The sequence below is a fragment of the Streptomyces sp. NPDC007856 genome, assembly GCF_042868225.1.
Classification (GTDB): domain Bacteria; phylum Actinomycetota; class Actinomycetes; order Streptomycetales; family Streptomycetaceae; genus Streptomyces.
Map to the genome: position 1 here is coordinate 113,413 of NZ_JBIAEC010000005.1, position 112,001 is coordinate 225,413.

The following is a 112,001-nucleotide window of genomic DNA, read 5'->3' on the forward strand; positions in this document are numbered from 1 at the left end:
CGGGCGTCGTCCGCTCACCGGGCACCCCGGACGGCGTCGACCCGGCGGTGGTGCAGGCCGACCTCGAGGTGTTCCGGCGTGACCGGGCGGCCTGGTTCGCCGCCGGTGTGGACAGCTTCTTCGCCGTGCACCTCCCCGGGAACGAGGTGTCCCCCCAGTACGTCCGCTATGTGACCGACCGCAGTATGAACACCGGCCCGCGCGCGGCGACGGGCATCCGGGCCGTCATCGCCGCTCTCGATCTCGCCGCCGAGCTCCCGTCGGTGGACGTACCGGTGCTGGTCGTGCACGGCACCGACGACAGCTCCGCACCCCTGGCCCGCACCGGTGAGCGCACGGCCGAGCTCGTGCCGGACGGCACGCTGAAGGTGTACGAGCACGGTGGCCACGGCCTGTTCGTGACCCACGCGCTGCAGCTCACGGTGGACCTGCGGGAGTTCGTCGAGGCGGGCCGGGCCGTGGCGGCCGGGTGAGGACACCGGCATGCAGGAGCCCCGGCCGTGACGGGGGATTCACGACCGGGGCGGTCTGGTGGTGGGCACGGACAGCGGTCGCCTCTCGGCGAAAGGCTCCACAGGGCTTCAGCCGAACGATCGTCCCTGTGGGCAGAAGGTGAGGCCCGGGGACACTGTCCCATCCGTACCCACGGATGGTTCAACGGGCAACTACCCTCTGGTGTTCCAGCCGCCCATGTGACCTGTACCACTCCCATGATGCTCAGGCCAGCGGGCTCCCGTCCAGCCGTTCGAGCAGGTCGGCGGGGTCCGCGTACACGAGCTCCGCCCCGGCCTCCTCCAGATCGGCCCGGGGAATCCCGCCGCACAACACCCCCACACAGCGCACCCCGGCCTTGACGCCCGCCCGCATGTCCCACACGGTGTCCCCGACGAACACCGCCCGCGAGGCCGGAACCCCGGCCAGCTTCAGCGCGTGCTGCACGGGCTCCGGGGCCGGCTTGCCCTCCTGTACGTCCTCTGAGCTCGCCGTGTCCGCGATCGCGTCGTCGGCGTCGATGGCCCGGCGCAGCGCGCCCAGCTCGGCGCCGCTCGCCGACGTGGCGAGGACGACCGTCCAGCCGTCCCGGTGCAGCCGGCGCAGCAGCTCCCCGGCCCTCGGCAGGGCGGGCAACCGGTCGAAGTACTGGCCGTACAGCGCTTTGTGTGCCGTGCTCAGCTCACCGTCCTGGTCCTTGTCGCGGCCGTCGCCCAGCAGGTGGGCGATCAGATCCGCGGAGCCGAGGCCGACGGCCCGGTGCACCGCGTGCATGGGCACGTCGTGTCCGGCCTGCCGGAACGCCTCCCACCAGGTGACGACGTGCAGGTGGTTGGTGTCGACGAGAGTCCCGTCGACATCGAAGACGGCGGCGCGCTCCATCCGGGTCCTCTCGTGGTTCTCGCTGCTCCTGCTGCACGCCGGGTACCACGCCGCCCAGATCAGGAACCCGCCGCGCGGGCCGGGACCCGGCCCTCCCGGGTCCAGGCCAGCAGCTCGTCGGCGGACCAGGTGGTCACCACCCGCTCGGCGGGCACACCGCACTCCTCGGCCCGGGCGCAGCCGAGGATCTGCCAGTCGAGCTGGCCGGGCGCGTGCGCATCGGTGTCGACGGCGAAGAGCACCCCCGCGTCCACGGCCCGGCGCAGCAGGCGGCGGGGCGGGTCCAGCCGCTCGGGACGGCTGTTGATCTCCACGGCCGTACCGGACTCGGCGCAGGCGGCGAACACCGCGTCCGCGTCGAACTCCGACTCCGGCCGCCCCCGGCCCGTCACCAGCCGCCCCGTGCAGTGCCCGAGCACATCGGCGTGCGGATCGCGCACGGCGGCCACCATCCGGCGGGTCATCGAGCGGGCGTCCATCCGCAGCTTGGAGTGCACCGACACCACGACCACGTCCAGCCGCTGAAGCAGCTCCGGCTCCTGGTCCAGCGAGCCGTCCTCGAGGATGTCGCACTCGATGCCGGTGAGCAGCCGGAACGGCGCCCAGCGGGCGTTCAGCTCCGCCACCACCGCCAGCTGCTCGCGCAACCGCTCCGGCGACAGGCCGCGGGCGACGGTCAGCCGGGGGGAGTGATCGGTGAGAGCGGTCCACTCGTGCCCGAGCCCGGCCGCCGCCCGCCCCATCTCCTCGATCGGGCTGCCCCCGTCGGACCAGTCCGAATGGGTGTGACAGTCGCCGCGCACCAGCGCCCGCAACTCCGCCCCGGCGTCCTCCGCCCCGACCGACACCCCGGCCTCCTCCTCCAGCTTCCGCAGATACCCGGGCACCTCCCCGGCCAACGCCTCCCGCACCACCTGCGCGGTCTTGGGCCCGACCCCTTTGAGCGCCTCCAGGGTCCCGGCCGCGGCCCGCTCGGCAACCTCGTCCGCGGGCAGCGCGGCCAGCGTCCGGGAGGCGGTCCGAAAGGCCTTCACCCGATAGGTGGGAGCCAAGGCCCGCTCCAGCAGAAACGCGATCCGGTCGAGGGCGGCCACGGGTTCCATGCAACCCAGGGTGCGACGGATGCCGGTCAGTGGCGCGGGGAACCGCGCGACAAGCCGCAACGCACCCGCGGACCGCGACGGCGTCCCACCACGCAGCCGAAAGCCGTTTGCCCACCCCACGCACGGGTACTGCGATGCCCACACACGCTGAGGAGGCCGCCCATGCCCCGCGCAGCGATCGTCACCGGCGCGGATTCCGGAATCGGCCGAGCCACCGCCGTACGCCTGGCCGAGGCGGGCCTGGACATCGGCATCACCTGGCACACCGACGAGAAGGGCGCCGAAGGCACGGCGGAGGAGGTCCGCGGCAAGGGCCGCCGCGCCGCCGTCGCCCGGCTGGACCTCACCCGGCTGCCCCAGGCCGCCGACACCGTGGACGAGCTGTGCGCCGAACTGGGCCGTCTGGACGTCCTGGTCAACAACGCCGGGACGGGCGTCATGACCCCGTTCCTCGACCTGACCCTCGCGGACGTGCGCCGGGTCCTGGACGTCGACCTCGTCGGCCCGTTCCTGTGCGGGCAGCACGCGGCCCGGCACATGATCCGGCAGGGCGACGGCGGCCGGATCGTCAACGTCACCTCCGTCCACGAACACCAGCCCCGGGTCGGCGCGGCACCGTACTGCGCGGCGAAGGGCGGGCTCGGGCTGCTCACGCAGGTCATGGCGCTGGAGCTCGCCGAGTACGGCATCACCGTGAACGCGGTCGCACCGGGCGAGATCGCCACCCCGATGACCGGCCAGGAGGACACCGACGTGCACACCGAGCGGAGGCCCGGCGTGCCGCTCGGGCGGCCCGGTGACGCCCGGGAGGTCGCCGCCGTCATCGCCTTCCTGGCGAGCCCGGACGCCTCGTACGTCACCGGCGCCTCCTGGAGCGTCGACGGCGGCATGCTCCGGATGGGCCCGCAGGCCGGCTCCCATCTGACCGGCGACGAATGGCGCCGGCCCTGAGACCATGCGCCTGCGGACCAGCTCCTGCGACGGGCCCGGCTACCGGCGCATCCGCTGCGGCCGGGGCTTCCGCTACGCCGACACCACAGGCCGGCCCCTCACCGATCCCGGAGAGCTCGCCCGGATCCGGGCCCTGACCATCCCGCCCGCCTGGCACGACGTGTGGATCTGTCCCTGGCCGGGCGGCCACCTGCAGGCCGTCGGCACCGACGACGCCGGGCGACGCCAGTACCTGTACCACGAGCAGTTCCGGGCCGAGCAGGAGAAGGCCAAGCACGAGCACGTGCGACAGGTCGCGCGGGCCCTGCCCGAGCTGCGGGGCAGGGTCGCCGTCGATCTCACGGGGCGCGGACTGAGCGCGACCCGGGTCACCGCCTGCGCGGTCCGCCTGCTGGACCTCGGCTTCTTCCGCATCGGCAGCGACCGGCACACCCGTTTCAGCGAGACGTACGGCCTGACGACCATGCTCCGTGAGCACGTCAGCTGCGGCCGGGGCGAGATCACCTTCAGCTATCCGGCCAAGGGCGGCGTGGAGACCGTCCGCGCCCTCGTCGACGAGCAGGTCCGCACCGTCGCGCGGGCGCTGCTGCGGCGCCCGCGCGGCGGCGACCGCTTCCTCGCCTACTACGCGCGCGGTCTCTGGCACGACCTGCACAGCGACGACCTCAACGAGGCGCTGCGCCGGCTGACCGGAACCGGTGTCACCGCCAAGGACTTCCGCCTGGCACGCCACCGTGCTCGCCGCCGTGGCGGTCGCCGTGACCGCCGAGAGCGGCCGGGCGAGCCGCACCGCCCGGCGCCGGCAGATCACCCGTGCGGTCCGCGAGGTCAGCCACTACCTGGGCAACACCCCGGCGGTGTGCCGGTCCTCCAACATCGACCCGGCCGTCTTCGAACTGTTCGAGGACAACGTGACCATCGCCCCCGTGCTCACCCGGCTGGGGGAGCACGGGGACTTCGGGCGCCCGGCCACCCAAGGAGCGGTCGAGGCGGCGGTTCTCGATCTTCTGGACGGCTGCGGCGGATGACTCGTCGGCGCCCGAAGCGTTCTACGCTGAATTGCATGACCGAACAAGGAGCCCCCTACATCTCCCATCCACGGGTCCTGGTGCACGGAGTGTGCCCGGGCAAGCCCGGCGAGCCGCCTTTCAGGATCATGGAGATCGACGGTCAGGTCATCGGTGAGGCCAGGACCGTCACCGACGTACTGGAGGCCGCCGCCTCGTACGGCATCACCATCCACGACCTGGACGACCCCGATGTGGTCCGCTGGGTCGGTGGTGGCAAGTACACCTGGACGCTGCACTGAGCGGCGCGCGGCTCAGCCGACCGTCCACTTCTGGTTGACTCCGCCCGTGCACGTCCAGATCTGCAGGCGGGTGCCGTTGGCCGAGTTGTTCCCGGTCACGTCGAGGCATTTGTTCGCCTGCGGGTTGACGATGTCGTGTGCTCCGGTGACGGTCCATTTCTGGTTCGGGCCGCCGGTGCAGTCCCAGAGCTGGACGGTCGAGCCGTCCGCGGTGCCGTTGTCCGTGACGTCCAGGCACTTGCCGAGCGCCCGGATCGTGCCGTCCGAGCCGACCGTCCACTGTTGCGCGGCCGTGCCGTTGCAGTCGTAGAGCTGCACCGGTGTGCCGTTCGCCGAGTTCGCGCCCGCCACGTCCACACACTTGCCGGCCAGACCGCGTATCGGCACCCCGGCCGCGCTGTCGCCCGTCGTCACCGACACCGAGTCCACCACCAGTTGCTGCGGGAACTGGGTGCTGGAGTCCGGGTCGCCGGGCCAGTAGCCGCCGACGGCCAGGTTCAGGATCAGGAAGAACGGCTTGTTGTCGAACACCCAGGTCTTTCCGCCGAGGTCGGCGGGCGTACGCCGCTCGTAGACATTGCCGTCCACGGACCAGGTGATCGAGCCGGGCGACCAGTCGACGGCGAAGGTGTGGAAGGCGTCCGCGAAGGCCTGTCCGTTCGGCAGGCTGTAGGCCGCGCCGATGCCGCCGGCGCCGGAGTAGCCGGGGCCGTGGATGGTGCCGTGCACGGTCGAGGGTTCGAAGCCGACGTTCTCCATCACGTCGATCTCGCCCGAGTCCGGCCAGTTCACGGGCGTGCCGAGCATCCAGAACGCCGGCCACATGCCCTGCCCGCGGGGAATCTTCATCCGCGCCTCGACGTGCCCGTACCGGGCGTCGAACTTCCCGGCGGTGTTCAGCCGGGCCGAGGTGTACTGGCACGTGCCGTACCAGCACTGGTAACCGGCCGGGTTCTCCTTGCGGGCCGTGATGACCAGGTGGCCCTGGCCGTCCAGGGCCGCGTTGTTCGTGCCCGAGGTGTAGTACTCCCGTTCGTGGTTGTTGACGTTGTCGCCGGTCTCCAGGTTCCACTTCGAGGAGTCGACCGCGGAGCCCGCGGGCCCGTCGAAGTCGTCGGAGAAGGTGGTGACGGTCGCCGCCGCCGGCGCTGCGGCCTGGGCCCGCGCCGGACCGACGGCGGCGGCACCGACCAGCGCGGCGGACAGCGCGGCGAGGAGACATCTGCGGAGCGTGCGTGAGGAGGCCATGGCTCTCCGTTCGGCGTGGGGGGTGAGACGCCTCTTGATTTAAGGAGTGAGGAAAGGGGTCGTCAATACCTTGGTGCAGACCTGCTCTTGACGAGCCGTCAGGCGCTCTGGGCGCACAACTGGTTTCCGTTCACGCTCCCGGGGCACTCCGGCTGCGGACCCGCGTGCCGCCGCCCCTGTGCGGGCCCGGCGGTGCTTGGATGCCCCGAGCGGCACACCGGACACTTCGCCGCGCATGTGTGCACGGCGGACCGAGGAGGTGGTCGATGACCCGGCGTACGGCCCCCCGCACGGTCCTCCTCGCCCTCGGTGAACTCCTCGCCTGGTGGGGAGCGCTGACACTGCTGTGGCTCGTGCTCATCACACCGGTCTACCCGCTGGAATGGGTCGTCGGCGGGAGCTCGGCGGCCGCCGGGGCACTGCTGGCACGGGCCGGCCGGCGGGCGGTGACCTGGCGGTGAACGGCTGGATCCTCGCGGCGGCCGTCGAACTGGGCGGGGGAGGGGCGGCCGCCCTGTGGGGCGTCACCACCGGCGGGCCGGCCCGCCGGGTCGTCGCGCAGAACATGACCACCTCGGCCCTGTGCCCGGCCCTGTTGCTGCTCTCCCAGGGCTACGGCCGCCCGGCCTACGTCGACCTCGCCCTGCTGTTCGCCCTGCTCGGCCCGGTCGGCACGCTCGTCTTCGCCCGCCTCCTCTCCGACGACCTGGAGGCGGAGCGGCCGAGCGCCTGGGGACTGACCTGGACCGCCGCCGCACTGAGCGCGGTGGTCGTGGCCGCCGTCTGCGCCGCCACCGGCCCCGGCCGTGCCATGGCGAAGCTGCTGGTCATCGGCGCCCTCCTGATCTCCGGCAACGTGATCGCCTCACGCGCGCTGTCCGGCGGGTTCCGGGGGGTGCGAGGTGGCTGACACAAGCCCGCCCGGCGCCCGGGCGACCGCGCCACCCGCATCCCGTCCGCACCGACGCGAGGCGGCAGACCAGCGCTCGGCAGGCGCTCGGCGCTGCGCGGCCGATGCGCTCGCGGGCCGTCCATGGGGATGCCCCGCGGGCGGGGCGGTTGCGGGAGCGTGCGAAGGAGCGCGTGGCGGCTGCTGTGTGGGGCGGTCGCCGGAGGGGGTGGCGGTCCGGGTGTCCGCGCGCCGGCCGACGGGATGCGCGGCGGCTGACGAACCGTCGGCGGGGCCGAGCGGAGGTGCGGCATGGATGATGCCGTGATCGTCGTCGCGCTGCTGCTGATGGCCGCCTCCGCCACCGCCGCCGTCGTCCAGCGCGACCCCGCACGCCAGGCGCTGGTGCTGTCCGTGCTCGGGTCCGTGCTGGCCGCCTTGTTCACCGTCCTCCAGGCGCCGGACGTCGGCCTGTCCCAGCTGGCCGTCGGTTCCGCGCTCACCCCGCTGCTGATCATGCTGAGCGTGCGCAAGGTCAGACGCCGTGGTCGCGCGGAGGACGGTGGTGCGAAGTGAACCGGCTGCGGCTCGCCCTGCTGGCCCTCGGCGGCGCCGGCCTGGCCGCCCTGCTCGTCGCCGCCTGCCTCGGCCTGCCCCGCTTCGGCGGCCGGAGCCATCCGTACGGCACCCGGGCCGTACACGCCTCTCTCACCCGGCGCACCGCCAACACGATCGCCTCCGTCAACTTCGACCAGCGCGCCTACGACACCCTCGGCGAGATGAGCATCCTGTTCGCCGCCGTCCTCGGCTGCGTGGTGCTGCTGCGTCAGGCCCGCGACGAGCACCGGGCCCAGCCGCAACCCGCCGAGGTGGCCCGCCCGGTCCGCCGTTACGCGCTGATCGTGCTGCCCGTCGCCCTGGTCACCGGCCTCTACGTCATCGCCCACGGTCAGCTCAGCCCCGGCGGCGGCTTCCAGGGCGGAGTCGTCGCCGCGACCGCCCTGCACCTGCTGTACCTCGGCGCCGACTACCACGCGCTGGAACGCATCCGCCCGCTCGCCGTCTACGAGGCCTCCGACTCGCTCGCGGTCTCCTCCTACCTCGTGCTGGGTGTCGCCGGTGTCCTGGCCGGCACCGCGTTCCTGGCCAACACACTGCTGCCGTACGGCACCTTCAACACCCTGTCGTCCGGTGGCACCGTTCCCCTGCTGAACGCGGCCATCGGCATGGAGGTGGCGAGCGCGATCATCGTGCTGCTCGCGAACTTCCTGGAACAGGCCGTCGAGATCGAGGAGGGGCAAGGGAGTTGACCACCGTGATGCACGTCCTTCCCTACCTGGTCGCCGCCTACGTCTTCCTGACCGGCTGCTACGGCCTCGCCACCAGCCGCAACCTCATCCACGCCGTCGGCTGTCTCGCGGTCTGCCAGTCCGCCACCTATGTGCTGCTGCTGGCGGTCGGGTACCGGGACGGCGGCACCGCACCCGTCTTCTCCGACATCAAGCCCGGCTCCCGGCCGGTGGTCGACCCGGTCGTCCAGGCGCTCACGCTCACCGACATCGTCGTCGGCGCCACCGCCACCGCGCTGCTGCTCGCCCTCGTCCTGCAGATCGCCAAGCGGCACGGCACGGTCGACCCCGACGAACTACGGGAGCTGCGCGGCTGATGCACCATCTGCTCCCGCTGCTCGTCGCGATCCCGCTGCTCGGCGCAGCGCTGCTGGTGGCCGTCGGCCGCCATCTGCCCCGGATCGCCGCCGACGTCACCGGCTTCGTGGTCGCCGGCGGTACGGCCGCCCTCGCGCTGGTGCTGCTGCTGAACTCCTCGCCGCCGATGGTCGAGTGGGTCGGCGCATGGCTGCCCGTCGACGGCGAGAGCGTCGGCATCGCCGTGGTCGGCGACGGGCCCTCGCTCGGCATGGCCACGCTGGTCTCCCTGCTGACGCTGGCCGCCCTCGCCTACTCCTGGCGCTATTTCGACGAACCACCACGCGGCCACCCCGGCGCGTTCACCGCGCTGATGCTGGTCTTCCAGGGTGCCATGTGCGGGTTCGCCATCGCCGGCGACCTGTTCAACGCGTTCGTCTTCTTCGAGCTGATGAGCGTCACCGCGTACGCGCTCACCGGCTACCGCATCGACGACGCGAAGGCCGTACAGGGCGCGCTGACCTTCGGTGTCGTCAACTCGCTCGGCGCCTACGCCATGTTGATGGGCATCGCACTGCTGTACGCCCGCACCGGCGAGCTGGCCATGGCGAAGATCGGGCGCGGTCTCGACACGGCGGCGGGCCACGGGGGAGCGGACCCACTGGTCCTCGCCTCCTTCGTGCTCGTGCTGACCGGACTGCTGGTGAAGGCGGCCGTCGTGCCCTTCCACTTCTGGCTCCCGGACGCCCACGCCGTCGCCCCCACCCCGGTGTGCATGCTGCTGTCCGGGGCCATGGTCGAACTCGGCGCCTACGGCGTCTGGCGGGTGTACGGCACCGTCTTCGCCGGCCCCGGCGGCATCCCCGCCGCCGACCTGACCCGGGCCCTGGTGACCCTCGGCGTGCTCACGGCCGCGACCGGTGCCGTCATGTGCTGGTACCAGCGGCACATCAAGCGGCTCCTGGCCTACTCCACCGTCGCCCACACGGGCCTGTTCCTCGTGGGCCTCGGCATCCTCACCCCGCAGGGCGACGACGGGGTCGCCCTCTACATCCTCGGGCACGCCGGAGTGAAGGCCGTGCTGTTCGCCTGCGCGGGCGTCCTCCTCGACCGGTACGGTTCCGTCGACGAGCACGCGCTGCACGGCCGGGCCCGCGAACTGCACGCCACCGCGGTGATGTTCGCCGTGGGAGCCCTCGGCCTCGCGGGCCTGTTCCCGTTCGGTACGGGTCTCGGCAAGGCGGTCACCGAGGAGGCGGTCGGCGGGCCGCTCACCGTGGTGTACGTGGCCGCCTCGGCGATCACCGCCGGCGCCGTCCTGCGCGTCACCGCACGGGTGTTCCTCGGCCTCGGACCGCGGCCCGAGGAAGCCCACACCGAGCTGGAGACCAGCGGAGCCGGGGAGGAGCCCGAGACGACCGGGCCGCTGAGCCGGATCCCGGACACCATGACGACGGTCCCCGCCGTGCTGCTCGCCGCCGCCCTCGCCGTCGGAGCGGTCCCCGGATTCGGCGACATGGTGGCCCGCTCCGTCAACGAGGCCGGATCGGGCGGCGCCCAGGCCTCGGCGCAGTGGACGGCGCACGGCATCCTGCTGAGCCTCGCCTCCACCGCGCTGGCCGTGGGCCTCGCCGGCCTCGCGGTGACCCGCCCGCACTGGACCGCCGCCCCCGACTGGGCACGGCCCCTGCGCCGGCTGCAGTCCGGCCATGTCGGTGACTACGTGGCCTGGCTGCTGGTCGGCGCCACGGCGCTGGGGGCACTGGCCCTGCCGGCGGTGCTCGGCGGCTGACCAGGTGACCGTGCGTACGCTGTCGGAATCCTGGGCATGACGAAATCAAGCCTCGGGTAAGGAACCGTCTTTCACGGTGCAAATTCCATGTTGTGTGATTAAAGAAATACCCTCGGTGAGGTGAGAGTTTCCTTGAAGGGTGTTGTAACGGCGTGGTCGAGGCACGCGGTTGACGAAGACTGCTGCGCATGGCCACGAACGTCCTCGACGCAACGGCGCCCACCGGTGCCGTCCGCCGCGCACCCTGGCGATCCCCGGCGGACGAGCCCGCGTACGCGCGCCCGGCGCTGCTGCTCCTCACCGCCCTCGCCGCCGTTCTCTACAGCTGGGGCATCGATCACAGCCAGTACCACACGTTCTATGCGAGCGCCGCCCGCAGCATGACGGAGAGCTGGAAGGCGTTCTTCTACGGCTCTTTCGACCCCGGGAATTCCATCACGCTCGACAAATTGCCGGGATTCCTGTGGCCGCAGGCGCTCTCCGCGAGGCTTTTCGGATTCCATCCCTGGGCGCTGGTCCTGCCCCAGGTCCTGGAAGGAGTGGCCAGTCTGCTGCTCCTCCACCGCCTGCTGCGCCGCTGGGCCGGGGTGAACGCGGCGCTGATCGCCTGCGCGGCCTTCCTGGCGACCCCAGTGGCGGTCGGGTTGTTCCGCACCGCGGTCGAGGACCCCGCGTTCACGCTGTGCCTGCTGCTGGCGGCCGAGGCCACCCAGCGCGCCGCCCGTGACGGCCGGCTGCGCCCGCTGCTGGCGGCCGGTGTCTGGGTCGGCCTCGGCTTCCAGGCCAAGATGCTGGAAGCGTGGGCCGTACTGCCGGCGCTCGCCCTGGTGTACCTGCTGTCGGCACCCCTCACGCTGCGCCGCCGCCTGTGGCACCTCGGAGTGACCGCCCTGGTGGTGACCGCCGTGTCGGCGTCGTGGATGCTCGCCGTCACCCTCACACCGGCCAAGGACCGGCCGTATGTGGATGGCACCACCAACAACTCCGCCTTCAGCATGGTGGTCGGCTACAACTTCCTGAACCGCTTCTCCTCCCTCGGCATCAGCGCGGCCTCCACGGGCAGCGTGAGCGCGACCCAGGGCGGCGGAGGCGGCCATAGCCTCGCCGGACACGGCTTCGGCGGCGCGGGTGGCACGGATGCCGCGCTCGTCCGGGACGCTCGCGGACCGGCGGTCACGGCCGCGGCCGGGGCGCGCGCCGGCCGGCCGGGCGCCGGCGGCTTCGGCGGTGACCAGAACGGCTGGTCGAAGATGTTCGGTACGGCGCTCGCCTCCCAGACCGGCTGGTTCTACCCGATCGCCGCGGTGGCCGCGATCTGCGGACTGCTGTGGCGCCGGGGACGGCCGCGCACCGACCGCCTGCGCGCCGGATACGTCCTGTGGACCACCTGGCTCGCTCTGTACTTCCTGGTCTTCAGCGCCGGAAGCGTCGCCGGCCACACGTACTACATGGGTGTGATCGCGGTACCGCTCGCCGCGCTCACCGGCGCCGGGACCGTGCTGATGTGGCGCGCCCTGCGAGCCGGCGGGCCCCGCGCCTGGGCCCTGCCGGGTGCGGTGGCGGCGACGGCCGCCTGGAGCGTGTATCTCGCCGGCCGGTTCCCGTCGTTCCTGCCCTGGCTCGCCCCCGCGGTCGCCGTGCTCGGCATCGCCGCCGTGCCGCTGCTCCTCCTCGCCCGGCCCGGCCGGCCGAGCGCCGCGGGCCGGATCGCGCTCGCCGGGCCGGCCGCCGCCCTGGCCGCCCTGCTCCTCGCGCCGAGCGCATGGGCCGTACAGGTCTTCAACCCGAGTTACCGCACCTCCATCATGGGCACCGTCGGCCCGTCCGCCATGAGCCGTGGCTTCGGAGCAGGGCGACCGGGGCCGGGGCGGTTCGGCCAGGCCGCCTGGGCCGGCGGCCCGATGCCTTGGCAGCCGGCCCGCGGCGGCGCGCGCGGCCAGGGCCGGACCGGGTTCGGCGACTGGGGCGGCTTCCCCGGCCGCGGCGCCGACGGCAGCTCACTGACCGCGGACCAGCGCCGGGTGCTGGACTACACCCGGGCGCACCAGGGCTCCGCCACCTACGCGTTCGCCACCAGCAGCTGGAGCACCGCGTCGCCGTACATCCTGGCGACCGGCGCCCGCGTCCTGCCGCTCGGCGGGTTCAGCGGCCGGGTGCCGTTTCCCACCCAGGCGCAGTTCCGGCGGCTGGTCGACGCCGGCGAGGTGCACTACGTGCTGCTGGGCGGAGGCCGCGGCATCGGGCCCGCTTCCGCACGCACCGGGAAGACGGCCGCCGCGCAGATCACCACCTGGGTGCGGTCCGCCTGCACCGAGGTGCCGGCCGCGGCCTACGGCGGGACGACTCCCCTGAGCGACGCGCGGACGGCCACCGTCCAGACCCTCTACCGGTGCGGCCCCGGTCGGTAGCATGATCCCGGTCCTGCGGTGATCGGGCGAGGAGCGGATCATGCGAGACATCGCCGTCTTCAGCGGCAGTGCCCATCCCGACCTGGCCCACGAGGTCTGCGCGCACCTCGGCGTGCCGCTCAGCCCCACCCGGATCAGCCGGTTCGCCAACGACTGTCTGGGGGTGCAGCTCCAGGCCAACTGCCGGGAGCGGGACGTCTTCCTGATCCAGCCGCTGGTCCGGCCGGTGCAGGAGCACCTGGTGGAGCTGCTGCTGATGTGCGACGCCGCCCGGGGCGCCTCCGCGGCCCGGATCACCGTCGTCATGCCGCACTACTCCTACGCCCGCTCCGACAAGAAGGACGCGCCGCGCATCTCGATCGGCGGCCGGCTGGTCGCCGATCTGCTGGTGGCGGCCGGCGCGGGCCGAGTGCTCGCCATGACCCTGCACTCCCCGCAGGTGCACGGCTTCTTCTCGGTGCCGGTCGACCATCTGAACGCGCTGCGCGAACTCGCCGCGCACTTCCGGCGGTACGACCTGACCCGCACCACGGTCGTCTCGCCGGACCTCGGCAACGCCAAGGAGGCCGCCGCCTTCGCCCGGCTGATCGGGGCTCCGGTGGCGGCCGGTGCCAAACAGCGGTTCGCCGACGACCGGGTGAGCATCAGCTCGGTCATCGGAGATGTCACCGACCGGGACGTCATCGTGCTGGACGACGAGATCGCCAAGGGCAGCACCGTGGTGGAACTCCTGGCCCGGCTGCGGGAGTTGGGCGCGCGGACGATCCGGGTGGCGTGCACGCACGGGCTGTTCGCGGCGGGTGCGCTGAAACGGCTGAGCGATCAGCCGGACGTGCTGGAGATCGTCTGCACCAACACCGTGCCGCTCCCTGAGGAGGAGGAGCACACCGGCAAGCTGCGTGTGCTCTCCATCGCCCCGGCCCTCGCCGAGGCGGTTCGGCGCATTCACAACGGTGAATCGGTCAGCGCCCTGTTCGAGCAGTCGTAGCCAGGGCCGCGTCCAGCGTCGGGTGCGGTGGCAGCAGCCGGGACAGACCCGTGACCCGGAAGACGCGCAGGGTCAGCGGATGCGTGCACACCAGGTGGACCTGTCCGCCGCCGTCCAGCACCCGGGCGCGGGCCCGGTACAGCAGCCGCAGCCCCGAGCAGTCGAAGAACTCCACCGACCGCAGGTCGATGACGACCCGTGCCCCGGGCCGGCCGGTGACCCGGTCCAGCGCGGGGCCGATCTCGGTCGCCGAGAGCAGGTCGATCTCGCCCCGCAACTCCAGCACCGTGTGCGCCCGGTGTTCGTACACACGGAGGTGAGGGGTGAGTGGTGCAGGCTCGTCTCCCACGACGGCATCACCTCCCACCCGCGCCCGGACGACGGTCTCCCGATCGTCAAGTTACCCTCGATGGAAGGAATTTGAGCATGTTCGGTTGACATATGTCTTCGAGTTTGAAGCGTGTCGCCCGGTAACCCCGGTCGGTCCGCCCGGTGTTGCCGCTCAGTCGACCAGAAGGACCAGCTTGCCCGCCGTCCGTCCGGTGTCGCCCACTTCGTGCGCCTTCGCCGCCTCGGCCAGCGGGAACGTCCCGGCGATCGTCGCCCTCAGCTTTCCGGACTCCACCAGCTCCGCGATCGTCTCCATCCCGGTCCGGTCGGCGTCCACCAGCATGCGCACCGCCCGTACGCCGAGCCGCTCGGCCTCGTCGTAGAACTCCCGCGAACCCACCGGCAGGATCGACACCACGACACCCCCCGGCCGCAGCACCTTCAGCGACTCGACGGAAGTGTCCCCGCCGAGCGTGTCCAGGACCACGTCGACGTCCCGTACCGCTTCGGTGACATCGGTCGTCCGGTAGTCGACCGGCTCGTCCACGCCGATCTCCCGCAGGAAGTCGTGCTTGCCCGCGCTGGCCGTGCCGATCACGTACGCACCGCGCGCCTTCGCGATCTGCACCGCCACATGCCCGACCCCGCCGGCAGCCGCGTGGATCAGCACCCGCTGCCCGGGTCGTACGTCCGCGTGCTCGGTCAGCGCCTGCCAGGCGGTCAGGGACACCAGCGGCAGGGCGCCCGCCTGGGCGTGGTCGATCGAGGCCGGCTTGGGCGCCAGGGCACGGACCGGGGCGATCACATACTCGGCGTGCGAGCCATGGCCGTAGGGGTAGGGCAGCATGCCGAAGACCTCGTCACCGGGCGCGAAGGCGGCCACGCCGATCCCGGTCTCGGCGACCTCGCCGGAGACGTCCCAGCCGAGGACGAACGGTGGCTCGCCCAGGAAGCCGCCCGTCGCCCGGTGCTTCCAGTCGGTCGGGTTGACCCCGGCCGCCCGGACCCGGACCAGCACCTGGTTGGGGCCCGGCTTCGGCCGTTCCACCTGTACTTCCTTCAGGACCTCGGGACCGCCGAGGATGTCCTGGCTGATGGCTCGCATCGTGTTCACATCGCTCATGGTCACCCAGCCTGCCGGGTCCGCCCCGCATGGGAAATGGCATGATTGCCAAGCTTCGATAGGATCGTGCCATGCCCGACATGCAGTTGCGCGCCCGGCGCCCGGAGCGCGTGGTCGTCCTCGCCCTCGACGGCGTCTATCCCTTCGAGCTGGGCATCCCCAGCCGCATCTTCGGCGCCGCCGACGGTCACTACGAGGTGCTGACGTGCACGGTCGACGGCCGTCCGGTGCGCACCAATGCCGACTTCACGATCGGTGTGGCACACGGCCCGGAGATCCTCGGGACGGCGGACACCGTGGTGATCACCTCGATGCCGCCCGCGTACATCCCCGCCGAACTGCCGGACGAGGTCGCCGCCGCCCTCGCCCGCATCCGCCCGGACGCCCGGATCGTCTCGATCTGCACGGCCGCGTTCGTGCTCGCCGAGGCCGGCCTGCTCGACGGCCGACGGGCCACCACGCACTGGCAGGTGGCCGACGTGTTCCGTCGCCGCTTCCCGAAGGTCGACGTCGACCCGGACGTCCTCTTCGTCGACGACGGCCGCATCCTCACCTCCGCCGGAGCCGCCTCCGGCGTCGACATCTGCCTGCACATCGTCCGCACCGACCACGGCAGCGAGCTGGCCAACTCCGTCGCCCGCCGCTGTGTCGTCCCGCCGTTCCGGGACGGCGGGCAGGCCCAGTACATCGAGCAGCCGGTCCCGGTCAGCGGCGCGGCGAGCACGGCCGCGACCCGTGCCTGGGCCCTGGAGCGCCTGGACGAGCCGCTCACTCTCGCCGACCTCGCCGGCCACGCCCGGATGAGCCTGCGCACCTTCGCCCGCCGCTTCAACGACGAGGTCGGCCTCAGCCCGGGCCGCTGGCTGATCCAGCAGCGGGTCGCCCGCGCCCGGCATCTGCTGGAGTCCAGCGACCTGCCGGTGGACCGGATCGCCGCCGAGGTCGGCTTCGCCACCGGAGCCTCGCTGCGCCAGCACCTGCACGCCGCGATCGGGGTGTCCCCGCAGGCGTACCGGCGGACGTTCCAGCAGACCCGCTGAACGTTCTGGCCCGGCCCGGCGTCGAAGAACCGCATCATGGCACCGACGTAGGGGGCGGGAATGCGCAGAGGGTTGGTGGCGGTGACGGTACTGGCGGCCGTGGCGACGGCGGGGTGCGACGACGGCAGCGGTCCGGAGCGGGTGGTGGAGGGAACCCCTCCGGCCCACCCGTACCACGGTCCGCTGGACGTGCCCACCAAGGAGCTCGACGGCAGCGGCGCCCGCGCGCCCTGCGCCTGGCCTCCGGCGCCGCCGGCCGGGCGCTGGAGTGCGACGGGGAGATCCACGAGGGCTCCGGACCCGACGGATGGGCCGCGTCCGAGGGCGGCGGCACACCCGGCGGAGCCGAGGCCTGGCCCCGGCTGAAGCAGGGCGTGGGCTGCAAGTGAGCCGTCACCCGGCCGCGTACACCCGCTCCCCGCCCACATAGGTGAGCGCCACGGCCGTCTCCGCGATCGCCTCCGGCGGACCGGCGAACGGATCGCGGTCCAGCACCACCAGATCGGCGAGTGCGCCGACGGCCACCCGGCCGGTGTCGTCCAGATGGTTCACATAGGCGGACCCGGCCGTGTACGCCGTCAGCGCGTCCGCGAGGCCGAGCCGCTCCCGAGGCAGGAACACCGGGCCGGTGCCGCCCGGTTCGACCCGGTTGACCGCCACATGGATGCCCTGGAGCGGATCGGGGCTGCTCACCGGCCAGTCGCTGCCCGCCGCGAGCCGCGCTCCCGAGCGCAGCAGCGCGCCGAACGGGTACTGCCAGGCGGCCCGTTCGGGCCCGAGGAAGGGGATCGTCAGCTCGTCCATCTGCGGCTCGTGCGCGGCCCACAGCGGCTGGACGTTCGCGGTGGCGCCGAGCCGGGCGAAGCGGGGCACGTCGTCCGGATGCACGACCTGGAGGTGCGCGAGATGCGGCCGGGTGTCGCTCGGCCCGTTCGCGGCGCGGGCCGCCTCGATCGCGTCCAGCGCGTCGCGAACGGCACGGTCGCCCAGGGCGTGGAAGTGGCACTGAAAGCCCAGGGCATCCAACTCGGTGACGAACTCGGGAAGTTGCTCAGGTTCGATGAAGCTCTTGCCGCGGTTGCCGGTGGCGCACCCGCACCGGTCCAGATAGGGGTCGAGCAGCGCGGCCGTGCCGTTCTCGGCGACCCCGTCAAGCATCAGCTTCACCGTGCCCGCCCTGAACCGGCCGTGGCTCAACTCGGCACGCTTCTCGACAAGTTCGGGGATCTGCTCGGCCCCGTGTTCCCGGTCCCACCACAGCGCGCCCCGCACCCGCGCGGTGAGCGAGCCGTCCCGCGCCGCCGCGCGATACGCCTCGGCCGGGTCGTCCATGCCGAGGAAGTCACCGACCAGCGCGTCCTGCCAGGCGGTGATGCCGAGCGCGTGCAGATGCCGCTGGGCGTGCAGCAGCGCGGCCAGCCGGTCGGCCGGTATGGCGGGCGGGGTGAGCCGGCCGACCAGCTGCATCGCACCCTCCTGGAGCGTGCCGCTGGGTGCTCCGGAGGCGTCCCGCTCGATCCGCCCGTCGGCCGGGTCGGGCGTGTCCCGGTCGACCCCGGCCAGCTCCAGCGCCCGGCTGTTGACCCAGGCGCCGTGGTGGTCCCGGTTGGGCAGATACACCGGCCGGTCCGGTACCACCGCGTCCAGCAGTTCCTTCGTCGGCGTACCGCCCGCGAACGCCTCCATCGACCAGCCGCCGCCCAGAATCCACTCCCGCTCGGGATGGGCCTCGGCGTACGCCCGTACGGCGGCCACGGTCTCCGCGGCCGTCGCCCGGCCCGACAGATCGCACTGGGCCAGCTCCAGGCCCGCCGGCACCGGATGGACATGCGCGTCCTGGAAGCCGGGGAGCAGCAGCCGTCCGGCGAGGTCGACCACTTCCGTGCGCGGCCCGGTGAGGTCGCGCAGCTTGTCGTCCCCGACGGCGGTGATCCGGTCCCCGGTGACGGCCACGGCGGTTGCCGTACGGCCGTCCGGGGTGAGGACGGGGCCGCCGGTGAAGAGGAGGTCAGCGTGCATGATGCCTTTCCTGACAGGTCAGTTGGAGGTGGTGAGCAGCTCGGGCGCGTCGGCGTCGGTGCCCGCCCCGGTACGGAAGTACGGCGATCTGCGCCCCCACTTGGCCCACGCGGCCACCGCGAACCCGGACACGATCATCGCGACCGGCATCAGCAGCAGGAACCAGCCGTTGTCCGCGCGGAGTTCGAGGTGGTCGGCGGAGGTGTAGAAGGACCAGCCCAGATAGCCGCCGAGGCCCAGCAGGGCCAGCGCGCTGAGCGCGGGCAGCAGCACCGCTCGCACGCCCTGCCGCCAGTCCTCGCGCAGCAGGGCGCGGAAGCGTACGGCGGCCGCCAGCGCCGTCAGCGCGTAGGACAGGGCGACGACGATGCCGACGGCGTTCACGATCGCGTCGATCATGTCGGCCAGACGCGGGATCACCAGCGCGGCCGCCGCCACGACGACGGCCAGCGCCCCGATCAGCAGTGTGCCGGCCGCCGGAGTCCCGTACCGGGCGCTGACCCTGGACCACACCGGACCGAGGGTACGGTCCCGGCTCATCGCGAACGTCCCGCGCGCCGTCGGGATGACCCCCGCCTGCAGCGAGGCCACGGCCGAGAACATCAGGGCGACGAGCGGCAGCGCGGCCAGCGGCTGGTCGGCCAGCCGGTCCCCGTAGTACGCGAGCCCCTGTGCGCCATGACCAGCCAACTCGCCCTGCGAGAGCACCCGTTGGAAGGCGACCGAACCCAGCAGGAACAGCCCGAGCATCGTCACCAGGGTGATGGTCCCGGCCCGGGAGGCGTCCCCGGGGTCCCGTACCTCCTCGTTGACGGTGAACGCCGCCTCGAAACCCCAGTAGCAGAACACCGACAGCAGCAGGCCCTGCGCCAGCGCGGTCGCCGAGGGGATCGCGAAGGGGTCGAACCAGGAGAGGCTGAAGGAGTGCGGCCCGGTGACGACGCCGTAGCCGCAGAAGCCCAGCAGGACCAGGTACTCGAAGACCAGCAGCCCGGTCTGCAGCCGCGCCGCCGTACGGACACCGGTCACGGCGGTCAGGGTGACGGCGACCAGGACGACGATCCCCAGCGCCGTCGTCTGCGCGGTCGAGCCCGGATCGAGACCGAGGGACCCGATCCGGTGCAGCCCGGCCTCACCGGCGAGCTGCAGCAGCGCCGAACCGGTCACACTGAGCGAACGGCCCACCCACACATAGCCGTTGCCCGCGTTCGGCTCCACCCGGTTCAGCCGCGAATAGGCCCCGGCGATACCGAGCACGGGCAGGAACGCCAGCAGCATGATGGCCGGCAGATGCGGGCCGACCACGCCCGCGGTCACCCCGAGCCCGATGCCGATGCTGGTCGTGGCGGCCGTACTGGACGCGGCGACGGCGACACCGTCCACCACGCTCAGGGACCTGCGCAGCTCGGGCCGCGCGGGGGGATCCACGCCGAAGGGTCTGTCACTCATGGCCGGTTCTCCGCTCGCACCGCGGGGCCCCGGACGGCCCCGGTGACCGGAAATGAAACTGCCGGGGCACTTAACAGGTCAACGGTGTTGTCGTAAGGTGCCGACACACCCGAGGGAGGCCCCATGACCGACCGCGTTGTCCCGGCCGCCGCCCGGCAGCGACGCCGCCCCACCAAACAGGGCGTGGTGCTCTCCGAGGAGCTGATCGTGGAGACCGCCCTCCGGCTGATCGAGGAGCACGGCGCCGACGCGCTCTCCGTGCGCCGCCTCGGCCGGGCCCTCGGCGCCGACCCCAGCTCCCTCTACCGGTACTTCCGGCACACCGACGACCTGATGCTGGCCATCGCCGACGAGCTGATCGGCCGCACCCTGCGGACCTGGCGGCCGACCGGCGACTGGGCGGCCGACCTGCGCGATCTGGGCCTGCGCATGCACGCCGGGGCGCTCGCACACCCCCGGGCGGCGATGCTCAGCGCCCACCGCGTCACCGGGCGCGCCGAGGAGATCCAGGCCGTGGAGAGCATCCTCGGCGTACTGCGCCGGGCGGGCTTCCCGGACCCGGAGGCGGTGCGGATCTACCACGCGTTCGTCGACCAGGCCCTCGCCTTCGGCGCCCTGGACTCCGCGGGCACCGCCCTGCCGAGGGCCGCGCGCGAGGCCGAGGCGGACGTATGGCGCAGCACCTATGGCCGGCTGCCCGCCGACACCCACCCGCACATCGCGGCCACCGCGCCCCATCTCGTCGCCACCATGCGGTCCAGCTCCTACCCGGCCGCCCTCGAACTGCTTCTCACGGCGGCGCGGACACGCCTCGATCACATTCGTGCGGGGAGCCGGGGCTGACGGCCACACTGGACGGGATCCGGATCCCGAGGAGGCCGTACGCCATGACCCCACCGCCCGCCCGCACCGCCGCAGAGCGCAAGAAGGACACCCTCCACCGGCTGGAGAACGACGTCGACGTGTGGGTCGCCACCGCCGGCCCCGACGGCGCCGCCCCCTATCTCGTGCCGTTGTCCTTCGTGTGGGACGGCGCCACCGTGCTGATCGCCACCCCGGCCGAGAGCCCCACCGGCCGCAACCTCGTCGCCACCGGCCGCGCCCGGCTCGGCCTCGGCCCGACACGGGACGTCGTCATGATCGAGGGCACCGTCCAGTCGTGGACCCCGGAGGACTTCCCCGAGGAGGACGCCGAGGTCTTCGCCGGCAAGACGGGCTTCGACCCCCGCCAACTCGCCACCCGCTACCTGTACTTCAGGGTTCTCCCGCAGCGTGTGCAGGCGTGGCGCGAGGAGAACGAGCTGAGGGGCCGGGAGTTGATGAGAGACGGTGAGTGGATCGCCCCGTAAGCGGCGCGGGGCTGTGTTCGGTACGCGGCTCAGCCCCGGCCCCCCTCCTTGGAAGCCACAGGCCAAACCCCCGTGGACCGGGCGATCGCCTTCGCGCCGGTACGATTCACCGCACTGCGCACCACCGCGAAGATCGCCCCCTGCACTGCCGCCGCCAGCAGAATCTCCCCCCACCCCCGGTCCTCGTCCAACGCGTCCGGCGCGTCCTCCTCGTGCCGGAGCGCCATCCACGCCTTCCGGAAGGCCATACCGGCCAGCGCGCCGCCCGCCCAGCTGAGCACGAAACCGATCGGCTGGTAGACGACGGGAAGCTTCTTCTTCTTTGTCTTGGCCATGTGTCACTTCTTCCTCGCCGGACGGCCCTCATGCGGGCCTTCCGCCGGGGGCCACCCGTTCGCCGGGCGGCACCGGGTCCGGTGGGGCACCGTCCCCGAAGGGCCGTCCGCCCAGCTCCTGGCGGTGGTGCGGAGTCAGGGTGAGCCGCTGGTAGTCGTTGGTGACCAGCCGTCCGCTGGGGACGTCCACGACCGCGGGCACGCTGACCCCGCCCGGGTAACCGGTCTCGCGGCGGTCGTAGGCCTCACTCAGGAACCGGATGCCGAGCACCGGGTCGCGGTCGTCCGGGTCCAGGATGAACCGCCAGCTGCGGTCGTCCTGGACGGGATCGGCGACCGCCAACGACAGCGCGTCCTCCAAGCCCAGCAGCCGGCGTGAGATCACCGCCCGGCTCGCCCACGGACAGGCGCGCGAGACCACCAGCCGGTAACGGCCCGCCTCGACCGGCCAGCCGTCCCGGCCGTCGGCGGTGATCCGGTCCGTGAAGTGGCGCCTGGACCGGGTGAACGTCTTGTGCCCGTAGGCGCGGTTGCCTTCGCCGTCGCCTTCCATGTCTCCTCCTCGCCGTCCTCGCCGGCCGGGGCTCCTCGGGCAACGCGTTCCCCGTTTTCCGCCGCCCGCACGGTGTGATCCGCCCGCTCGGGGGCAGTCGGCGTTAGGTGAGCGGGACATTCTCAGAGGGGGAGAAGGCCGCACGCACGGCCATGGACCACGCGCCCGGCACGGGCTCGAAAGCAGACCGGCAGACCAAGGTCACCGTCCTGGTGGCCCTCGCCGCCAACCTGGTGATCGCCGTCGCCAAGGCCGTCGGCGGTGTCCTCGCCGGCTCGCCCGCGCTGCTGTCCGAGGCCGCGCACTCCGTCGCCGATAGCTTCAACGAGGTGTTCCTGCTGGCCGCGCTGCGCCGCAGCCGCCGCCCCGCGGACGCACAGCACCCCTTCGGCTACGGCAAGGAACGCTTCTTCTGGTCCCTCCTCGCCGCGGTCGGCATCTTCGTCATGGGCGGCTGTTTCTCCTTCTTCCAGGGCTTCGCGGCCCTGCGTCAGGGCACGCAGGAGAACTTCAGCGGCTATGTGGCGGGCCTGATCGTGCTGGGCGTGGCCCTCGTCGCCGAGGGCGTCTCGCTGCTGCGGGCCCTGCACCAGGTGCGCCGGCAGGGCGCGGGCCTCGGCTCGGTGGCCGACCCGGCGCTGCGCACGGTGGTCGCCGAGGACGGCACGGCGGTGCTCGGCGTGACGCTCGCTCTCGCCGGGATGGGTCTGCACATGGTGACCGGGCAGGTCGCCTGGGAGGCGTCCGCCTCGCTGGCGATCGGCGTCCTGCTGGTGTACGTCGCCTACCGGCTCGGCCGTGACGCCCGCGACCGGCTCATCGGGGAGGCCGCCGACCCGGAGCTGAGCGGCAGGATCCGCTCGCTGCTGCGGGCACAGCCGGAGATCGACAGCGTCGAGGCGCTGTTCACGATGAAGACGGGCCTGTACTCCACCCTGGTGGCCGCGCGCATCGACCTGGTGCCGGGTCTGGACAGCGAGCGGGTGGAGGAGGTCGCCGTACGCATCAAGCGGTCGCTGGCCCGGACGTTCCCCGAAGCCGGGCAGATCTTCCTCGACGTGACCGACCGGCCGGCCGGCGAGGCACGAGAGAGCCCCGCCGCGACGGGGGAACGCGGCGGGGCCTGACGCACGGGTGCCCGCCCCGGGACGGGTTCACACCTCCCCGGCGCAGATTCTTCCGAATCCCGCCGGTGCCCGGCGCGAATCAGCTCTCGTCAGCTCGCGTCGAGGGGTTCCAGTACGAAGACCGGGATCTCCCGCGCCGTCTTCTTCTGGTAGTCGGCGTACGGCGGGTACGCGGCGACGGCCCGCTCCCACCACCGGGCCTTCTCCTCGCCGGTGACCTCACGGGCCCTCATGTCCCGCTTGACCGGCCCGTCCTGCAGCTCGACCTGCGGATCGGAGGTGATGTTGAAGTACCACACCGGGTGCTTGGGCGCACCGCCCTGGGAGGCGACCACCGCGTACGTCCCCTCGTGTTCCACCCGCATCAACGGCGTCTTGCGGATCTTTCCGCTCTTCGCGCCCCGGCTGGTCAGCAGGACGACCGGCAGCCCGGTGTCCATCAGCGTCGTCCCCTTCGTCCCGCCGGAGCTCTCGTACAGCTCGACCTGCTCGCGCACCCACTGCGCCGGGCTGGGTTCGTACTCGCCCTCAAGAGGCATGGGATCCGTCCCCTTCGTCGGTCCAACAGCCATCTGCCATCGGCATTCAACACCGGCGGCCCCGCGAATCATCCTTACCGCGGATCACTTGCGCCGACCGGGTGACGACCTCCCGGCAATCGCGCAACGCGGCGGCGCCCGCGTACCGACCGCCCGCCCGGCGGTCACCCGTGTCGGGCAGATCCTGGCCGACGGCGAGGACACGCTCGGGCCCGGCGCCATCCGGCGGACAACCGCACCGGGCGGACAACCGCACCGGGCGGACAACCGCACCGGGCGGACAACCGCACCGGGCTGGCGGTGGCGCTGGTCTGGCGGTGGCACCGGGCTGGCGGTGGCGCTGGTCTGGCGGTGGCACGGGTCTGGCGGTGGCACCGGGCTGGCGGTGGCACGGGGCTGGCGGTGGCACTGGCCTGGCGGCGGCACCGGCCGGACGACCGCGCCGGACGGCCGGTGTCTGTGCCGCCCGGTTGGCCCCGCACCTGGCTTCCCGGGACGGCCTGGTCGTACAGCATCACGTGGGCTTGGCCGGCCCGGCCGTGGCGCGCGCCTTCGCCGCCTCCGGCGCGAGCCGTCGGTTACCGTGAAACGTGGACGGACTCCGGCCGGTTTCCGTCCCTGTGACCCCTGTTCTTCGGCCAGATCACCCACATCGCCGAACTGGCCGAACTTGCAGTCGACCCATAGATGCCCGGGGCATCTAATGAAGATCGGCACGACGCACTACTTCGTCTGCGAGGTCTTCCATGACGGAACTGACGGACCCCACCGGCCCGGCGAACCCGGCCGACCCCGTCGCCTTCCCGCAGGACCGCACCTGCCCCTACCAGCCGCCCACCGGATACGAGCCGCTGCGCGACGGGCCGGCCCTGTCCCGCGTCACCCTGTTCGACGGCCGCGAGGTCTGGGCGGTCACCGCCCACGCCACCGCCCGCGCGCTGCTCGCCGACCCCCGCCTGTCCACCGATCGCCGCCGTCCCGGCTTCCCCATGCCCACCGAGCGCTTCGCGGGCATCCGTGACCGCCGGGTGGCCCTGCTCGGGGTGGACGATCCCGAACACCAGCGCCAGCGGCGGATGATGATCCCGTCGTTCACCGTCAAACGCGCCGCGGAACTGCGGCCGTGGATCCAGCGGACAGTGGACGGTCTGCTCGATGCGATGATCGCGCAGGGGCCGCCCGCCGACCTGGTCCCCGCCTTCGCACTGCCCGTGCCGTCGATGGTGATCTGCGGGCTGCTGGGCGTGCCGTACTCCGACCACGAGTTCTTCGAGGAGCAGTCCCGCAGGCTGCTGCGCGGCCCGCGGGCGGCCGACTCCGTGCAGGCCCGCGCCCGTCTGGAGGAGTATCTCGGCGGGCTCATCGACGCCAAGGCGAAGCAGGTGGAGCCCGGCGACGGCATTCTCGACGACCTGGTGCACCACCAGCTGCGCGACGGCACGGTGGACCGCGCCGAACTCGTCTCGCTGGCCGTCATCCTGCTGGTCGCCGGCCATGAGACGACCGCCAACATGATCTCCCTCGGCACCTTCACCCTGCTCCAGCACCCCGACCGGCTGGCCGAGTTGCGCGCCGACCCGGCGCTGCTGCCCGCCGCCGTGGAGGAGCTGATGCGGATGCTGTCCATCGCGGACGGGCTGCTGCGCGTGGCGCTGGAGGACATCGAGATCGCCGGCACCACCATCAGGGCCGGTGAGGGCGTGCTCTTCTCGACCTCGGTGATCAACCGCGATCCGACCCTGTACGACGACCCCGACGCGCTGGACTTCCACCGCCCCACCCGCCACCACGTGGCCTTCGGCTTCGGGATCCACCAGTGCCTGGGCCAGAACCTCGCCCGCGCGGAGCTGGAGATCGCCCTGCGCAGCCTGCTGGCCCGGCTGCCGGGGCTGCGGCTCGCCGTACCGGCCGAGGAGATTCCCTTCAAGGGCGGCGACACGATCCAGGGGATGCTGGAACTCCCCGTGACCTGGTAAGAGGCTCTGCTCATGCACATCGAGATCGACAAGGACGTCTGTATCGGCGCCGGTCAGTGCGCGCTGACGGCACCGCGCGTCTTCACCCAGGACGACGACGGCTACAGCACCCTGGTGCCCGGGCGTGAGGACGGCGCGGGCGACCCGATGGTCCGGGAGGCGGCCCGCGCCTGCCCGGTGAGCGCGATCAGGCTGTCCTAGGACGGCCGGCCGAGCCCCGACCGGCGGCCGCCACCAGGGCCCGCGCCGCCTCGCGGGCCTCGGCCGCAGGCCGGGTGCTGCCCGTGATGCCCGCCGTCACCATCGCGCCCTCGGCGAGCAGGAACAGGGGCCCGGTGAGCGCGGCGGGCAGTCCGGCGTCCGCCACGAGCGAGGCCAGATAGTCCCGGAACGCCTCCTTGTGGGCCCGCACCTGCTCGGCGACCAGCGTGGAGGTCGCGCCCAGCTCGCCGTAGGCGTTGATCCAGGCGCAGCCGCGGAAGCCGTCCTCGCCGAACCACCCCTCCAGCCAGTCGAACACGGCCGGGATCCGCTCCCGCGGGTCCCGCTGCCGTGCCACGTGCTCGGCGAGGCGTCCGCGCCAGCGCTCGTCCCGCCGAGCCAGGTACGCCGCGACGAGCTGCTCCTTGGCGGGGAACAGCTGATAGAGGCGCTTGAGCGAGACACCCGACGCGCCGCGCAGTTCGTCCATGCCCACGCACTGCACGCCCCGGGCGTAGAACAGCTCCTCGGCGGCGTCGAGCGCCCTGTCCCGGGCGGCCGTGCTGTCCGTCGGCGACACCATGACTCCTCGAAGCGCTTGACCTCACGCCCTCCTTGACTGGAGAACGACCGTTCTCCTATCGTAGCAGCCACCTGGAGAACGCTCGTTCTCCGGTGCTGCCGCGCCCAGGAGGAGACCATGGCCGACGACCGTCCGCCCTTGCCGCCGTTCACCCGAGAGACCGCCGCGCAGAAGGTCCAGGCCGCCGAGGACGCATGGAACACCCGCGACCCCCAGAAGGTGGCGCTCGCCTACTCCGAGGACTCCGTCTGGCGCAACCGCAGCACCTTCGTCACCGGCCGCGCCGGGATCGTCGCGTTCCTGACCGCCAAATGGGAGCGCGAGCTGGACTACGCGCTGCGCAAGGACCTGTGGGCCTTCGACGGCAACCGCATCGCCGTCCGCTTCCAGTACGAGTGCCACGACGCCGACGGCCAGTGGTGGCGCTCCTACGGCAACGAACTGTGGGAGTTCGACGAGCATGGCCTGATGACCCGGCGGGAGGCCAGCATCAACGACGTACCGATCGAGCAGAAGGAGCGCCGCATCCACGGCCCGCGCCCGGAGGCCGAGCGAGGGCAGTCCTTCCCGCTTCGGTAGCGTGATCGTTCAGTAGGGTTCCGGGATGACCGAACAGGCCGAGAAGCCCTTCCTCTACGTCGTCGTCTGCGCGGCCGGGGTCGCCTCCGGCGTCAGCAAGTTGATCAGCGCAGCCCAGGAACGGGACTGGGAGGTCGGCGTCATCGCCACACCGGTCGCCATGGGCGGCTTCTTCGACAGCACGGCCGTGGCGGCGCAGACCGGCCGGCCCGTCAGATCGGCCTGGCGCACGCCGGCAGACCCCCGGCCCTTCCCGCCGCCGGACGCCGTCGTGGTGGCACCCGCCACCTTCAACACCGTCAACAAGTGGGCGGCCGGCATCGCCGACACCCTCGCGCTCGGCACCCTGTGCGAGGCCGCGGGCCTGGGCATACCGATCGCCGTCCTGCCCTGTGTCGCCGACGCACTGGCCGCCCATCCCGCCTACCGGGCCGGCCTGGAACGGCTGCGCGGGATGGGCGTCCGCTTCGGCGACCCGTACACCGGCGAGGCCGGGCCGGACGGCGGCCGGCCGGACTTCGCCTGGGAACGGGCGCTGGATCTGCTCTAGCGGCAGGTCAGTGTCGGCCCCGCCAGCATGTTCCCGGTGAACATGTCCTGGCCCTTCGGCACCCAGTACCCGAGTTTCGACACCACCGTGGAGCACTTGGCCCCGACCGTGAAGCGGACCTGCAGCGTCTCCGGGTGGCCGGGCTGCAGCTCGGTCACCGTGCAGTCCAGGGAGTGCGCCACCCGGGTCTTCGACGGGTACCGCCCCACCAGCGGGTTCACGCAGCGCTTGTCGGCGGTGCTGATGCGCAGACCGGTGCCCTCCTCGCCGATCATCCCCAGCCGCGCGTTGCCGTCGCCCACGTCGGCGTCCCGGTGGATCGTGTACGTCACGGTGGTCGTGGCGTTGCGGCGCAGCACGTTCTTGTCGACGGTGACGGAGTGCGTCGCCTTCGCCTTGGGCGCGGTCAGCGATACGGTGGCCTGCACCGTGCCCTTCAGATCGACCCCATCGGGCGTCGACCGCACCCGCACCGTGGCGCTGAGGCCGTAGGTGCCCGGACCCGGGTACAGGCCCGAGCCGGGCAGCAATCCGTTGCCGAGGGTCTTGCCGGACCGGGTGGCCTTCCAGGTGCCCTCGGTGCGGCAGGCGTAGCGGACCCGGGAGCCGGCGATCCGGCAGCTGGCCGGGGCGGTGATGTTGAACCTCGGGACGCCGGTGTCCGCGCACAGGCTGACCTCGGCCTGCTCACCGTGCGCGCCGCGCAGCGTGCCGGCCGCCGAGCACAGGGTCGCCGGGGCCTCGGGCGCGGGCGCGGCCGCCGGCTCGGCGGCGGGCCGGGACTGCGCACAGGCGGGGGTGACCAGGGCCAGCGGCAGCAGCGCGGCTCCGGCCAGGGTTCTGAAAGTGGTGGGACGAGTCGGCACCGCGTTTCCTCCGGAGCGGCCGAGACCGGCCGGATGCCGGTCGTCTGCGCCGAGGATGAGCCGACAGTACGACGATCGTTCCGCTCCCACGCCGGACGGGTCACCTGGGGGCAGCAACGGAATCATCCGTCTGCGGCTCCGTCCTGGTTGCTCGGACCGGGGACGACGACGCGGCACCCCGGACAGCCCTCACCCCGCCTCGCGCACGTACCCCTTGCTCCCCGGAGTGGACACGTCCCGGTCGCGCCGCACGATGCTCAGCCGGTCCCCCCAGTGGGTGACCGCCGACCGCAGACCGGCGTCGGTGTACTCGATGTCCACCACCCGGTCGTCGAACGCCTTGGCGAACACCCCGCACTCGTCGTACTGCCCGCACTCCTCCGTGACCGCGATGTCCAGCCCGGCCCGCTCCCGCACACCGGCCAGCTCGGCGGTGTTCTTCTGCGCGACGGCCAGGTGCCGGGCGTGTGCGTGCCGGGACAGCAGGGTCATGAAGGCGGTCGCGTCGGCCGCGGTGAGCAGCCGGTGGGAGCGGGTGTAGCTGTCGTAGTTGTCCGGCTCGACCGCGTCGAAGCCCTTCTGCGCGCAGCCGTCGATCCACTGGTTCACCTGCCCGGCCACCCGCTCCCGCTTGGCCGGGGTGCGGATGTCGAGCAGGGCCTCGTGCCAGTCCTCGTCGATGACGGCCCTGCCGTGCGCATCGCGCAGCAGCAGGTCGGCAGGCCAGGAGGAGCGCTCTGCGGGCTGGGCCTGGAAGGCGTTGACGTAGCAGATGTTGTACAGGCCGGGCGCGGGGGCGTCGGAGCGGTCGCGGCTGACGATCCGTACGCCCTTCGGCGGGGGATAGGCGCCGCCGATCTGGTAGTCGAACCCGGCGTGCCGCGGCGGCAGCCGTACCGCCACGGGCTTCGGCGAGTTCCGCCGCTCCTCGCCGCCGGAGCCGCCCGCGGCACGGGAACCGCCGGAATCGCAGCCGGCCAGCACCGACAGGGTGACGATCAGGGCCGCTGTCAAGGCGCCTGCGGTCCTCCGGGAGCCCGCGGCGCGGAGAACACCCGTGGGGGGCACGTCCGCTCCATCCTGCCCACGCCGGGCGGCGCGGCGCGTGGCAGGATAAAATCGCCCGCCCGCTCCGGTCGTCAAGCCGGTGCCGGGCCACGCCGTAGGCTCGTGGGTGACCATCGTCCCGAAGGCAGGAGCAGCAACGATGCAGTACGTTAAGCTCGGTTCGACGGGCCTGGACGTCTCGCGGATCTGTCTGGGCTGCATGACCTACGGCCTGCCCGACCGCGGCGTCCACGAGTGGACCCTCGACGAGGAGGCGTCCCGCCCGCTCGTCCGGCAGGCGCTGGAGGCGGGCGTCAACTTCTTCGACACCGCCAACGTCTACTCCGACGGCACCAGCGAGGAGATCGTCGGCAAGGCCCTGCGCGAGTTCGCGAACCGCGACGAGATCGTGCTGGCCACCAAGGTGCACGGCCGGATGCGGCCGGGCCCCAACGGCGCCGGGCTGTCCCGCAAGAACATCATGACGGAGATCGAGCACAGCCTGCGCCGCCTCGGCACCGACTACGTCGACCTCTACCAGATCCACCGCTACGACCACGCGACCCCCGTCGAGGAGACGATGGAGGCGCTGCACGACGTGGTCAAGGCGGGCAAGGTCCGCTACCTCGGGGCGAGTTCGATGTACGCCTGGGAGTTCTCAAAGCTGCAGTACACGGCGGAGCGGCACGGTTGGACCAAGTTCGTGTCCATGCAGAACCACTACAACCTGCTCTACCGCGAGGAGGAGCGGGAGATGCTGCCGCTCTGCGCGGACCAGGGCGTCGGCGTGCTGCCGTGGAGCCCGCTCGCCCGGGGCCGGCTCACCCGCGACTGGGGCACGGTCACCGAGCGAAGCGCCAACGACAACTTCGGCAGCCGTCTGTACCTGGAGAGCGACCGCTCGATCGTCGAGGCCGTCACCCGGATCGCGAACGACCGCGGTGTGCCCCGCGCCCAGGTGGCCCTCGCCTGGCTTCTGCACCAGGACACGGTGGCGGCCCCGATCGTCGGCGCCGCCAAGCCGCACCACATCGAGGACGCGGTGGCCGCCGTGGAACTGGAGCTGACCGAGAAGGAGATCGAGGAGCTGGAGCAGCCCTACACGCCGCGTGCGATCAGCGGCCACTGAGATCCTGGCGGCTCAGTGAGGTCCGTGTGGTGTGAACTCCGTGCCGCACGGACCCGCACCCTCGCTCTGCGGCAACGGCACCCGCTCGCCGGACATCGTGAGCGTCCGGTAGTACGCGCCGATCCGTTCCGCCGAGCGGCCCACGTAGTGCCCGATGAACGAGCGCCGGAACCGGTCGGCCGTGCGATTGGGCCCGGAGCCGTGCACGAGGCTGCCGTTGAAGAACAGCACGTCACCCGGAGCCAGATCCACGGGGACCGGTACGAGGCCGGGCGGCGGCGGAACGTACTCGCGGGCGAACGACAGCTGCTCGTCGGCGAGTTCGGGGCAGAACAGCTCCATCCGGTGGGTGCCCGGGACGACCTGGAGACCGCCGTTATCCCGGTCGATCGGCTCGCAGGCCAACCAGGCCGCCACACAGGTCCCCGGTTCCACCCGCAGATAGAAGTTGTCCTGGTGCAGCGCCTGCCCGCGCGCACCCGGCGGCTTGAAGTAGAACATGCTCTGCGCGGCCAGCACCTCCTCGCCGAACAGCACCTCCAGCACGGCCCGCAGTCGGGCGTCCAGCAGGAACTGACGTGCTGGCGCGCTGAATTCGTGCGGCTGCATCACCCGGGGATACCGGCGCAACGGGTCGGGGTCCGCCGGGCGGGGCTCGAAGCGGCCCGGCACCGGACCGGCCGCGTGCAGCGCGGTGAACGCGGCGCACAGCCGCTCGGTCTCGTCCTGGCCGAACAGCCCTCGTGCGACGGTGAATCCGTCCTCCTCGAACCGCTGCCGCAACGCCTGAGCGAGGATGGCGCTGTTGTCCGTGGCTGTCATGTGCCCGCTCCTGTGAGTCCGGTGGTCAGGTGGTCACTCACTCGTCACGCTAGGCCGACGCGCCCGACGGGAGGATGCCCGTGCATGCTGAGGACCTGCCCGTGACGGCTGCCGCCGCCGACCCGTCCCCGCCGCCCGGACTCGTCGTGACCGGCCGCTACGACCAGCGGCCGGGCTATGGCGTCAACCGTCCCCGCGGCTCGGACAGTTGGCTGTTCACCTTCACCCTCGACGGCTGCGGACTGCTGCGCCAGGGCGCCGCCCGGGCCCGCGCCGGCACCGGGGATCTCGTGGTGCTCGCCCCGGGCACCGGGCACCACTACGCCGTCGCGCCCGGCGCCGGGAGCTGGCGGTTCTGGTGGACGCACTGCCAGGCCCGTCCGTCCTGGACGGCCTGGCTCGCCCCGTACGCCGTGTCCGACGGCCTGTACGCCGTGACGTCCGTGCCCGGCGCCCTGCACGGCCGGATCGAGGCGGCGTTCGGCCGGATGCTCACCGACGCCCGCGGACCGGCCGAGGGCATCCCGGCCGAGGCCACCCCCCGCGAGCCGGACCCGGTGGCCGTGGCGCACGGCAGCCTGGCGCGGGAACTGGCCCTGTGCGCACTGGAGGAGATCGTCCTGCTCGCCGCCGGCGTCGCCCGGACGCCGCTGCACGCGGCGGACACCGACACCCGGGTGCGCCGGGCCGAGGAGCTGATCGCCGCCGGCCCCGGCGCTCCGCACACCGTCCGCTCGCTCGCCGAGAGCGTCGCGCTGTCCCCGTCCCGATTCGCCCACCTGTTCACCCTGCGCACCGGCCGGTCGCCGATGCGGGCGCTGCGCGAGGCCCGGCTGCGGCACGCGGCCCGGCTGCTGGAGGCCACCGACCTCACGGTGGAACGGGTGGCGGCGGCCTCCGGATTCAGCAGTCCCTTCCACTTCAGCCGGGTTTTCCGGGAACGCTACGGAGTGCCGCCCGGCGCCTACCGGGCGGGCGAACGGCCGTAATAGGCGAAGAAAGGGATTACTTTGAATCGGCGTCAATAAGGATCCCTGCCAACGGTGATTGTCGATAATCGAGAGATCCCTTGTTCGCGCCTGTGCCGCTGTGCAAAAGTGTGCGCTGTCGGCGCGCAGGCTCATCGCATTTCCCGCTGTATGCGCCAGGCCGCTCCCCGTACACCCCCCACGCTTCAAAAGAGCCGCCTCAGGTGGACGTTCGAGCAGCCCACCACCTTCCATACTGCTTGGTATGGACTAATTTCCGTATCACGCCTGGAGGAATGCAGTCGTGAATGAGGCAGGCCGGTCGGACGAGCAACTCAGTGCCGAGCTGAAGAAGTGGACGGGAGGGACACCCGCGCTCCATCCCGTCGGTGAACTCCTCGACCGGCACTGGGAAGCGGCCTTCGCCTACGCGCGGTTGTGCACGGACGGGGCGCGTGCCGCCGGCATGCTCACCACCGCCGCCTTCACCCGGCTGTTCGGGGAATCGCTGCGTCAGTCCGGCCCGACCGCCGCCTGGCGGCCCCATGTGCTGGTCGCCGTCCGGCGGATCGCGGCCGAGTGGGACAACGACGGCCGCCAGGAACTCCTCCACCCCGCGCTGCGGTCCGGCGCCACCGGTGAGCGCGCCGCCGCCCGGCTGCTGCCGCCGCCCGGCCGGCGACTGCTGTCCCGCGCGTTCCAGCGGGTGCCTCAAGCCTCCCGCGCCGTACTGTGGCACACCGAGGTCGAGGCCGAACCGCTCGCCGTCCCGGCGGCGCTGCTCGGCCTGGACGAGGAGGACGCGCGCGCCGAGCTGCGCCGGGCCCGCGAGCGGCTGCGCGAGGAGTGTCTCCAGGCCCACCGCGAACTCGCCCCCGAGAACGAGTGCCGGCGCTATCTGCGCATGCTCGACGTGACCTTCCGGCGCGGCGGCGTCGACATCGACCCCGATCTGCGCGAGCACCTGGGCCGGTGCGGCCACTGCAGCCGCACCGCCGACCAACTCATCGCGTTCAACACGGGACTCGGCCTCGCCCTCGCCGAAGCGGTCCTGGGCTGGGGCGCCCACGCCTATGTGAACTCCCGCGCCAGCCAAGCCGAGGAGCCTGCCGCTCCGGCCCCGCGGCCCGAGACCGTCGCACCCTCGTCCGGCGAGCCCTTCCTGTCCGCCGAGCCGCCGCAACGGGCCGGTTCCGCCCCGTCCGTGGGCCGGGGTGGTTCCGGCGGCGGCAGGCGTCGGGGTGCTTCCGGCGGGTCCGCGCGCCGGGGTGCTTCCGCCGCCTCGGCCTCCGCCGATGCCACCGCGTCCGCCTCCGCCTCTGCCGGCTCAGCCTCCGCCTTCGCTGATGGCGCCGACTTTGTCGTCGGCGCCGGTGCCGGTGCCCCGGGCGCCCCCGGAGACACCGTTCCCTCCCGCCGGTCGGCTCAGCGGGCTGCCCGTGCCCGCCGTGCCCGGCGGCGGAATCTCGCCCTGGCCGTCGCCTCCGTCAGCGGGCTGGTCGTGCTGCCCCTGGTGCTGTGGTCGGTGCTCGGGTCGGGTGACGGAGGGTCCCCCGACGGCAAGGGCGCGTCTTCCCCGGCGCCGGGCAAGGACACTTCGAATCCCGGCGCGTCCCGGGCCGGTGCGCACGCGGCCGGCGGCGGCACCCTGCACGGCCGGCTGCACAACCTCGCCTCAGGACTCTGTGTCGGCGTCGTCGGCAAGAAGGCCGTCAAGGACGCCGAGACCGAACTCGCCCCCTGCTCCACGACCCCGAGCCAGCAGTGGACGTACGAGACCGACGGACTGCTGCGCAACTCCTCCGCGCCCGGCCTGTGCCTGGACTCCCATCTCGGTTACTCGGTCCGTCTCGCCCCCTGCTCGGCCACCGGCGAGGCCGCCAGGAACATCCGCTACGACTTCACCCTCCAGGGCGCCCTGATACCCCGCTGGAACCAGGACCTGGCGCTCACCCCGGCGGCCACCGACGGCTCCGGCGCCCTCGTCCTCAAGAACCGCGCCCCCGGCGCCGACCAGCGGTGGTCCGTCGACTCCACCGAGCCCGAACTGCAGATGCAGAACGTCGACTGGGACAGCGGCATCACCCCGGCGCCGGCCGCCACCCCGCATCCCACGGCTCCGGCGCCCGCGCCCGCACCGAGGAAGAGCACCGCAGCCCCGGCACCCACGGCCCCGAGGTCGAGTCCGCCACCGACGCCGTCCGCCACGCCCGACCCCTGCTCCGCGTACCCGTACTACTGCGGCTGGGGCAGCGGGCGATACGGGGACGGCGGGGGCTACGGCGGTGGGCGCCGCCTCCGCTGACTCAGGGGCGGTGCCGCGGTGGCGGTGGGATGGTGCCGAGCCCCGGGGCCGCAGGCCCGGTACCGCGGGCAGATTGTTGATCAGGTGGGCGGGTCCTTCCGGCATGGATCAGTTGGTGGCCGCCCATGAAAACAGGCGACGGTCGGCGGCTACGAGCTGTGGCTGCCCGCCGCGCCCAGGAACTCCTCCCAGCCGCCCGCCGGGGCCTGTCCCGGCACCAGCGTGCGCAGCTTGCGCAGCATCGCCGGGTCCTGCGCCTCCAGCCAGGCCACGAGCTGCTTGAACGACACGAACCGCACATCGTCGCCGTACGCGGCCATCTTCCCGATGGCCTCCTCGACGGCGTCCATGTAGATGCCGCCGTTCCAGCGCTCGAAGTGGTTGCCGATGAAGAACGGGGCGCGGTTGGTCGTGTACGCCCGATGGAAACCGGCGACATAGGCGTCGCGGGCCTGGGTGCGCCAGGCGTCGAACTGCGCGCGGTCGCCGTTCGGATTGCCGCCGGACTGGTTGAACATCATGTTGTAGTCCATCGACAGGACCTGGAAGTTGTGCCCGGGGAACGGTATGGACTGCAGCGGGAAGTCCCAGATCTTCCCGCCCTGCACCTTGCCCGGCCAGATCTGCAGCCCGCCGGGGGAGCTGGCGTCGTACTTCCAGCCCAGCGCGGCTGCCGTGGGCAGCAGGTTGGCCTGGCCCTCCAGACAGGGGGTACGGCCGCCGATCAGCTCCTTGCGGTAGTCGAAGGGCAGCGGCTCAAGGTCGGTGAAGCCGGTGTTGGTCTTCCACTGGGTCACGAAGTCGACCGCCTGGTCTATCTCGCTGCGCCACTCGGCGGAGGACCAGTTGCGCACGCCGGTCGCGCCGCAGAAGTGACCGTTGAAGTGGGTGCCGATCTCGTGGCCCTCCAGCCAGGCCGCGCGGACCTGCTGGAGGGTGGCGTGGATGTGCCGGTCGGCGAGGTAGCCGATGGCGGAGGCGCCGACCGGGTGCTGCGGCGGACGGTACAGGTGCTTCTTGGACTCGGGCAGCGTGTAGATGCCGCTGAGGAAGAAGGTCATCTTGGCGCCGTGGTCGGCGGCGACCTTGCGGAACCGGGAGAAGAGCTGGTTGCTCAGCTCGCCCGCGCCGTCCCAGGAGAACACGACGAACTGCGGGGGCTTCTGGCCGGGCCTCAGCCGTTCGGGCTTCGGCTGGTGCGGCTGGGCCCCGGTGTCGGCCGTGGAGCCGTCGCCGATCGGCTTCACCGGACGGCCCTGGGCGGTGCCCGTGCCGTCCGCCGGGCCGTCGACCCGCAGGCCGGTGCCGGAGGAACACGCGGCCAGCGTGCCCAGGGCGCCCGCGGCCGCGCCCGCCGTCAGCACCCGCCTGCGTGAGATCCCGCTCATCTTGTCCCCGATTCCCTTGTCACGGCCCCTGTGGGGCCTGCTCGCCGGTATTGGTCGACGGGTTCGATGACGGGAGCCGGGGGAAAGATCGTGGCCTTGGGGGCCTGTTGCCGTCCTGTGACAGTTGTGGCGCGAGCATGATGAACCCCGCTGCCCAGGGAGCGGGACAGCGGGGTTCTCGGGGGTGTCCGGGCCGGTCAGGGCGCCGTGCCAGGGCTGAACACCGACAGGAAGACGGAGGAGGAGTTCCCGGAGACGGGCACCGCTCCACCCGTCCACGCGACCTTCAGCGAGTCCCGCTCGTCCGGCGGCGTCACCAGCAGCGCGGCCGGGGTGGCCGTCTTGGCGCCGCTGATGCCGGGGTTGGAGAAGGTCAGCCCGGCCCAGGCGCTCTGGCCGGGCTTCAGGGTGATGGTCGCGGGAGAGCCCGACTCACGCTTGGGATCCGGGCCGAGCCGGCTGCCGGAGCCGTTCACGAACGCCGCGCCCGGAAAGCCGCGCACGGTGCAGGTCCGGCCGGACCTGTTGGTGAGGACCACCGGGAAGTTCTCCTGGCCGGCGCCCGGGCTGTTGCGGCCCACCGAGGCGCTCAGCTCGGAGGTGTGGCAGCGGGTGCCCGCCGCGGCCGTGCCCGCACCGCCGCCACTCGCGGAGGGGGCCGCCGTCGAGGCGGAGGACGTCGTGGCACCGGTCGGGGTGCCGTCCGGGGCGGACGTGGCGGAGGCCGGGCTCTTCGTGGTGCCCGTCGCCGGCGCTGCCGTACCGGTGGCCGTGACCGGCGAGTTGCTGTGGACGTCCTTGCCGTTGCCACAGGCGGTCAGCAGGCCCAGCACGGCGACCGTGCCCACGAGCAGGGCCCCGCGCCGCGCGGACCGGGGGGTGTACACCATGTCGCTCAACACTCCTGGAGGGTCATGGCACGCGCCGGAAACGCGTGCCTGGAAGCGCTGGGTGCGCCGTCCGCACGCTCCGATGCTCGCAGCGCCGGAAGAGTTCGGCACACGCAGGAATCTTTTCCCAGCCGTGACCTCTTGCAGCCGCCCGTCAGGTCACGCTCAACGAACGGAGTATCTCCTCGGTCGCATCCTTGTCGCCCCGCTCCCGGACCTGCACATACACCTGCGGCTGCGCGGCGCCGTCCGCCGGGGCCAGGGCGGACTCCGTGACCGAGCCGCCGTCCGGGCAGCCGCTCCAGGCCCGCACCAGACCGTGCCAGTCGGCGTCGGTGAAGGTGCGGCTGCCGGAGAAGCGGCAGCCGGAGTGGGCGAGGGCCTTCACCCGCGCGGTGACGTCACCGTGCTCGCTCATCCCGACGAACGCGCCGTCCACCGCCGCCCCCAGATCGGGCCACCGGCTCAGGTCGTCGGCGACCACCAGCCCCGGTTCGTGGCCCTTGGCGAGCCCCAGCGCGCCCGGGTCCCAGCCGGAGCCGCGCAGCTCGCGGCCGAAGCCCGTCGGCACCCTGACGGCCACCCGCCCCGTCGAGTCCGTCACCCGCACCTGGTCCGAGGAGCCGCCGTGGTGGATCACCAGGGTCACCGTGGCCGCGGCCGCCACCGCCGCGAGGACCGCGGCCACGGCCAGCGTCACCGAATTCAGCCGGCCGCGCACACCGTCCAGCCGCCGGGTGGGCCGGAGCGCGGGCGACCCCGCCGCCAGCCGGTCCAGCTCGTTCGCGAACGCCTGCGCGCCGGGCCAGCGGCGCGCCCGGTCCGGCTCCAGCGCGCGCAGCAGCGCCCGCTCCACGTCCTCGCCGAGGTCCGGCCGCAGCCGCCGGGGCGGTATCACCCGGCCCGGCGGGCCCGGCACGCTCCCGGTGACCAGTTCGTAGCCGACCGCGCCCAGGCTGTAGACGTCGGCCCGCTCGTCGATGCCCTCCCCGGGCTCGGCCTGCTCCGGCGGCTGATAGCCCGCCGAGCCCGCGGCCAGCGTGAGCACCGAGGCCTGCGCGAGGCTCTTGGCAAGTCCCAGATCGGCCAGCAGCACCCGCCGGGTGCCGTCCGGGGCGGTGTGCAGCAGCACGTTGGTCGGCTTGATGTCCCGGTGCACGATGCCCGCCTCGTGCAGCGCGGCGGCGGCCCGGGCGGCCTCGGCCGTCAGCGCGAGCGCGTGCCCCACCGGCAGCGGCCCGTGCGCCAGCAGGTCGGCGAGGGTGCCGCCGGCGGCGTACTCCATCACGAAGTACGGCCTGCCGTCGGGGAGTTCACCGATGTCGTAGACCTGCACCACGCGGCTGGACCCGGCCCGGCGCAGCAGCCGGGCCTCGGACAGGAAGCGGTCCCGGATGTCCAGCCGGTGCGACCAGTTCTCCGCGAGGACCTTCACCGCGACCGGGGCCTCGAGCTCGTCGTCGTGAGCGAGCCAGACCGTGGCGAAGGCGCCGGTGCCCAGCGGCCGTTCGAGACGGTAGCGGCCGATCCGATCCAGGGAGTGCATACGACTATCATGCCTGGCCTGAGATCGACTCGAGGGGGGACCCGTACGTGCAGGACCAGGCGCCGGTGGAAGACCTCGCCCGGTGGGCCGCCGCCGGCGACAGCGCGGCCCTGGACCGGCTGCTCACCGAGATCCGGCCGGAGGTCCTGCGCCGCTGCGGGCGCTTCCTGCCGTGCCGGGAGGACGCCGAGGAGGCCGCGCAGGACGTGCTGTTCCAGGTGGCCCGGCACATCAGCCGCTTCGAGGGCCGCAGCCGCTTCAGCACCTGGCTGTACACCGTGGTCGCCAACTGCTCCCGGCAGAAGTACCGCGAGCTGAAGCGGCGGGCCGCCGAGCAGCCGGCCGCCATCGAGCCCTCGCACGCCGTCGACCCGCGCACCACCAGCGTCATCGCCGGATCCCGGGTGGACCTGCTGGAGGCGCTGGAGCGGCTGGAGCGGACGCATCCACACCTGGTGGCGCCGCTGGTCTACCGGGACATCTGCCAGCTGGACTACGCGGAGGTCGCCGAGCGCGTCGGCATCCCCCTCGGCACCCTGAAGTCCCGTCTGCACGAGGCGCGCAAGCTGGTACGGCCCTGGCTGGCGGGCGGCTGAGCCGCTGCGTACCGGACCGGGCCCCGCGCGCTGGGATTCGGCCGGGCCACATGGTGTTTCCTGACGGCTGGTCGCCGGCGGTGGGCGCTGCGCTCCCCGCCGCCGCCCCGGCCCTCGCGCCCGGCGCCTGTGTGGGACACGCCCGTGGGGGCAAGTCCGCCGTGTGCCGCCGGGTGACGGTGGACGACCGTCACGACGGCGGGGGTCGTAGCCGGGACCCCGTGCCGTCCGGCTGGCCGGCCGGAACCGCGCCGCCGGGACGCTCTACTGCGCCACGTCGTACAGCGGCAGTTCCGCCCAGATCGTCTTGCCCTCCGGGGTGTGCCGGCTGCCCCAGCGCTGGGTGAGCTGGGCGACCAGCAGCAGGCCGCGGCCGCCCTCGTCGAAGATCTTGGCCCGGCGCAGGTGCGGGGCGGTGTGGCTGGTGTCGGACACCTCGCAGATCAGCGTGCTGGTGTCGTGGATCAGCCGCAGCCGGATGGGGTGCGAGCCGTACCGGATGGCGTTGGTGACCAGTTCGCTGACCACCAGTTCCGTCGTGAACGCGGCCTCGCTCAGCCCCCAGGTGTCCAGCTGCTCCACCGCCTCCTTGCGGATCGGCGCCACCAGCGCCGGGTCGGCCGGGATGTCCCACGTCGCGACCTGCGTGGCCGGCAGGCCCTGGGTGCGGGCGAGCAGCAGTGCCACGTCGTCCAGGGAGCCGCCCGGCGGCAGCACGGTGTGCAGGATCCGGTCGCAGGTCCCGTCCAGGGAGTCCGCGTACGTCCCGAGCGCCTCGTAGAGCATCGCCCGGTTCGTCTCCGGATCCCGCTCCCGGGACCACACCAGACCGTCCGTGTACAGGGCGAGGACGGTGCCCTCGGGCAGTTCCACCTCCGTGGCCTCGAAGGGCAGCCCGCCCAGGCCGAGCGGGGGACCGGCGGGCACGTCCAGTGCCCGGGGCACGCCGCCCGGCGGCAGCACCACGGGCGGCGGATGCCCGGCGCGGGCCACCGTGCAGCGCCGGGACACCGGGTCGTAGACGGCGTACACACAGGTCGCGCCGACCTCGCCGGGGCTGCCCGCCTCACCGGGGCTGGTGACGACGCCGGACTCCTCCGACAGCCTGACCACCAGGTCGTCCAGATGCGTGAGCAGCTCGTCCGGGGCGAGATCGATGTCGGCGAGGGTGCGCACGGCGGTCCGCAGCCGGCCCATGGTGGCCGAGGCCTCGACGCCGTGCCCGACGACGTCCCCGACGACCATCGCGACCCGCATCCCGGACAGCGGGATCACATCGAACCAGTCGCCGCCCACCCCGGCCCGCGCGGCCGGCAGATAGCGCGAGGAGGCCTCCAGCGCGGCCGTGCGCGGCAGCGTGCGGGGCAGCAGGCTGCGCTGGAGCGCGAGCGCGGTCTCCCGCTCGCGGGAGTAGCGGCGAGCGTTGTCGATGCAGACGGCGGCCCGGGCGGTGATCTCCTCGGCGAGCAGCCGGTCGTCCGCGGTGAACGGGTCCGGCCGCCGGTGGCGGGTGAACACCGCGACACCGAGGGTGAGCCCACGGGCCTGGATGGGCACCGCCATCGAGCAGTGGACGCCGAATCTGCGCACCCGTTCGCCGCGCTCGGTGCTCCAGATCAGCCACGGCTGCGTCTCACCCGCCGCCACCGAGCCGAGGATCGTGTGGCCCGCGGTCAGCGAGTCGGCCTGGGGCGAGCCCGCCGAGTACTCCTCGTTCTGCCCGGGCCTCATCACCGCCTCCGGCACTCCCTCCAGGACCGACCGATGGGCGGCCCGGCGCAGGGTGACCGGCGCGGTGAGGCGGGCCGGGGGCTCACCGCCGTAGTCCTGCGGGTCCAGCAGGTCGATGGTGACGAAGTCGGCGAGCGCGGGCACACAGACCTCCGCCAGTTCCTGGGCGGTGCGGGCGACGTCCAGCGTGCTGCCGATGCGCACGCTCGCCTCGTTGACCAGCTGCAGCCGCTGCCGGGCCCGGTAGTTGTCGGTGATGTCGTGCGCGGCCAGGCTCACCCCGTGCACCCGGCCCTGATCGTCCCTGACCGGGGCCATCCCGGCGAGCCAGGCGTGAGCGCGGTCCTCGCCACCGGTGCGCATGAAGATCTGCATGTCCAGCGGGCTGCCGGTGGTCAGCACCTGGAGCATGCCCCGCTCCAGCTCCTCGCTCTGCGGCTTGCCGCCGATCTCCGAGAGTCGCAGGCCCCGCACGCGCTCCTCCGGCAGACCGATGACCTCGGCCATCGCGTCGTTCATCCGGCGCAGCCGCAGCTCCGCGTCGTACACGGCCACGGCGCACGGCGACTGGATCAGGCCCGCCGAGGCGAGCGGGTCGTCCTCGGCGGGCGGCGCCATGCCGGTCAGCGGGGTGACCACGAGCCAGCTGCCGCCGTCTCCGTCGTGCGCCGACCGGCGGTGGGCGAGCAGCCAGACCGGGACGGTACGGCCGTCGCGGTGGCGCAATCCGACCGTTCCCTGCCAGCGGGGGCCCGTGGGCAGGGAAGGGATGTCGTCCTCGGCCAGGAGGCGGGCGGCGGGGCGGCCCAGGACTGCGTCCGGCGGGTGGCCGAGCAGGCGCCTCGCGCCCTCGTTCCACTCGACCAGCCGTCCGTCGTCGTCGATGACGGCCCGGGCCGTCGCCGCGTCGTCGAACGGATAGCCCCGGCTCATCCTCGCCGCTCCCAAGCGCACACTCACAGTGAACAGGTGGCACCTCTCGTGTTCCAGCGTAGTGCTTCGGGGCCTGCCGTGAACCGCCACCACCGCCGACCTGGCCGACCGGTCGAACAGGGTCAAAGGGGAAATCCGGCCGATGCGTCGACGGGGGCGGTCGCGGGGCTCCGGGCTCTTGACGATCGTGTGTGGCGACCCGTCAGAATCTGTTTGTTCACGATCAGTTGTGAGTACTTCTGGGCCCTGATGAGGGAGAGCCGCCATGACGGTCACTCGCCGATCGGTTCTGGTCGCCGCCACCGCGACACCCGCGGCCGGAGCGCTGCTGAGCATCCCCGCACCACCGGCCGCCGTCGCGGCGTCCGCCGGTGCCGACGGTCGCCACACCGTGCCCCTGCGGGACGGCTGGCGCTTCGCCCTGGTCGATCCGGGCGGCCTCACCGATCCCACCGGCGCCTACGCGCAGGCCGCCGATCCCGGCTACGACGACTCGGCCTGGCGCGAGGTCGCCGTGCCCCACGACTGGTCGATCGAGCAGACCCCCACCACCGACCACGGCACCACCAGCGGCACCGGCTTTCTCCCCGGCGGCCTCGGCTGGTACCGGCTCGCCTTCACCCTGCCGCCCGCGTACGCCGGCAAGCGCATCTCGGTGGAGTTCGACGGCGTCTACATGGACTCGTACGTCTACTGCAACGGCACGGAGGCCGGCCGCCACCCCTACGGCTACACCGGCTTCGCCCTCGACCTGACCGGCCTCGTGCACAGCGACGGCAGCACGCCGAACGTGCTCGCGGTCAAGGTGCAGAACCAACTGCCGAGCAGCCGCTGGTACTCCGGCAGCGGCATCTACCGCGAGGCCCGGCTCGTGATCACCGAACCGGTGCACGTGGCGCGCTGGGGCACCCGCGTCACGACCCCGGAGGTCTCCGCGGGCAGCGCCCTGGTGCGGGTGGCCACGACGGTGCTGAACGAGTCCGGCACCGGGGCGGACGTTCAGGTCCTGTCCCGGATCACCGGCCCCGACGGTCGCACGGTCGCCCGCACGTCCACCACGGCCGCCGTCTCCGACCGGGCCACCGAGACCCATGAACTGACCGTCGCCGAGCCCCTGTTGTGGGACTTCGCGACCCCGGAGCACCGCTACACCCTGCACACCGAACTGCGCGTCGCGGGCCGCACCACCGACACCTACAGCACCCCTTTCGGCGTCCGCAGCTACCGCTTCGACCCCGACGAGGGCTTCTCCCTCAACGGCACGTATACCAAGATCAAGGGCGTCGACCTGCACCACGACCAGGGCGCGCTCGGCGCCGCGATCAGCATCGACGCGGTCCGCAGACAGATGCGGATCATGAAGTCGATGGGCGTCAACGCATTCCGCACCTCCCACAACCCGCCCTCGCCGCAGATGATCCAGGTCTGCGAGGAGCTGGGCATCGTGATGATGGTGGAGGCCTTCGACTGCTGGCGCACCGGCAAGACCAGGTACGACTACGGCCGCTTCTTCGACGAGTGGTGCGAGAGGGACGCCACCGAGATGGTCCTGGCCGCCCGGAACTCACCCGCCGTCGTCCTGTGGTCCATCGGCAACGAGATCCCCGACTCCACCTCGACGGCCGGACTCGCGATGGCCGACCGGATCATCGGCGCGATCAAGGCCGCGGACGACACCCGGCCGGTGGTGATCGGCTCGAACAAGTACCACGGCGTGCCCGCCCAGGGCTCGGCGGCCGACCTGATGCTCGCCAAGCTCGACGGCCTGGGCCTCAACTACAACACGGCCAAGTCGGTCGACGCGCTGCACGCGCGCTACCCCCACCTGTTCCTCTTCGAGTCCGAATCCTCCTCGGAGACCTCGACCCGGGGCACGTACCAGGAGCCGGCACACCTGAACACCGGCGAGAACCACACCCCGGGCAGACGGGAGACCTCCTCCTACGACAACAACCTCGCCTCCTGGACGATGAGCGGCGAGTACGGGCACAAGAAGGACCGGGACCGGAAGTGGTTCGCGGGACAGTTCCTGTGGTCCGGCATCGACTACATCGGCGAGCCCACGCCGTACGACGTCTTCCCGGTCAAGACGTCCTTCTTCGGCGCGGTCGACACGGCCGGGTTCCCGAAGGACTTGTACCACCTCTTCAGGAGCCAGTGGACGACCGAGCCGATGGTCCATCTGCTGCCGATGACCTGGAACCACGAGGAGGGCGACACGGTCGAGGTCTGGGCGTACGCGAACGTGCCGCAGGTCGAGCTGTTCCTCAACGGAAGGTCCCTCGGCGTACGGCAGTTCGACGTCAAGCGGACCACCGACGGCCGCGGCTACCTGGAGACCACCGAGGCCACGGGCGACGACAAGACCTTCACCGGTGGCCCCTACCCGGGCAGTTACACCAGTCCCAACGGCAGCGCGGGCAAGCTGCACCTGAGCTGGAAAGTACCGTTCCGGCCCGGCGAGTTGAAGGCGGTGGCCCGGCGGGACGGCAAGGTGGTCGCCACCGATGTGCTGCGCACGGCGGGTGCCGCGCATGCCGTACGGCTGACCGCCGACCGCAACTCCTTTGCAGCCGACGGCCGTTCGCTGATCTTCGTCACCGCCGAGATCGTCGACGCGCACGGCGTGGTGGTGCCCGACGCGGCACACCTCATCACCTTCGACGTCACCGGCGGCTCCCTGGCAGGGGTCGACAACGGCCGCGAGGAGAGCGCCGAACGCTACCAGGCGAGCACCCGCAGCGCGTTCCACGGCAAGGCCCTCGCCATCGTCCGTTCCGGTACGAAGCCCGGCCCGCTGACGGTCACCGCCCGGGCGGACGGACTGCGCACCGGCACGGCGAGCGTGCCCACCACCCCGGCGCGCGACACCGCCCGCACCCCGGCGGCCGGCTTCCGGCCCGACCGCCCGTCGCCCGTGAACTACCCCTACGCGGACGCCGGCTACTCCGGCCGCCCGGACACCCTGCCGGCCGCGATGCTCGACGGCGACCCCGCCACCGGCTGGTCCAACGCCTTCGCCAAGTCGGCCACCGCGCTGCTGCCCGCGTTCAACGGCGCCCGCGCCGAGGACTGGGTCTCGGTCGACTTCGGGCGCACCCGGACCTTCGACCGGGTGGCGGTCTCCTTCACCGTGGACGCCACGCACGCCCTGCCCGCGAAGGCCGTCGTGGCGGTGTGGGACGGGCGGGCCTTCGTCCCGGTCACGGGCGCGAAGGTGGACTGGGCCACCGCGTCGGACAGTCCGACGGTGATCACCTTCGACGCGATACGGGGCTCCCGGTTGCGGTTGACGCTCACGAGCGCCTACCCGGGGGAGGCGAAGGGGGCGGTGCGGATCAGCAGGCTGGATATGTGAGCAGAACGCCGGATACCGGAGACCTCGGCCGGGACGGGCCGCGGGCCCGCGGTGGCCGCGGTGCCCTCATGTCGCGTCGTGGAACATCAGCCCCAGCGTTCGCCGCCGGCCCGACCGCACGGTGCTCACCCCGTGCCGCATCGCCCCGGCCGACCAGCCTCGGCGGGTGCGCACGGGGTGGTCCCTGGTGGTGAACACCAGGCCGTGGCCCTGGCGCAGGATGCTCGCCGTGCCCCGGGACTGGGCGCGCGGGCGCTGTTCGACCATGAGGAACTCGCCGCCGGTGTAGTCGGTGCCGTACGCGTCCAGCGCGACCACCACCTGGAGCGGGAAGACCAGCTCGCCGAACACGTCCCGGTGCAGGGCGTTCCAGTCGCCCGGACCATAGCTGAGCAGGATCTGCGCCGAGCGGTCCTGGCCGGCGGCGTGACAGCGCTCCAGCCACTCGGAGAGGGAGTCGGGCCAGGGCGCCGGGCGGCCCAGACGGGCCGCCCAGTCCCGGGCGACCGGCAGCAACCGCGGGTAGAGCGCGGCGCGCAGCGCGGCCACCGGGGCGGGCAGGTCATGGGTGAAGTAGCGGTACTCACCGGAGCCGAACCGGTGTCGGGCCAGATCGACCGTCGTCCGGAACAGTTCCGGCTTGTCGTAGAGAGCGGCCAGGTCGGCGCACTCCGCGGGGGAGAGCAGCGGGCCCGTGGGCGAGTTGCCGTGCTCGTCCAGCTCGGCCGCGAGCGCGGCCCAGTCCGTGCGGGCCACCCGGCGGCGAGCCTCGGCCGGGGTGAACGTCATGAGGTCCTCCTTCACAGCAGGGCGGGCTGCAGTGCGCCCTCGTGCGTGAGCAGCCACAGCTTGCGTTCGACTCCGCCCGCGTAACCGCGCATCGAGCCGTCCGCGCCGATGACCCGGTGGCAGGGGCGGACGAGCAGAAGGGGGTTGGCGCCGAGCGCCCGGCCCACCGCGCGCAGGTCGGCGCGCGGCACGCCCAGCCGGGCGGCCAGTTCGCCGTACGTGGTCGTCGTGCCGTAGGCGATGTCGTCGAGGGCCTGCCACACCGCCCGCTGGAACGGGGTGCCGGTGGCGGCGAGCGGCAGCTCGAAACGGGTCCGGCGGCCCGCGAAGTAGGCGTCCAGCTGCCGGTGCGCCTCGGCGAAGGGCCCGTCGTCGCGGTCCTCGGCGCGGACGACGGGCGCGCCGCGCTGCCCCGGCATGCCGAGCGAGCCGAGTGTCAGGCCGGCCGCGGAGACCGTGCCGGTCAGCAGCAGGTCGCCCAGCGGGCTCGGGTGGAGGGTGTGGACGGTACGTGTGCTCATGGCAGGGCTCCTGGGTTCGCGCTGTCGGCTTCTTCCTCGCTGCCGAGTCTGCTGCAGTGCGGGCCGCGTGACCGGCGGGAATCGGACATGGCCCTGCGATCCTTCAGGTACCGATGGGAAGGGCACCTGACCTGCCGATATTTACGGGTAAGTACCCGCGCGGTACCGTGAGGGGCATGCCAGCTCTGAATGTGGAGTTCAGCGAACGGGAACTAGAGGACCTGCGGCAGATCGCCAAGGAGCGCGGTACGTCGATGAAGGCCCTGGTGCGCGAGGCCGCCGCCGCCGACATCGCCCGGCACCGGGCGCTGCAGGAGGGCGCCGAGGCCTTCCGCACGTTCTTCGCCGCGCACGCCGAGGAGTTCGCCGCGGCCTTCCCCGACGACGAGTCCCCCACGAAGGACGAGGCCGCCTGACGCATGCCCTCCGTCATCCATATCGACGTCCCCTGGCTGCTCCAGCGCCACGAGGAGGTCCTGCCCGACCAGCCCGCGGTCGACGACTTCTCCGCGCTGGTCGCCGCCGTCGCCCGGCACCGCGTGGATCCGCCCCGGCTCGGCGTGGACTCCGACCCCGCCTGGCGGGCCGCCGCCCTGCTGCACACCCTCGCCCTACTCAAGCCGCTGCCCGCGGCCAACGCCCGCTTCGCCTGCGCGACCGCCGTGGCCTACATGTTCGTCAGCGGCGTGGGCATCGACCCGCCCTACGGCGCCCTCGTCGACCTCGCCCGCGATCTGATCTCCGGCAAGACGGACGTGTACGGCGCGGCCGACCGGCTGCGGTCCTGGCAGATCTGAGCGGGCGGCCCACAGCACCCGTCCCGCCCCGGCCGGCGGGGGAAGCCGCCGGGGCCGCCGTCCGGGGCAGGGTGGGCGGGGCCGCCGGCCGAGGGCGGGAGGAGCGGGGCCGGCGGCCGGTTTCGCGCGGGAGAGCCGCCATCCCGCGCGGGGCCTTTCCGAGGAGGCCGGCCCCAGTCCACTACCGGACCGCACACCCAGGAAGCGTGCGCGGCCCCGCCGCCGTGTGCGCGTGCTTCACACGGGGCGCGTGAAAAACCGAAAGCCGCTGCACGGGGCCCGCCGGAGGGCGGTTTCTGACTTTCTTTCAAGACCGCCGATGTCTGCGGGCGCCTTGTTGCCCGTGTGGAAGTTGTGCAAGGGTTGAAACGACCGTGCGGGGGATAATATCCGGGGGTTCTCCCGGCAGTTGCAGAACTTCACCGGCCGAGCGCCGGCCAATTCCTTCCGCGCGCGTCGCAGAGCTACGCATCAACGCACGTCGCACCAAAGGAATCCGCTCAGTGCCCACCCCCCACCCTCCTCGTCCTCCTTATCCGCCGCCCGGCGGCGACCCCGGGGAGTCCGACGAGTCGCTCGCCGGTCCCCTGCGGGCCGGTTCCGATGCGGAGGCCTCCCGCTCCGCAGCCCTGCTGATGTCCCGGCACTGGCAGCCGGCGCAGGACTACGCGGTCGTCTGCCTGGCCCTGACCGGGCCGCTCGCCCACATGGTCACCGCGACCGCCTTCCACCAGGTGCTCGGCCGGCTCGCGCTCGGCGAACCCGCGGAGGCGCTGCGGCCCCGGCTGCTCGTGGCGGTCCGGGACACGGTCGTCAACTGGTCCGGCACCGACCGGATCACCGCCGTACTGCCCGGACTCGGGAAACCCGCGGGGGGGCGCGGTATGCGCGCCGCGAAGACCCTGATACCGGAAAACCGCGCCCTCTCGGACCGCTCATTTCACGCCCTTCCCCGGCTGGAGCAGGCGCTGCTCTGGCACATCGAGGTCGAGGCCGAGCCGATAACCGTTCCCGCCGGACTGCTCGGCGTGGACATCGAGAGTGCGGCGGTCGCGCTGGAACAGGCACGCGAGAAATTCCGGGAGGGCCTGGTACGCGCCCACCGGGAACTCGCGCCCGGCAAGGAATGCCGCTACTACAACCGTCTGCTCGACGTTCCGATCCGCCGCGGCGGCGCGGGCGCCCTGCTGCCCGACGTCCAGGAGCATCTGTCCGCCTGCTCCTACTGCCGGCACGCCGCCGAGCAACTGGGTCACGCCGACGCGGCGTTGGGAGTGCTGCTCGCCGAGGCCGTGCTCGGCTGGGGCGCCCGCCGCTACCTCGACTCGCGTCCCGGCCGCCGCCCCGGTACCGCCCGCACCCGCGGCGGCTCCCGGCGATCCGGCGGGCGCCGGCGCGGCGGCGGCAAGCCCGGTCTGCTGAATCGTGTCGCCCTGCCCGGCACCGGGCGGCGCGCCGACGGCGAACCCCGGACCCGGATCTCCGTCTCCCGCGGCCGGCGCCACGGCGGCGAGCCCGGACAGCCGGCCCGGGTCCCCGGCACCGCCTGGTCGTCCAGGACGCTGCTGACCGGAGTCGGCGTGGCCTCGGCCGGACTGCTCGCGACCGTCCTCGCGATCAGTGTGTGGCCGGACGGCGGCGACGGCACCGACCCGGTCGCCTCCACCAGCACCGTCCCCGGCAGCGCCGGCGGCCAGTCCCCGCCCGCCTCGGCCACCGTGCCCGGCACCGCGACCGGCACCGCGGGACTGCCCGCCACCGGCCGCCCCGCCCGGCTGCGCAACGCCGCCGCCGACCTGTGCCTGGACATCAAGGGCACGCCGAAGGCCGGTGCGGGTGCGGTCCTGGCCGTCTGCTCCCCGGCACCGACCCAGCAGTGGACGTACGAGGCCGACGGGCGCTTGCGCAGCGCGACCGCCCCGGGGCTGTGCCTGGACTCGCACGCCGACGCCGGAGTGGTGATCCTCGGCACCTGTGCGGACGCCGGGACGAAGCGGGGTGACGACGTGCGCTACGACCTCACCGGGCGGGGCGAGTTGCTGCCCCGCTGGGACCGGACGCTCGGGCTGGCGACATCCGCCGACGCTGTGGGCGCCGACCTCGTGGTCAAGGTGCGGGACGGGTCGGCCGGCCAGCGCTGGATGACCGATGTGGCCTCTGCGAGCCCTGGCTCCCTCTCGATCGCCGGCACGGGTGGCCCAGCGACCCGAAGGGGCGCGGGGAACTGCGCGACCTGCCGAGACGGCGCCGCAGACGCCTGACGGCCTGCCGCGGCACCCCGCGGAGCGCTGCGTGGCACCCAGCGGAGCGCTCGGCGGGCCGGGGTCAGGCCGGGTCCTCGACCAGGTCCGCCGACGTCACCGTCCCCGGACCGGTGTGCCCGGACAGAGCCAGCGTCAGATCCAGCTCCGCCAGCACGCACCGGACGACATGCTCCACGCCGGCCTGTCCATCCAGCCCGAGGCCGTAGACGTACGGCCGGCCGAGGAGCACGGCACGCGCGCCGAGGGCCAGTGCCTTGAACACGTCGTCGCCGGTGCGCACCCCGCTGTCGAACAGCACCGTCAGCCGGTCGCCGACCGCGTCCGCGACCCGGGGCAGCGCATCGGCGGCGGCGACCGAGCCGGCCACCTGCCGGCCGCCGTGGTTGGAGACCACCACGCCGTCCACCCCGGCGTCGGCGGCGAGCCGGGCGTCGTCCGGGTGCAGGATGCCCTTGAGCACGATCGGGCCGTCCCAGTGCTCCCGCAGGAACGCCAGGTCCGGCCAGGTGTGGCCGGCGTCCCCGAACAGGCCGAGGAAGTGCAGCACCGCCGCGTTCGGGTCCTCGTGCACGGGCTTGGCGAGTCCCGCCCGGAAGGCCGGGTCGGTGAAGTAGTTGGCGGTGCCCACCCCGTGCAGGAACGGCAGATACGCCTGGTCCAGGTCGCGCGGCCGCCACGCCAGCAGCGGGGTGTCCAGGGTGACCACGAGCACCGAGAACCCGGCGGCCTTCGCCCGGCTCAGAAAACTCCGCGTCACCTCACGGTCCTTGCCCCAGTACAGCTGGAACCACCGCTCGGCGTCCCCCATCGCCTCCGCCACCTGCTCCATCGGCGTGCTCGACGCCGAGGACAGGAGGTACGGCACGCCCTGCGCGGCGGCGGCCCGGGCGGCGGCGGACTCGGCGTCCGGATGCATGATCGACAGCACGCCGACGGGTGCCAGCGCCAGCGGTGCCGGGAGTGCCCGGCCGAGCACCTCGACCGACAGATCGCGCTCGGCCACGTCGCGCAGCATGCGCGGCACGATCCTGCGCCGGGCGAGCGCGGCCCGGTTGGCGCGGGCCGTGCTGCCGTCGCCCGCGCTTCCCGCCACATATCCCACCGGGCCCGGACCGAGCCGGTGTTCGGCCAGTTCCTCCAGCCGGGTCAGGTCGGTGGGGAGCCGGGGCACGGCACCCGACATCCCGTTCAGATAGATCTCGTACTGGAAATCAGCCCAGTGCTTCGCCATCCGGCCGTCCCGCCTCTCGTCGCTGAGTACGCGTGCAGCCCGACGATACTGGCGGGTAGTCGGGGACTTCAGCGACGGGTGGCTGCTTTGTCCAGGATGCGGGCCAGCTCCCGGGGCGTGGAGAACATCGGCCAGTGGCCGGTGTCGAGCTCGACCAGCTCCCAGCGTCCGCCGCGCAGCGCCTCGGCCACGGCGGGCAGTGGATCGCGGCCGTCGAGGAGGCACTTGATGTACGTCGCCGGCAGCTCGGCAAGTGGGCGCTTCAGCACGGCCGGTTCGGTCAGCGTGGCGGCCGGGTGCGGGGTGCCCTCGTCGATGAGACGGGCGATCTGCTCGTCGGTGAGGTCCTGGTTCGCGTAGGCCGCCGGTGGCAGGAGCGGCCACACGCCCTCGTGCTCAGCGAGAGCGGCACGGATGTGATCGCTGGGGAAGCCGTCGAGGAACGACACGCCGTCCGCCGGCACGTTGGAGTCGACGAACACCACGCGGCGCAGCCGGTCGCCGATCCGCTCGGCCGCCTGTCCGACCGGCACGCCCGAGTAGCTGTGCCCGACCAGGACGACGTCCCGCAGGTCCAGCCGCTCGACCTCGTCGACGATGTCCTGGACATGGATCCGCTGCCCGGCGGGCAACTCCCTCTTCTCGGCCAGCCCGGACAGCGTGAGGGCGTGCACCTCATGGCCGGCGGCGCGCAGGTCGGCCGCCACCTCGTCCCACGCCCATGCGCCCAGCCATGCCCCCGCCACCAGCACCAAGTCGCTCATGGCCGCCAACGTACCGCATGGATCCGACAACTTCGCCTGGAGACGGCTGAGTTGCGATTCCGGTCGCGGCCGATGCCGGATCTGCGAGCAGGCGTGCGCTCCACCACCGGGCAGCCCGCGAGGCGTTCAGCCGGTCCGGGCCATCGCCCGCACCGGCGCGCCGTCCGCCCCCGGAAGCAGCAGCGGGAAGAGGAACACCTCGACCGCCTCCGCCCCGACCAGGCGGTCCAGGCCGGTGAGGTTCTCCGCGATGACCCCGCCCGCGCCGCACAGCACCCGATGGGCCGGCAGACCGTGGTCCGCGTCGGGATCGCCGGGCCGGGGGGTCGGGTCCACGCTGAGCGCATCCACGGCCACGGTACGGGCGCCGGTCTCGACCACGGCCCGGGCGGCCCCGGGGGTCAGCCAGGGGTGGTCGAGGTAGGCGTCGCTGCCCCAGTGCTCCGACCAGCCCGTGGCGAGGAGCAGCAGTGCGCCGGGTGCGGTCGTGAGGGCGTCGAGCGCGGGGGCCAGCAGAGCCTCGGTGATCGGCGAGCGGGCGGGCAGTCCCCGCACGTCGGCCACGACCGCGCGCCCGGCGAACCGGTCCGCCGGCAGTTCGTCCAGGCGCGGCCAGGCGTCGTCGACGTGGTACGGCGCGTCGACGTGGGTGCCGGACTGCGAACCCAGGTGGAGTGCCAGGACGTTGACGCCGTCGGCCGGGGCCCGCAGTGCGGGGGAGACCGTGACCTGAGGGTCACCGGGATACACGGGCATCCCGGTGACGATCGGCACCGACAGGTCGATCCAGGCCGTCATCGGCCGCCCTCGGCCGCCGGCGCGGGAGACACCTCGTCCGCCGGGGTGCCGGGACCGGTGATCGGGGGCACCGGGGCCTCGACGGTACGGGCCAGCCGCGGACCCTCGGGGCCGTACGCCGCCCGGGGCTCGGGGAACAGCCGCAGCAGCGTCAGGAACAGGATCGCGGCCACCGCGAGCGACAGCGGCAGGCTGATGTCGACGCCGTTCGCCAGGCCGCCCAGTGGGCCGACGAACTGACCCGGGATGTTCGTGAACAGCACGCCGATCACCGCCGCCACCCACCAGGCGGTCATGCCGCGCCAGTTCCAGCCATGCGCGAACCAGTAGCGGCCGCCGCGCTGACGGCGGTTGAAGACCTGCAGCGCGTCGGGGTCGTACCAGCCGCGGCGGGTGTAGAAGCCGAGCATCATGACGACCATCCACGGTGTGGTGCAGGTGATGATCATCGTGGCGAACGTCGAGATGGACTGCACGAGGTCCAGGCCGAACCGGCCGATGAAGATGAACGCGATGGACAACACGCCGACCAGCAGCGTCGCCTGTACGCGGGAGAGCTTCGGGAACACCGACGAGAAGTCGAGGCCGGTGCCGTACAGCGAGGTGGTGCCCGTCGACATGCCGCCGATCAGGGCGAGCAGACACACCGGCAGGAAGAACCAGCTCGGCGAGATCGCCAGCAGCCCGCCCACGAAGTCGGGCGCGGCCGGGTCGACGTACTTCGGCGCCTTCGTCGCGATGATGCTCGCGGTCGCCAGGCCGAAGACGAACGGCAGCAGGGTCGCGATCTGGGAGAGGAACGCGGCGCCGACCACCCTGCGCCGCGGGGTGCCGGCCGGGATGTAGCGCGACCAGTCGCCGAGGAAAGCGCCGAAGGACACCGGGTTGGACAGCACGATCAGGGCCGCCCCGATGAACGACGGCCAGAACATCGACCTGGTCGCCGCGTCTGCCGAGGCCGTGAACACACCGGCGTACGACGGGTCGAAGTCACCGGCGAAGGCGATCGCGCCGAGCAGGAACAGCGCGGTCGCCGAGGTCACCGCGATCTTGTTGACGAACAGCATGAACCGGAAGCCGTAGACGCACACCGCGAGGACCAGCCCGGCGAACAGGGCGTACGCGACGACGTATGACGGCGTGCCGCGCTCCAGGCCGAACAGCCGGTGGGCGCCGCCGACCAGCGCGTCGCCGGAGCTCCACACCGAGATGGAGAAGAATGCGACGGCCGTCAGCAGCGACAGGAACGAACCGACCACGCGGCCGTGCACGCCCAGGTGAGCGGAGGACGAGACCGCGTTGTTGGTGCCGTTGACCGGGCCGAACACGGCCATGGGGCAGAGGATCAGCGCACCCGCGACGACACCGAGGACGGTGGCCGCGAGTCCCTGCCGGAAGGAGAGTCCGAACAGGATCGGGAACGCGCCGAGTACGCAGGTGGAGAAGGTGTTGGCGCCGCCGAAGGCGACCCGGAACAGGTCCAGCGGGGTCGCGGTGCGGTCCGCGTCGGGAATCCGCTCGACGCCGTAGGGCTCGACCTCGGTGAGGGCCGGCGGCGGCGCGGTCGGCGAGTCGGGGGACTGAGGGGTCACGGAGGGCTCCAGCGAGGTCGCGGCGATGGAGCGCTGGGTCGCGCGGCGGTGGCGGACGACCGCCGTGCCGCAGGGGTGGTGCGGCGCCGGTGGGGGTCGCCCGGAGCGGTCTGCAGACGGTAAGACCGCGGTGAGGACCCCTGCCAGAGGGCGATTCATCCATCTTCGCCGTCGTCAGTGGAGGAATCGGCCACCTCCTCCGCGTCGGGTCCCTGCGCCCGTACCCGCTGGACGTGTTCCAGCGACTCGCGCAGCTCGGTCAGCCAGTCCTCGGTGTGGCGCTGGACCAGGCGCACGCACCAGGCGAGGGCGTCACTGCGGCTGCGGGCGATGCCCCCGGCGATGAGGGTGTCCAGCACCTGACGCTCCGGCTGGCGCAGCCGGGTCATGACCGGCGCGGCGACATGGGTGAACAGGGCACGCTCCGGACCGCACACCACGCCCCAGGAGACCTTGCGGCGGAACAGGTGCTCGGCCTCCCGGGCCACCTCCATCCGGTCCCCGCGGGTGCGCTCGCGGAACTCCTGGATCCGGGCGCGCAGTGCGGCCTCCCGCTCGGCGTCCGAGGCGCCCTCGGCGAGCCGGGGCTCGGGGACGCGGCCGATCACCGTGATCTCCTCGCGGTCGGCGGTGACCTCCACCAGTTCCTCGAAGAGACCGTCCGGCAGACGGCCGGAGAACCAGCCGCGCAGCTTCTCCTTCTGCTCTGCTGTAATCATGTAATCAGCGTTACGCGGACGCCTTCATGAACACAAGGAGTCGTGAAGGCGTCGTGAAAGCTTTCACTCACGGCGAACCCGGAATGTTTCAGGCCGATTAACGAGCCGGTGATTTTCGGCCATGTGACCGCTCTCTACGATCAAGAACCGCTCAGTTGCGCGGTCAGAGGCTTCCATTTCCGTAACTTCACGCCACTGTTTCAACACGCAAGGTTACTGAAAGCGGTGGGTTCGATGTGTGTTTCGGCGGCGGACTCGGCAGAGTGGCGCTCGCCGCTCCGGCGCCCACCGGGTCGGAGCCGGCAACCGTCTATCCGAGCGGAAGGATGCATACAATGCGGAACACCGCGCGCTGGGCAGCGGCCCTCGGCCTCACGGCCGCCGCCGTTTGCGGACCCCTGACCGGGGCCGCCGTCGCTGCACCGGACGCCGCCCCGTCGTCGCTCTACGCCCCCTCGGCGCTGGTCCTCACCACCGGCCACGGCAACGACGCGGCCACGGCCACCCCGGAGCGCGCCGTCACCCTGACCTGCGCCCCGACGGCCTCCGGCACCCACCCGGCAGCGGTCGCGGCCTGCGCCGAACTGCGCGGCACGGGCGGCGACTTCGACGCCCTGAAGCCCGCCGGCGACGTGTGGTGCAACAAGCTGTACGACCCGGTCGTCGTCACCGTCCAGGGCGTCTGGCAGGGCAAGCGCGTCTCCTACGAGCGCACCTTCGGCAACACATGCGTGCGGGACTCCGTGGGCGGCGGCGTCTTCGCCTTCTAGGACCGGGATCGCAACGGACCCCGCACAGGCCGGAACAGGTCCGCAACCGGGGAGTGCGGCCCCTGGAGCGGGGAACCTGCGATCTCGTACCGGAACCGACGGGCGGAGTGGGGCCGCCCGCCGGCTTCCGGGCACACAGCCGCTCCCCGGGCGGGCCCGTGGGGGGCCTTTCCCGGGGAGCGGCGAAAAACAGCCGGTTTCAACCGCTGTCCTTGGTCTTGCGCCGGTGACTCGTGTCGCACCAGGGATAACGGCGACTGCGCCGGCAGGTACACAGAGCGACCAGGAAACGGTCCGAGGACACCGTGGTGCCGTCCTCCAACTCGACCTCCACCGGCCCCTCCACGAGCAGCGGCCCCTGCCGCCGCACCGTGATCCGGCGGGCCCGGTCAGCGCGTTCGTTCGGCACGGACGACCACCAACTCCTCCTCCTGTGCGACCGGAGCGAGCAGACCGCACCGGCGCAGCCAGTCCTCCCGCGAGCGCAGCACCGGACCGAAGGGGATCCGGCGACGCCGGACCACCGAGGCCTTCAGGCGTGCGGCGCGCAGCAGTTGCAGGGTGCGTTCGGGATCGCTGAGCGCGGACTGCACGACCAGCAGCACGCCTCCGGGGCGTAGCAGTGCGGGCGCGTCCCGGCAGATCCGGTCCAGCACCTGCCTGCCGTCCCGGCCCGCGTCCCAGGCCCGGGCCCGGCCGCGCGGCCCGCGTCCGGCATCGGGTGCGGGGACGTACGGCGGGTTCGCAAGGATGAGGTCGTACGTGCGGCCCCGGACCGGTCCGAAGAGGTTGCCGCGCCTGATCCGCACCGGCAGCCGGGTCAGCCAGGCGTTCATCCGTACCGTCCACACCGCCAGCCGGGACACGTCCACCGCGGTCACCTCGGCGCCGTGCCGGGCCGCCTCCAGGGCCAGCGCCCCGCTGCCGGTGCCGACGTCGAGCACCCGGGCGCCGGGCGCCGGGGCCTCCTCGCGGAGGGACTCGGCCAGCAACTCCGTGTCGTCCTGCGGGGCGTACACGCCCGGAAGCACCACAGCGATCACACCGCGCGGGTACCCCGACATTCAGGATGTATGGGACACCTGCGGCATCAGGGGTGTGCGCAGGGACGAGCGCCCGGCGCGCCAGTCGGCGAGCAGCCGCCGCCCCAGCCGGTCCTCCAGATACTCGGTGGCGTCGATCCCGAAGGTCACGTCCGCCGCGAGTTCCGGCTCCTCGGCGAGCAGCCCGCCGATCACCTGATGGCGTACGACCTGTTCGTGGACGGCGTCCGCCTCGACATGCTCGTCGTAGAAGAACTCCGCCGCGGGGCCGGCGCCGGTGCGGCGCATGGCCTCGGCGAGCCGCCGGGAGGCTGGTGAGGAGGTGATCTCCACGTCGGCGAAGTGGCCCACCAGCGCGCCGCGCAACCCGCGATGCAGGCCGAACAGGGACATCAGGTTGACTACGGCGAGCATCTCCGCGCGGGCCGCGTCCAGATACCGGCCGTAGGCGCTGTCCAGGCCCAGGTCCTGCATCAGTGCGGCGAACAGGCGCGCGTGCACCCTGCCGGCCCGGCCGCCGCCGAACTCGTCGAACTCCACCGCCGCCATCCCCGCCTTGGCCCGGCCCCACAGCCGAGGCAGCACCCAGGCGTGCGGGTCGGCCTCCTTCAGGTGGTACAGCGAGCGCTGGGCGGCGTACTCGCGCAGCTGCCACAACTCGCCCTCGGCACAAAGGAAATGGCTGACCCCGCTGCCCTCGACCGGTTCGACCAGCAGCGCGGCGAGGGCGTCGTCGAGGCTGTCGTGGCCCGGCGCGTCGGCGCGCAGCGCGGACAGGAAGCGGCGCTCCAGCGCGGCGCGGACACGCAGCAGGTCCGGATCCCATTCGGCCTCGGGGCCGACGCCGGCGAAGCCCCGGTAGTGCAGCTCGTAGCACAGGTACAGGGCGAGTTGCGGGTCGTCACCGTAGGTATCCGCCTCCTCGGCCTCGGCGGGGCGCGGGAGCGGTCCTGCGCCGCGCAGGCGGGCGGCGACCGCGGCGGAGAGGGGGCCTCGGGGCGGGGGCAGCCGGGGCCCGCGATCATGGCTGTTCATGAGTACCGGGTACCCAGGCCCCGGGAGGGCACGGCGAACCGTGTCGCCCCGGGGACGGCTGCGGGTGGCGGTTCGGTCGCGGGACGGCTGCCGGTGGTGGCCGGGCGCCGGGACGGACACCGGCGGTCGTTCGGCCCGGGAAGATCTCCACGCCTGGGGCACATGTGTGCCGCCCCCCGAGCTACGGCCGGTTCCCGGCCGGTCTCCTCAGTCCCCGTCCGCCTGCTCCTGCGCCTCGGTGTTCGGCGTGATGGCGTCCCCGGCCTCGCCGCCGGCGGCCCTGTCCTCGTCGCGCTTCTCGGCCTCCTCCACCTCCCGGAGCACTTCCTGCAGGGCGGTGTCGAACTGTTCCTTGCGCTCCTGCTCGTCTTCTTCGCTGGTCATGGCCTCTCCTTCCGCCGCCGTACCCCTGATCCCCTGATCGCTGAGTTACCCGCCGACGGCGTCTCAAGCGCTCTGCCAGGGAGTGCGCCGGGGCCGCCAGGCCGGCACCGCACGACAGTAGCGCTCGTCCTCGGCGCCGAACCGTCGCACCAGTCCCGGTTCCTCGTACCAGCGGACGAACGCCCAGGTCAGCACCCAGGCGCCGGCGGCATAACCGAAGAGCACCGGCCGGGCGAACAGCAGACCCTGCCCGATGAGTACGGCGATCATCGCGACGTAGATCGGATTGCGCACGTACCGGTAGGGGCCGCTCACCACCAGCCGCACGGGCGGCGCGACCGGCGCCGGCGTGCCGAGCCCCTCCAGGGCGAACCGGGTGAAGGCCGCCAGTATGACGACGGCACCGGCCGCCAGGGGCAGCAGACCGAGCAGCCGCAGCGGCGGCCACCAGTGGCCGGCCCGCCAGCCACCGGTCAGCCACCACGGCACCAGCACGGCCGCGCCGCCCGAGACGGGGACGAGGAACAGGGCGCTGCCGAGCGCCGCCGACGCCTTGCGCACAACCCCACCATGCCAGGGCGAGGGGCCGCCGTCTCCCTGCTGACGGCGGCCCCTCGGGTCGGATGGCGCGTGGCCGTCACATGTGGACGACCGGTGCGGCGCCCGCGTCCTGCTGCGGCACTCCGCGCCGGTAGAACAGGAAGGCGAGCACCGTGCCCGCGGCGAAGAAGCCCGCCGACCACCAGAAGGCGGTCGTGTAGCTCTCGATCGTCGCCTGTGCCCGCACCAGCTTGCTGGTGGCGTCCCGGCCGGAGAGGTAGTCGGTGGCGGCGCTCGCGGCGAGGGTGTTCAGCAGTGCCGTGCCGATCGAACCGCCCACCTGCTCCATGGCGTTGACGGTCGCGGAGGCCACACCCGCGTCCTCGGCCGCGACCCCGCCGGCGGCCAGCTGCATGGCCGTCGGCATGACCAGGCCCAGGCCCATGCCGATCACGATCAGCTGCGGGAGCACCGCGCTCAGGTAGTGCGAGCCGAGGCCGATGCCGGTCAGCCAGGCCATGCCGGCCGTGGCGACGGCAAAGCCCAGCGGGATGACCGCCTTCGGGCCGATCCGGGGCAGGAGGACCGTGGTGCCCAGCTGGGCCGTGACCATCAGCGCGCCGACCATGGGCAGGAACGCCACACCGGTCTTCGTCGGGCTGAAGCCGAGGTTGAGTCCTAAACGAAACTGTTTCGTACACATCGAGCCTACGGCGCGCCTGGCGAGAAGCGGCAACGTTTCTCTCCCGTCCATTCCTTGCCTGGCATATAACTAGCAAGGCATATTAGGGCTCATGTCCGACACAGCGCTCTGGTCCGCCCTGGCCGACCCGCACCGGCGGGCCATCGTCGCGCTCCTGCTGGAGCGTCCCCGGTCCGTCGGGGAGATCGTCGAGGCCTGTGGGCTGAGCCAGCCGAGCACCTCCAAGCATCTGAAGGTCCTCCGGAAGGCGGGCCTGGTCCGGGTCCGGCAGGACGCGCAGCGCCGCGTCTACGCCCTCGACCCGGCACCGATCGCCGCCCTCGACGCCTGGCTGGCGCCCTACCGCCGGCTGTGGAACCGCAGCCTGGACGCCCTGGGCCGGCGCCTCGACGAGACGTCGGACGACATGTGACACCCCCCAGCGAAGGACTTGACGCACCATGCCCGTCGACCTCACCGGCACCTATCTGACCCTTCAGGACGGCCGCCCCGCCGTCCGCTTCAGCCGCACCTACGACCACCCGGCGGACCGCGTCTGGCGGTTCGTCACCGATCCGGACGAACTGGCCCAGTGGTTCCCCTCCCGCGCCGAGATGGAGCTGCGCCCCGGTGGCACCATCCGCTTCAGCGGCGACCCGAACATGCCCGAGTCCACAGGCCGTGTGCTCGCCGTCGACCCGCCCCGGCACCTGTCCTTCGCATGGGGCGGCGACGAACTCCACTTCGACCTGGAGGCCGTCGGTGAAGGGCGCACCCGGTTCACGCTCACCAACGTCCTCAGTGAGGCGAACACCGCCGCCCGCAACGGCGCCGGCTGGGAGGTGTGCCTCGCCGCCCTCGACGCCAAGGCGCGCAGCGAGCGCTTCGAGGGCGCGCACGCCGGGGTGAGCCCGGCCTGGAAGGAGTTCTACGACGCCTACCTCGGCGCCGGCGTGCCCTCCGGCGCGCCCGTGCCGGGCCTGGACTGACGGGCGCCCCGCCGGCCGGCTCACGAACACCCGGCGCAGGTCCGCGGACGACGTGCGGGGCTGGGCTGCCTGGCCGGGGACATTCGTACGCCCGGATGGCCGTCCGGGCGCACTGGGAACGCGGGCTCCCGGCGCTCGCTCAGGCGCACCGGGCCCGCAACTCACCCGCCTGTCTCTCGGCACCGAGAACTCCTCGGTCGCATCGCGCAGGCAACCGCCGTCCGGTGCGTGCTCGCCCGATGCCGGCCGGCGCCGGAGGGCGGGCCGGGCTCCACGACTGGGCTGTCGGGGACGTCCCGGCGTACGGTCGTGACGTCGGCCCTACGCCCCCGGTCCTGCCCCCCTTCGTTCCCCGCAACCCATGATCGTCCCGGACGCACCACCCGGCGACCCGGGCCCCGTCCGTACACCGGCGGCACGCGTTCGACCGGACTCCGCCGTGCGCGTTGTTTCAGTGTGTGGCGCCCTGGATACACCGCGAAGGTTCGGCCCCGGAGTTCGCGAGCCCGTGCCCACATGTCGCAGTGAGGTCGTCACCATGTCCCACGCCCCGCCCCCCACAGGACCGTCGAGACGCGCCGGGCCGATCGCGACCACCGTCCCGGACGCGGGCTCCGTCCCGGACGCGGGCTCCGTCCTCGGATCCGCCGGGAACCGGGCCGCCCGGGGCGGCACCGCCCTGGTGACGGGCGCCTCCTCGGGCATAGGTGCCGTCGTCGCCCGCCGGCTCGCCGCCGAGGGAGGCTGGCGGCTGGTGCTGAACGGGCGGGACGCCACCCGCCTGGAGCAGGTGGCCGCCCCGCTCGACGCCCTGGCCGTGCCGGCGGACCTGACCCGGCCGGGCGCCGGCCGTCTGCTCACCGATCTGGTCCTGGACCACACCGGCCGCCTCGACCTGCTGGTGGCGTGCGCCGGCCTGGGCTGGGCCGGGGACTTCACCGGCATGCCGCACGCGCGCATCGACGAGATCGTCGGCGTCGACCTGCTGGCCACCCTGCACCTCGTGCGCGCCCTGCTGCCCCACATGGTCGCGGCCGGCTCCGGACGCATCGTGCTCATCGGGTCCGTGGCGGGCAGCGTGGGCGTGCGCGGCGAGGCCGTGTACTCCGCCGCGAAGGCCGCCCTCGCCGTCTTCGCCGACGCCCTGCGCTACGAGCTGCGCCGCACCGGGGTGGGCGTGACCCTGGTCATCCCCGGCGCGGTCGACACGCCGTTCTTCGAGCGCCGGGGCGCGCCCTACACGCGGGTATGGCCGCGCCCGGTGCCGGCCGAGCGGGTGGCGGACGCCGTCTGGGCCGCCGTCCGGCACGGCAGGGACGAGGTGTACGTCCCCGGCTGGCTGCGGTACCCCGCCCAGGTGCGCGGCGTCGCGCCCGGGCTCTACCGGTGGCTCGCCGCCCGCTTCGGGTGACCGGCCATGCTCACCGTCACGGTGCTGCTCGCGCTGCTCGCGGCCCTGACCAACGCGTCCGCGTCCGTGCTGCAGCGCCGGGCCGCAGTGCAGGAGCGGTCCGAGGAGGACGGGGCCGACGGCGGCCGCGGCGCGGGACCGGCCGTGCGCCGGCTCGCCCGGCTGCTGCGGCGCCCGTACTGGCTCGCGGGCGCCGCGCTGCTGGCGGTCTCGGGGCTGCTGCAGGCCGGGGCGCTGGCCGTGGGCAGCCTCTCCCTGGTCCAGCCGCTGCTCGCCACCGAGCTGCTGTTCACTCTCCTGGTGGGTGGTGTCGTCTTCCGGCGCCGCCCCGCCCTGTGGACCTGGCTCGCCTTTGTCGCCCTCGCCGCCGGGCTGGCCCTGTTCCTGCTGGCGGCGGCCCCGGGCGCGGGCCGGCCGACCGCGCCGCCGCGGGCCTGGCTGCTGGGCGGCGGCGGGGCGCTCGGCCTGGTCGTGCTCCTCGTGGCCGCCGCCCGTCCGACGAAGGGCGCGCTCCGGGCCGCGCTGTTCGGCCTCGCCTCCGCCGTGTGCTTCGCCGCCACCGCCGCGCTGCTCAAGGAGGCCGTGGGGCGGCTCGGACACGGGCCCGCCGCGATGTTCACCCACTGGTCGCCGTACGCCACGGCCGGCGCCGGACTCGTGGCCTTCCTGCTGCTGCAGAGCGCGCTGGGCGCCGGATCGCTCACGGCCTCCCAGCCCGCCCTCACCCTGGGCGACGCGCTCACCAGCGTCGTCCTCGGCTGGGTGCTGTTCGCCGAGGCGATCCACCTCGGGCTGCGGATGCTGCCGGAGGCGCTCGGCGTCGCGCTGATCGGGGCGGGCAGCATTGGACTGGCCCGGGCACCGACCGTGGGACGGGAGTGGGACACGCGGTCCCGGGACGGGAAGGAGACCGGGAGGCGTCTGCACCGGACGCACCGATGAGGACAGGAACGGAAGGCGGGTGGGCCATGTCCCCCATGTGCGGCCGTCCATGGCGGACCGCGGCCGTCCTGCTGCCGGCCGCCGTCGCCGCCGCGCACATCGGACCGGCGGCCACCTGGCTGCCCGGGGTGCGGCTGCTGCTGTTCCCGCGGCTCTCCGGCACCGGCCGCCGCTGGCACGTCGCGCTGACCTTCGACGACGGCCCCGACCCGCGGTCGACGCCCCGCTTCCTCGACGTGCTGGACGACCTCGGCGTGCGGGCCACGTTCTTCGTGCTCGGCGAGAACGTGGTGCGCCATCCCGCGCTGGTCCGGGAGACCGCCCGGCGCGGACACGAACTGGCCGTGCACGGCTGGACGCACGACCGTCCCTGGCGCCCCGCACCCGCCCGGGACGCGGCCGAGGTCGCCCGGACCGTCCACGCCCTGCACGAGGTCTCCGGCCACCGCCCGCAGTGGTACCGCCCGCCGTACGGGATCCTCACCTCCGGACGCTGGCTGGCCGCACGGCGGGCCGGGCTGCGGCCGGTGCTCTGGTCGGCGTGGGGCAGGGACTGGACGGCCGAGGCCACCCCCGCGTCGGTACGGGCCCTGGTCGCGGCGGACCTGCGCGGCGGCGGCACCGTCCTGCTGCACGACTCCGACCGGCTCGCGGCCCCCGACTGCTGGCGCTCGGCCCTCGGCGCGCTGCCGGACCTGGTCGCGGACTGCCAGGAGGCCGGCCTCTCGGTCGGCCCCTTGCGCGACCACGGGGCACGCTGCTGAGCAAAGGCCGAGGAGGCGCCGGCGCCCCCGCCCCGTCACAACCACGCCACGTCGGCCATCGGATCGCCCCGGAACAGTGCCCGCCCCCGGGACAGCCGTTGCGTTCGCTCGGGGCTGCCCTCCGGGAGCCGGGCCAGGGCCGTCAGCAATGCGGGGCCGTCCGGGGCCAGTTCCGACACGCCGAGGCCGGCCATCCGGCGGACGCCGTCCACCCCATGGCCGGGCAGCGGCCGGTAGCCGATCACGGGCAGACCGGCGGCCAGGGCCTGTACGGCGGTCTGGCCGGCCGCGTTGTCCACCAGGGCGTACGCGGCGGACAGCAGCCCGGGCATGTCGTCCACCCAGTCCAGGGCCAGCACTCCCGGCACCCGGGACACCCGCGCCCGCAGCCGCGCGTTGCGCCCGCACAGCACCACCGGCAGATAGCCGGCCCCCGCCAGCAGCCGGGCGGTGGCGTCCGGGCGGTGCGCCGCGCCCCAGGCGCCCGCCGAGAGCAGGACCGCCGGCCGGCCGGGCGCCTCGCCGGCGAAACGCCCCCGCCACCGCGCCGCCCCGGGCGCCGGTGCGCGGAATTCGGGCGCGACCGCCGGGCCGGTCGTCACGGCCGGGGTGCCCAGGGCCCGGCGCACCTCGGCCGCCGCCCCGTCCGTCAGGCACAGATACCGGTCGTTGCCGGGATGCAGCCACTGCCGGTGCACGGCGAAGTCGACCAGGAACACCGCGCTCGGCACCCGCAGCCGCCCCCGGGCCCGGAGATGACCGGTGAGCTGGGCGGCCAGATGGAAGACGGACACCACCACATCGGCGTCCAGCCGCTCCACGAGCTCCGTCAGCCCGGCGGCGGCGAGCCGGGCCAGCGGCACCCCGCTCGGGCGTGGCCCCCCGCCGCCCCGCAGGAACGCGCCGTAGACGCCGGCGTACGCCCACGGGAAATGCCGTACCGACGCCTGGTAGGAGCGGCGCAGCCCGCCGCCCAGGCCGTACGGCAGCAGGCTCAGGACGTCGGCCACCTGCGGCTCGTGTCCGTGCGCCGCGGCGCGCCGCGCCAGTTCGGCGGCCACGGTGTCGTGACCCGCGCCCATGCTCGCGCTCAGGATCAGCGGTCGCCGCCGGCCGCCCGGCGGGGCCGGCGGCGGGGAGGGCACCTCGGCAGGAGTACGCACGGGGTCCGATTCTCCGGTGGAGGCCGCCCGCAAACCGGTCACTCCGCCGCCGTGTCGCCGGACCGCGGACCCACGACACGGCATCACCGCAAGTTGCCCCGAACCCGCCGGGGTGGATGAATCGGCTCAGGACAGCGTGTGCGCGGCGAGCACGGGAGGAGCCGTGAGGTGGTGGCGGCGCGGCCTGCACCGCGCTTGGGAGTGGCTCAGGGCCGGGGCCCTGGTCGAGCGCGGCCGCGAGCTGGAACTGATGCACCGGGCCATGGGGTTCGCCACCCTGGCGCTGGTGACGCTGGCGCCGCTGCTGATCGTGGTCGCCGCCGCCGATCCCCTGGTGCGGGGCGGATTCGCCTCGTGGCTCACCGACGGCATGGGCCTGTCCGGCCGGTCCGCCCGAGTGCTCACCGACGTCATCAGCCCGCCCCGCAACGTCATCGGCACCACCAGCGTCTGGGGTGGTGTCCTGCTGGCCGTCTTCGGCGTGTCCTTCGGCGGCAGCGTGCAGAACGCCTACGAACGGATCTGGACCGTGCCTCCCGGCCCCTGGCACCGGGTCTGGCGGCAGGCGACCTGGCTGGTGGTGCTCACCGCCTACCTCTACCAGGAGGTGGCGACCAAGGACGCGCTGCACGGCGGCCAGCGGATCGCGCTGTCCGCGGCGAGCGGCATCGCCTTCTTCTGGTGGGGGCAGCGCTTCCTGCTGGGCGGCCAGGTCAACTGGCGCTCCCTGCTGCCCGGCGCGCTCGCCACCGTCCTCGGCCTGGCCGGCCTGCGGGCCTTCTCCTACCTCGTCTTCACCCCGCTCATCGTCACCAACGCGCTGAGCTACGGCGCCGTCGGCACCGTCCTCGTGGTCGAGTCCTGGCTGATCGGCGTCGGGTTCGTCATCTACGGCGGAGCCCTGTTCGGCCGCTGGTTCACCGAACACCACTGGACGCCGCACCACGACGACGGGGGAGACGAGGAGCGGGAACCGCGCCGGGGGAAGTACTGAACCCTCCCCGCGGCCGGTCGCGGCGGACGCTACGTCAGCTGCCGGCGCACCAGCTCGTGCAGCCGGCCCGTGGTGTCCGCGAGCAGGTCCGCCGGTGCGCCCTGCTGGACGACCTTGCCGTCCTCCATCACGACCACCCGGTCGGCGTCCAGGACCGTCGACAGCCGGTGCGCGATGACGACACGGGTGGCGTTCAGCTTGCGGGTGCTGTCGATGACGATGCGCTGCGTGTCGTTGTCCAGGGCACTGGTGGCCTCGTCGAAGAACAGGATGCGCGGGCGCCGGATCAGGGCCTGCGCGATCATCAGCCGCTGCCGCTGACCGCCCGAGATCGCGCCGTTGCCGGCCACGATCGTGTGCAGTCCCATCGGCATCCGCTTGATGTCCTCCGCGAGCCCCGCCATCTCGGCCGCCGCCATCGCCTCCTCCGGCGTGTACGGCTCGGCGCCGCAGATGACGTCCAGGATGGAACCGGTGAACGGCTGCGCGTGCTGGAGCACCACCCCGCACTGGCGGCGCACGGCCGACTGGTCGAGCGCCGCGAGGTCCTGGCCGTCGTACAGGACACTGCCGGAGACCGGCTTGTCGAAGCCGATGAGGAGGCGGAGCAGGGTGGACTTGCCACAGCCGCTCGGGCCGACGATCGCCACGAACTCGCCCGGCCGTACGGCGAAGGAGACGTCGTCCAGGACCAGCGGGCCGTCGTCGGTGTACCGGAAGGACAGCCGCCGGGCCTCGATCGCGCCGGACAGCGGACCCGGACGGGTGCTCGACGTGCGCACCTCGGGGGTCGCCTCGAAGACCGGCTTGATCTCCTCGAACAGCGGCAGCGCCGCCACCGCCGACACGAAGGAGCCGGTCAGCTGGGTGACCGAGGTCAGTACCATCGTCACCGAGGTGTTGAAGGTGAGGAAGTCCGCCGCCGACATCGCGCCCTTCGCCGGACCGGCCAGCAGCATGAACATCAGCAGCGTGCACACCGGCAGATAGATCCCGCCGAGCACCGTGGTGAGGTTCTTGATCCGGCCGACCTTCTGCTGCAGCTCCCGGCTGCGCGCGAACTCCCGCGCCCAGGCGGCGTACGCGTAGTTCTCGGCCGCCGCCACCCGCAGCTTGGGCAGGCCGCGCAGGGTCTGGAAGGCCTGGTTGTTGAGCTTGTTGCCGAGGACCGTCAGCTTCCGCTGCCAGCGCACCTGCCACAGCCCCAGCCCCAGGAACACGGCCCCGATGACGACGAGCATGCCGAGCGCCGCCAGGGCCATCGACGGGCTGTACCAGAACAGCAGGCCCAGGTTCATCGCGCCGACGGTCACCGACTGGGCGACCACCGGGCCGACGCCCGCCAGCAGCCGGCGGATCGCGCTGATGCCCATCGCGGCACTGGCGAGTTCGCCGGTGGAGCGCTGGGTGAAGAACCGGGTCGGCAGGCGCAGCATCCGGTCCCAGACGGCGGGCTGGAGCGCGGCCTCGATCCGGCCCTCCAGACGCAGGATGGAGAGGTTCTCCAGCAGGGTGAACGCCGCCGCGACCACCCCGCTCACCATCACGGCCAGACACATCTGGACGATCAGGCCCGTCTGCGCCCTCGGCACGAACTCGCCGAGCACCTTGCCGGTGGCGACCGGCACCAGCGCGCCGATCGCCACCGTCACCAGGCCCGCGAGGAGCAGACCCGTCAGGTCGCCGCGGGTGCCCTGGAGACTGAACCGCAGCAGGCCGAACGGCGAGAGCCCCTTGTCGGGCAGCGGCCGGTAGAACATCACCGCGCGCGGCTCGAACTCCTCCGCGTTCGCCTTCTCGATCGGCGTCTCGCGTCCGGTGCCGGGGTGCACGGCCACATACCCGCCGCGCCGCCACAGCAGCGCGACCGGCGCCCCCGACAGCGCCCGGTGCCCGACCAGCGGGCCCACGTTCTCCCGCCACCAGCGCCCCTGCAGCCGTACGGCCCGCGTACGCACCCGGGAGGCGAGCGCCACCCGTTCGACCGGGTCGAGGCGTTCGCTCTCGGTGCCGCTCTGCGCGGGCTCGGCGAGGGTGATCCCGGCCGCCTCGGCGACCAGCTTGCAGGCCGCGTAACCGGCGTCGGCGTCGGCGGCCGTCGCCCGGCGGGCCGAGCGCTTGCCGATGGCGGCCAGCAGGGTCCGGTCGGCCTGGGCGCGCACCGCCTCACCGGCCTTGATCCCGGCGGCCGTACGCGTCTCGTGGGTGCGCTCCAGCTGCTCGATCCACCGGTCCAGCGCGGTCAGCAGCCGGTACTGCTGGTCGACCATGGTCTGCCACAGCGCCGGGTCCATCAGCAGGTCGGCGACGGCCTCCGCGCCGTACAGCGAGCCGTACTGGACGCTGCCCGGCGGCACCTGCATCCAGAACACGTCGTCGTCGGTCGGTGCGGCCGCCCGGTCCTCCGCCATCGGCGCCTGGAACAGCACGGACAGGCCGCGGCCGACGCCGAGCGCGACCGCGTACTCCAGCGGGCTGGTGGCGGGCGGCACGTACTGGGGGTTGCCGTACTCGTCGTACGACCAGGTCTGGGTGTTCGCAGGCTGGTACAGCTCGCGCAGATTGATCCGGTGCACCACGCAGTCCCGGACCGGGCGGGCCACCAGGGTGTGCTGGGGGCCCGCGACCGGGCCGAGCAGCAGCGCGCCCGCCTCCAGCCGGCCCAGGTGGTGCCAGTGGCCCTGCTGGACGGCGTCCACCGCGAACAGGTCCAGGGCGCCGGCCGCGACCAGCCACAGCACCTGCGGGCTTTCCAGGTCCAGCCGGTTGAACCCGGCGCAGTCGATGCGGGTGCCCATGGACCCCAGCGCACCGAGAACGAGGTCGCCTTCGCCGACGGTCGTCATCTCATCGCTCCCTGACCAGCGCGGCGTACGCGCCACCGTGCGCCACCAGCTCCTCGTGCCGCCCGCGCTCCACGACCGTGCCGTGCTGGAGCACCACGATCTCGTCGCTGTCGCGGACCGTGCTCAGCCGGTGCGCGATCACCACACAGGCGCAGCCGCGCCGGCGCAGGTTGTCCATCACGATCAGTTCTGTCTCCGCGTCCAGCGCGCTGGTCACCTCGTCCAGGACGAGGATGCTCGGCCTGCGCACCAGGGCTCGGGCGATTTCGAGCCGTTGCCGCTGGCCGCCGGAGAAGTTGTGGCCGTCCTGCTCGACCTTGCTGTGGATGCCGCCGGGCCGGCGCATCACCACGTCGTACAGGGCCGCGTCCTTCAGCGCCTCCACCACGGCCTCGTCCGGGATCGACGGGTCCCACAGCGCCACGTTGTCGCGGACCGAGCCCTCGAAGAGGAACACGTCCTGGTCGACGAAGGAGACGGAGGCGGCGAGCGCGCCGCGCGGGATGTCCTCGAGGCGGCGGCCGTCGATGCGGATCACCCCGTCCCACGGGGCGTACAGGCCCGAGATCAGCCGGGACACCGTGGACTTGCCGCTGCCGGAACCGCCGACCAGCGCCACCTGCTCACCCGGTCCCACGGTCAGGTCGAAGCCGCTCAGCAGGGGCTTGTCCAGCGGGCTGTAGCCGAAGGTGACGTTCTCCAGCTGGACGTGCCCCTGCAGCCGGCGCGTGGAGTCGCCGCTGCCCCGGCGGGCGTAGAGCGGGTCGGCCTGGAAGTTCTCCACGTCCTTCAGCCGGGCCACGTCGGCCGCGAAGTCCTGGATACGGCCCGCGACACCGTTGAGCCGGGTGAGGGGCGCGGTGAAGCGGGTGACCAGCGCCTGGAAGGCGACCAGCAGACCCACCGAGATGTGCCCCTCGACGGCGCGCAGTCCGCCGATCCACAGGATCAGCGCGCTGTTGAACGTGGCGAGAGTCGGCGCGACCACCCCGAGCCAGGCGCTCGGCACCCCGAGCCGCTGCTGCTCCTCCAGGGTGGTGGCGTGCTGACCGGCCCACTTGCGGAAGAAGCCGTCCTCACCGCCGGTCGCCTTCATCGTCTCGATCAGCTGAAGACCGGTGTACGACGTGTTGGTGAGCCGCGCCGTGTCCGCGCGCAGCTTCGCCGTACGGGTCGCGCGCAGCCGTACGACCAGCCGCATCGCCACCACGTTGAACAGGGCGACGCCGATGCCGACGAACGTCAGCTGAGGGTCGTAGGTGTAGAGCAGGACGGCGTACAGGACGACGACGATCGCGTCCACGCCGGCCGCCGCCAGGTCGCGGGCCAGGGTCTCGGCCACCTGGTCGTTGGACTGCAGGCGCTGCACCAGGTCGGCGGGGGAGCGCTGGGCGAAGAACGTCACCGGCAGCCGCAGCAGATGGCGCAGGAAGCGGGCGCTGGAGAGGGTGGAGGAGATGATCCGGCCGTGCAGCAGGTTGGCCTGCTGGAGCCAGGTCAGTACCAGGGTGAGCAGGACGCAGGTGCCCATGGAGGCGAACAGCACGCCCAGCAGGGAGGTCCGGCCGCCGATGAGGAACGTGTCGATGTAGGTGCGGCTGAGCGCGGGCACCGCGGCGCCGACCGCGACCAGCAGCAGGCTCGCCAGGACGGCGGCGGGCAGGGTGCCGGCGGTGCCGCGCAGCCGGGCCGGCATCGCACCGAGCACGCCAGGCTTGCGCCCGCCCTTGCTGAAGCCGTCGCCCGGTTCCATCACCAGGACCACGCCGGTGAAACTGCCGTCGAACTCCTCCATGGGCACGAAACGGCGGCCCTTGGCGGGGTCGTTGATGTACACGCCGCGCCGGCCGAAGCGGCGGCCCATGCCGTCGAAGACGACGTAGTGGTTGAACTCCCAGAACAGCACGGCCGGCGCCTGTACCTCGGCGAGGGCGGCAAGGTCCATCTGCATGCCCTTGGCCGTCAGGCCGTAACTGCGGGCCGCCTTCAGCAGGTTGGAGGCGCGCGAGCCGTCGCGGGAGACACCGCAGGCGATGCGCAGCTCCTCCAGTGGGACGTGCCGGCCGTAGTGGCCGAGGACCATGGCGAGGGAGGCGGCGCCGCACTCGACGGCCTCCATCTGGAGGACGGTGGGCGTACGGACCGTGCCGCCACGGGGCTTGGGGACCGGCCGCTTGGCCGGGGCGGCGCGTCTGCGGCCGCGTTCCTGGGTGGCGGTCACGGGAGCAGCCAATCGACGGGGTGCTGGTCGGCCAGCCTGATCGAACCGGAGGCGAGCGTCATGGAGTCGAGCCGGAACGGCGGCCCGTCGGTGGTGGACCAGCGGTAACCGCTCTTGGTGGACTGCGACTTGTCCAGCGCCACCAGTACGGCCACTGGGCGGCCCTTGCCGGTGAACTGCTGCCCGAGCTGGCTGTCGCCGAGGAACGCGGAGATCGACTGCGCGGACTGCGCGGTGCGGTCCACCGACTTCACCCGGCCGCGCAGCACGCCGTAGGTCTGCGTGGGCACCGAGGAGACCGTGAGGTCGACGGAGGCGTGTGCCGGGATGGCGGCGGCGTTCTCTGCGGGCACGTACACGGTGGCGTACAGCGGGTCGGAGGCGTGGGCGACCTTCTCCACCGCGGCGACATTGGTGCCGGTCTGGATGATCTGCCCGATGGTGGCGGCGAGCGCGGTGACGCGGCCCGCGGCGACCGTACGGACCACCGAGTCGCCCTGGCTCGTACGGACCTTGAGGACCGGGGCGTTCGCGGGCAACCGCTCGCCCTGCTGGGCGAGGACGGCCGTGACCTGGCCGGAGACCGGGCTCTGCAGCAGATAACTGCCCTGTCCGTGGGTGAGGATGGCCGGTGCGCTCACCGTGGAGGCGACCGAACCGGTCACCGCCCAGACGGAGGCCGCCGCCATGACGACGACGGTGACGCCGAGGGCGAGCCAGCCCTGGGGGCGGGCCAGCCGCACCGGAAGGTCCAGCTCCTCCGGCGACTGGAGCTTGGCGAGGGCCTGTTGGCGGAACTGCACGGAACTTCCCTCACCTGTGGGAGAGACGCGGGTGTTTCAGGGCATCGATGAGCCCCGGAGCCGGGGGGCGGCTCCGGGACCTTCGATGCGACGAGGTGCGATCAGAGACCGGCGACCAGGTCGGTGACCGGCTGAACGTTCAGACCGGTGACACCCTCGACGGTACCGACGGCGGTGGTGACCGCACCGGAGACCGGGGCGACGCCGTTCACGGCGCCGGTCACGCTGTTGAGGGTGTTCACGGACAGACCGCCGGAGACGTTGTCCAGCTCGGTGTCCGAGATCTCGACGGTCTCGACCTGGGGGGTGGAGTTCATGATGGAACTTCCCTTCGTATGGATATTTCACAAGGGGGAGCGGCCCCCTCTGGGGACAGACGGACGGCCGCGACCGCGGGCGCCGGGCCCCCGTCGCCGGGAGCCCGCCGCGACCCCCGCGGTGCGATTGATCAAAGCACGCAGGCAGGGGGCGCTTCCAATCAATCAGGGCTCTCACCAGGGGACTTGGCTGGGGGAGGGCGCCATCCGTGCAGGCGTGTGCACGGCATGTCGGCGACTCCTTCACATGCCACACGGCATCGTCGCGCGCGAAGGCTTGCCCGCCGGGCCGCGAATCCGGCACTCCGCGCCAAAGGAGTGCCGGGGGGCGCGCGGATGTGCAGATCCCCGGCCGACAGTGACTTGGTTGAGTATTCAATGTGCAGATTCCCTGAAGCGGGGATTCCACATTGAGTGGGGAACGGACCGTTACTGATCGGTAGCGGAGCGTGTCAGCCCAAAAGCGCGTACACCGTGCTCGCCCGGGCCGCGAGCGCGCCCGAATCCGTGTCGCTCAGGGTGATGTCCGCGAACGCCATCCGGCGGCCCAGCTTCGTCAGGACCGCTTCGATCCGGACATCCGAACCGGTCACCGCCCGCTGGAACGACGTCGACTGCTGAACCGTCGTCATCGGCACGAAACCGCCCCGGGCGGCGGACACCGCGATCACCGTCGCCGTGTCGGCCGCCGCCATCAGCGCCTGCCCCGACAGGCCGCCGCCCTCCCGGGCCAGCCGCTCCGACCAGGGCAGTCGCAGCACGGCCCGGTCCTCGCCCACCGCCTCGACGGCGAGCCCGAGATCGAGCACCCAGGGGGCGAAGTTGGCGGAGAGGATCTTGTCCGCTTCGGCGGGGGTCAGCGTCATACGGGGGTTGTTCCCGGCTCTTCGCGACGGCACGCGGAGCATGGCCGATTCGCCCGTCCGACACGGCCGTTGGGAAACGGAATTGAACACACCGCACGGCCGGTGCGTACGTACGGCCATCCAGGCGCCCCGATACGAACTGCCCGCAAGCGGCAGGCCCCCGTCCCCAGGAGGTCGAGAAGTTTGAGTCACAAGCGAATGCCCAAGCGCAAGGCGGCGATAGCGGTGGGCGGTGTCGCGGCGCTCGGAGCGGCGGCCCTTCTGCTGCCCAACGCCAACGCGTCCCAGGACAAGAACCAGGCGTCCGGAGCCACCGGCACGGCGAAGACGCTGAAGGCCACACAGGCGTCCAACCTCGCCGCCCAACTGCAGAAGGTCCTCGGTGACGCCGTCGCCGGGTCTTACTTCGACAGCGGCAAGCAGCAACTCGTCGTCAACGTGGTCAGCGGCGACAACAACGTGATCGCGCAGGTGAAGAAGGCGGGCGCGGTCGCGCGCCAGGTGAACAACAGCACCCGCGAGCTCAAGGCCGCCGCCACGACGCTGAAGACCAAGGCGACGATCCCCGGGACGTCCTGGGCCGTGGACCCGCGCACGAACAAGATCCTCGTCACCGCCGACTCCACCGTCACCGGCGCCAAGTGGAACAGACTGCAGTCGACCGTGCAGAGCCTCGGCTCCGGCATGGCAACGCTGCAGAAGTCCGCCGGCACCTTCAAGACCTTCGTCGCGGGCGGCGACGCCATCTTCGCCCAGACCCAGCAGGGCGGCGTCCGCTGCTCCCTCGGCTTCAACGTCACCGCCTCCGACGGCAGCCCCGCCTTCCTGACGGCCGGTCACTGCGGAGTCGCCGCCAAGGACTGGTCCGACTCACAGAACGGCCAACCCGTCGCCACCGTGGACCAGGCCAAGTTCCCCGGCAACGACTTCTCGCTCGTCAAGTACAACGACAAGACCACTCAGACGTCCAGCACGGTCAACGCCGGCAACGGCCAGACCGTGCAGATCACCCAGGCCGCCGACGCCACCGTCGGCGAGACAGTGTTCCGCATGGGCTCCACCACCGGCCTGCACAACGGCCAGGTCACCGGCCTCGACGCCACCGTCAACTTCGCGAGCGAGACCGTCCCGGGCGGCACCGACACCGTCAACGGCCTCATCCAGACCAACGTCTGCGCCGAGCCCGGCGACAGCGGCGGCTCCCTGTTCACGCAGGACGGCGGCGCCGTCGGCCTCACCTCCGGCGGCAGCGGCGACTGCACCAGCGGCGGCGAGACCTTCTTCCAGCCGGTCACCGCAGCCCTGCAGGCCACCGGCGCGACCCTCGGCAACGGCGCAGGCGCCGCCGGCGGCGCGGGTGACCAGTCCGGTTCCGCCGCCCCGTCGGCCTCGGCGGGTGACCAGTCCGGTTCCGCCGCCCCGTCGGCCTCGGCGGGCGGCCAGTCCGGCGCGGGTGACCAGTCCGGCTCCGCGAACCCGTCGGCCTCGGCGAGTGACCCGGCCGGCGCGGGCGGCGACCAGAGCGGCGGCTCGGCCGCCCCGTCCGCCTCGGCCGGCGACCCGTCCGGGAACGGCGCCGGCTCCGGCGACCAGTCCGGCAACGGCTCTGCGAACGACGGCTCGTCGTTGACCAGTACGCGCTGAGCGCTGCCCTTTCGGGGCGCTGCCCACCCCCATCGCCCCGCCGGCCTCACCCACGGTTCCGGCCGGCGGGGGAACGGTCCGGCCCTCCGGCGGGAGGGCCGGACCGTCATGCGCCGCCGCACGCGCGCAGCAACAGCACCGCCACGTCGTCCGCCCGCTCCCGCGCGGCCGCGCCGTGCCGGACCACCTCGTCCGCCAGCTTCTCCAGCGGCTGGTCGCCGGCCTGCGACAGCAGTTCGCCGAGGACGACCAGCGCGTCCTCGATGTCGGTATCGGGCGTCTCCACCAGGCCGTCGGTGTACAGGACGAGCACCGAGCCGGGCGCGAGGGACACCTCGGTCGTCGGATACACCGCGTCCGGGTCGATCCCGAGCAGCGGGCCCCCGGCCAGGTCCAGCACCCGCACCCGTCCGTCCGGCCGTCTGAGCAGCGGCGGCGGATGCCCGGCCCGCGCCATCACGGCCTGCCCGCGTGCCGGGTCCAGCCGCATATACAGGCAGCTGGCGAACAGCTCGGTGCCGAGGTCGACCAGCAGCCGGTTCGTGCTGCTCATGACCTCGTGCGGGGCCTGCCCGACCGTGGTGTACGCCCGCACCCCGGTGCGGATCTGCCCCATCAGGGCCGCCGCGGTCACGTTGTGGCCCTGGACGTCCCCGATCACCGCGGCCGTGAGCGGCAGCGTCGGTACCAGGTCGTAGAAGTCGCCGCCGATCTCCATGCCGTGGGTGGCCGGCAGATAGCGGGCGGCCGCCTCGATGCCGGGCGGTGGCGCCAGCGAGTTCGGCAGGAGGGCCTGCTGCAGCCCGTGCGCGAGCCGGTGCTTGGCGTCGTAGAGCCGGGCCCGCTCCAGCGCCTGCGCGATCAGGCCGCCCAGGGACGTCAGTACGGCCCGCTCGTCGGCCGGGAAGACATGCGGCTCGGCATACGCGAGCACGCAGGTGCCCACCGGCCGCCCTGACGCGATCAGCGGCAGATACGCCCAGGCCGCGAAGCCGTCCGGGGTCTGGTGCCGGCCCGGATACAGCCGTTCCAGCTCCTCCTGGGATTCGAAGAACGCGGGCACCCCGCTGTTCAGCGCCTGGGTGCCCGGGGTCCGCTCGGTCAGCGGCAGCCCGTGGAACCGCTCCACGGTGTGCGGGTCCGGGTAGCCGCGATGTCCCAGCACGTGCAGCCGCCCGCCCTGCGAGCCGAGGATCATCGTCGCCTGGCTGCCGGCCGCCGGCGCCACCTCGTCCCAGACGAGTTGCACCACGTCCTGCACTCCTACCGCCTCGGTCAGCGCGCCCGCGAAGCTCAGTACCTGGGAGATCGTCACCAGCCGGGGCGGGGGCGGCACCGCCCGCGCCGGCCCGCGCGCCATCTCCGCCACCGCCCTGGCCCGGCTGATCCGCACGCTCAGCCCGGTCGTGCTCGGGTACATCCGGAACGACAGCCACTCGCCCGGCGGGCGCATCGCCACGAACGACGTCGCCTGCTGGCTCATCAGCGCCCCCCGGTAACGGTCCTCGTACATCGGGTCGTTCAGCCAGGGCACCGACGCCCACAGCGGCGTGCCCAGGATCTCCCCGGCCGGCCTGCCGAGCAGCTCGGCCGCGGCCGTGTTGACGAACGCGATCCGGCCGTGCAGATCCAGCGAGACCAGCCCGTACGGCAGTCGGGACACCATCCGTGTCGCCTCCACCGAGCCCAGCGTGTCCGCCACGGCCGTCATCGGCTCCGTCAGCACCTCCGCCCCGCGGTCGAGCGTCCCGTCCTCCCCCGCGGCCCGCTCCAGCCGCAGCGCCAGCCGCTCGCAGGCCGTCCACAGATGGTCCCGCTCCCAGTCGGACAGCTCCGGCGGGTGCGCCCCCGGAAAGGTCACGAACACCGCGCCGTACACCTGCCGCCCGGTCGCCACGGGCAGCGCGGCCAGCGCGAACGGGTACGGCAGCACCACCGCGATCCGCGGATAGCGGCGGACCATCTCCTCCTCGCCGCCCACCCACACCAGCCGCCGCTCGCGCACCGCGTCGGCGACCGGGATCGGTGCGGACCGTCCGACCCGCTCCCACGGCGCCGCGAACGCCCGGGGCATCCCCGCGTGCACCGCCAGCTCCAGGACCGGCTCGTCGGGCCTGAGCAGGTAGAGCCCGCCGGCGTGCGCGTGCACCTCCTGCATCATCGACACCAGCGCAAGCGACAGCACCGGATCGACAGCCGGTGTCCCCTCGGCCGCCGGTGGCGGTACCGGCCCATCGGACACGCCGACCACCTCCTCGTACGGCCGCGTCGCGCATCCTGGGCACAAGATTCCCTCGTGAGGGCGCGCCGCGCACGGCGAGCACTCCGGCCGCGCCCCCGGGGACCACCGGATAAAGCGCCTTCGGATACCCCGTCCGGCCGCAGCCAAGCCCCTGCAGCGGAAGCGCGGGCGGCGTACGGGCGCCTCGCGTGCGCCCCCGCGCACCCTGATGGCCAGATCTCCGCGCCCGCGAACGGTACCGGCCCCCAAGAATGGGCACGCGCCTTCCGCGCCCGGGCCACGGCACGGATCGTGACGGACCGCGCAGGGCACGAGGCGGCGGACCCCGACGGCACGGGCGGCGGCGACGAGGAACGGAAGAACGGGCCTACGACGACGATCCGAGGGGCGGACAGTGATCCGGGTACTTCTGGTGCAGGACGCGTGTCTGGTGCGATCGGTGCTGGCCGAATGGCTGCGGCGGGAACCCGGTCTCGACGTGGACGACACGCCGTGGCGGGGTGCCGTCGCGCGGGTGCGGTCCCTGGCGCCGGACGTGTGCGCGGCGGACATGGACTGTGCCGACGGCCACGGCGTGCCGCCGCTCGGCGAGCTGTGCCCGCCCGGCACCGGCGGCAGACCGCCGGCGCTGGTGGTGCTGGCCCAGGCGGACCGGCCGGGCCTGCTGAAGCGGGCCGCCGAGGCGGGCGCGCTCGGCTTCGTGGACAAGGCGGGCTCACCGGACCGGCTGGTGCGCGCGATCCGGTCCGTCGCCAAGAGGGAACGTTTCGTCGATGACTCGCTGGGCTTCGGTTTCCTCAAGGCGGCCCAGATGCCGCTGACCCGACGCGAACTGAGCGTGCTGTCCCTGGCGGCCGGGGGCGCGTCCATCGCGGAGATCGCCGGCAGCCTGCATCTGTCCCACGGGACGGTCCGCAACTACATGGCGTCGATCACCCGTAAGACCGGGGCGCGGAACCGGGTCGACGCCATTCGGATTTCACGTGGGGAGGGGTGGGTGTGAGGGGCGGGTCCGGCCGGCGGGGCAGCGGCGCCGGGCCCGTCCAGCGGCCGGCCAGGTCCCGGTACAGCGCCGAGGTGCTGAGCAGCTCCGCGTGGGTGCCGCAGGCGGTGCGCGCGCCGTCCATGACGAGGATCCGGTCGGCGCGGCGGGCGGAGCTGATCCGGTGGGCGACGACGACCAGCGTGCCGCCCGGGCGTGCCGCGAAGGCCCGCTCGGCGCGTGCCTCGGCCGCCGGGTCGAGATGGCAGGTCGCCTCGTCCAGCAGGGCCAGCGGGGCGGGGGAGAGGTAGGCGCGGACGAGGGCGATGAGCTGGCGCTCCCCAGCGGAGAGCTCCGCTGGTTCGACGGGGGTTTCGGGTCCGCCCAGTCGTCTCAGCAGGGGGGTCAGACCGACTGCGTCGGCGGCGGCGAGGAGTTCGGGCTCGGGCACCCGGTCCGAGCGGTGGAGGGTCAGGTTCTCGGCGAGGGTGCCGGTGTGGACGTAGGCCTCCTGCGGGATGAGGACGGGTGGGGAGGACCGGATGGTGCCGTGCTGTGGGGTGAGCAGGCCGGCGATGAGTGCGGTGAGCGTTGACTTGCCGATGCCGCTGGGGCCTACGACGGCCAGGTGGGCGCCGGTGGGGAGGGTGAGGTCGAGGTCGTCGAGGACGGGTTCGCCGGCTTGGCCGTAGGCGAAGGTGACGGAGCTCAGGGACAGGGCGGTGCTGTGTGCGCCTGATGAAGGGGGGAGTGCAGGCGTCGGGCGGGGGCGGGTTGCGTGGGGCTGGTCGCCCCCTGCGGCGGAGCCGCTGAGGAACACGGCCCCGCGCCCCTCAGGGCGGTGGACGGTCAGTCGGCGAAGGACCACTGTGAGCCGTGAACCGCTCGTGCCCAGGCCATGGACCAGGTGGTGCAGGGCCGGGAGCAGGGACTGGGTGACGTAGGCGAGCGCGCCCACCAGGGCGCCTGGGGTGACGCCGTGGCCGAGCAGCCAGGGGGCCGTGAGCAGGAGCAGTACCGCGGGGAGTTCGCCGCCCACCGTCAGGGCGGCCACGCGGGCCACGCTCCAGCGGGACAGGGCGCGGGCGGCCCGGAGTTCCGCGTCGGTGCGCTCGGCGAGGGTGGCGGCGACCCGTTCCTCGGCGCCGGCCGCCGTGACGTCCCGCAGTCCAGGGCAGACGGCGCCCAGCGCCTGCGCCAGCGCCTCGTCGGCGGCGAGGAAGGCCTCCTGACGGCGGGCCAGCGGCCCCAGCGTCACGGCGAACAGGGCCACCCCGGCGAGCAACGGGGGCAGGACCACCGCCAGCAGCAGCGGGGCCAGCGAGAACAGGCCGATCAGGGCGCCGGCGGCGGTGAAGAGGAACGAACGCGACACCATCACCACCCCGGCGAGCGTGTCCCGGGCCAGCTCCACCTGCTGGGTGAGCCCGGACAGCGCACCCGGGTCCGCCTCCCGCACCCCGCGCGCGACCACCGTCGTGACCAGCCGGTCCCGGGCCGGTTCGACCAGCGCCGCGACCACGCCGTACACCCGCCCGGTCCCGTACGCCCCGGCGCACACGGCGAGCCCCGCGGCCCCCAGCCACAGCAGGCCGGCCCGCGCGTTCCCGGCCAGGAACCCGGCGTCCAGCGCCCGGGCGAGGGCGTAGCCGACGAGGAAAGTCTGCCCGGCCTCCAGCACGGACCACGCGCCGAGCCGGACCAGCACCGGCCATCGTGCCCGCAGAAACCGGGATGCCTGGCTGCGCACACGCGCCGGGTCGGCTTCGGCCGGCCCGCGCATCCGGTTGCCGTGCACCCCAGGCGGGCGGTCCTCGTCACGCACGTCCGTCACCTCCCGTTCCCGGCAGTCACCGGGTCGCCGACCGTCGGGTACGTCCGTCGGCCCGCCCCGGCTTTCATCAGCCCCGTGCCTCCGTGCCGGTCTCGTCCCGGAACTCGCCCTCGCCGGCCCCGAACACCGCCCGGTACTCCGCCTCCCGCCACAGCTCCCGGTGTGTCCCGATCGCCCTGACCCGGCCGGCGTCCAGCCAGGCGACCCGGTCCGCGCGGGCCGCCGTCGACGCGCGGTGGGCGATCAGCAGACGGGTGCGGCCCGGGTCGGGGGCCAGCAGGGTCCGGGTGATGCGGTGTTCGGTGACCGTGTCGAGGCTGGACAGGGCGTCGTCCAGGATGAGCAGGCGGCCGCCGTGGGCGAAGGCGCGGGCGAGGCCCAGGCGTTGGGACTCACCGCCCGAGTGCGGGGCGTCGGCGAGGCGGGTGGCGTAGCCGTCGGGGAGGCGCCGTACGAAGTCGTCGGCGTGCGCGCGCCGGGCGGCGCAGCGGACGGCGGCCGGAGTGGCGGCCGTGAGCCCGAAGGCGATCGTGTCCTCGACGGTCGTGCCCAGCAGAGCGGGGCGCTCGAAGGCGTAGGCGACGGCGCGGCGCAGCTCGCCGTGGGCGAGGCCGGACAGCGGAACGCCGTCGAGCAGGACCTCGCCCGTGTCGGGGTCGGCGAGCCGGCCGGCCACCTCGGCGAGCAGGGACTTGCCGGCGCCGGAGCGGCCGACGACCGCCAGGGTGCTGCCGCCCGGGACGGTCAGGTCGACGCCGTCCAGGACCGTTCGTCCGCCCCGGCGCGCGGTCACCGCCCGCAGCTCCAGCCGCCCGTTGCCCGGCGGCAGGCGGCGGGTGCCGTGTCCGGGCGCGGGCTCGGCGCGCACCTCGGCGAGCCGGCCGGTCGCCGCGCGGGCCCGCGCGAGCGCGGCCAGTTGCCCGGCCAGCGCGCCGACGCCCGTGGCGAGCACGGCGTACCGGGAGGCGGCCAGCAGCTCGCCCACCGACAGGCGATGCCGGGCCAGCAGCAGCCCGGCCACCGCCAGCACACCCAGGTTCAGCAGCGGCGCCACGGTGACGGCCCGGGCGGCGGCCCGCCCCTGCACCTGCCACATGCGGTGTCCGGCGCGCGACAGTTCCGGCAGGGGTGCCAGGATCCGGGCCGTCTCACGCTCCTCGGCGCCCGCGGCCCGGATCGTACGGAAACCGCCGACCGCCTCCGCCAGCGCGACGGCGATCCGGCCCTGCACCCGCTGGTAGTCGGCCACGCACGCCGATGTGTCCCGCGCGAAGGCGCGCAGCAGCAGGGCCAGGACCGGTGCCCCGGCGAGGAACACGGCGGCCGGCCACGGGTCGATGAGGCCGAGGGCCACCACGCCCCCGACGGGCCCGGCGAGCGAGGCGAGCAGCGCGGCCAGCGCGCCCGGCGCGGTTCCGGCCTGCGCGGCGTTGCCGACCAGCCGCGCCACCAGATCCCCGGCACCGAATCGGGCCGTCGCGCGCGGGCCGAGCGCCAGGACATGCCCGGTGAGCTGCCGGCGCAGCCATGCGGTGGCGTGCGCGTCGGCGGTGCCGGTGAGCACCCCCGCGCAGCCGTCCAGCAGGGCGAGCAGCAGAACGACCCCGGCGCAGCAGCCGAGCCAGCGGGCCGCCGGGGCGCGGGCCAGCAGCAGGTCCAGGGTGTGGCCGAGCAGGGCGGGCAGCAGCAGGCCCGCCGCGGTGGCGGTGGTGCTCACTGCGCACAGCACGGCACAGCGCGCGCCGCCCTGCCGCAACACCGCGCGTGACAGGGCACGGCCGGCCGCGGAAGTGGCGCTGCGGGTGCGGGAGTTCATGGGCTGCGGCCTCGCTGGGATCGGACGGCAACGGGAGGGCTCCCGGACGGAGAGGCTCCGGACGGCCCCTCCCGCAGGGGAGGGCGCCGTCCGGAGCCGTGGGCTCACCGGCCCGGTCAGAGGCAGAGCAGAACGCTCGCCGCGGAGACACAGGAGAGCAGGCTCGCGGTGCTCGCGCCGGTGTGGGTGTGCTCCTCGGACTCGAGGGTCTGCAGGTCGAGCAGTGCCATGGCGTTGTCCTTTCCCTGAATCGGGGACGGGGTTGTGTCACGGCTCCGTCGGTGCGGAGCCGCGTGTGCGGGCCGCCGGTGGCGGCGGAAGGAAGGGCAGGTGCGCGGTGCCGGCGTCGTCGCGGGCCGCGGCGAGCGCGAGCAGGCAGCCCGCCGTGCCGGTGGCGAGGTCCATGGAGAGGCGCATCATCTGGTGCCCGGGGAAGGCCAGTTGGCCCTGGTAGTCCATCGCGAACCAGCCCAGCCCCGCGACCTGCTGCTCCAGCCGCTCGCGGCCGGCGCCCGGCGCGGTGCTGCGGGCCAGGTGCAGGATCATTCCGGCACGGCCCTGGAAGAGGCCGGGCTGGGCGTAGAAGCGGGAGGTGGCGGCGGTGAGGATGCCGGACCGGGCGCGCTCGAACTCCGCGCTGTCGGCGTGGGCCAGGAAGTCGTCCAGGACCAGGCCGATCCCCGCACTGCCGTCGCCGAGGTAGGGCAGCGTCCGCCAGCCCTCGTCCACCTCAAGACCGCCGCCCGCCTCCTGGGTCACACAGCAGTCCAGGTCGCGGCGGAGCGCCTCGCCCGCCGCGCCCAGGTAGCCCTCCTCGCCGGTCTCCTCGTACCGCCTGAGGAGGAACAGCGCGGGCCCGCTCGCACCGCGCAACAGCCCGGCGCGCCGGCGCGGGCCGTGCGGGACCGGTTCGGCGAGGCGTCGTACGAGGATCTCGGCGGCCTCCGCTGCGTGTTGCCGTAAGGCCGGCTCGCCCGTCGTGTCCGCGAGCCGGCCGAGGACCAGGCCGAGCCCGGCGAGTCCGCCGTGCAGGTCGGAGGCGAGGCTGCGCCAGTTCTCCCGCAGGATGCCGTCCAGCAGGTCCAACGCCCGCTGCCGGTGGCCGAGTTCGTCGAGGACGAGGGCGACGCCCGCGAGACCGTCGTACAGGCCGAGCGGGGTGCCGGGCGGCGGCGGGGCGGTGTGGTGCAGCAGCCAGCGCTCGCCCTCGTCGTACCGGCCGGCCCCGGATGCCCGGAGGGCGTACAGCACCCCGGCCGCGCCGTGTGCGAGACCGAGGCCGCCGCCGTCCGCGAACTGGGCGATGTCGCCGGGGAAGAGCCGGTCGTCGCGTTCCGGGGTGGCGGAGGCGAGGATCGCCTTCACCATCGAGTCCCGGCTGTAGGGCCAGTCGCCGGGCACCACCGGGGGCCGGTACGAACTGTGCGCCGTGCTCCGGGTGATCTCCGCGACCGCCTCGTCCAGGAAGGTGCGCGGCACGTCCGGGAACTGCTCGGCGATCACCTCGGCGAGATGCGTCGCCTTGCCGCGGTCCACCACGAACAGCGTGGTCACCGGCAGGAACAGGGCGAGCCGCAGACACGCCAGCGCATAGCGGTCGACGTCCGTGCCGCGGCGGTCCGGCGGGGCGAAGAAACCGGGGTGGGCGACGGTCTGCCGGGCGTTCTCCTCGGCTGGGGCGGCGGCCTCGAAGTCGATGAGACACACCGACTGTTCGTCGTCGGCCACCATGATGTTGAAGACATGCAGGTCGTTGAAGACCAGCCCGCGCGCGTGCACGGCTGCCACCGCCCGCTCCACCGCCGCGTTGATCCGCAGCGCCCACGCCGTGTACGCGGCGACCGCGGCCGGGTCGGGGTCGGGCGTGAGCAGCGGATGCCGCTCGGCGAAGAAGGAGTTGAGCGTGCGGCCCGCCAGCTGGTCCATGACCAGGAACCGGTGCTCGCCGAGCGTGAACCAGTCCCGCACCTCGGGCACCACACCGGTCCCGGCGACCCGCTCCAGCGCCGCCCTCTCCCGCTCCAGCCGGGTCACCGCGTCCGCGCCGTCGGCGGCGAGGCCCGCGTGCGGCCGGGCCTCCTTCAGCACCACCCGGCGCCCGTCCCGCGTGTCGGTGCCGGCGTACACCCCGCCGCCGTTGGAGAAGTGCAGCGCCTTCTCGATGCGGTACGGCAGCTCGCCGACCGTCGTGGTGTTGCGGGCGTCGAGATGCGGCCGCAGGAACTCCGGCAGGCTCACCCACTCGGGCACCTGGAAGGACGGCGCCCGCCGGTCCGGCACCATCCGGCCCGTGCCGTCGGTCACCGCCGGGACCAGGGAGCCGCGCTCGTCGACGACGTACCGGCGGGCGAAGGCGCCGTAGCGGACGTAGAGCGGACCGTCGTACCAGCGCAGGTCGGTGAGGATGTACGGCCCCTCGAAACCCTCCAGCAGCGCGCCCAGCTCCCGCAGCGTCCGGTGCAGCTGCTCTTCGTCCGCCGGGTAGACCGTGACGAACTTGCCGCTGGTGTCGCGGCCCGCGTACTTGGCGTTGCGCAGGTGCAGCAGGTGCGGGCCCGGCACGAACTTGAACGGGATGCGGCGCGGCACGCAGTAGTCCCACACCAGGGCCGCGATCCGTTCCGCGTTCGCGGCCGTCGCCGAGGAGTGGATCTTCCAGCCCTGCGCCGGAGACGGCAGCGGCGCGCGGTCCGCGCCGAGCGGGGTCAGCGTCAGCCAGTCGCCGGAGCGCGCCGCGTGCCAGCCCTCCGGGACGGTGCGACGCGCCGTCGCGAACAGCGGCGCCGGCTCACCGGCCGCTCCTGGGAGCCGGTCGGGCGTGTCGTAGAAATGCCCGTCGGCGAGCGCGTACACCTCGTACCGCTTGTCCATGCGCCTCCCGCCCCTCGTCGTGTGACCGCAACCGACACTCGCAGGAGTCGGGTGGTCGCCGACAGTCACGTCTGTCACGAGGTCCCCATGCGGAACTCATGGGTCAAGATGTGTTCGGCGGCTTTCGAGCGAACGGGCCCGTCATGGCACCCGAGCCTTCACAGGGGCTGCGCGGAAGCCCCACACGCGCTGTAATGGCGAACGTGGTGAGGAGCGAGGGCGCTGCGATCAGCAGAACGAGAACGGAGCGTGCCGAAGCCGCCCTGGACACGCTCACCGCGGCACCCGCCACGCCCGACCGGCTCCGGAGGGTCCTCGAACAGGCGCTGGTGTTCGCCGGGGCGGCCTTCGCCGGGGTCTACACGCCCGGCGACGACCCTGCCCAGCTGCTCCTCGTCGAGTCGGCGGGCCTGCCGCGCACCCTGTACGGGGTCCGCGACGGCTATGCGGCCGCCGGCGGCTCCCCGGTCGCCGAGGCCCACCGCGCCGGACACCCGCTCTGGCTCGGCCCCGAGCAGCTCGCCGGCTGCCCCGAGGCACGGCGCACCCCGTCCGCGGACTTCTCCGTGGCCGTACTGCCGCTCGGCCCGGAGGGCGGCGGCTGTCTGCTGGCCGTCAGCGAACACGCCGGCGGCTTCGGCACCGACGACCGCGCCTGCCTGGAACTGGTCGCCCGCGCGATCGCCCCGCCCAGCCCGTCCGCGCCCGCAGAGGAGGGCGGCGAGCTGCCGCCGGACGCCTTCAGCCTCGCCATGGACAGCGGCCGGATCGAGGTCGGCGACGAGATCCTGCGGCTGTTCGGGCTCGCCCGGGACGCCTTCGACGGCCGCGTCGAGACCCTGCTGGCGCTCACCGTCCCCGAGGACCTGCCCGCGCTGATGTCCGTCGTCGAGGCCGACCACATGTCCATCGGCGACCGTGAGCTGGAGTTCCGCATCCTGCAGCCCTCCGGCCCGCCCAAGTGGCTGCGGCTGCGCGGCCGGCAGCTGCCCGCCGGCGAGGGCCGCTCCGCCCGGCTCGTCGGCACCGTCGCCGACGCCTCGACCCTGCGCTCCGACGTCACCGACGTGGCCCGGGTCCAGCGGCTGGCCGCCTCCCTCGCCACCGCCACCACCGTCAAGGACGTCGGCAACGCCGTCGTCGCCGCGCTGCGCGCGCCGCTGAAGGCCGACCGGCTCGCGCTCGCCGAACTGGAGAACGACCGGCTCGTCGTCACCGTCCTCGACCCGCCCGAGCCCGAGTCCTGGCCCGAGGTGTGGCGCACCGAATGGCGCACCGAGTGGCCCGACGCGCCGGTGCGCGCCATGCCCACCCTGGCCGCCTCGCTGCGCGAGGGCCGCTCCCGGATCTGGCCCGCCGGCAGTCCGCTGGAGACCGCGCTCGCCGAGGTCGGCCCCGGGGGCCTCGCGGTGCTGCCGCTGCCCGCCGGCGGCCGCATGGCCGGCGCCTGCCTGATCGGCTGGGACCGCCCGCACCACTTCAGCCCCGACGAACGGGCCCTGCTCACCGCCTGCGCGGGCCTGGCCGGCCAGGCCCTGCTGCGCGCCCACGCCTTCGACGCCGAGCACGAACTCGTCGGCATGCTCCAGCGCACCCTGCTGCCGCGCCGGCTGCCCCGGTTGCCCGGCGCGGTCGCCGTCGCCCGGTATCTGCCCACCACCGCCGGACTGGAGGTCGGCGGAGACTGGTACGACGTGATCCCGCTGGCGGACAACCACGTGGCCCTCGTCATCGGTGACGTCCAGGGCCACAACGCGGGCGCCGCCACGCTGATGGGCCAGATGCGCACCGCGCTGCGCGCCTACGCGGCCGAGGGGCACACGCCCGACGTGGTCGTCGCGCACGCCAACCGCCTCCTCCTGGACATGGAGACCGATCTGTTCGCCACCTGCGCCTACGTCGACGTCGACATGGAACAGGGCACCGCCTGGTGCGTACGCGCCGGGCATCTCCAGCCCGTGCTGCGGCACCCGGACGGCACCGCCGAGATCATGCGGGCCGAGGGCGGGCCGCCGCTGGGCGTGCTGGCGCAGGCCGACTTCCCGATGACCCCGCTGCGGCTGCTGCCCGGCACGGTGATCGCGCTGACCACCGACGGCCTGGTGGAGGCGCCGGGCACCGACATCGACGCCGGCATGGACCGGCTCGCCGCCCAGCTGGCCGCCGCCGATCCCGAGCACCTCGGGCTGGTCGCCGACGCGCTGCTCGGCGGCGCCCACCGCGGCGACGACGTCGCCCTGCTGCTGATGCGCTACGACGGCCTGGCCGTGCGCCCGCTGCGGGAGAGCTGGACGGTGTGGCGGGTGCCGGAGGCGGTCCGGCACGCCCGCCGCTTCACCCGGCGCACCCTGCGTACCTGGGGCGTCTCGCAGGACACGCTGGACACGGCCCTGCTGGTGGTCTCCGAACTCGTCACCAACGCCCTCGTGCACACCGACGGGCAGGTCCGCCTCGACATGAGCCTGATCAACCACCGGCTGCGGCTCGCCGTCGCCGACGCCTCCCCGCGCAGCCCCGTCAAGCCCACCAGCATCGGCTGGGAGGCCACCGGCGGCCGGGGCATCCTCCTGGTGGAGGCGGTGTCGGCGGCCTGGGGCACGGTCCCGGTCAGCGGCGGCAAACAGGTGTGGGCGGACCTGGTCCCCAGGGACTGACCGTCACGGCGGGGTTTGTTTGGCCGCGGTCGCCGGCTGCCTGTTGCCGTGGGCTGACTGCTGTCTCTTGGCTGACCGCGACCGTCCGCCATCCTTACCCGCGGCTGACCGCCGACCGTCCCTGCCGTCCCCCGCGCTCCGTCGCGTCGGCCCCCGTCCCTGCCGTCCCCTGCGCTCCGTCGCGTCGGCCCCCGTCCCCGCCGTCCCCCGCGCCCCGCCCGTCGGCTGACCGTAGGCCCCCGCGTCCGCCGTCCTCCAGGCACCGCCCGGGCGCCCCGCCCCGTCGGCTGAACCGACACCCCCGGTGGTGCCCCTCGTCGCTGACCGCCACACGGGTGCGTTTCAGCAGGTTCGTGAGGCTTGGGGAGGCGCATCGGGAAAGGGGTGCCTAGGGTCGATTGGTGTGGCTCACACCTTCGACGAACTCGTGCAGAAGCAGCGCGCGGCCGACGCGGCTCACGCCACGGTCGAGGACCTGCGGGACGCCTACGGCCCGCCGGCCGAGCGGCGGATGACCGGCGCCCAGTCGGGCACGTACGAGACCGCGCTGCGTGCCTGGCGGGACCTGGACCGGGACGTGCAGACCGCGCTGAGCGAGTTCGCGAAGGAGACGGGCCGGCCGCGCCCCGAAGTGGAGGCCGAGGTGGCCCGCGCGGCGGCGGAGCCCGAGGACGCATGAACCGTGCCGGCCGCCGCGCCGAGCGGCTCGTCGACGCAGCCGACGCCCGACTGCCCGTCACCGACGGCGGGCAGCTGCTGCGCAAGGCGTTCCCCGACCACTGGTCCTTCCTGCTCGGCGAACTCGCCCTGTACAGCCTGCTGGTGCTGATCGTGACCGGGGTCTGGCTCACCCTGTTCTTCCAGCCGGAGATGCGCGAGGTCGTCTACAGCGGCCCGTATGTGCCGCTGCAGGGAGTCCGCATGTCGGCCGCCTTCGACTCCACCCTGTACATCAGCTTCGACGTACGCGGCGGACTGCTGATGCGGCAGACCCACCACTGGGCCGCGCTGGTCTTCGTCGCCGCGATCGGCGCGCACCTGCTGCGGATCTTCTTCACCGGCGCCTTCCGCCGGCCGCGCGAGCTGAACTGGGTGATCGGCGTGACCCTGTTCGCGGTCTCGCTGGCCGAGGGCTTCGCCGGTTACTCCCTCCCCGACGACCTGCTCTCCGGCACCGGGCTGCGCATCGCGCAGGGCATCATGCTGTCCCTCCCGGTCGTCGGCACCTACGTGGCGTTCTTCGTCTTCGGCGGCCAGTACCCGGCCCACGACATCATCACCCGCCTGTATCCGGTGCACATCCTGCTGCTTCCGGGTGCCCTCCTCGCGCTGGTCGCCGTGCACCTGATGCTGGTGGTGTATCTCAAGCACACCCAGTGGCGCGGACCCGGCCACAGCCGGCGCAACGCCGTCGGCAAGCCGTTCTTCCCGCAGTTCACCGGCTCCTCCGGCGGCCTGGCCGTCATCGTCGCCGGCGTACTGGTGCTGATGGGGGGCATCGCCCAGGTCAACCCGGTCTGGAACTACGGCCCCTACCGCCCCGACCAGGTCTCCACCGCTTCCCAGCCGGACTGGTACGTCGGTTTCCTGGAGGGCGCGCTGCGGCTGGTCCCGCCCTGGGAGACGAATGTCGCGGGGCACACCCTCATGTGGAACGTCCTGCTTCCCGCGGTCGTCCTGCCCGGCCTGCTGTTCACCGCCCTGTACGCCTATCCGTTCGTGGAGCAGCGGCTGACGGGGGAGTGGTGGGCCGAGCGGCACCTGTGCGACCGGCCCCGCGAGCGACCGGTGCGCACCGGCCTCGGCGTCGCGGGCACGGTCTGGTACGGCGTGCTGCTGCTGGCCGGCGGCAACGACGTCATCGCCCAGACCTTCCACGTCTCCGTCAACGCCATCACCTGGGTGCTGCGCGTCGCCTTCGTCGTGGCGCCCATCCTCGCCTTCCTGGTCACCCGGTGGCTGTGCCGGGCCCTGACGGCGGCCGAGAACGAGCGGCTGGCCGAGGGCGTGCCCACGGGCGAGATCCGGCAGAGCGTCACCGGCGGCTACGAGACCGCTCACGAGCCCGTGGAGACGTTCCGGCCCGGCGCCCCGCACAGACCCCTCACCGGTGCCCGTACTGGTACACCATCCCGAACACCCCCCGCGCCAGAACGCCCAGACCGATGAGGAACAGCCACAGGCCGAAGACCACGCCGGTCGCCGTGAGCGTGAAACCCAGCGCGGTCACGATCGGCCACAGGCTCTCGTCGGGGAAGAACGCCACCGGCCCGGCCGCGTCCGCCACCTCCGCCTCGGTACGGTCCTGGGCCCGGGTGCCCCGGCGCCGGTACTGGATCAGGCAGAAGAACGCGACCAGCGCGGCCATCCCGCACGCCACGACGAGCACCGCGGTGCCCGTCTCGTCCTGTGACCACGCCCCGTACAGCGCCGCGGATCCGCCGAAGAACGCCGCGACCCCGCCGAACAGCATCGCCTCCGCCTTCATCGCGCCAGCTCCTCTCCGGCCGGGCTCTCGATCTCCGGGTGGTGCAGGTCGAAGGCGGGGGACTCGGAGCGGATCCGGGGCAGCGCCACGAAGTTGTGCCGCGGCGGCGGACAGGAGGTCGCCCACTCCAGGCCGCGTCCCCAGCCCCACGGGTCGTCCAGGGTGACCTTCTCGCCCTTGGTGGCGGTGCGCCACACGTTGTAGAGGAACGGCAGGGTGGAGACGCCCAGCAGGAACGCGCCCGCCGACGACAGGGAGTTGAGCAGGGTGAAGCCGTCCTCGGGCAGATAGTCCGCGTACCGGCGGGGCATGCCGGCCTCGCCGAGCCAGTGCTGCACCAGGAAGGTCAGCTGGAACGCCGGGAACAGCAGCCAGAAGTGCACCTTCCCGAGCCGCTCGTCCAGCATCTTGCCGGTGAACTTCGGCCACCAGAAGTAGAAGCCGGCGAACATCGCGAACACCACCGTGCCGAACAGCACATAGTGCAGGTGCGCCACGATGAAGTAGGTGTCGGTCAGATGGAAGTCCAGCGGCGGCGAGGCGATCAGCACCCCGCTCAGCCCGCCCAGCAGGAACGACACCAGAAAGCCCAACGACCACAGCATCGGCGTCTCGAACGACACCGAGCCGTGCCACATCGTGCCGATCCACGCGAAGAACTTGATGCCCGTGGGCACCGCGATCAGGAACGACATGATGGAGAAGAACGGCAGCAGCACCGCTCCGGTGGCGAACATGTGGTGCGCCCACACCACCGCCGACAGCATGGTGATCGCGATCGTGGCTCCGATCATCGGCAGATAGCCGAACAGCGGCTTGCGCGAGAACACCGGAATGATCTCCGAGACGATCCCGAAGAACGGCAGTGCCACGATGTAGACCTCGGGATGCCCGAAGAACCAGAACAGGTGCTGCCACAACAGCGCACCCCCGTTCGCCGCGTCGAAGACGTGCGCCCCGAACTTGCGGTCCGCCTCCAGCACCAGCAGCGCCGCCGTGAGCACCGGGAACGCGGGCAGGATCAGGATCGAGGTGAACAGCACGTTCCAGGTGAAGATCGGCATCCGGAACATCGTCAGGCCCGGCGCGCGCAGGCACAGGATCGTGGCGATGAAGTTCACCGCGGTGAGCGTCGTCGACACACCCGCGACCACCAGCCCCATGGCCCACAGGTCGCCGCCCGCACCGGGGGAGAAGTAGGCGCTGTTCAGCGGCGCGTAGGCGAACCAGCCGAACGCCGCCGCCCCGCCGGGCACCAGGAAGCCGGAGACCACCATCAGGCCGCCGAACAGGTACATCCAGTACGACAGCGCGTTCAGTCGCGGGAAGGCCAGGTCGGGCGCGCCGATCTGCAGCGGCATCACGGCGTTGGCGAACCCGGCGAACATCGGGGTCGCGAACAGCAGCATCATGATCGTGCCATGGACGGTGAAGAACTGGTTGTAGCCGTGCTCGCTCAGGAACTGCAGACCCGGCCGGGCCAGTTCCGCGCGCATCCCGAGGGCGAGCAGCCCCGCGAGCAGGAAGAAGCAGAACGCCGTGACCATGTAGAGCCGGCCGATCACCTTGTGGTCGGCGGTGGAGACCCAGCGCAGCAGGGCCCGGCCGGGACGCGGCGCGGGTGCCGTGTAGCGCGCCACGACCTCGGGAGTGTCCGACATTTCCGGTAGTTCCGTCATCGCGGGTGACGCTACTCCCCGTGACCTGCGGCCTCCCGTGCGCCACGCCCTCGCGGCCGGGGTCGTATCCGCCGCTCGGCCGGGTACCCGAGCGCCATGAACTCCGCCATGTACACAGCCGCGACAGCCGCCACCGGCGCCCGGGTGTTCGGGTACGTCCTCATCCTGCTCGCCGGGGTCGTCTGTGTCGCCGGACTGCTCTGGGCCTTCCGGCTCGGTTTCCAGGTGCGCCGACGCGAACCGGCCCCGCCGCGTCCCGAGGAGCAGCCCCGCATGCCGCCGTCCGGACCCGTCCACGAGGCCCATGAGATGCGCGAACCCGACGAGGTGCCCCGGGCCGCGGACGACAGCGAGCGGCTCACCCCCTACCAGATCGGCAATGTCCGCTCCCGGCGCGCCGACGACCAGCGCCGCCCGCGCTGGTCGCCCGGTTCCAGCGGATCCTTCGGCGGCGGAGGCGGCGGCCGGACCTGAGCCGGCACGGCGTTTGCGGGCGCGGTCCGGCGGGGACCCGGTCAGGCACAGTTCGCACACGGACTGCCGCGCGGGGCCGGCGCACCGGTCCCGCCCGGCGTACGACGCAGAAGGAAGATGGACGACGTGACCGCGCCCGCGCATCCCAGTGACAAACCCGCACCGCCCTACGCCGAGACCGGCTGGGCGAAGGCTCGCCGACACCGCGACCGGGGAGTACGGACCTGTCTCCCGGCCGTCCTGGACCGCCGCAGCGCGCCGCGGCAGGGCGCGGCCGGCACGTACGACAACATCGTGCGGGGCGAGGACTGAGCCAGTCGTCAGGCTGGTGCTCTCCGGCGGCTCCGGGACCCGGCTGCGGCCGATCATCCACACCTCGGCGAAACAGCTGGTACCGGTGGCGAACAGGCCAGTGCTGTTCCAGGCCTGGAATCCATCGCCGATGCCGGGATCACCGAGACCCCAGGAACGACCCCTCGGCCTCGCGCACGCGGTCCTGATCGCCCGGGACTTCCTCGGCGACGACGACTTCGTGATGTGGGCGGCAACTTCGTCGTCGGCGGGATCAGCCCGCTGGTCGAGGAGTTCCGCCAGAACCGGCCCGACGCCCAGATCCTGCCCACGCGCGTCACCGACCCGCGCGCCTTCACCGCCTACGGCCGCACCAAGCTCGCCGGGGAGCCTGCCGTACTCGCCGAACTCCCCGACGATTCGGCCGTGTTGCGCACCGCCTGACTGTACGGCGTGCACGGCCGGAACTTCGTGCGCACCATGTGGGAGCTGGAGGCCGCCCGGATCGCCGCCCTGGGCGCCACGGACGGGCACGGTGTCTTCCACGCCACCAGCTCCGGCGAGGCCGGCTGGTACGAGCTGGCGCGCGAGGCGTTCCGGCTCGCCGGCGCCGACCCGGACCAGGTGCGCCGTACCGGCAGCCGGGCCTTCGTCCGGTCCGGCACCGCTCAGCCGCTGATCTCGCCCCCGCACCGTCAGCCGCTGAACTCCCCTGAACGCAGCCGCCGGTAGTGGGCGGAGCAGTCCGCGTACGTGGGCAGCAGCCCGGACCGCTCCGCCTCGGCCAGCGAGGGCGCCTCGGCGTCCTTGGGCGACAGCACCGGCTCGATGCCCTCCGGCCAGGCGATGCCCAGCGCCGGATCGAGCGGGTGCACCCCGTGCTCGCGCTTCGGCGCGTACCCGGTCGAGCACAGGTACACCACCGTGGCGTCGTCGGTGAGTGCCATGAAGGCGTGCCCGAGCCCCTCGGCGAGGAACACCGCGCGCCGGGTGTCCTCGTCCAGCCGTACGGCCTCCCACTGCGCGTAGGTGGGGGAGCCGACGCGGATGTCCACGACCACGTCGAGGACGGCTCCGCGCACACAGGTGACGTACTTGGCCTGCCCAGGCGGCACGTCGGCGAAGTGGATGCCGCGCAGCACGCCCCGCCGGGACACCGAGCAGTTGGCCTGGGCGAGGCCGAGGTCATGGCCGGTGGCCTCGCGGAACTCCGCGCCCCGGTACCACTCGTGGAAGCTTCCCCGCTCGTCCGGGAACACCTGGGGCTCCAGCACCCAGGCGTCCCCCGTCCCCAGTTGCCGCACGCCGTCATGCCTTCCGTGTCGTCGTGGTCGTCCCCGTCCCCGGCACGCCGCCGAGCAGACGCCGTGCCCTGCGCAGCAGCCGGCGCAGCATACCGGGCGGCGACGGGCGGACCACCGCCACGGCACCCGGCGCGCGGCCCACCCGCAGCAGCAGGGGCAGCTTCAGGATGCGTCCGCCGGCCAGGCGCAGTTCCGTGCGCCACAGGGCGCCCCGCAGTTCACGCAGCGGCAGATCGGCCGCCAGCAGCGCGTGGACGCCGTCGGCGGGCGTGAGCACGGCCGGCCTGTCGACCGTCCGGCCCGAGGCACCGGCCAGCCGGACGGTCACCTCCGTGCTGTCGGGCACGTACAGCGGCAGCGCGACGGTCAGTGTCTCGGCGTCGGAGACCGCCGCGTCCGCCGGAGTGAGCCGGTGCAGGCCGAGGGACTTCACGGCCCGGTCCACGTCCAGGGACAGGTTGCGGTACTGCTTCGTCCAGTACGGCAGGACGACCCGGCCCGCGACGATCCCGGCCGGCGGCAGCGCGAACTCCTGCGCGGGGGCCGGGCCGAGCCGGCACTCCTTGGTCCAGCCGCCCAGCCCGACCCGCACGTACAGGTCCCACAGGCCGCCGCCGAGCGGGTCGCCGCCGGCCGCCGTGGCGGGGTCGACGATGGCCGTGGCGCGCAGCACCAGCCGGGTGCCGCCGTCCTCGGCCGGGATGCGCTCGCGGGTGAGCTCCACCGGCTGGAAGAACGAGGCCGCGCTCTCCCGGTCACGCACGATCAGATCGACGGTGGCGGCGTCGAAACCGTTCCCGGCGGCCGCGGCCAGCCAGGACGCGGCCTCGGCGAGATCGGGGGGCGCGCCGTCCGCCGGGGGCGCGGGGGCGTCCGCGGGGACGGTCAGCGGGCCCTGCGCGGTGGTGTACTCGGCGGTGAGGTCGAGACGCAGGGCGCCGTCCTGCCAGGCGACACCGGCCGGGACGGCGCGGGGCCGCACCCCGGCCTCGCGTTCGGCGTAGGCGACCAGGTCGTCGTAGCGGTCCTCGCGGATCAGCGCGGCGACGATCCGCTGGGCGGGGCGCAGCCCGGGTGCGACCCCGGAGCCGAAGCGCTCGACGACGACCGCGTGCATCTCCTCGAGCAGCTCGCGCCGGTAGTCGTCGGGCAGCGCGAGCAGGCGGTGCCCGCTCATCCGCTCGACGATCTCCACCCGCAGCCAGCGGCGCAGCAGCTTGTCGCGCAGCGGGCCCGGCTCGGTGTACCGCTCGACCACGTCGAGGGCCTCGCGGAGGTTCTGGAAGTAGCCGACCGGCTCGAAGCGCTGGAAGCCGGCGTTGGAGGCGTCGTCGCGTTTGAGGTGGTAGTAGCAGACGTAGTCGCTCAGCACCGAGACGTTGTCCGCGCGCAGATATGCCTCCGCGACGAAGGCGTGGTCCTCCAGGCGCCGCCGGCCCTCCGGGAAGCGCAGCCCGGTGCGGTCCAGGAAGGAGCGCCGGAACATCTTGTGCGGGGTGAGGCTGTCGATCAGGGGCGCGTTCTCGACCGTGGCGTGCGGGTGGTTGCGGCGGAACAGCTCCACCGGCACCGCCCGGCCCTTCCCGGCCGTCTTGCCCACGATCACATCGGCCTTGTTCGCGACCCCGTAGTCGTACATCCGCTCCAGGGCCTCGTCGCCGAGTCGGTCGTCGTTGTCGGCGAACATCACGAACTCGCCGCGGGAGGCCTCGATGCCCACGTTGCGGGGCTTGCCGGACCAGCCGGAGTTCTCCTGACGGATGACGCGTAGGTGCGGATGCTCGGTGGCGAGCGCGTCCAGGCGGGCCGGGGTGGCGTCGGTGGAGCCGTCGTCCACGAAGATCACTTCATAGGCGTCGGGAGGCAGCGACTGGCGCAGCAACGAGGCGATGCAGTCCTCGATGTACGGCCCCGGGTTGTACACGGGGACGATGACGCTGACCTTGACCGGCATCCGGCTCCAAGCCCCCTCAGTTCGCTTGCCGTTGCCTCCTTGGCACGGTGGGCGTGGCCGAATGCTAACCCGGCCCCTTGCGCGGGGGTGCGGGCATCCCACGGCAAGGGGCCGAGCCGCTCGGGTCAGGCGTGGGTCTTGGCGAGCAGCTCCAGGATCTCGGCGGTGGTGCCGCTCTCGCCGAGCCGCGGGAAGATCCGCTCCACGCTGTTCGTGTGCGCCTCGGCGTCGGCGTCGGCCATCGCGTCGGTGGCGAGGGTGACGTGGTAGCCGTGGGCGTAGGCGTCGCGGGCGGTGGACTCCACGCCGATGCTGGTGGCGATGCCGGTCAGCACGATCTGGGTGACGCCGCGGCGGCGCAGCTGGACGTCCAGGTCGGTGCCGTGGAAGGCGCTCCAGTTGTGCTTGGTGACGCGGATGTCGCCGGGGTGGCCGGACAGTTCCTCGACGACGACGTCCCAGCCCTCGGGGAAGGCGAGGCCGCGCGCCTGGCGCTCGGTGCGGCCGGGGACGGCGTCGGCCCAGTCGGGCGCGAAGGAGACCCGGACCAGGATCACGGGCAGGTTCCGGGACCGGAAGGCCTCGGCCAGTTCGGCCGTGCGCGAGACGACGTCCGAGGCCGCGTGCGGCTGGACGGGCATGCCCACGATGCCGTTCTGCAGGTCGATCGCGACGAGGGCGGTACGGGGGTCGAGCGTGGTGAGCGACATGAGTCGGTCAGGCCTTTCCGATGGTTAGGGGGGTGGTGGTGCCCAGCCGGCCGAGGGACCGGTCCGGCAGGGTCGTCGCCAGCAGCAGCACGGAGCCGGCGAGCATGAACAGGGCCAGGCTGTGCAGCCCGGCCGTGTCGGCGCGGTGCGGGTAGAACCCCGCGGTGGCGGCGGACGCGCCCAGCGCGCCGAGGTAACTGAAGGTCCGCAGCAGCCCGGCCGCGGAGGCGATCCGCTCCGGATCGGCCTGCCGGTACAGGGCGTTCTGCGTGGCCAGCCCGATCAGTCCCTGCGGGATGCCGAGCAGCGTGCCGACCGCGAGCAGCAGCCACGGCGCGCTGTCGGCCCGCACGAGGAGCAGCAGGGCGCAGCCCGCGACCTGGAGTGCGGAGCCGACGATCAGCTTGCCGCGCACCGCCTCCCGGCGTCCGGTGAGCGAGGACACGATCAGCGCGGACACCGACAGCGGCAGCAGCACGAGCCCCGCGGTGGAGGCGCCGAGCCCGCGCCCCTGCTCCAGCCACTGCGGGTAGCCGTACATGAAGGCGTAGGAGGTGGTGTAGGCGAGCAACTGCCGCAGGTAGGTGGCGAGTTGCGGGCCGTTGCCGCCGAGGACGCGCAGGTCGATGAACGGGTCGGGCACCCGCAGCTCGCGCACGGCGAAACCGGCAGCGGCGACGGCCGACAGCACCGGCAGCCACCAGCGGTCGGCGCGCGGTTGCATCAGGAACAGCATCAGCGCGACCAGCAGCAGCGTGAACAGCGCCATGCCGGGCAGGTCCACGGCTCGCCGCCGGGTCCCGGACCGGGGCAGCCGCAGGGTGCCGAGCACCAGGCAGACCGCCGAGAGCGGCACGTTGACCGTGAACACGGCGCGCCAGCCGCCCAGGCCGATCAGCAGGCCGCCGAGCGCGGGCCCGACGACGGCCACCGTCTGGTTGGCGACGGCCAGCGCGGCCAGCACCCCGGCCGGGCCGTCCTGCCCGGTGCGCTCGGCCTCGCCGCGGATCAGCCGCATGGCCGCCGGGTACGCCGCCGACGTCCCGAAGCCCAGCAGGACCCGCGCCGCGACGAGCGCGGCCAGCGAGGGTGCGAGCGCGCCGAGCAGACCGGCCACACCGACCAGGGCCGTACCGGCGAGATAGAGCCTGCGCGGGCCGTACATGTCCACCAGGCGGCCGATGACCGGCTGTCCGACGGCCGTGGCCAGATAGAGCGCCGAGACCAGCCAGGCGGTCTCGGCGGGCGGGGCTCCGAAGGCGACGCCGATCGGCACCAGGGCGACGGCGATCATCGAGGAGTTGACCGGGTTGAGGACCGAGCCGAACAGCATCGGCGGGATCAGCCGGCGGTCGAATTCGGCGGGGGCGGGGCGGGTGGCCTTCCCGGCGTGTCCGGTGAGCCTCGGTGTCACGGCTGCGACAGCCGTTCCATCAGCTCCAGTGCCGTCAGGACGGTCCGCCGTTCCTCCTCCGTGTAGCGGTCCTGGAAGGCGCGGGCCAGCCACTCCTCGCGGACCTGGCGGTTGCCCTCGATACGGGCCCGCCCGGCGTCGGTCAGGGTGACCAGTTGGCGCCGGCCGTCCTCGGGGTCGGGGGCGCGCCGGATCAGACCGTGCTGGTCCAGTGCGGCCAGCGTGGTCGCCATCGACTGCGGGCGCACCCCCTCGGCGGCGGCGAGCGCGCTGGCCGTGGCGGCGCCGTGCTTGCCGACCAGCGTGAGCGCCGACTCCTGTGAGGGGCTGAGGTCGGTGTTCTGCGCGACCTCGCGGATACGGCGCCGCAGCCGGCTGAACACCACGCGCAGATCGCGCGCGGCGCGGGCGGCGGAGTCGGAGATGTCAGCCATGCCGCCAGCCTAGGACCGACAGCTGAAACTGTCCAGTTCAACCTGTCCAGTTCTCTCTGCTCAGTTTTCCTGTTCAGTTTTGCCTGGCGATTTGTCGGGTACTCGCCGGTCCTCGGACAGCGCAGTACGTCGGTGAACCCAGGGAGCGCAGATGACCCCTCCGGACACGTCCGGCCTGGAGGCCGCTCTGAGTGCCGAGGTGGACGGCGAGGTCCGCTTCGACGCCGGCAGCCGCGGCGCCTACGCCACGGACGGCTCCAACTACCGGCAGGTCCCCCTGGGCCTCGTCGTCCCCCGCACGGTGGAGGCAGGCGCCCGGGCGCTGTCGGTGTGCGCACGCTTCGACGCCCCCGTCCTCTCCCGGGGCGGCGGCACCAGCCTGGCCGGACAGTCGACCAACACCGCCGTGGTGGTCGACTGGAGCAAGTACTGCACCCGGCTGATCTCCGTCGACCCCGAACGGCGCACCTGTGTGGTGGAACCCGGGATCGTCCTGGACGAACTGAACCGTCAACTCGCCCCGCACAAGCTGCAGTTCGGACCGAAACCCGCCACACACAGCCACTGCGCGCTCGGCGGGATGATCGGCAACAACTCCTGCGGCGCCTCCGCGCAGGCCTACGGCAAGACCGTCGACAACGTCCGGGGTCTGGAGATCCTCACCTACGACGGACAGCGCACCTGGACCGGCCCCACCCCACCCGACGAGCGCGCCCGCATCGCCGCCGCCGGCGGCCGGCTCGCCGAGCTCTACGGCGGCCTCGACCGCATCGCCGGCGAGTACCTCGCCGACATCCGCCGCGGCTACCCCAAGATCCCGCGCCGCGTCTCCGGCTACAACCTGGACTCCCTGCTGCCCGAGAACGGCTTCGACGTGGCCAAGGCGCTCGTCGGCAGCGAGAGCACCCTGGTCACCGTCCTGCGCGCCGAACTCGACCTCGTCCCGGTGCCGCCGTACCAGTCGCTGCTGGTCCTCGGCTACGACGACATCTGCGCCGCCGCCGACGACGTACCCCGCCTGCTGGAGCACTGCTCGCCCAGCCAACTGGAGGCGCTGGACGACCGCATGGCGCAGCTGATGCGGGAGGAGGGCGCCTACCTCGACTCGCTCGCCATGCTGCCCGAGGGCGACAGCTGGCTGATGCTGCAGTACAGCGGCGACAGCCAGGAGGACGTGGACGAGCGGGCGCACGCCCTGCTGCGGGCCGTCGGCCGGGACGAGAAGGACCGCGGCATCGCCTTCTCCGACAACCCCGAACGCGAGCAGAAGATGCTCAGGGCCCGCGAGGCCGGACTCGGCGTCACCGCGCGCCCGCCGGACGACCGGGAGACCTGGGAGGGCTGGGAGGACTCCGCCGTACCACCGGAGCGGCTCGGCGACTATCTGCGCGACCTGAAGGGCCTGTTCGACGAGTTCGACTACGACAGTCCGACCCTGTACGGCCACTTCGGGCAGGGCTGCGTCCACACCCGTATCCCCTTCGACCTCAGGACCGCCCACGGTGTGGCCGACTTCCGCGGCTTCGTGGAGCGCGCCGCCGACCTCGTCGTCTCCTACGGCGGCTCGCTGTCCGGCGAGCACGGCGACGGCCAGTCCCGCGGCGAACTGCTCACCCGTATGTTCGGCGAGCGGCTCGTGACCGCCTTCGGCGAGCTGAAGGCCCTCTTCGACCCCCGGGACCGGATGAACCCCGGCAAGATCGTCCGCCCCAACCCCGTCGACGGACAGCTGCGGCTCGGCCCCGGCTGGCGGCCGGCCACGTCCCCGACCCACTTCGGCTTCCCCGCGGACGAGCACAACTTCAACCGCGCGGTGCTGCGCTGTGTCGGCATCGGCAACTGCCGTAGCCACTCCGGCGGCGTGATGTGCCCCTCCTACCGGGCCACCATGGAGGAGGAGCACTCCACCCGCGGCCGGGCCCGGCTGCTCTTCGAGATGCTCGGCGGACACGCCGACTCCGCGATCGAGGACGGCTGGCGCTCCACCGCCGTACGCGACGCGCTCGACCTGTGCCTGGCCTGCAAGGGCTGCAAGTCCGACTGCCCGACCGGCGTCGACATGGCCACCCTCAAGGCGGAGTTCCTCGCCCACCACTACGAGGGCCGGACACGCCCCGCCGCGCACTACTCCATGGGCTATCTGCCGGTCTGGGCCCGGCTCTCCCGTATCGCCCCCGCCCTGGTCAACTCCGCGCTGCACGCGCCCGGCCTCGCCCGCGCGGGCAAGCGGCTGGCCGGCGTGGACGGCGCCCGCTCGGCACCGGTGTTCGCCGAGGAGTCCTTCCTGCAGTGGTGGCGGGCCCAGGGACGCGAGCAGCCGGACCCGGCCGACCCGCGCACCGTCGTGCTGTGGCCCGACACCTTCAGCACCTACTTCCACCCCGCGATCGCCAAGTCGGCCGTACGGGTGCTGCAGGACGCGGGCTTCCGCGTCGCCGTCCCCACCGAGCCGGTGTGCTGCGGTCTGACCTGGATCTCCACCGGCCAACTGCCTGTCGCCAAGAAGGTGTTGAACCGCACCCTCCAGGTGCTGCGCCCCTACCTGGAGGCGGGCACCCCCGTCATCGGCCTCGAACCCTCGTGCACGGCCGTCTTCCGCGCCGACGCCCCCGAACTGATGCCCGCCGACCAGGACGTGCGGCGGCTGGCCGGACAGGTCCGCACCCTCGCCGAACAGCTCGTCCACCACGCCCCCGAGACCTGGCGGCCACCGCAGCTCGCCCGGCAGGCGACCGTGCAGACCCACTGCCACCAGCACGCCGTCATGAAGTTCGAGGCCGACGAGGAACTCATGCGCCGCGCCCACCTGGACGCCGACGTCCTCGACGAGGGCTGCTGCGGACTCGCCGGCAACTTCGGCTTCGAACGCGGCCACCACGAGGTCTCCATGGCCGTCGCCGAACTGGGCGTCCTGCCCTCCGTGCGCGCCGCCGCACCGGACAGCCTGATCCTCGCCGACGGCTTCAGCTGCCGCACCCAGATCGAGGAGGGCGGCACCGGCCGCCGCGCCCTGCACCTCGCGGAGGTCCTCGCGCTCGCCCTCGACGGCAACCTGCCCAGCGACCACCCGGAACGCCTGGCCGACCGCCCGCCCGAGCCCTCGCGCCCGGCCCGCTGGGCGACGACGGCGACCGTTGCCGGACTCGCCGCCGGCGGCGTGGTGCTCGGGGCGCGGCGGCGGGCGTGAGGAGGCGAGCCGTGAGCGACCGGCCGACCGTAGACGACGTCGACACCGCCGTCTACACGGTGCCCACCGACGCCCCCGAAGCGGACGGCACCCTCTCCTGGGACAAGACCACCCTCGTCCTGGTCACCGTGCGCTCCGGCAGCACCACCGGCCTCGGCTACACCTACGCCCCTGCCGCCACCGCCCACGTCGTCCGCGAACTCCTCGCCGGCACCGTCAGCGGCCTGCCGGCGCTCGACGTGCCGCGCGCCAACGAGCGCATGTGCCGCGCGGTGCGCAACGCGGGACAGCCCGGCGTGGCCGCGCAGGCGATCGCCGCCGTCGACATCGCCCTGTGGGACCTCAAGGCCCGCCTGCTCGAACTGCCCCTCGTCGACCTGCTCGGCGCCGCCCGCGACGACGTGCCCGTCTACGGCAGCGGCGGCTTCACCACCTACGACGCCGAGCGTCAGGACCGCCAACTGCGCGGCTGGGCCGAGGAGGAGGGCATCCCCCGCGTCAAGATCAAGATCGGCGAGTCATGGGGCAGCCGTGAGGGCCGCGACCTCGAACGGGTCGACCGGGCGCGGGCGAGCGTCGGCGACGGGGTCGAGCTGTACGTCGACGCCAACGGCGGCTACACCGGCGGGCAGGCAGCGCGCATCGGCGCCGTCCTCGCGCACCGGGGCGTCACCTGGTTCGAGGAACCGGTCTCCTCCGACCATTTGACCCTGCTCGCGGACCTGCGCGGCCGCCTCCCGATGGACGTCACCGCCGGCGAGTACGGCTACACCCTGCCGTACTTCGAGCACATGCTGGCCGCCGGGGCCGTCGACTGCCTCCAGGCGGACGTCACCCGGTGCGGCGGCATCACCGTCTGGCTGCGCGTCGCCGCGCTCGCCCACGCACGCGGGATCGAGATCTCCGGCCACTGCGCACCACACGCCCACGCCCATGCCGCCGCGGCCGTGCCCAATCTGCGCCACCTGGAGTGGTTCCACGACCACGTCCGCATCGAGCGGCTCTTCTTCGACGGCGTGCTCGACCCCGGCGGCGGCAGCATCACGCCGGGCGCCGACGGGGCACCCGGACTGGGACTGACCCTTGTGGAGGAACGGGCCGGGCCCTGTCGGACGGAGTGAAGACACTGGATGAAGTCACCGTGTGGGAAAGGAAGAAGACCATGCCCTCGACCGTCGTCATCACCGGTGCCAGCGCCGGGATCGGGCGCGCCACCGCCCGTCTGTACGGCCGGCGGGGCGCGAACGTCGTCCTGGTCGCGCGCGGCGAGGGCGGACTGCGGGCGGCGGCGGACGAGGTCGCGGTCCTCGGCGGACGCCCCCTCGTCCAGCCGGCCGACGTGGCGGACCAGGCCCAGGTCGAGGCCGTCGCCGAAGCCGCGGAGAAGGAGTTCGGCCCGGTCGACGTGTGGATCAACTGCGCCTTCGCCACCGTGTTCGCGCCGTTCGACGAGATCACCCCCGAGGAGTTCCGGCGGATCACCGACGTCACCTACCTCGGCTTCGTCAACGGCACCCGCTCGGCCCTCAGGCGCATGCTGCCCCGCGACCGGGGCACGATCGTGCAGGTCGGCTCGGCGCTCGGGGAGCGGTCGATCCCGCTGCAGTCGGCGTACTGCGGCGCCAAGCACGCCATCAACGGCTTCACCTCCGCCCTGCGCACGGAACTGCTGCACCGAGGCAGCCACGTCCATGTCACCGTCGTCCAGCTGCCCGCGGTCAACACCCCCCAGTTCGAATGGGTCCGCTCCCGGCTCTCCCGGCACCCCATGCCGGTACCGCCGATCTACCAGCCGGAGGTCGCCGCCCGGGGCGTGGTACACGCGGCCGACCACCCGCGCCGCAAGCAGTACTACGTCGGTGCCAGCACTGTGGCCACCATCTGGGCCAACCGGCTCGCCCCGGCCCCGCTCGACCGCTACCTCGCCCGCACCGGTTTCGACTCCCAGCAGACCGACCGCATCCCGCCCGCCGGACTGGACAACCTCTTCGCACCGGTGGACCAGGACCCCACCGAGGACCAGGGCGCCCACGGCTCCTTCGACGACAGCGCGCACCCCCGTTCCTGGCAGCAGACCCTGGTCCGGCACCCCGCGGCCACGGCCCTCGGCGCGGGCGCCGCGCTGCTCGGCGCCGTACGCGGCCTGCGCCGGCTGACCTCCCGCGCCGCCTAGGCTGAGGGCGTGCGCCTGCTGCTCATGTCCGACACCCATCTGCCCAAGCGCGCCAAACGGCTCCCCCAGCCGCTGTTGGCCGAACTCCCGCACTCGGACGTCGTGTTCCACGCGGGCGACTGGGTCGACACCGCCACCCTGGACCTGCTGGAGAGCCGCAGCCGCCGGCTCATCGGGGTCTACGGCAACAACGACGGCCCCGAGCTGCGGGCCCGGCTCCCCGAGGTGGCGTACGCCGAACTGGACGGCCTGCGCTTCGGTGTCGTCCACGAGACCGGCCCCGCCCAGGGCCGCGAGGCCCGCTGCGCCGCCCGCTTCCCCGGCCTCGACGTCCTGGTCTTCGGCCACAGCCACATCCCCTGGGACACCACCGCCCCGACCGGCCTGCGCCTGCTCAACCCCGGCTCGCCGACCGACCGGCGCCGCCAGCCCCACTGCACGTACATGACCGCCGTGCTCGCCGACGGCGTGCTCAGCGAGGTGACCCTGCACCGGTTGCCGCAGCGGTAGGGAGTTGCCCGTCACCGGCGGCGAGCAGTGAGCCTCCGCCGCGCGCGTCGTAGCAGCCCGGCCGTCGCCCATGCCAGTACGGCCACCGCCGCCGCGGCCGCCGCCAGTTTGGCCACCGGCAGACCTGCCGTGCGCAGGAGGTCCAGCGGCTCCGGCTCCGGCTCCTCCCACAGTTGCGGTTGCTCCTCGGCGGCAGGAGTGGGTGCCGGCTCGGACAGGCGGTCCGCCAGGCAGGTCGCGAACTGGCCCACCAGGCGGTCGCCGACCTCCGCCAGCACGCCCCGCCCGAACTGCGCGGGGCGGCCGGTCACGGTGAGGTCGGTCCGCACCGACACCGCCGTGCCGCCGCCGTCGCGTTCGGTCAGGGTGCCGGTGACCCTCGCCCGGGCCGTGCCCTGTCCCCGGGTCTCCCGGCCGCTCGCCACGAGCACCATCCGGTGTGCCGCCCCGTCCTGCTCCTCGAAGACCGCCGTGCCCCGGTAGGTCACGGTGACCGGGCCGACCTTGACCTTCACCGAGCCGCTCACGGTCTTGCCGTCGTAGTCCTCCACCACCGCGCCCGGCAGACAGGGCGCGACCCGTTCGATGTCGAGGAGTGCGTGCCAGGCGTCGTCGACCGGCACGGGGACGGTGAACTCGTGGTGCAGTTCCATGACAGGCTCCTTCCGGGCTCTTCAGCCGGGGGGCGGGTGGATGGCTCCGGCGGTGGTGGTCAGCGGCGCGCCGCTGCCGCCCCAGCGCAGCGCGACGATCTCGGCGGCGACGGAGACGGCGACCTCCTCGGGCGTACGGGCCCCCAGGTCCAGCCCGAGCGGTGAGCGCAGCCTGGACAGTTCGGCCTGGGTGAGGCCCGCCTCCGCGAGCCGTTCGAGGCGCTCCTCGTGGGTCTTCCGGCTGCCCATCGCGCCGATGTAGGCGGCCGGGCGGCGCAGGGCCTCCTCGAGCAGCGGGACGTCGAACTTCGGGTCGTGGGTGAGGACGCAGATCACGGTGCGGTCGTCGGTGTCCGTGCCGGCGAGATAGCGGTGCGGCCAGTCCACCACGACCTCGACGGCCCCCGGGAACCGTTTGGGCGTGGCGAAGACCGGTCGGGCGTCGCACACGGTGACCCGGTAGCCGAGGAAGTCGCCGATCCGCGCCACGGCGGCCGCGTAGTCGATCGCGCCGAAGACCAGCATGCGCGGCGGCGGCGCGAACGACTGCAGGAACACCGTGACGGCGTCCTCGCGGCGCTCGCCGTGCGGCCCGTAGTGCCGCAGGGCCGAGGCGCCGAGCGCGAGTTCGCCGCGCGCGTCGGCGGTGACGGCGACGTCGAGGCCGCTCGCGCCGAGCGTGCCCGCCGCCCGGTCCGGCCAGACCGCGAGCGTGGCGCCGCGCGGCGCCGGTCCGTCCACCACCGTGGCCACGGTCACCGGCTCGCCGCCGACGACCGACGCGGCGACCGCGCCGAACGCCGGGTCCGACTCCGGCGTCACCGGCCGCACCAGCAGGGTGATCTCGCCACCGCACGTCAGCCCGACCGCGAACGCGTCCTCGTCGCTGTAGCCGAAGGTCGCAAGACGCGCCTCGCCGCTCGCCACGACCTCCTGGGCGAGTTCGAACACCGCGCCCTCCACACAGCCCCCGGACACGCTCCCCACGACCTCGTCGTCCGGACCCACCGCCATGGCGGCACCGGGGCCGCGCGGCGCGCTGCGGCTGACCGAGACGACCGTGGCCAGTCCGAACGGCGTCCCGGCCGCGTGCCAGTGCGCCAGCGCCGGCAGGATCTCACGCACCGTCCGCTCCTCTCACCGGGCCCGCGGCGCCACCGGCACCGCGCACCACCGCCGCCAGCCGCTCCAGCGCCGCCAGGCTGTGCCCCGCGGCGAAGGCGTCCACACTGGGCAGCGCCGCCGCCATCCCGGCCGCCAGCGGTGCGTAACCGGGGCGGGCCTTGCGCGGGTTCGCCCAGACCACCTGGTGGGCCAGGGCGTGCAGCCGGCGCATCTGCCGCCCGAGCAGCTCCGGATCGCCGCGCTCCCAGCCGTCCGAGAGCAGGACGACGATCGCGCCGCGCGCCATCCCGCGCTGCCCCCAGCGGTTCAGGAACTCGCGCACCAGCTCGCCGAGCCGGGTGCCGCCGCGCCAGTCGGGCACCGCCGCCGCGACGGCCGCCATCGCCAGGTCGGGGTCCCGGTGCGAGAGTTCGCGGGTCACCCGGGTCAGCCGGGTGCCGATGGTGAACACCTCTGTGCGGCCCGTGCGGACCGCGGCGTGCGCGAACCGCAGCAGCGCGTCGGCGTACGGCGCCATCGAGCCGCTCACGTCGACGAGCAGCACCACCCGGCGTGGCCGCTCCACGCGCGCGTGCCGGCGCAGCCGGGCCGGTTCCCCGCCCCGCCGCAGCAACTCCCGTACGGTGCGCCGCGGATCGACCTCACCGCGCCGGGCGGGCCTGCGCCGCGCCGAGCGCCGCGCCTGACCTTCCAGGGCGAACGCGGCGAGCAGTCGGCGCAGTTGGTCCCGTTCGGCGGGGTCGAGCGCGGCGAAGTCGCGGTGCCGCAGTACCTCGGCCGAGCTGGCGAGCGCTGCGACCGGCGGCCTGGGCGGCTCACCCTCGCCCGGCGTACGCGATCCCGCGGGCGCCTCCCGGGCGACCAGCCTCTGCCGCGGCGGGGGCGCGGCACGCACCGGCCGGCGGGCCTGCTCGTCGGTGGCGCCGAAGTACGCGGCGAACACCCGCTCGTAACGCTCCAGGTCGTCGTGCCCGCCGCACAGTGTCGCCCGCCCCGCCCAGTACACATCCGCCCGCACCCCCGGCCGCAGGGCGGCCACCGCCCGCAGGAAGGCGTGCAGCCGCTCGGTGCTCGCCTCGACCCCTGCCGCGCGCAGCGCCCGCACGAAACCGAGCAGCACGGCGTCGGCCCCGAGGCGTTCGGCGCCCGCCTCCCGCGGGCGGTCCGTCCCGTTCCCGGTCGTGCCCACCGCCCTCACCCGCCCCGGGCCGCGAGGACCGCCGCGAGATCGAGCCCCCGTGCCCGGTCCGTGTCCTCCCGGTACTTCAGCACCGAGCCCAGCGTCGCCACCGCCAGGTCCGCATCCACCTCGCTTGCCCCCAGCGCGTCCAGGGCCTCGGCCCAGTCCAGGGTCTCGGCCACCCCGGGCGGTTTGATGAGGTCCGCGTCCCGCAGCGCCTGCACCAGCGCCGTCACCTGCTCGGCCAGCCGCGCCGACACCTGCGGCAACCGGCGGCGCACGATGGCCAGTTCACGGGCGAAGGAGGGATGGTCGAACCAGTGGTACAGGCACCGGCGTTTCAGCGCGTCGTGCACCTCGCGGGTGCGGTTCGAGGTCAGCACGGCGACCGGCGGGCGCTCGGCGCGCAGCGTGCCCAGCTCCGGGATGGTCACCGAGTACTCGGACAGCAGCTCCAGCAGGAACGCCTCGAACTCGTCGTCGGCCCGGTCGATCTCGTCGACCAGCAGCACCGACGGCTGGGTCTGCAGGGCATGGAGCAGCGGCCGGGCGATGAGGAAGCGGCGGTCGTACAGCTCGCTCTCCAGCCGGTCCGCGTCCGTGACCCCGGCCGCCTCGGCGGCCCTCAGATGCAGCAGCTGGCGCGGGAAGTCCCAGTCGTACAGGGCCTGCGAGGCGTCGATGCCCTCGTGGCACTGCAGCCGGATCAGCGGCGCGCCGAGCGCCCCGGCGAGGGCGGCGGCGAGCGCGGTCTTGCCCACGCCCGCGTCGCCCTCGCAGAACAGCGGCCGGTGCAGCCTCAGGGCCAGGAAGCAGGTGACGGCCAGCCCTTCGTCGACGAGGTACCCCGTCTCCTCCAGGCGGGCCCGCACCTGCTCCGGGTCGTCCATCGTGATGATCGGCGCTCACCCCATTCCGGTGGCGGCCAGCACCGCCCGCCTGGTCAGCACCCGCGCCAGATGCCGCCGGTACTCCGGCGAGGCGGACAGGTCCTGCGCCGCCCGCGTCCCGTCCGCCGCAGCCTCGGCGGCCCGGGCCACGGCCTCCGGGCCGTCGGCACCCGCCAGCGCCTCCTCGGCCGCCGTCGCCCGGAGCGGGGTCGCCCCCATGTTGGTCAGCCCGACGCGTGCCTCGGCGATCCGCCCGTCGTCGCGCCGTACCAGTGCGGCGACGCCCACGACGGCCCAGGACTGGGCGACCGGGTGGAACTTCTCGTAGTGGAAGCTCCAGCCGTCCGTCTTCGGGATCCGCACCTCCAGCAGCAGTTCGTCGTCGGCGAGCGCCGACTGCAGGTAGTCCACGAAGAAGTCCCGCGCGGCGATGGTGCGGCGCCCGGCGGGGCCGGCCACGACCAGTCCGGCGTCCAGGGTCAGCGCCACCGCGGGCAGGTCACCGGCCGGGTCGGCGTGGGCGAGCGAGCCGCCGAGGGTGCCCCGGTGCCGGACGGCCGGGTCGGCCACCGTGGCCGTCGCCTGCGCGAGCAGCCCGGCGTGCCGGCGCACCAGCGGGTCGTGCACCACCTCGTGGTGCGTGGTCATCGCGCCGATGACGAGCGAGTCGCCGTCCTCGCGGACCCCGCGCAGCTCGGGGATCCGGCCGACGTCCACGAGTAGCTCCGGGAAGGCCAGCCGCAGCCGCAGCAGCGGCACCAGGCTCTGCCCGCCGGCCAGCACCTTCGCCTCGTCGCCCGCGTCGGCGAGCGCGTGCACCGCGTCGTCGACGCTGTCCGGACGGGTGTAGGCGAACGCGGGGGGAATCATGCCGAACCCTCCTCACCCGGCCGACCGTACTGACCCAGCTCGCCGGACCGGGCCACCTGCCCGGACTGCCCCGACTGCGCGGGCCCCGTCCCGCCGGGACCGCCGGCCGCACCGGACCGCGCCTCCCGGATCGCCTGCCACACCCGGTGCGGGGAACACGGCATCCGCACGTCCCGCACCCCTAGCGGCCTGAGCGCGTCCACGACGGCGTTGACCACGGCGGGTGTCGAGGCGATCGTCCCCGCCTCGCCGACGCCCTTGACACCGAGGGCGTTGGAGGCGGCCGGTGTCTCCGTCCGGTCGGTGACGAAGTCCGGCAGGTCGGCCGCCGACGGCACGAGGTAGTCGGCCAGGGTGCCGGACAGGAGGTTGCCGTCGTCGTCGTACACGGCCTCCTCATACAGCGCCTGCGCGATGCCCTGCGCGAGCCCGCCGTGCACCTGGCCCTCGACGATCATTGGGTTGACGACCCGGCCGACGTCGTCGACGCAGACGTACGACCGGATGCGCGTCCGCCCCGTCTCCGTGTCCACCTCGACCGCGCACAGGTGGGTGCCGTGCGGGTAGGAGAAGTTCTCCGGGTCCACGACGTGTTCGGCGTTGATGGTGGGCTCGACGCCGTCGGGCAGGTCGTGGTTGGTGAAGGTCTCGAAGGCGATCTCCTGGATGGTCCTACGGGCCTCGGGCGAGCCCTTCACGGAGAACACGCCGTCGCTGAACTCCAGGTCCTGCTCGCTGGCCTCCAGCAGGTGGGCGGCGACCTTCCGCGCCTTCTCGACGACCGTCTTCGCGGCCCGGTGCACGGCCTCGCCGCCGACGGCCAGCGACCGCGAGCCGTAGGTGTCCATGCCCTGCGGGGCCGCCTTGGTGTCGCCGTGCAGCACCTCGACGTCCTCGAAGGGCACGCCGAGCACGTCGGCCGCGATCTGGCTCCAGCAGGTCTCGTGGCCCTGCCCGTGCGGGCTGGTGCCGGTGACCACCTCGACCTTGCCGGTGGGCAGCATGCGGATGCTCGCCGCCTCCCAGCCGCCGGCCCCGTACCTGAGGTCGCGCAGCACCCGGCTTGGCGCCAGCCCGCACATCTCGGTGTACGTCGACACGCCGATGCCGAGCCGTACCGGGTCGCCGCGCTCGTTGCGCCCCCGCTGCTCGGCGCGCAGGTCGTCGTACCCGAACAGGGCGAGCGCCTTGTCGGTGGCCGCCTCGTAGTTGCCGCTGTCGTAGGTCAGTCCGGCGATCGAGGTGTACGGGAACTCCTCGTGCCGGATCCAGTTCCGGCGCCGCAACTCCACCGGATCCAGGACGAGTTCGGCGGCCAGCTCGTCCATGATCCGCTCGATGGCGAAGGTCGCCTCGGGGCGCCCGGCGCCGCGGTAGGCGTCGGTGGGCGTGCGGGTGGTGAACACCCCGGTGCAGGTGAAGTCGTAGGCGTCCATCTTGTAGATCGCCGGGTACATGAAGGCGCCGAGGATCGGGATGCCCGGGGTGACCAGCATCAGGTAGGCGCCCATGTCGGCGAGCAGGTCGACCTTCAGGCCGAGGAGCTTTCCCTCGCGGGTGGCGGCGATCTCGACGTCCTGGATCATGCCGCGGCCGTGGTGCGTGGCGAGCGCGCCCTCGGAGCGGGACTCCGTCCACTTCACCGGCCGGCCGAGCTTGCGGGCGACCGCGAGCGCGAGGGCCTCCTCGCCGTACACCTGGAGCTTGGAGCCGAAGCCGCCGCCCACGTCCGGAGCGACGACACGGAGCTTGTGCTCGGGGATCCCGGTGACCGTGGACAGCATGATCCGCAGGATGTGCGGGATCTGGGTCGCCGAGTAGAGCGTGTACTCGCCGGAGGCGGCGAGCGGGGTGACGACGACCGCGCGCGGCTCCATCGCGTTGGGGATCAGCCGCTGCTGGTGGTAGCGGCGCTTCAGCGTCACCTCGGCGCGGTCCCGCACCGCCGCGAAACTCTCGCCGGTGGCGAGCGGCCAGGTGTAGCAGCGGTTGGTGCCCTTGTCGGCGTGGACCAGCGGGGTGCCTTCGGCGAGTGCGGCCTCCAGGTCGAGGACCGGGGGCAGCGGGTCGTAGTCGACCTCGATCGCCTCCAGGGCGTCGGCGGCCGCGTACCGGTCGCGGGCCACCACGACCGCGACCGGGTCACCCGCGTAGCGGACCTCGTCGACGGCGACCGGCGGGTGCTCGGGCAGCACGATGTCCTCGGTCACCGGCCAGGCGCAGGGCAGCGAGCCCAGCCCCTCGGCGAGGTCGGCGCCGCTGAACGCCGCGACGACACCGGGGCGTTCGCGGGCGGGGGAGACGTCGACGCGGGTGAGGCGGGCGTGCGCCATCGGGCTGCGCAGGATCGCGAGGTGCAGCAGTCCGGCCACCTGGATGTTGTCGGTCCAGTTGGTCTGGCCGGTGATCAGCCGGGCGTCCTCCTTGCGCAGCCGGCGGCGCCCGACCTCGCGTTCGACGGCCTGGCCGGTCATGCCGAGACCTCCTCGGCAGCCGCATGAGTGGGTCGTCCGGACGCGGCGAGCACCGCGCGGACGATGTTCTGGTAGCCGGTGCAGCGGCAGAGGTTGCCCTCCAGGCCCTGCCGGATCTCGTCCGCGTCGGGATGCGGGTTCTCGCGCAGCAGATCGCGCGCGGCCATGATCATGCCCGGGGTGCAGTAGCCGCACTGCAGGCCGTGCTGTTCGTGGAAGGCGCGCTGCAGTGCCGTCCACTCGCCGTCCTGGGCGAGCCCCTGGATCGTGGTCACCGTGCAGCCGTCCGTCTGCACGGCGAGCACCGAGCAGCTCTTCACGCTGGCTCCGTCCAGGTCGACCGTGCAGACGCCGCAGTTGGAGGTGTCGCAGCCGATCGTGGTGCCGGTGAGACCGAGGCGGTCGCGCAGGTAGTGGGCGAGGAGAAGACGGGGTTCCACATCGTCCTCGTACGTCGTGCCGTCCACGTTCACCGAGATGCGGGTCATGTGCCCTCCAGACCGTGCGGGAGAGGGTTTTCAGCCAGGGATCTCCAGCCATCGGACGTGACGTACGTCACCCTACGACCGCACCCTGGTCACGGCGAGTGCTGTGACCGGCATTTGTTGAGCGTTAATCCATTGCTGCCGGGTGCCGGTGTCTGCTGCACTGCGCGGTATCCGTCGTCACACAGAGAGGATCAGCGATGCGCGCTGCGTGCATGTCCGCCCAGGAAGGAATCCGCCCCGTGCCGAAGGACATCACGCTCAGTGCATCTGCTCAATCTCGGAATTCTCGCGCATGTCGACGCCGGTAAGACCAGCCTGACCGAACGGCTGCTGCACACCGCCGGAGTGATCGACGAGATCGGCAGTGTCGACGCCGGCAGCACCACCACCGACACCCTCGCGCTGGAGCGGCAGCGCGGCATCACCATCAAGTCCGCCGTCGTCTCTCTCCCGCTCGACGGCGTCACCGTCAACCTCATCGACACCCCCGGTCACCCGGACTTCATCGCCGAGATCGAGCGGGTGCTCGGCGTGCTGGACGGCGCCGTGCTGGTCGTCTCGGCCGTCGAGGGCGTCCAGGCGCAGACACGGGTGCTGATGCGCACCCTGCGCCGGCTGTGCATCCCCACGCTGATCTTCGTGAACAAGATCGACCGGCGGGGCGCGCAGGGCTCCGCCGTGCTCGACCAGATGACCCGCAGGCTGTCCGTACCGCTCGTCCCGATGGGGGAGGCCACCGCACTCGGCACCCCCACCGCCCGTTTCGTCCCCGGCCTCGGCCCGGCCGCGCTGGACGTGCTCGCCACTTACGACGACGACCTGCTCGCCGCCTACCTCGACGGCGGGGTGTCCGACGCCCGTCTGCGCACCGCCCTCGCCGCCCAGACCCGGCGCGCGCTGGTCCATCCGGTGTACTTCGGCTCCGCCATCACCGGAGCGGGCGTGCCCGAACTGACCGCCGGCATCGAGCACCTGCTGCCCGCCGCCGGTGGCGACCCGTCCGGCCCCCTGTCCGCCACGGTCTTCAAGGTCGAACGCGGCCCGGCGGGCGAGAAGGTGGCCTACGCCCGCATCTTCTCCGGCACCCTCCACATCCGCGACCGGGTCCCGTTCGGGGACGGGGGAGAGGGGGCCGACCTGGCCGACGGTCGGTTGAAGGGTGGGGCTGACGAGGGCCAGGGGGAGGGGCGGATCGCGGGGGAGGACGGGAGTGCCGGCGGTCGGTTGGAGGGCGGGGCTGCTGGAGGCCGGGGGGAGGGCCGGGGTGGCGACGGTCGGTTGGAGGGTGGGAGTGCCGGCGGCCCGTCGGCAGGGTCGGGTGCCCGGCGCCGTACCGAGGGGCGCGTGACCGGGCTCAGTGTGTTCGAGTGCGGCA

Annotated in this window: 101 protein-coding genes and 4 pseudogenes (2 of these 105 only partly in view); 49 read left to right on the plus strand and 56 right to left on the minus strand. The window is 73.1% G+C overall.

What is annotated here, in order from left to right; translation table 11 throughout:
- Positions 1 to 473, plus strand: the 3' portion of a protein-coding gene (locus ACFYOH_RS14120) for an alpha/beta fold hydrolase (protein WP_388625232.1). The gene continues 379 nt to the left of window position 1, outside the view; only the last 473 of its 852 coding nucleotides appear in the window; its start codon lies off the left edge, out of view; the stop codon is at positions 471 to 473.
- 244 nt (positions 474 to 717) lie between these two features.
- Here ACFYOH_RS14120 and ACFYOH_RS14125 read toward each other — a convergent pair whose 3' ends face one another.
- Positions 718 to 1,374 (minus strand): HAD family hydrolase, encoded by a 657-nt coding sequence (locus ACFYOH_RS14125; protein WP_388625234.1) that lies wholly within the window; start codon positions 1,372 to 1,374, stop codon positions 718 to 720.
- A gap of 59 nt (positions 1,375 to 1,433) precedes the next feature.
- Positions 1,434 to 2,477, minus strand: a complete 1,044-nt coding sequence (locus ACFYOH_RS14130) for a PHP domain-containing protein (protein ID WP_388625237.1) — start codon at positions 2,475 to 2,477, stop codon at positions 1,434 to 1,436.
- Positions 2,478 to 2,639: 162 nt separating this feature from the next.
- Here ACFYOH_RS14130 and ACFYOH_RS14135 point away from each other — a divergent pair, with 162 nt between their 5' ends.
- The 3 genes and pseudogenes from ACFYOH_RS14135 (at position 2,640) to ACFYOH_RS14145 (ending at position 4,737) form a co-directional block, all read left to right on the plus strand.
- Positions 2,640 to 3,428: an SDR family oxidoreductase gene (locus ACFYOH_RS14135; protein ID WP_388625240.1), complete on the plus strand. Its 789-nt coding sequence runs from the start codon at positions 2,640 to 2,642 to the stop codon at positions 3,426 to 3,428.
- 4 nt (positions 3,429 to 3,432) lie between these two features.
- Positions 3,433 to 4,456, plus strand: a pseudogene (locus tag ACFYOH_RS14140) (DNA topoisomerase IB).
- 35 nt (positions 4,457 to 4,491) lie between these two features.
- Positions 4,492 to 4,737, plus strand: a complete 246-nt coding sequence (locus ACFYOH_RS14145) for a hypothetical protein (protein ID WP_388625243.1) — start codon at positions 4,492 to 4,494, stop codon at positions 4,735 to 4,737.
- Positions 4,738 to 4,749: 12 nt separating this feature from the next.
- Here ACFYOH_RS14145 and ACFYOH_RS14150 read toward each other — a convergent pair whose 3' ends face one another.
- On the minus strand, positions 4,750 to 5,985 hold the full coding sequence (locus ACFYOH_RS14150) for a lectin (RefSeq protein ID WP_388625246.1): 1,236 nt from the start codon (positions 5,983 to 5,985) through the stop codon (positions 4,750 to 4,752).
- A gap of 266 nt (positions 5,986 to 6,251) precedes the next feature.
- On the opposite strand from ACFYOH_RS14150, the gene ACFYOH_RS14155 reads away from it, so the two are divergent.
- From ACFYOH_RS14155 to ACFYOH_RS14190, 8 genes are all read left to right on the plus strand, one after another.
- Positions 6,252 to 6,446, plus strand: coding sequence for a hypothetical protein (locus ACFYOH_RS14155; RefSeq protein WP_388625248.1), 195 nt, complete (start codon positions 6,252 to 6,254; stop codon positions 6,444 to 6,446).
- Positions 6,443 to 6,895 (plus strand): MrpF/PhaF family protein, encoded by a 453-nt coding sequence (locus tag ACFYOH_RS14160; RefSeq protein ID WP_388625251.1) that lies wholly within the window; start codon positions 6,443 to 6,445, stop codon positions 6,893 to 6,895. The genes ACFYOH_RS14155 and ACFYOH_RS14160 overlap by 4 nt, the downstream gene beginning before the upstream one ends.
- Before the next feature lie 291 nt (positions 6,896 to 7,186).
- Positions 7,187 to 7,450 (plus strand): Na(+)/H(+) antiporter subunit B, encoded by a 264-nt coding sequence (locus tag ACFYOH_RS14165; RefSeq protein WP_388625254.1) that lies wholly within the window; start codon positions 7,187 to 7,189, stop codon positions 7,448 to 7,450.
- On the plus strand, positions 7,447 to 8,184 hold the full coding sequence (locus ACFYOH_RS14170) for an MnhB domain-containing protein (RefSeq protein WP_388625256.1): 738 nt from the start codon (positions 7,447 to 7,449) through the stop codon (positions 8,182 to 8,184). The genes ACFYOH_RS14165 and ACFYOH_RS14170 overlap by 4 nt, the downstream gene beginning before the upstream one ends.
- Before the next feature lie 8 nt (positions 8,185 to 8,192).
- Positions 8,193 to 8,540 carry a sodium:proton antiporter gene (locus tag ACFYOH_RS14175; protein WP_388625950.1) on the plus strand — a complete coding sequence of 116 codons (348 nt, stop codon included), beginning with the start codon at positions 8,193 to 8,195 and terminating at the stop codon, positions 8,538 to 8,540.
- The gene (locus ACFYOH_RS14180; protein WP_388625258.1) at positions 8,540 to 10,312 is read left to right on the plus strand and encodes a complex I subunit 5 family protein; all 1,773 of its coding nucleotides are present in this window, start codon (positions 8,540 to 8,542) and stop codon (positions 10,310 to 10,312) included. Before ACFYOH_RS14175 ends, ACFYOH_RS14180 begins: the two co-directional genes overlap by 1 nt.
- 188 nt (positions 10,313 to 10,500) lie before the next feature.
- Positions 10,501 to 12,720: an ArnT family glycosyltransferase gene (locus tag ACFYOH_RS14185; protein WP_388625261.1), complete on the plus strand. Its 2,220-nt coding sequence runs from the start codon at positions 10,501 to 10,503 to the stop codon at positions 12,718 to 12,720.
- A gap of 40 nt (positions 12,721 to 12,760) precedes the next feature.
- Positions 12,761 to 13,708: a ribose-phosphate diphosphokinase gene (locus ACFYOH_RS14190; RefSeq protein WP_388625264.1), complete on the plus strand. Its 948-nt coding sequence runs from the start codon at positions 12,761 to 12,763 to the stop codon at positions 13,706 to 13,708.
- Here the strand turns inward: ACFYOH_RS14190 and ACFYOH_RS14195 are convergent.
- Together ACFYOH_RS14195 and ACFYOH_RS14200 are read right to left on the minus strand one after the other, a co-directional pair.
- A complete protein-coding gene (locus ACFYOH_RS14195; RefSeq protein WP_388625267.1) occupies positions 13,683 to 14,057 on the minus strand; it encodes an anti-sigma factor antagonist in 375 nt (124 codons plus the stop codon). The genes ACFYOH_RS14190 and ACFYOH_RS14195 overlap by 26 nt on opposite strands.
- 153 nt (positions 14,058 to 14,210) lie before the next feature.
- The gene (locus ACFYOH_RS14200; RefSeq protein WP_388625270.1) at positions 14,211 to 15,161 is read right to left on the minus strand and encodes an NADP-dependent oxidoreductase; all 951 of its coding nucleotides are present in this window, start codon (positions 15,159 to 15,161) and stop codon (positions 14,211 to 14,213) included.
- Positions 15,162 to 15,232: 71 nt separating this feature from the next.
- On the opposite strand from ACFYOH_RS14200, the gene ACFYOH_RS14205 reads away from it, so the two are divergent.
- Positions 15,233 to 16,201: a GlxA family transcriptional regulator gene (locus ACFYOH_RS14205; protein ID WP_388625273.1), complete on the plus strand. Its 969-nt coding sequence runs from the start codon at positions 15,233 to 15,235 to the stop codon at positions 16,199 to 16,201.
- Positions 16,202 to 16,594: 393 nt separating this feature from the next.
- On the opposite strand, the gene ACFYOH_RS14210 is transcribed toward ACFYOH_RS14205, so the two are convergent.
- On the minus strand, positions 16,595 to 18,220 hold the full coding sequence (locus tag ACFYOH_RS14210) for an amidohydrolase (protein WP_388625276.1): 1,626 nt from the start codon (positions 18,218 to 18,220) through the stop codon (positions 16,595 to 16,597).
- A gap of 18 nt (positions 18,221 to 18,238) precedes the next feature.
- Complete coding sequence (locus ACFYOH_RS14215) at positions 18,239 to 19,669, minus strand: APC family permease (protein WP_388625278.1); 1,431 nt, start codon at positions 19,667 to 19,669, stop codon at positions 18,239 to 18,241.
- Positions 19,670 to 19,792: 123 nt separating this feature from the next.
- Here ACFYOH_RS14215 and ACFYOH_RS14220 point away from each other — a divergent pair, with 123 nt between their 5' ends.
- Positions 19,793 to 20,512, plus strand: coding sequence for a TetR/AcrR family transcriptional regulator (locus ACFYOH_RS14220; protein ID WP_388625280.1), 720 nt, complete (start codon positions 19,793 to 19,795; stop codon positions 20,510 to 20,512).
- A gap of 44 nt (positions 20,513 to 20,556) precedes the next feature.
- Positions 20,557 to 21,018 (plus strand): pyridoxamine 5'-phosphate oxidase family protein, encoded by a 462-nt coding sequence (locus tag ACFYOH_RS14225; RefSeq protein ID WP_388625282.1) that lies wholly within the window; start codon positions 20,557 to 20,559, stop codon positions 21,016 to 21,018.
- A gap of 29 nt (positions 21,019 to 21,047) precedes the next feature.
- Here ACFYOH_RS14225 and ACFYOH_RS14230 read toward each other — a convergent pair whose 3' ends face one another.
- Together ACFYOH_RS14230 and ACFYOH_RS14235 are read right to left on the minus strand one after the other, a co-directional pair.
- Positions 21,048 to 21,353, minus strand: a complete 306-nt coding sequence (locus tag ACFYOH_RS14230; RefSeq protein ID WP_388625284.1) for a DUF4235 domain-containing protein — start codon at positions 21,351 to 21,353, stop codon at positions 21,048 to 21,050.
- A gap of 136 nt (positions 21,354 to 21,489) precedes the next feature.
- Positions 21,490 to 21,906 (minus strand): annotated as a pseudogene (locus tag ACFYOH_RS14235) (glutathione S-transferase family protein); the annotation flags it as partial.
- Positions 21,907 to 22,058: 152 nt separating this feature from the next.
- Here ACFYOH_RS14235 and ACFYOH_RS14240 point away from each other — a divergent pair.
- Positions 22,059 to 23,033: a cation diffusion facilitator family transporter gene (locus ACFYOH_RS14240; protein WP_388625286.1), complete on the plus strand. Its 975-nt coding sequence runs from the start codon at positions 22,059 to 22,061 to the stop codon at positions 23,031 to 23,033.
- 89 nt (positions 23,034 to 23,122) lie between these two features.
- Here ACFYOH_RS14240 and ACFYOH_RS14245 read toward each other — a convergent pair whose 3' ends face one another.
- The gene (locus ACFYOH_RS14245; RefSeq protein WP_388625288.1) at positions 23,123 to 23,572 is read right to left on the minus strand and encodes a nitroreductase family deazaflavin-dependent oxidoreductase; all 450 of its coding nucleotides are present in this window, start codon (positions 23,570 to 23,572) and stop codon (positions 23,123 to 23,125) included.
- Positions 23,573 to 24,318: 746 nt separating this feature from the next.
- On the opposite strand from ACFYOH_RS14245, the gene ACFYOH_RS14250 reads away from it, so the two are divergent.
- Together ACFYOH_RS14250 and ACFYOH_RS14255 are read left to right on the plus strand one after the other, a co-directional pair.
- A complete protein-coding gene (locus ACFYOH_RS14250; protein WP_388625290.1) occupies positions 24,319 to 25,548 on the plus strand; it encodes a cytochrome P450 in 1,230 nt (409 codons plus the stop codon).
- Between the two features lie 12 nt (positions 25,549 to 25,560).
- On the plus strand, positions 25,561 to 25,749 hold the full coding sequence (locus ACFYOH_RS14255; protein ID WP_388625292.1) for a ferredoxin: 189 nt from the start codon (positions 25,561 to 25,563) through the stop codon (positions 25,747 to 25,749).
- Here ACFYOH_RS14255 and ACFYOH_RS14260 read toward each other — a convergent pair.
- A complete protein-coding gene (locus ACFYOH_RS14260; protein ID WP_388625294.1) occupies positions 25,736 to 26,332 on the minus strand; it encodes a TetR/AcrR family transcriptional regulator in 597 nt (198 codons plus the stop codon). The two genes, ACFYOH_RS14255 and ACFYOH_RS14260, sit on opposite strands and share 14 nt — an antisense overlap.
- A gap of 117 nt (positions 26,333 to 26,449) precedes the next feature.
- Here ACFYOH_RS14260 and ACFYOH_RS14265 point away from each other — a divergent pair, with 117 nt between their 5' ends.
- The gene (locus tag ACFYOH_RS14265) at positions 26,450 to 26,911 is read left to right on the plus strand and encodes a nuclear transport factor 2 family protein (protein WP_388625296.1); all 462 of its coding nucleotides are present in this window, start codon (positions 26,450 to 26,452) and stop codon (positions 26,909 to 26,911) included.
- 25 nt (positions 26,912 to 26,936) lie between these two features.
- A complete protein-coding gene (locus tag ACFYOH_RS14270) occupies positions 26,937 to 27,461 on the plus strand; it encodes a flavoprotein (RefSeq protein ID WP_388625298.1) in 525 nt (174 codons plus the stop codon).
- On the opposite strand, the gene ACFYOH_RS14275 is transcribed toward ACFYOH_RS14270, so the two are convergent.
- The gene (locus ACFYOH_RS14275; protein ID WP_388625300.1) at positions 27,458 to 28,327 is read right to left on the minus strand and encodes a hypothetical protein; all 870 of its coding nucleotides are present in this window, start codon (positions 28,325 to 28,327) and stop codon (positions 27,458 to 27,460) included. The two genes, ACFYOH_RS14270 and ACFYOH_RS14275, sit on opposite strands and share 4 nt — an antisense overlap.
- 189 nt (positions 28,328 to 28,516) lie before the next feature.
- A complete protein-coding gene (locus ACFYOH_RS14280; protein ID WP_388625302.1) occupies positions 28,517 to 29,395 on the minus strand; it encodes an endo alpha-1,4 polygalactosaminidase in 879 nt (292 codons plus the stop codon).
- Positions 29,396 to 29,534: 139 nt separating this feature from the next.
- On the opposite strand from ACFYOH_RS14280, the gene ACFYOH_RS14285 reads away from it, so the two are divergent.
- On the plus strand, positions 29,535 to 30,503 hold the full coding sequence (locus ACFYOH_RS14285) for an aldo/keto reductase (protein ID WP_388625304.1): 969 nt from the start codon (positions 29,535 to 29,537) through the stop codon (positions 30,501 to 30,503).
- Between the two features lie 12 nt (positions 30,504 to 30,515).
- Here the strand turns inward: ACFYOH_RS14285 and ACFYOH_RS14290 are convergent, their stop codons facing one another.
- A complete protein-coding gene (locus ACFYOH_RS14290) occupies positions 30,516 to 31,325 on the minus strand; it encodes a phytanoyl-CoA dioxygenase family protein (protein WP_388625306.1) in 810 nt (269 codons plus the stop codon).
- A 74-nt stretch (positions 31,326 to 31,399) separates the two neighbouring features.
- Between ACFYOH_RS14290 and ACFYOH_RS14295 the strand changes: the two genes are divergently transcribed.
- Together ACFYOH_RS14295 and ACFYOH_RS14300 are read left to right on the plus strand one after the other, a co-directional pair.
- The gene (locus tag ACFYOH_RS14295; protein ID WP_388625307.1) at positions 31,400 to 32,314 is read left to right on the plus strand and encodes a helix-turn-helix domain-containing protein; all 915 of its coding nucleotides are present in this window, start codon (positions 31,400 to 31,402) and stop codon (positions 32,312 to 32,314) included.
- Positions 32,315 to 32,597: 283 nt separating this feature from the next.
- The gene (locus ACFYOH_RS14300) at positions 32,598 to 34,598 is read left to right on the plus strand and encodes an RICIN domain-containing protein (protein ID WP_388625309.1); all 2,001 of its coding nucleotides are present in this window, start codon (positions 32,598 to 32,600) and stop codon (positions 34,596 to 34,598) included.
- A gap of 149 nt (positions 34,599 to 34,747) precedes the next feature.
- Here the strand turns inward: ACFYOH_RS14300 and ACFYOH_RS14305 are convergent, their stop codons facing one another.
- The 3 genes from ACFYOH_RS14305 to ACFYOH_RS14315 all read right to left on the minus strand — a co-directional run bounded on the left by ACFYOH_RS14305 (position 34,748) and on the right by ACFYOH_RS14315 (position 38,422).
- Entirely contained in the window at positions 34,748 to 35,986 is a 1,239-nt protein-coding gene (locus ACFYOH_RS14305; protein ID WP_388625311.1) for a hypothetical protein, read from the minus strand.
- Positions 35,987 to 36,183: 197 nt separating this feature from the next.
- The gene (locus tag ACFYOH_RS14310; RefSeq protein WP_388625313.1) at positions 36,184 to 36,876 is read right to left on the minus strand and encodes a DUF4232 domain-containing protein; all 693 of its coding nucleotides are present in this window, start codon (positions 36,874 to 36,876) and stop codon (positions 36,184 to 36,186) included.
- Positions 36,877 to 37,030: 154 nt separating this feature from the next.
- Positions 37,031 to 38,422, minus strand: a complete 1,392-nt coding sequence (locus ACFYOH_RS14315; protein WP_388625315.1) for a serine/threonine-protein kinase — start codon at positions 38,420 to 38,422, stop codon at positions 37,031 to 37,033.
- 47 nt (positions 38,423 to 38,469) lie between these two features.
- Between ACFYOH_RS14315 and ACFYOH_RS14320 the strand changes: the two genes are divergently transcribed.
- Positions 38,470 to 39,018 carry an RNA polymerase sigma factor gene (locus tag ACFYOH_RS14320; RefSeq protein ID WP_388625317.1) on the plus strand — a complete coding sequence of 183 codons (549 nt, stop codon included), beginning with the start codon at positions 38,470 to 38,472 and terminating at the stop codon, positions 39,016 to 39,018.
- Positions 39,019 to 39,282: 264 nt separating this feature from the next.
- On the opposite strand, the gene ACFYOH_RS14325 is transcribed toward ACFYOH_RS14320, so the two are convergent.
- The gene (locus ACFYOH_RS14325) at positions 39,283 to 41,682 is read right to left on the minus strand and encodes a SpoIIE family protein phosphatase (protein WP_388625319.1); all 2,400 of its coding nucleotides are present in this window, start codon (positions 41,680 to 41,682) and stop codon (positions 39,283 to 39,285) included.
- A 265-nt stretch (positions 41,683 to 41,947) separates the two neighbouring features.
- Here ACFYOH_RS14325 and ACFYOH_RS14330 point away from each other — a divergent pair, with 265 nt between their 5' ends.
- A complete protein-coding gene (locus ACFYOH_RS14330) occupies positions 41,948 to 45,040 on the plus strand; it encodes a glycoside hydrolase family 2 TIM barrel-domain containing protein (RefSeq protein WP_388625320.1) in 3,093 nt (1,030 codons plus the stop codon).
- 66 nt (positions 45,041 to 45,106) lie between these two features.
- Here ACFYOH_RS14330 and ACFYOH_RS14335 read toward each other — a convergent pair whose 3' ends face one another.
- The gene (locus ACFYOH_RS14335; protein WP_388625322.1) at positions 45,107 to 45,829 is read right to left on the minus strand and encodes a 2OG-Fe(II) oxygenase; all 723 of its coding nucleotides are present in this window, start codon (positions 45,827 to 45,829) and stop codon (positions 45,107 to 45,109) included.
- Between the two features lie 11 nt (positions 45,830 to 45,840).
- On the minus strand, positions 45,841 to 46,350 hold the full coding sequence (locus ACFYOH_RS14340; protein ID WP_388625323.1) for a methylated-DNA--[protein]-cysteine S-methyltransferase: 510 nt from the start codon (positions 46,348 to 46,350) through the stop codon (positions 45,841 to 45,843).
- Positions 46,351 to 46,526: 176 nt separating this feature from the next.
- Here ACFYOH_RS14340 and ACFYOH_RS14345 point away from each other — a divergent pair, with 176 nt between their 5' ends.
- From ACFYOH_RS14345 to ACFYOH_RS14355, 3 genes are all read left to right on the plus strand, one after another.
- Complete coding sequence (locus ACFYOH_RS14345) at positions 46,527 to 46,766, plus strand: hypothetical protein (protein ID WP_388625325.1); 240 nt, start codon at positions 46,527 to 46,529, stop codon at positions 46,764 to 46,766.
- Positions 46,767 to 46,769: 3 nt separating this feature from the next.
- Complete coding sequence (locus ACFYOH_RS14350; protein ID WP_142219268.1) at positions 46,770 to 47,147, plus strand: toxin Doc; 378 nt, start codon at positions 46,770 to 46,772, stop codon at positions 47,145 to 47,147.
- Between the two features lie 503 nt (positions 47,148 to 47,650).
- Positions 47,651 to 49,408, plus strand: a complete 1,758-nt coding sequence (locus tag ACFYOH_RS14355; RefSeq protein WP_388625328.1) for an RICIN domain-containing protein — start codon at positions 47,651 to 47,653, stop codon at positions 49,406 to 49,408.
- A 64-nt stretch (positions 49,409 to 49,472) separates the two neighbouring features.
- Here ACFYOH_RS14355 and ACFYOH_RS14360 read toward each other — a convergent pair whose 3' ends face one another.
- The 5 genes from ACFYOH_RS14360 to ACFYOH_RS14380 all read right to left on the minus strand — a co-directional run bounded on the left by ACFYOH_RS14360 (position 49,473) and on the right by ACFYOH_RS14380 (position 54,515).
- Positions 49,473 to 50,642 (minus strand): lactate 2-monooxygenase, encoded by a 1,170-nt coding sequence (locus ACFYOH_RS14360; protein WP_388625331.1) that lies wholly within the window; start codon positions 50,640 to 50,642, stop codon positions 49,473 to 49,475.
- A 68-nt stretch (positions 50,643 to 50,710) separates the two neighbouring features.
- Entirely contained in the window at positions 50,711 to 51,406 is a 696-nt protein-coding gene (locus ACFYOH_RS14365; protein ID WP_388625334.1) for an alpha/beta fold hydrolase, read from the minus strand.
- Positions 51,407 to 51,532: 126 nt separating this feature from the next.
- Positions 51,533 to 52,204, minus strand: coding sequence for a cyclase family protein (locus ACFYOH_RS14370; RefSeq protein WP_388625336.1), 672 nt, complete (start codon positions 52,202 to 52,204; stop codon positions 51,533 to 51,535).
- A complete protein-coding gene (locus ACFYOH_RS14375) occupies positions 52,201 to 53,796 on the minus strand; it encodes a purine-cytosine permease family protein (protein ID WP_388625339.1) in 1,596 nt (531 codons plus the stop codon). Before ACFYOH_RS14375 ends, ACFYOH_RS14370 begins: the two co-directional genes overlap by 4 nt.
- A 155-nt stretch (positions 53,797 to 53,951) precedes the next feature.
- Positions 53,952 to 54,515, minus strand: coding sequence for a hypothetical protein (locus ACFYOH_RS14380; protein WP_388625342.1), 564 nt, complete (start codon positions 54,513 to 54,515; stop codon positions 53,952 to 53,954).
- Between the two features lie 335 nt (positions 54,516 to 54,850).
- On the opposite strand from ACFYOH_RS14380, the gene ACFYOH_RS14385 reads away from it, so the two are divergent.
- Entirely contained in the window at positions 54,851 to 55,285 is a 435-nt protein-coding gene (locus ACFYOH_RS14385; protein WP_388625345.1) for a protease inhibitor, read from the plus strand.
- Between the two features lie 199 nt (positions 55,286 to 55,484).
- Here ACFYOH_RS14385 and ACFYOH_RS14390 read toward each other — a convergent pair whose 3' ends face one another.
- From ACFYOH_RS14390 to ACFYOH_RS14415, 6 genes and pseudogenes are all read right to left on the minus strand, one after another.
- Entirely contained in the window at positions 55,485 to 55,694 is a 210-nt protein-coding gene (locus ACFYOH_RS14390; RefSeq protein ID WP_388625348.1) for a CDGSH iron-sulfur domain-containing protein, read from the minus strand.
- Complete coding sequence (locus ACFYOH_RS14395; RefSeq protein WP_388625351.1) at positions 55,675 to 56,349, minus strand: HemK2/MTQ2 family protein methyltransferase; 675 nt, start codon at positions 56,347 to 56,349, stop codon at positions 55,675 to 55,677. The genes ACFYOH_RS14390 and ACFYOH_RS14395 overlap by 20 nt, the downstream gene beginning before the upstream one ends.
- Positions 56,350 to 57,363 carry an iron-containing redox enzyme family protein gene (locus ACFYOH_RS14400; protein WP_388625354.1) on the minus strand — a complete coding sequence of 338 codons (1,014 nt, stop codon included), beginning with the start codon at positions 57,361 to 57,363 and terminating at the stop codon, positions 56,350 to 56,352.
- A gap of 207 nt (positions 57,364 to 57,570) precedes the next feature.
- Positions 57,571 to 57,747: a hypothetical protein gene (locus tag ACFYOH_RS14405; protein WP_388625357.1), complete on the minus strand. Its 177-nt coding sequence runs from the start codon at positions 57,745 to 57,747 to the stop codon at positions 57,571 to 57,573.
- Between the two features lie 63 nt (positions 57,748 to 57,810).
- Positions 57,811 to 58,308: a methyltransferase family protein gene (locus tag ACFYOH_RS14410; RefSeq protein ID WP_388625359.1), complete on the minus strand. Its 498-nt coding sequence runs from the start codon at positions 58,306 to 58,308 to the stop codon at positions 57,811 to 57,813.
- A 76-nt stretch (positions 58,309 to 58,384) separates the two neighbouring features.
- Positions 58,385 to 58,975: pseudogene (locus ACFYOH_RS14415) on the minus strand (MFS transporter); the annotation flags it as partial.
- Positions 58,976 to 59,081: 106 nt separating this feature from the next.
- Here ACFYOH_RS14415 and ACFYOH_RS14420 point away from each other — a divergent pair.
- The 5 genes from ACFYOH_RS14420 to ACFYOH_RS14440 all read left to right on the plus strand — a co-directional run bounded on the left by ACFYOH_RS14420 (position 59,082) and on the right by ACFYOH_RS14440 (position 63,075).
- Complete coding sequence (locus tag ACFYOH_RS14420; RefSeq protein WP_388625362.1) at positions 59,082 to 59,402, plus strand: ArsR/SmtB family transcription factor; 321 nt, start codon at positions 59,082 to 59,084, stop codon at positions 59,400 to 59,402.
- A gap of 28 nt (positions 59,403 to 59,430) precedes the next feature.
- Entirely contained in the window at positions 59,431 to 59,958 is a 528-nt protein-coding gene (locus ACFYOH_RS14425) for an SRPBCC family protein (protein ID WP_388625364.1), read from the plus strand.
- Positions 59,959 to 60,496: 538 nt separating this feature from the next.
- Complete coding sequence (locus ACFYOH_RS14430; protein WP_388625367.1) at positions 60,497 to 61,369, plus strand: SDR family NAD(P)-dependent oxidoreductase; 873 nt, start codon at positions 60,497 to 60,499, stop codon at positions 61,367 to 61,369.
- Between the two features lie 6 nt (positions 61,370 to 61,375).
- On the plus strand, positions 61,376 to 62,311 hold the full coding sequence (locus ACFYOH_RS14435) for a DMT family transporter (protein WP_388625370.1): 936 nt from the start codon (positions 61,376 to 61,378) through the stop codon (positions 62,309 to 62,311).
- 26 nt (positions 62,312 to 62,337) lie between these two features.
- The gene (locus ACFYOH_RS14440; RefSeq protein WP_388625372.1) at positions 62,338 to 63,075 is read left to right on the plus strand and encodes a polysaccharide deacetylase family protein; all 738 of its coding nucleotides are present in this window, start codon (positions 62,338 to 62,340) and stop codon (positions 63,073 to 63,075) included.
- 35 nt (positions 63,076 to 63,110) lie between these two features.
- On the opposite strand, the gene ACFYOH_RS14445 is transcribed toward ACFYOH_RS14440, so the two are convergent.
- Entirely contained in the window at positions 63,111 to 64,157 is a 1,047-nt protein-coding gene (locus tag ACFYOH_RS14445) for a galactosyldiacylglycerol synthase (protein WP_388625952.1), read from the minus strand.
- A 244-nt stretch (positions 64,158 to 64,401) separates the two neighbouring features.
- Between ACFYOH_RS14445 and ACFYOH_RS14450 the strand changes: the two genes are divergently transcribed.
- Positions 64,402 to 65,232 carry a ribonuclease BN gene (locus ACFYOH_RS14450; protein WP_388625374.1) on the plus strand — a complete coding sequence of 277 codons (831 nt, stop codon included), beginning with the start codon at positions 64,402 to 64,404 and terminating at the stop codon, positions 65,230 to 65,232.
- A 29-nt stretch (positions 65,233 to 65,261) separates the two neighbouring features.
- Here ACFYOH_RS14450 and ACFYOH_RS14455 read toward each other — a convergent pair whose 3' ends face one another.
- The 5 genes from ACFYOH_RS14455 to ACFYOH_RS14475 form a co-directional block, all read right to left on the minus strand.
- On the minus strand, positions 65,262 to 68,078 hold the full coding sequence (locus ACFYOH_RS14455) for an NHLP bacteriocin export ABC transporter permease/ATPase subunit (RefSeq protein ID WP_388625377.1): 2,817 nt from the start codon (positions 68,076 to 68,078) through the stop codon (positions 65,262 to 65,264).
- A gap of 1 nt (position 68,079) precedes the next feature.
- On the minus strand, positions 68,080 to 70,299 hold the full coding sequence (locus ACFYOH_RS14460) for an NHLP family bacteriocin export ABC transporter peptidase/permease/ATPase subunit (protein ID WP_388625379.1): 2,220 nt from the start codon (positions 70,297 to 70,299) through the stop codon (positions 68,080 to 68,082).
- Positions 70,296 to 71,102: an HlyD family efflux transporter periplasmic adaptor subunit gene (locus tag ACFYOH_RS14465; protein WP_388625381.1), complete on the minus strand. Its 807-nt coding sequence runs from the start codon at positions 71,100 to 71,102 to the stop codon at positions 70,296 to 70,298. Before ACFYOH_RS14465 ends, ACFYOH_RS14460 begins: the two co-directional genes overlap by 4 nt.
- A 101-nt stretch (positions 71,103 to 71,203) precedes the next feature.
- Positions 71,204 to 71,419, minus strand: coding sequence for a type A2 lantipeptide (locus tag ACFYOH_RS14470; protein WP_388625383.1), 216 nt, complete (start codon positions 71,417 to 71,419; stop codon positions 71,204 to 71,206).
- A gap of 452 nt (positions 71,420 to 71,871) precedes the next feature.
- Entirely contained in the window at positions 71,872 to 72,285 is a 414-nt protein-coding gene (locus tag ACFYOH_RS14475) for a PaaI family thioesterase (RefSeq protein ID WP_388625385.1), read from the minus strand.
- A 198-nt stretch (positions 72,286 to 72,483) separates the two neighbouring features.
- On the opposite strand from ACFYOH_RS14475, the gene ACFYOH_RS14480 reads away from it, so the two are divergent.
- The gene (locus tag ACFYOH_RS14480) at positions 72,484 to 73,929 is read left to right on the plus strand and encodes a S1 family peptidase (protein WP_388625954.1); all 1,446 of its coding nucleotides are present in this window, start codon (positions 72,484 to 72,486) and stop codon (positions 73,927 to 73,929) included.
- Between the two features lie 106 nt (positions 73,930 to 74,035).
- Here the strand turns inward: ACFYOH_RS14480 and ACFYOH_RS14485 are convergent, their stop codons facing one another.
- Positions 74,036 to 76,180, minus strand: coding sequence for a SpoIIE family protein phosphatase (locus ACFYOH_RS14485; protein WP_388625955.1), 2,145 nt, complete (start codon positions 76,178 to 76,180; stop codon positions 74,036 to 74,038).
- A 385-nt stretch (positions 76,181 to 76,565) separates the two neighbouring features.
- On the opposite strand from ACFYOH_RS14485, the gene ACFYOH_RS14490 reads away from it, so the two are divergent.
- On the plus strand, positions 76,566 to 77,174 hold the full coding sequence (locus ACFYOH_RS14490; RefSeq protein WP_388625388.1) for a LuxR C-terminal-related transcriptional regulator: 609 nt from the start codon (positions 76,566 to 76,568) through the stop codon (positions 77,172 to 77,174).
- Here the strand turns inward: ACFYOH_RS14490 and ACFYOH_RS14495 are convergent.
- The 4 genes from ACFYOH_RS14495 to lanKC form a co-directional block, all read right to left on the minus strand.
- Entirely contained in the window at positions 77,104 to 78,936 is a 1,833-nt protein-coding gene (locus ACFYOH_RS14495) for an ATP-binding cassette domain-containing protein (protein WP_388625957.1), read from the minus strand. The two genes, ACFYOH_RS14490 and ACFYOH_RS14495, sit on opposite strands and share 71 nt — an antisense overlap.
- A 118-nt stretch (positions 78,937 to 79,054) precedes the next feature.
- On the minus strand, positions 79,055 to 80,803 hold the full coding sequence (locus tag ACFYOH_RS14500; RefSeq protein ID WP_388625390.1) for an ABC transporter ATP-binding protein: 1,749 nt from the start codon (positions 80,801 to 80,803) through the stop codon (positions 79,055 to 79,057).
- Between the two features lie 116 nt (positions 80,804 to 80,919).
- Positions 80,920 to 81,033, minus strand: coding sequence for a SapB/AmfS family lanthipeptide (locus tag ACFYOH_RS14505; RefSeq protein ID WP_055704589.1), 114 nt, complete (start codon positions 81,031 to 81,033; stop codon positions 80,920 to 80,922).
- 37 nt (positions 81,034 to 81,070) lie between these two features.
- Entirely contained in the window at positions 81,071 to 83,674 is a 2,604-nt protein-coding gene (gene lanKC / locus ACFYOH_RS14510; RefSeq protein ID WP_388625392.1) for a class III lanthionine synthetase LanKC, read from the minus strand.
- Positions 83,675 to 83,868: 194 nt separating this feature from the next.
- On the opposite strand from lanKC, the gene ACFYOH_RS14515 reads away from it, so the two are divergent.
- From ACFYOH_RS14515 to ACFYOH_RS14525, 3 genes are all read left to right on the plus strand, one after another.
- Complete coding sequence (locus ACFYOH_RS14515; protein WP_388625395.1) at positions 83,869 to 86,328, plus strand: SpoIIE family protein phosphatase; 2,460 nt, start codon at positions 83,869 to 83,871, stop codon at positions 86,326 to 86,328.
- 403 nt (positions 86,329 to 86,731) lie between these two features.
- Positions 86,732 to 87,007, plus strand: coding sequence for a hypothetical protein (locus ACFYOH_RS14520; protein WP_388625397.1), 276 nt, complete (start codon positions 86,732 to 86,734; stop codon positions 87,005 to 87,007).
- Positions 87,004 to 88,497, plus strand: coding sequence for a cytochrome bc complex cytochrome b subunit (locus ACFYOH_RS14525; protein ID WP_388625399.1), 1,494 nt, complete (start codon positions 87,004 to 87,006; stop codon positions 88,495 to 88,497). The genes ACFYOH_RS14520 and ACFYOH_RS14525 overlap by 4 nt, the downstream gene beginning before the upstream one ends.
- Here the strand turns inward: ACFYOH_RS14525 and ACFYOH_RS14530 are convergent.
- The gene (locus tag ACFYOH_RS14530; RefSeq protein ID WP_388625401.1) at positions 88,433 to 88,816 is read right to left on the minus strand and encodes a cytochrome c oxidase subunit 4; all 384 of its coding nucleotides are present in this window, start codon (positions 88,814 to 88,816) and stop codon (positions 88,433 to 88,435) included. The genes ACFYOH_RS14525 and ACFYOH_RS14530 overlap by 65 nt on opposite strands.
- Positions 88,813 to 90,477, minus strand: coding sequence for a cytochrome c oxidase subunit I (gene ctaD, locus ACFYOH_RS14535; RefSeq protein WP_388625958.1), 1,665 nt, complete (start codon positions 90,475 to 90,477; stop codon positions 88,813 to 88,815). The genes ACFYOH_RS14530 and ctaD overlap by 4 nt, the downstream gene beginning before the upstream one ends.
- A gap of 114 nt (positions 90,478 to 90,591) precedes the next feature.
- Here ctaD and ACFYOH_RS14540 point away from each other — a divergent pair, with 114 nt between their 5' ends.
- The 4 genes and pseudogenes from ACFYOH_RS14540 to ACFYOH_RS14555 all read left to right on the plus strand — a co-directional run bounded on the left by ACFYOH_RS14540 (position 90,592) and on the right by ACFYOH_RS14555 (position 91,992).
- Complete coding sequence (locus ACFYOH_RS14540) at positions 90,592 to 90,969, plus strand: DUF6479 family protein (RefSeq protein ID WP_388625404.1); 378 nt, start codon at positions 90,592 to 90,594, stop codon at positions 90,967 to 90,969.
- Positions 90,970 to 91,086: 117 nt separating this feature from the next.
- Positions 91,087 to 91,281: a hypothetical protein gene (locus ACFYOH_RS14545; protein ID WP_388625407.1), complete on the plus strand. Its 195-nt coding sequence runs from the start codon at positions 91,087 to 91,089 to the stop codon at positions 91,279 to 91,281.
- 16 nt (positions 91,282 to 91,297) lie between these two features.
- A pseudogene (locus tag ACFYOH_RS14550) lies at positions 91,298 to 91,665 on the plus strand (sugar phosphate nucleotidyltransferase); the annotation flags it as partial.
- 48 nt (positions 91,666 to 91,713) lie between these two features.
- Positions 91,714 to 91,992, plus strand: a complete 279-nt coding sequence (locus tag ACFYOH_RS14555) for a hypothetical protein (RefSeq protein ID WP_388625410.1) — start codon at positions 91,714 to 91,716, stop codon at positions 91,990 to 91,992.
- Here ACFYOH_RS14555 and rfbC read toward each other — a convergent pair.
- From rfbC to ACFYOH_RS14580, 5 genes are all read right to left on the minus strand, one after another.
- Positions 91,956 to 92,564, minus strand: coding sequence for a dTDP-4-dehydrorhamnose 3,5-epimerase (gene rfbC, locus ACFYOH_RS14560; RefSeq protein ID WP_388625413.1), 609 nt, complete (start codon positions 92,562 to 92,564; stop codon positions 91,956 to 91,958). The two genes, ACFYOH_RS14555 and rfbC, sit on opposite strands and share 37 nt — an antisense overlap.
- Before the next feature lie 4 nt (positions 92,565 to 92,568).
- On the minus strand, positions 92,569 to 94,518 hold the full coding sequence (locus tag ACFYOH_RS14565) for a glycosyltransferase (protein WP_388625415.1): 1,950 nt from the start codon (positions 94,516 to 94,518) through the stop codon (positions 92,569 to 92,571).
- Positions 94,519 to 94,643: 125 nt separating this feature from the next.
- Complete coding sequence (locus tag ACFYOH_RS14570) at positions 94,644 to 95,228, minus strand: hydrolase (protein WP_388625418.1); 585 nt, start codon at positions 95,226 to 95,228, stop codon at positions 94,644 to 94,646.
- A 7-nt stretch (positions 95,229 to 95,235) separates the two neighbouring features.
- A complete protein-coding gene (locus ACFYOH_RS14575) occupies positions 95,236 to 96,642 on the minus strand; it encodes an MFS transporter (RefSeq protein WP_388625421.1) in 1,407 nt (468 codons plus the stop codon).
- A complete protein-coding gene (locus ACFYOH_RS14580; RefSeq protein WP_388625424.1) occupies positions 96,639 to 97,076 on the minus strand; it encodes a MarR family winged helix-turn-helix transcriptional regulator in 438 nt (145 codons plus the stop codon). Before ACFYOH_RS14580 ends, ACFYOH_RS14575 begins: the two co-directional genes overlap by 4 nt.
- Positions 97,077 to 97,227: 151 nt before the next feature.
- Here ACFYOH_RS14580 and ACFYOH_RS14585 point away from each other — a divergent pair, with 151 nt between their 5' ends.
- Genes ACFYOH_RS14585 through ACFYOH_RS14600 form a run of 4 tightly spaced genes read left to right on the plus strand, consistent with a single transcriptional unit; the run spans position 97,228 to position 102,946 of the window.
- Complete coding sequence (locus tag ACFYOH_RS14585) at positions 97,228 to 100,263, plus strand: FAD-binding and (Fe-S)-binding domain-containing protein (RefSeq protein ID WP_388625427.1); 3,036 nt, start codon at positions 97,228 to 97,230, stop codon at positions 100,261 to 100,263.
- Positions 100,264 to 100,274: 11 nt separating this feature from the next.
- The gene (locus ACFYOH_RS14590) at positions 100,275 to 101,384 is read left to right on the plus strand and encodes an enolase C-terminal domain-like protein (RefSeq protein ID WP_388625431.1); all 1,110 of its coding nucleotides are present in this window, start codon (positions 100,275 to 100,277) and stop codon (positions 101,382 to 101,384) included.
- A gap of 41 nt (positions 101,385 to 101,425) precedes the next feature.
- Positions 101,426 to 102,436, plus strand: a complete 1,011-nt coding sequence (locus ACFYOH_RS14595) for an SDR family oxidoreductase (RefSeq protein ID WP_388625434.1) — start codon at positions 101,426 to 101,428, stop codon at positions 102,434 to 102,436.
- Between the two features lie 9 nt (positions 102,437 to 102,445).
- Positions 102,446 to 102,946, plus strand: coding sequence for a metallophosphoesterase family protein (locus ACFYOH_RS14600; RefSeq protein WP_388625437.1), 501 nt, complete (start codon positions 102,446 to 102,448; stop codon positions 102,944 to 102,946).
- 11 nt (positions 102,947 to 102,957) lie between these two features.
- Here the strand turns inward: ACFYOH_RS14600 and ACFYOH_RS14605 are convergent, their stop codons facing one another.
- The 7 genes from ACFYOH_RS14605 to ACFYOH_RS14635 are packed head-to-tail and all read right to left on the minus strand — an operon-like array spanning position 102,958 to position 110,626.
- Entirely contained in the window at positions 102,958 to 103,599 is a 642-nt protein-coding gene (locus tag ACFYOH_RS14605; RefSeq protein ID WP_388625440.1) for an SRPBCC family protein, read from the minus strand.
- A gap of 21 nt (positions 103,600 to 103,620) precedes the next feature.
- Positions 103,621 to 104,724: an XdhC family protein gene (locus tag ACFYOH_RS14610; protein WP_388625443.1), complete on the minus strand. Its 1,104-nt coding sequence runs from the start codon at positions 104,722 to 104,724 to the stop codon at positions 103,621 to 103,623.
- Complete coding sequence (locus ACFYOH_RS14615) at positions 104,717 to 105,913, minus strand: VWA domain-containing protein (protein ID WP_388625445.1); 1,197 nt, start codon at positions 105,911 to 105,913, stop codon at positions 104,717 to 104,719. The genes ACFYOH_RS14610 and ACFYOH_RS14615 overlap by 8 nt, the downstream gene beginning before the upstream one ends.
- A gap of 5 nt (positions 105,914 to 105,918) precedes the next feature.
- A complete protein-coding gene (locus tag ACFYOH_RS14620) occupies positions 105,919 to 106,794 on the minus strand; it encodes an AAA family ATPase (protein ID WP_388625447.1) in 876 nt (291 codons plus the stop codon).
- A 15-nt stretch (positions 106,795 to 106,809) separates the two neighbouring features.
- Positions 106,810 to 107,664 carry an FAD binding domain-containing protein gene (locus tag ACFYOH_RS14625; protein ID WP_388625449.1) on the minus strand — a complete coding sequence of 285 codons (855 nt, stop codon included), beginning with the start codon at positions 107,662 to 107,664 and terminating at the stop codon, positions 106,810 to 106,812.
- Positions 107,661 to 110,138 carry a xanthine dehydrogenase family protein molybdopterin-binding subunit gene (locus tag ACFYOH_RS14630; protein ID WP_388625452.1) on the minus strand — a complete coding sequence of 826 codons (2,478 nt, stop codon included), beginning with the start codon at positions 110,136 to 110,138 and terminating at the stop codon, positions 107,661 to 107,663. The genes ACFYOH_RS14625 and ACFYOH_RS14630 overlap by 4 nt, the downstream gene beginning before the upstream one ends.
- Complete coding sequence (locus ACFYOH_RS14635) at positions 110,135 to 110,626, minus strand: (2Fe-2S)-binding protein (protein WP_388625454.1); 492 nt, start codon at positions 110,624 to 110,626, stop codon at positions 110,135 to 110,137. Before ACFYOH_RS14635 ends, ACFYOH_RS14630 begins: the two co-directional genes overlap by 4 nt.
- A gap of 261 nt (positions 110,627 to 110,887) precedes the next feature.
- On the opposite strand from ACFYOH_RS14635, the gene ACFYOH_RS14640 reads away from it, so the two are divergent.
- A protein-coding gene (locus ACFYOH_RS14640) for a GTP-binding protein (RefSeq protein ID WP_388625457.1) crosses the window boundary here: on the plus strand, positions 110,888 to 112,001 show its 5' portion. 1,076 nt of this gene lie beyond the right edge of the window; 1,114 of the gene's 2,190 nt are visible here — the first part of the coding sequence; its start codon is at positions 110,888 to 110,890; the stop codon falls past the right edge of the window.

Coding starts and splice junctions, on each gene's coding strand:
- ACFYOH_RS14125 (WP_388625234.1), bottom strand. CDS start 1,374: ATGGAGCGCGCCGCCGTCTTCGATGTCGACGGGACTCTCGTCGACACC.
- ACFYOH_RS14130 (WP_388625237.1), bottom strand. CDS start 2,477: ATGGAACCCGTGGCCGCCCTCGACCGGATCGCGTTTCTGCTGGAGCGG.
- ACFYOH_RS14135 (WP_388625240.1), top strand. CDS start 2,640: ATGCCCCGCGCAGCGATCGTCACCGGCGCGGATTCCGGAATCGGCCGA.
- ACFYOH_RS14145 (WP_388625243.1), top strand. CDS start 4,492: ATGACCGAACAAGGAGCCCCCTACATCTCCCATCCACGGGTCCTGGTG.
- ACFYOH_RS14150 (WP_388625246.1), bottom strand. CDS start 5,985: ATGGCCTCCTCACGCACGCTCCGCAGATGTCTCCTCGCCGCGCTGTCC.
- ACFYOH_RS14155 (WP_388625248.1), top strand. CDS start 6,252: ATGACCCGGCGTACGGCCCCCCGCACGGTCCTCCTCGCCCTCGGTGAA.
- ACFYOH_RS14165 (WP_388625254.1), top strand. CDS start 7,187: ATGGATGATGCCGTGATCGTCGTCGCGCTGCTGCTGATGGCCGCCTCC.
- ACFYOH_RS14175 (WP_388625950.1), top strand. CDS start 8,193: ATGCACGTCCTTCCCTACCTGGTCGCCGCCTACGTCTTCCTGACCGGC.
- ACFYOH_RS14180 (WP_388625258.1), top strand. CDS start 8,540: ATGCACCATCTGCTCCCGCTGCTCGTCGCGATCCCGCTGCTCGGCGCA.
- ACFYOH_RS14185 (WP_388625261.1), top strand. CDS start 10,501: ATGGCCACGAACGTCCTCGACGCAACGGCGCCCACCGGTGCCGTCCGC.
- ACFYOH_RS14190 (WP_388625264.1), top strand. CDS start 12,761: ATGCGAGACATCGCCGTCTTCAGCGGCAGTGCCCATCCCGACCTGGCC.
- ACFYOH_RS14200 (WP_388625270.1), bottom strand. CDS start 15,161: ATGAGCGATGTGAACACGATGCGAGCCATCAGCCAGGACATCCTCGGC.
- ACFYOH_RS14205 (WP_388625273.1), top strand. CDS start 15,233: ATGCCCGACATGCAGTTGCGCGCCCGGCGCCCGGAGCGCGTGGTCGTC.
- ACFYOH_RS14210 (WP_388625276.1), bottom strand. CDS start 18,220: ATGCACGCTGACCTCCTCTTCACCGGCGGCCCCGTCCTCACCCCGGAC.
- ACFYOH_RS14215 (WP_388625278.1), bottom strand. CDS start 19,669: ATGAGTGACAGACCCTTCGGCGTGGATCCCCCCGCGCGGCCCGAGCTG.
- ACFYOH_RS14220 (WP_388625280.1), top strand. CDS start 19,793: ATGACCGACCGCGTTGTCCCGGCCGCCGCCCGGCAGCGACGCCGCCCC.
- ACFYOH_RS14225 (WP_388625282.1), top strand. CDS start 20,557: ATGACCCCACCGCCCGCCCGCACCGCCGCAGAGCGCAAGAAGGACACC.
- ACFYOH_RS14230 (WP_388625284.1), bottom strand. CDS start 21,353: ATGGCCAAGACAAAGAAGAAGAAGCTTCCCGTCGTCTACCAGCCGATC.
- ACFYOH_RS14240 (WP_388625286.1), top strand. CDS start 22,059: ATGGACCACGCGCCCGGCACGGGCTCGAAAGCAGACCGGCAGACCAAG.
- ACFYOH_RS14245 (WP_388625288.1), bottom strand. CDS start 23,572: ATGCCTCTTGAGGGCGAGTACGAACCCAGCCCGGCGCAGTGGGTGCGC.
- ACFYOH_RS14250 (WP_388625290.1), top strand. CDS start 24,319: ATGACGGAACTGACGGACCCCACCGGCCCGGCGAACCCGGCCGACCCC.
- ACFYOH_RS14255 (WP_388625292.1), top strand. CDS start 25,561: ATGCACATCGAGATCGACAAGGACGTCTGTATCGGCGCCGGTCAGTGC.
- ACFYOH_RS14260 (WP_388625294.1), bottom strand. CDS start 26,332: ATGGTGTCGCCGACGGACAGCACGGCCGCCCGGGACAGGGCGCTCGAC.
- ACFYOH_RS14265 (WP_388625296.1), top strand. CDS start 26,450: ATGGCCGACGACCGTCCGCCCTTGCCGCCGTTCACCCGAGAGACCGCC.
- ACFYOH_RS14270 (WP_388625298.1), top strand. CDS start 26,937: ATGACCGAACAGGCCGAGAAGCCCTTCCTCTACGTCGTCGTCTGCGCG.
- ACFYOH_RS14285 (WP_388625304.1), top strand. CDS start 29,535: ATGCAGTACGTTAAGCTCGGTTCGACGGGCCTGGACGTCTCGCGGATC.
- ACFYOH_RS14290 (WP_388625306.1), bottom strand. CDS start 31,325: ATGACAGCCACGGACAACAGCGCCATCCTCGCTCAGGCGTTGCGGCAG.
- ACFYOH_RS14295 (WP_388625307.1), top strand. CDS start 31,400: ATGCCCGTGCATGCTGAGGACCTGCCCGTGACGGCTGCCGCCGCCGAC.
- ACFYOH_RS14305 (WP_388625311.1), bottom strand. CDS start 35,986: ATGAGCGGGATCTCACGCAGGCGGGTGCTGACGGCGGGCGCGGCCGCG.
- ACFYOH_RS14310 (WP_388625313.1), bottom strand. CDS start 36,876: ATGGTGTACACCCCCCGGTCCGCGCGGCGCGGGGCCCTGCTCGTGGGC.
- ACFYOH_RS14315 (WP_388625315.1), bottom strand. CDS start 38,422: ATGCACTCCCTGGATCGGATCGGCCGCTACCGTCTCGAACGGCCGCTG.
- ACFYOH_RS14325 (WP_388625319.1), bottom strand. CDS start 41,682: ATGAGCCGGGGCTATCCGTTCGACGACGCGGCGACGGCCCGGGCCGTC.
- ACFYOH_RS14330 (WP_388625320.1), top strand. CDS start 41,948: ATGACGGTCACTCGCCGATCGGTTCTGGTCGCCGCCACCGCGACACCC.
- ACFYOH_RS14335 (WP_388625322.1), bottom strand. CDS start 45,829: ATGACGTTCACCCCGGCCGAGGCTCGCCGCCGGGTGGCCCGCACGGAC.
- ACFYOH_RS14340 (WP_388625323.1), bottom strand. CDS start 46,350: ATGAGCACACGTACCGTCCACACCCTCCACCCGAGCCCGCTGGGCGAC.
- ACFYOH_RS14345 (WP_388625325.1), top strand. CDS start 46,527: ATGCCAGCTCTGAATGTGGAGTTCAGCGAACGGGAACTAGAGGACCTG.
- ACFYOH_RS14350 (WP_142219268.1), top strand. CDS start 46,770: ATGCCCTCCGTCATCCATATCGACGTCCCCTGGCTGCTCCAGCGCCAC.
- ACFYOH_RS14360 (WP_388625331.1), bottom strand. CDS start 50,642: ATGGCGAAGCACTGGGCTGATTTCCAGTACGAGATCTATCTGAACGGG.
- ACFYOH_RS14365 (WP_388625334.1), bottom strand. CDS start 51,406: ATGAGCGACTTGGTGCTGGTGGCGGGGGCATGGCTGGGCGCATGGGCG.
- ACFYOH_RS14370 (WP_388625336.1), bottom strand. CDS start 52,204: ATGACGGCCTGGATCGACCTGTCGGTGCCGATCGTCACCGGGATGCCC.
- ACFYOH_RS14380 (WP_388625342.1), bottom strand. CDS start 54,515: ATGATTACAGCAGAGCAGAAGGAGAAGCTGCGCGGCTGGTTCTCCGGC.
- ACFYOH_RS14385 (WP_388625345.1), top strand. CDS start 54,851: ATGCGGAACACCGCGCGCTGGGCAGCGGCCCTCGGCCTCACGGCCGCC.
- ACFYOH_RS14395 (WP_388625351.1), bottom strand. CDS start 56,349: ATGTCGGGGTACCCGCGCGGTGTGATCGCTGTGGTGCTTCCGGGCGTG.
- ACFYOH_RS14400 (WP_388625354.1), bottom strand. CDS start 57,363: ATGAACAGCCATGATCGCGGGCCCCGGCTGCCCCCGCCCCGAGGCCCC.
- ACFYOH_RS14405 (WP_388625357.1), bottom strand. CDS start 57,747: ATGACCAGCGAAGAAGACGAGCAGGAGCGCAAGGAACAGTTCGACACC.
- ACFYOH_RS14420 (WP_388625362.1), top strand. CDS start 59,082: ATGTCCGACACAGCGCTCTGGTCCGCCCTGGCCGACCCGCACCGGCGG.
- ACFYOH_RS14425 (WP_388625364.1), top strand. CDS start 59,431: ATGCCCGTCGACCTCACCGGCACCTATCTGACCCTTCAGGACGGCCGC.
- ACFYOH_RS14430 (WP_388625367.1), top strand. CDS start 60,497: ATGTCCCACGCCCCGCCCCCCACAGGACCGTCGAGACGCGCCGGGCCG.
- ACFYOH_RS14435 (WP_388625370.1), top strand. CDS start 61,376: ATGCTCACCGTCACGGTGCTGCTCGCGCTGCTCGCGGCCCTGACCAAC.
- ACFYOH_RS14440 (WP_388625372.1), top strand. CDS start 62,338: ATGTCCCCCATGTGCGGCCGTCCATGGCGGACCGCGGCCGTCCTGCTG.
- ACFYOH_RS14445 (WP_388625952.1), bottom strand. CDS start 64,157: ATGGGCGCGGGTCACGACACCGTGGCCGCCGAACTGGCGCGGCGCGCC.
- ACFYOH_RS14455 (WP_388625377.1), bottom strand. CDS start 68,078: ATGACGACCGTCGGCGAAGGCGACCTCGTTCTCGGTGCGCTGGGGTCC.
- ACFYOH_RS14470 (WP_388625383.1), bottom strand. CDS start 71,419: ATGAACTCCACCCCCCAGGTCGAGACCGTCGAGATCTCGGACACCGAG.
- ACFYOH_RS14475 (WP_388625385.1), bottom strand. CDS start 72,285: ATGACGCTGACCCCCGCCGAAGCGGACAAGATCCTCTCCGCCAACTTC.
- ACFYOH_RS14480 (WP_388625954.1), top strand. CDS start 72,484: ATGCCCAAGCGCAAGGCGGCGATAGCGGTGGGCGGTGTCGCGGCGCTC.
- ACFYOH_RS14495 (WP_388625957.1), bottom strand. CDS start 78,936: ATGCGCGGGCCGGCCGAAGCCGACCCGGCGCGTGTGCGCAGCCAGGCA.
- ACFYOH_RS14500 (WP_388625390.1), bottom strand. CDS start 80,803: ATGAACTCCCGCACCCGCAGCGCCACTTCCGCGGCCGGCCGTGCCCTG.
- ACFYOH_RS14505 (WP_055704589.1), bottom strand. CDS start 81,033: ATGGCACTGCTCGACCTGCAGACCCTCGAGTCCGAGGAGCACACCCAC.
- lanKC (WP_388625392.1), bottom strand. CDS start 83,674: ATGGACAAGCGGTACGAGGTGTACGCGCTCGCCGACGGGCATTTCTAC.
- ACFYOH_RS14515 (WP_388625395.1), top strand. CDS start 83,869: ATGGCGAACGTGGTGAGGAGCGAGGGCGCTGCGATCAGCAGAACGAGA.
- ACFYOH_RS14525 (WP_388625399.1), top strand. CDS start 87,004: ATGAACCGTGCCGGCCGCCGCGCCGAGCGGCTCGTCGACGCAGCCGAC.
- ACFYOH_RS14530 (WP_388625401.1), bottom strand. CDS start 88,816: ATGAAGGCGGAGGCGATGCTGTTCGGCGGGGTCGCGGCGTTCTTCGGC.
- ctaD (WP_388625958.1), bottom strand. CDS start 90,477: ATGTCGGACACTCCCGAGGTCGTGGCGCGCTACACGGCACCCGCGCCG.
- ACFYOH_RS14540 (WP_388625404.1), top strand. CDS start 90,592: ATGAACTCCGCCATGTACACAGCCGCGACAGCCGCCACCGGCGCCCGG.
- ACFYOH_RS14545 (WP_388625407.1), top strand. CDS start 91,087: ATGGACGACGTGACCGCGCCCGCGCATCCCAGTGACAAACCCGCACCG.
- ACFYOH_RS14565 (WP_388625415.1), bottom strand. CDS start 94,518: ATGCCGGTCAAGGTCAGCGTCATCGTCCCCGTGTACAACCCGGGGCCG.
- ACFYOH_RS14570 (WP_388625418.1), bottom strand. CDS start 95,228: ATGTCGCTCACCACGCTCGACCCCCGTACCGCCCTCGTCGCGATCGAC.
- ACFYOH_RS14580 (WP_388625424.1), bottom strand. CDS start 97,076: ATGGCTGACATCTCCGACTCCGCCGCCCGCGCCGCGCGCGATCTGCGC.
- ACFYOH_RS14585 (WP_388625427.1), top strand. CDS start 97,228: ATGACCCCTCCGGACACGTCCGGCCTGGAGGCCGCTCTGAGTGCCGAG.
- ACFYOH_RS14595 (WP_388625434.1), top strand. CDS start 101,426: ATGCCCTCGACCGTCGTCATCACCGGTGCCAGCGCCGGGATCGGGCGC.
- ACFYOH_RS14605 (WP_388625440.1), bottom strand. CDS start 103,599: ATGGAACTGCACCACGAGTTCACCGTCCCCGTGCCGGTCGACGACGCC.
- ACFYOH_RS14620 (WP_388625447.1), bottom strand. CDS start 106,794: ATGGACGACCCGGAGCAGGTGCGGGCCCGCCTGGAGGAGACGGGGTAC.
- ACFYOH_RS14625 (WP_388625449.1), bottom strand. CDS start 107,664: ATGATTCCCCCCGCGTTCGCCTACACCCGTCCGGACAGCGTCGACGAC.
- ACFYOH_RS14630 (WP_388625452.1), bottom strand. CDS start 110,138: ATGACCGGCCAGGCCGTCGAACGCGAGGTCGGGCGCCGCCGGCTGCGC.
- ACFYOH_RS14635 (WP_388625454.1), bottom strand. CDS start 110,626: ATGACCCGCATCTCGGTGAACGTGGACGGCACGACGTACGAGGACGAT.